Consider the following 114318-nt stretch of genomic DNA (forward strand, 5'->3'; position numbering starts at 1 on the left):
TTCTCTCGCCAACACAATGCCCCAAACCACCTTATTATTAGCCTGAAAATGAAAAAATTAAGGTACTCAATGGCGATTTTGTCATTCATATTGACGTTGTCGGGATGCAGTGACAAGCCTTCGGACACGCAAACAAAGCAGGATTCGATTGACTACGCTCTGGCAAATATCGTCGTGGACAAATCTTTTTTGGAGCTAACTAAGGCGGAGCGAACAAACGGCTGGGAGAAGGATAAAGCCTACTTCGTGCACTATGACCTAGAATTTAAGACAACTGAGAACTACGCGACCATGCTGACCGCAAAAGCTGAGAATATTGAAGCTCAGCTTGCGGCCCTTAGTGAGCTTGAGCAGGCTACGTACCTGATGAAATTATCACTTGAATACAATGACAAAACGTATTTGCAGCCGTTTACCGACTGGTGGAAGGGGAATCAGGATACCGCCGAATACCAACAGACAGTTGGCCGCTTCCTGAGAAAAACGTCGAACAATGACATGAGGGAGCGCCAGCTTATGCTGGTTGCCGCCTACGCGGAATTGACTTCAAATGGAAGTTTTCCCGTCGGAATGAAGAAAGGCGACACCTACAAGTACTGGACGGAGCTTTCTTACATCAAGACTGAAAAAGGATGGATGCGCCAACAGTAGCCTCAGCTCTCGCAAATATATTTATAGACTTCATTTCTCATTTTTTAGCCATTGCTTGCCAATTAAAAATTTTGATGCCTTAAATGCATTCTTTCTGTCCAGCACCCTCCTTAGCCAATCTTTTAATATCGTTGCCAATGCCGATTCAGACATTAAAACTCAGGAAAATGTCAGAGTCTATTCTGGCTCGATGAGACAGCAAGCTCCTTATGGCGTTGAAAAATGCCAATATGGTGGCGTAATGGCTCAATACGCTAGAGACTGGGAGGAGACTCAAAAATCGACCGGCGACATTTTGCTACCTGAGCCTGACAAGCCTGTTGGCTACGCGCTTATTTTTACCAAGGAGAAATGCCCTGGCAAAGAAGAACGTCCCATTTTCAGTACAAGCAGCAAGCTTTTCTACCCATTCTTTGGCAGTGATTACGTTATTCGCGAAGGGCACCGTATGGATGAAGTTGATTACGCGAGCCAGTCTGAAAGACTGCGTCCAAAATTGATGCCGCAAGTATTGAAAACCATTGAAGCAGATACGACCAAAAACATAGTAGCTCAAAATTTATTGGCAGAGATGAAAGCTCGTTCAGACGCTGCACCAGCTCGCTAGACCAAGGCGATAGAGTAGACATCGACGACGCGTATGTGGAGCCCCCCCCAAAGGGACTCGTCTCTTCCACCCGCTAGGCATCACAGGGTAAAAGGCGATTGAAATCGCCCTCCGTTAGCAGGTATAAGCCAGGCGCTGGACGGCAATATGGGTCACTCACTACCGGTGGATTTACCGTTTCGACGTCCCTTCACTCGCCAGCGCCTGCGCACAGACCGGCGAAGCCCGACGAGATTGAGTTTTCAAAGGTAGATAAGTGCCCCCCGCGCATAACGAAAACTAACCGCTACAACAAACTTAGAAACCATGAAGAATAAACACAGAATCAACATTTTCGATGGTCTTGTGTACAACGGGGACTGGCATACTGAACTTCTGCGTGCAATCTCGCTTGCGGAGCCGGGGATAAAATCTAAGCACATCAAGTCCGCGATAGCTGACTTGAAGCATATGCTGGCCGAGACAGATGAATGTCTTCACACCGTTACCGTGACAGCTTCCCTACCCGTGGGTATCGAGCCCAACTACCTGCTCAAAGTGCTAGCTGCCGAGGTGGAATCCGAGGCCACGGTAGCACTATCCCCTCCCGACCAAGTTGCGCTGACTATGGCTCATAGGGGCAGTCATAGCTACGTTGAGCAGCTTGCCAGGAAACGGCTGCAGGATGGAATTACAGGAATGATGTACACGCTTACGCGCCAAAATGGAAACGGACTCGCGAAAGGACTGCCTTCCTTGACCTTGCAACCAAACGAGCAACCGGGAAAAACTTAATGTGTCAGACGTTCGCTCCACCGGCTATTTGGACTTGAGAATAAGTCACATCAGGCACCTCCCGGTGCCTTTCTTGCGCATTCCGCCCCTTATTATGATTGGCTGAGACGTCATGTAGATAGGTAGACGACTACCTATCTACATACCTATCTAGCGGGGCGTCTCTTCGCACCTTTGCCGGTTGCAGGATATTCATGAGTCGGGAGCACAGTCAGATGGATTTTTTCCTTATGCCGGCATTTAGGGAATCGGCTACAGCCCAAGAATTGACCATATGGTCCAGTCCTCTGCACCATAAATCCCTTGCCGCAGACCGAACACACGCGGGACGAATCGTCCTCGCCATCAAGGTTGAGCACTTCGAGCTGGTTATCTTTCACCAGTTCGGCAATAAAGGAGGATTCCTTGTGAGCCAAAGTAATCAACGTCACCGAGGTCCTCGCACGTGTCAGGGCGACATAGAACAGACGGCGCTCTTCAGCATCTTCGAATGAGTCCCCTCCAGGCATCGCGAGCTGTAGCACTGGGTCATCTTCGATGCGGCTCGGGAATCCAAGGGTCTCTGAGGTCATCCTCGGAACTATGACATGGTCAGCTTCCAGGCCCTTTGAGGAATGTGCCGTCACGAACTCAACCTGAACCCGGCTATCGGCAATACCAATGGAAAGATACTCCCGTTCCTTTCTGTAACGGCCGAGAACGTAGATACGGCGCGGTTTTCCAGGTGCCCCATATTCGTTCGCAAGCTCCTGAATGCGCTTGGCCACTGCGGCTTGAATCTTCGTCTCGTCGTCGACCCGAATAATCCGTACTGGTTGCTCAACGTCCGGCTTAGCGGACCTGACTCTCTTCCGTAGCTGCTTCGGATTCTTCTGAACGAACGAGCTACTGATGTCACACAGTGACTGCGGGCATCTGAAAGTCGTTTCCAATTTGAGAGTGACCGCACTGCCGAACTTGGCTTCAAAGTCGGTCATCACATCCAAATCGGAACCTGCAAATCGGTTGATGCTTTGCCAGTCGTCACCTACGGCGAAGAGACATCGCCCAGGAGCCTTCAACAAGCTGGCCACCAGCCGAGCCCGTGATTGGCTGACGTCTTGGAATTCATCAACCATCACGAGCTCGTACGGACTCTGCCACTGGCCGGACTCAACGCAGTTGGCCGCCAACCCAAGCATGTCCTCAAAATCGATACAGCGGTCTGCCTTGAGCTTCTCCTCCCAGGCGGCCCACACCTTCTCGAACAACTCCAGGAAAATCTGATGCCGGAAGTGGAATTGTCCCGCAACGCCGGCGTCCAACCGCTGACGGAGCGCGGTTACCGATAAACGATTGCTTTTGGCATGAGTTAGAAATGCCCTGAAGGTTCGTGCCAGCCTCGGGTTTTCGATGGGCTTCCTACCCTTGGCAGGTCTATCAGGGTTAGGGTCGAGCGTGACGCCGAGACGCGTCAGCTCCTCTGTCAAATACCGGAAGGCCTTGCCACTCCAGAGGTCGGCCATCGTTGTTTCGAGGAGCGTAGTGCCATGCTCTGCGTGTAGCTTTCGCTTCCAAGCCATCTCCTCCTTATAGCCCTTGAATTCAGGTGGCGGTTCGCCGCTCCGGTCCACGCCCCAGTGCTCAAGGTAGGCATCAATATCCGGGAGGTAAAAGTCAGGCTTGTACTGACGATGCTGGGCATTTGCCGTCTCTACCGGGTAGGCGGCTTCGTACTGGTACTGAACACCGTTGTAGAAGAGCCAATTTGCGATGAGCTGTTCACCGCGACTCTTCACAACCTCGCCGTTCAATGTCCAGAAGCCCTCTGTTTTGCGCTCCCGGTCCCATGAGTCAGGAGATTCATGCTCCTTGCCAAACTTGGGCAAATCCTGACCAAAGACCACGCGGAACAAATCCCAGTTTGTCCGGAAGGCCACGTCGCGGTCCTTCAGGTCATCCACCAGTTCGAGAAGGACTTCCAGGTCTTGGCCGCTTTCCAACCAGGAAGCGACCGATGGACGCTTTCCGGTTGCCGCCCCGATAACATCCAAACCAAATGCGTGAAAAGTTTTGGCTACCACCCTGTCCGCCGGCAGGCCAAGCGGTTCGAGGCGAACTTTAATTCGCTCTCGCAACTCGGCCGCAGCATCCTTGTTGAAAGCGAGGAGCAGTATCTTGTCGGCGTCGAAGTACCCCTTCTTCAAGGCATAGCCGGCTTTGGCTACCATAGTTGAGGTCTTGCCCGAGCCGGCCGAGGCAACCAGTAGTACCCGGTTGTCAAAACAAACAACGGCCTTAGCCTGTTCCTCGGTCAGAGGAGACTTCTCAACTTGTTCGAAGAAGGATTTGAACTCTTGAATCTCTCTGGCCAGATGCTTTTCATTGATGCCATCGGCGACCTCACCAAATTTTTTCTTCCAGAGTGAAACAGCATCCTTCAGAGGCTGGCTTTGGGCGTCAAGGTGCTTTACAAACTCTGGTACTGATAGAAGTTCAGCCAACCCCTGTGGTTTGAGGTTTGATTGTGCATCCTTGAATTCCTGAGTCAACCAGCCTTTACTGTTTAGTTGAGCTTTGCAGGCACCCCGCACGCCACTCACCCAGCGTAAAACAGGCTGCATCGACTCCTCGAAATTCTTAATGAGTTCAGCAACACGGATTTTTCTGACAGCTAGGGCAACCGCCTGAGCCAACATCTTGGCTTCCGCATTAGGAATACCATCCAGCGAAGCTGCCCCCCCGACCGGTAGAGGAATATTTAGGGTTGCCCAAAATGTTCCAGCTGTAATTTGTAGGCGTTCAAGGTCGACCAGGTTACCTTGGTAGGCCTTGCTACTGACGATAAGCTCATAGCCTTCCGTGAAGAGCTTGAGTTTCCAATCTGGTGAGCGGGTAAACAACCTCCCCAGTGCTGAGGGGCCCCAAATCTTAAGCTGCACAATCATCATATTGTCATTGTGGTGTGGGTTGAGATGGCCAAACCTCTTGTTCTTCACAGAGGAAGTTCTGACTCCTCTGGCCGTTTGGTTACGGAACAGGTGGACAATTTCGGTGACCTTTCTCCATAGAGATTTCCTTGTCTTAACCCGCTGGTACCGTGTCATTCGGTACTTATTATTCCATTTTTCTCTCGTTTGGTTGCGTCTGTCATTAGGCTAGGTCGCTGTATAGCGACTCCAGTAGGAAATCCATTTTGAATGTGCTATAGGTCAGATAATGCGGAATGAATGCCGCAGGCTCACAGGGAGAATGAAATGCGAAAACACGCAGTATTGCTTGCTTGGCTGCCCCTGGTCCCATTGGCATCAGCCTTTGCGGCTGATGAGTCATCCAACACGACCGACATCGTCGGCGCGGTGCTGAAAGAGGAAACTAGGGTATACCTCGGCCAGTGCCTTGACCCAGAACGTCCTGCAGGAACGGAGACCAGCAAACCGCCTGCGCCGACTACGGACAAGCCTAGTACGGAATGGGAGGCAGACCTTGCAAAGGTTAGGTCATTTGCGTTACCTGTGGGCATTGCTAAGCCGATTATCGACACCGCCGTCAACTTCGTAGCTGCCTCATTGCAAGTAGCGGCGCAAGAGCAAGAAGCACATGCCCTGTCGGCGTTCCCAGCTAATGGGTGGTTTTATTTAGCAAAACCAGACGGGAAAGGGAACGTGAATCTGAACGTCAACAGTCGGTGTGTCATTATGATATCGGGCTCATTCCGAACGGAAGCGCGCTCCTGGGCCTTGCCCGACAATCCGAAGGCTAGCGAACTTGCTCGCATGTTCACCCAACTGAAATCAGCGTATCCGGAAGTGGGGTGGGTGCGACTCCTCTTCCAGGCGGCAGTCGTACCTGACAAGACCAAGAACATGTTTACGCTTAAACCAACCACGCTGTATTACGAGAAGCCGGTGGAACCAAAAATGCTCTCCTCGGATACCCGCAACTTGGCAGTCAGTATTGCAATTAGCAAGGCCGGGGACCCCAAATCGGTGATTGCTTCCACGCTTTTCCCATTCCGGGAGGTGCCACCGAAAACCTACCTTGGCAAGTTCTACTTTGCCGGGTCTGAATCCCCTGCATACCTGGCGCCGACCTTGACCGATAAGGAAAAGGCGAATCTCGCCAAACTCGCCGAACAACCGGACCCTCCCTCACCGTGGACTGACCGAAACTACCAAGCTAAAGCACGGACATACTGTGCCAAGGTCGCCGCCTACAACAACAAACTCAAGAAAGGGCTTTCACCGATAGCCGCTCCGGAGTGTCCAGTGGATGCAAATATTGCCAAATTGGAGCTTACGGCTGCTCAGGAGGCTTTCCAGCAGCGGTTGAAAGACAACGACCCGCCGCAAGATGCTCCTACTGCGATAGACATGGGCCGGGTAACGGTAAGCGCTTCTGTCACTGAAATGAAAGAGCCGCGTAAGTTTTTGACCTTCATCTCTAAGGTTGCCGTGGCAGCGGCTCCGGGCATCAGTGCTGCCCTTGAGGCCAAACTGCCAGCCAATCGGGCGGCGGCCGGTGAGGCGGAAAAGCAAGACTACGAGGCCTACCAACTAGCTGTCTCTAATGTTCAAGTCGCACAGGCGAAATACGACGCCGAAACCGACCCTGTGGCCAAGTACCAGAAGAAGTATGACCTCGACCAGGCCAAGGTCGCGGCGAATCGCGCAGCACGACAAGCCGGCCGGGCTGAGCCATACACTATCATGTAAGCCGCTTGCCGAAGGACCCGACCGCCAGGTTCTTCGGCAGCAGCAAACATCCCGCTAGTGCTCTACAACTGCCCTCCTATTGACGCTCGATGACGAGGAAAGAGGTGCTGCTGGAATCGAAGAGGCTGCCAAACCAGCTCGACTGCGCCACCGCGAGAGCCTGACAGATACCATCCGTCAGCGACCGAAAGTCCGAGCAGGCCGCAATGGAAACCACCCGTCCTAGCGACTAGCTCCCGGCCACCAAGGTCCGAGTTGTGTTCCATCATCACCCGCTCTCCGCACTATACCGAGAGCGAGCAGATTAATGCCTGCATTTTTTTCTACCGAGCCATACCTGCAGCTTTGCCTCCTTCTAATTTTAAAGGAGAGGCAAAGTGAGCAAGGACATACACGATAAATCAACAGGTTACATCATTGGCAGGTATTTCACTCCGTCGTCTCTAACTGCATCGCAGACGCCGAAAGAGAAGAAAAAGCGGGCCCATGGAAGGCTCATGCCCCCTCTTACTTACCAAAGTCTACTGGACGAGCAAACCCGAAAAGTGCAGTTGGACGGCCTGAACGAGCAGACCGCCGCCAACCGGGCAACCGCCCTGCGCAACTTCCTACGCGCCAACAAAATGCGCCTCGACGATGTCGTCGGCGACGAAATGCGCTTCAAGCATCCAGAAGCCATTGAACGGCTCATTCGAATGCTGGAAGAGGAAGGACGTTCACCACGCTCCATCTCAAACACTCGTGCTGCCTTTCGCCCTTGGCGCGACGCCGTCATCGAATACGATACCGCACTGGCCCTAGCCACGGAGAAAGGCACTCCGTTCGTCCAGGCGCTTAAGAGTGTCATGGCCGACTCCCCCGTGAAGCGCGTTGCCAAGCAAGCCGGTGTTCCTCAAGACATGCTCAGGGGCTGGCTGTTAGGCAAGCAACCTCGACCATCCAGCGCCAAGTACCTGATGCGCATTGAAGGGTTCTTCGGCTTGGAACGAAACAGCCTCATTACCCTCGCTGGCGTTAAACCGCGTGGTTACAAAGCCCAGCTTGGTGGGCCGCCCGCCCCGATTCAATACAATCAAACAGTCCTGGCACTTACCCAACAGCATTATTGCTGCAAACCGGGGCCGGATTCACCCTTGCGCCAGCAATGGCTCGAATATGTAACGTATAAGACTTGTGCTGTCCCCAGGTTAAAACGGACCAAACGTGGTAAGTGGCGACTCTCGCCTTGCCCGCTTTCCCCGAGCACAGACGCAAATTGGTGGGCGTTTCTTGATGGGAAAGAGGTGGCATCTGCACGCATCGCTTGGTTCAAGACATCCTCCTATCTTGGCTGGCTGTCCCTTGCTCAAGAGCGCGGTGGCAAAGGGCTTTCGGTAGACAGCGTCCAGACGCTGGCATGGTTGGCGGTCCCCGACTTCCTAGAAGAATATCTGGACTGGTGTAAAGAGCGTGTAGGAAAGCGCAACCAGGGCACAACCCAGTTTCTGGCTTTCGTAGCCTCGCTTGTCCGCCCGCGTTATGGTTACCTTTGGCAGAGTCCCGAAAAACAAGCGACTCTCCCTGCTGCGTACTCCACTGAAGAGTGGACGAAGCTCTGCGAACGGCAGTTTGACCTGACCGAGCAACTGGTGTCTGCCTACCAGGGAGAAATCGACGTTTCCCGGGACTCGTTTGAGCCCATCCGCACGCTCGTCGAACTGCGGCAGCCCATGGAAGCCATCGTGGATATGATTCAACGGATGCGCGCCAACCGTCCGGTGGGCTCCCCTTCTCTGGAGGCAATCTGGGCCAGAGACCTGGCTCTCATCAAGCTCCTCATCTCAAATCCGCTTCGCCTGAGAAACCTGGCGCACTTAACGTGGCGCCCCGACAATAAGGGTGAACTCTATCAGCGAGCAGACAAGTCTTGGTGGATTCGCATCTCCAAACCCAAGTTTAAAAACCGAAACGGTGCAGCGGGGGACTCCATCTATGACTGCGCGGTGCAGCCCTCCGCCTGGCAAGACCTTGAGCGCTACCTGTTCATCTATCGGCCCAAGCTTTTGCGATTTCCTTCCGACCTGGTCTTTCTGACAAGGCTTGAAAAAGGGTCGACACACCATCGCCCTTGGGCCGAATTGAGCGCAAAGGTGCGCGAGCTGACAGCAAAGTACATTCCCCAGTGCTCTGGCTTCAGGGCCCATGCTTTCCGACACATCGTGGCCACCTCCATTTTGAAGGCCGAAGGAGGCACCCACAAAACGGCAGCACGTGTACTGAATGACCGAGTGGCGACCATCGAGAAGCATTATGACGGCCTGACCAGCAACGACGGGGCAATGGAAATGGGACGGTTGCTCGGGCCGCAGTTCAGCCGTATGTGAGCCGATAAGGTTTGGAGCCGCCGTCTTTTCAATCTCATCATCCTGTCAAAAAAAGCCCAACACTACGTGTTGGGCTTGCTGAGAGTTAGCTGGCCTCGTCTAGCAAGAAGGGCTATTCGCAAAACCGTGTGGGAATGATGCGACCCATGAAAATTCAAAAACCGTAATCTCGTGTAAAGGAAAATCCTGATTGACGTGAAAATTGACTATGCGACTGTCGATACCTATGTCTCTGCACAGGTATGGTTAGACACCATCGCCCCAGTGGTCTCCATCAATCCAGTGAATAGGACGAAGGTGGCTAAGCCTCGTCAGCGAGCCACTCGTCGTCGTCCGCCTAACCCTGAATAAACAGGCCTTGCTGCCACTTCTTCATGTGGCTGGCCCAGAGTTGCGACATCGCATCACATTCCGTATGGGCGAACTGGGCGCCCTACTCCAGCAAGGAAATAGGCAACCTCAACCATCGCCCAAGTGTCCTGCCTGCAATAGTGCCGCAAGTTCGATTCTGTTTCAGCCTTCTGTTGAGCGGGTACATGCGGCTCCAACGCCGCTTTTAGATAAGCAACCTGAGCACCTGTGCCATCATGCACTTCATCGAGTGAACCATAGTCCAAATCCGGCGCTATGACCGGAAGAACTTTCTTGATTGAAAAGGAGCCTTGCATGCTGGGGTGGTAAAAGTGCTGTTTAACAATTGGGAGCAAGTCAACAAGGCGGTCAATGTAGGGTTGCAGCAAATCTGCATATTGAGGGTGGCGTTGTTTTAGCTCCTGTAAGCGGCCACGTTCGTATGTAGCAAAATAGACAAAAATAGGACCATTATCATATTGGTTTATAACTTTCTGCATTTGCTGGATACATGCTAGCGAAGGGTCATTGCCACTTAGGTCAAGAAACTCACCATGGTCGAAGACTCCCGGAGCACGTTCGATGTGGCATGACCATTGAAATGGAATTTGCTCATAAGGACGCACACCTGTCCAAAGTGGTACAGGGAGGTCGATACCCTCGAAGTCAAAGTAGTAACGTGGATAGCCGTATCCGGCCAATACCTCGTCAGCACCAGGGACGACGATTTGTTGCCCCGTGCGGTGTGCTTGCTGAATTCTGAAATAAAGGTCAGCTTGCGCTCCCTGAAGTTCGTCTGAGGTGGGGTCCAGGATTGAAGTGTAACCCTTGGTCAGGTGCAGTTTATTTGCCAGCTTTTTTCCCGCCGCATCCGGAAGTAGCTCGATAGGGTGCTCCGGCCGGGGTGGGTCAAGCGGTTCACAGAGCGCCTTGTAGGGGCAATTGTAAGGGGATGTGCATTGTTTGCCCGTCTTGACATCGGGCATTGAACCGGCGAGTACATCTTCTGCTGTTTGAAGCCAGATGGGTACTTTTGCTAGTCTCCTATTTACCTCTTCTGTCACATCCAACTGTCGAAACAGCCCTGCGTAATCCCCCCACCAGGGTATCGCCACCGATTGTTGAGCAGGTTCAGCTCTGTATGAGCAATGGGTAGACCACTTTTCCACATAATCCAGGCTTGAATTGCCAAATCATCCAGGTGGTGTTCTTGTGGCTTATCGAGCGTGATTTTGTCGTCTTTCAGTGGAAAACTAGATGCTTTGGTTTCCTGAAGCACATATGAGTTACCTAAAGGTATTAATGCATCTGCCCGAGCATAAAGACCATCATGTTCCATTGGTACTTCGACAGCCGGTATGTCAGGATACTGGGCTAGTAAATGACGCGCATTGGCTGCGGCTTCTGAAGGATGGTCACTGGATTGGGGCCAAAGGATGTTCCGGCCTAATTGTTTCCGTGCTTTTTCCCCAACCTGGTTTCCGTCCCGTACTCGCCGATAGCTTTGGGGGTCATCTATTGGAGCTAGGCCGGGATGATGATGTTCCAACCACAGTTTGCGTGGGCATTGCAGCAACGATTGCAAGTCTGACTTCGACAGCATGTCCCCCTCCCCCAATGGTCATGTGTAGTCATGTGACATCGGCGATGCTCATGACCATTGATTGATAGCATTGGCTGGCACTGGATGCAAAATGTCATTTGTATGGCGCTTAAGCTGTGATAGGCGTGGCTGGAGCCTACGTTTGCCGAAGAAAATTCTCATCAGAGAAAGGGGATTCACGGCATGAACTACGGCATTCACTAACATTGGCATCAATCCGCCGCAATGAATTCTGTCTCGCCCACCGGGTTCAACCCTTTCGGACTGTCGACCGGCGTGACCAGCAACGGCCGGCGCAGTCGCGGCTGCAGCAAGTCGGCGAAATCGTCGACATGGCTAAACTCGGGGCTCAACCAGGTGTCGAAATCTCCCGGCTCCAACAGCAACGGCAGGCTTTTTTCGTGGATATGGGAAAGTTTGGGATGGGGCGGGACGGTGATGATGCTGAACGCGGGTACCAGCTGCTCGCCGTATGGCCACAACTCGTAGAGACTGCCGAATGCAACGGCCCCCGGTTGCGTAATCGCGTAGCACTGACCGTCTCGCCATTCGTGAAACGCGGTGGCCGGGACGATGGCACGCTGACGCGGATAGCGCTCGCGCCACGACTTGAGGGTCATCAGGTTATCGCTGCGCGCGTTCAACGTGCTGTATTTCGGCTTGGGCCGGAACCCGACGCCGCTCGGGCGGGGCTCGATGAGTAACGACCACATCCCGTTCAACAACTGGCGCTCGCCGTTACGCTCGATGACGAAGTGAGCGTATTGACCCGGACAGATGTCGCGCCGGAACTCGGGCAGCGCCTGGACGCCAAGCCGCTGCAGTAGCTCCCGCAGTTCCTGTGTATCTAGAGTGTTGAAACGACCGCACATCGCCATGCCTCCGTTCCTGAGCGGCAAACCGAGTCCAGTCTGCCGCCGCTCATCGGGTGATTTAGCACGGTGGGTGCCCGGTGTGCAGGCCTTGCGGTGGCCAGTGCTGCCCCGGCGCCGCGGCGCGACACGCCGGCGGTCTAGAATGACAGAAACCCTGCCGTATCGACCGTACCATGGTTCAGCCTACCTCCCGCCGTCCCTTGCCCCTGTCCCGTGAGAAATTCATGCCAAGCCGTCACCGTCAGCAACCATCGGTCGGTGTTGATGTACTAACATAGGCATCAATCCGCAGGACTGGTCTCAGCCTCACACACCGGGTTCAACCCCACTGGACTGTCGACCGGCGTGACTAATAATGGCCCGCTGAATTGTTGCGGCCGGAACTCGGCTGCACCGGTTGGATTCGGCTCAAAGTATCAAGAAGTATCATCGGATTTGACACTTCTCAAACTCGATGATACTTCGTGATAGAGAACCCAAAACTCCCTTGCCATGCAGGCACTCCGCGCCCATGTCAGATGACATGACTCCACCAAAAATCGGGAACTGGCCAACCAGGAAGTGGCGATTCTGCGTGAAGCAGTAGCAAAGCAACTGAGAGGTGACACACCGAAATGCCAGCATGCGGCGCTGCTGCAGATGCCCATCAAGCCATGCGACATGGTGCTCGAGCACCTCTATGAAAACGGCTCCGGGCATTGACTGCGGACGCTGTGGAACAGCGAGGCCATCACCGACCTGGAGCGCGACAATCTGCACCGCGAGACCGTACGTCTGCGCGGCCGCCAATCGGGACACCTGAGCCAACGCCGCCAGTACGACCCCTTATCGCGCCTGACTGCACTGCAACTGCATAACGGCGCGGGCGCCATTGACGATGGCACTACAGTGCCTGTATGGCGACAACATCGAACATCATCGTCTGAGCAATGCCAATCCGCTTGATGATGGTGAGCGAGGGACAACCACAGACGTAGGTTTTGTTGATGAGCGACCTAGAGGCTTTGCTTCGTGAAATAGCCCGACAAGGACTACAGAGCGCGCCCCATGCGCTATTGAGGACGGTCGCGGAGCGTATCTGGTACCACATAGACATCCCAGACCTCTCGTTGCTGGAGCCTGAACTACGTCCGGTCGTCGGTTATCTCGTCTCCCGGCTCCTGCGGGTGAACACACTAGACAAGGAACGGAAGATGCAGCTGATGGCCGCGATTGAACCATTCCTGCCCGAGCACCCATTGCCAACCAGAAGCCGGGACCCTCTAGCGGTGAGCTGGGGTATTACAGACAACTTCTCACCGCGATTTGGAGAGCTCCTTCCCTACCAAACCCGACATTACGCCGCCGAATACCTGGCCAGGAAAAAGGGCAAGCCGCCAGCTGCCTAGTCGAGCTACAGGCAGCTGCCATGCAACAGCTGCCGGACAACATACTTACGACAAGAGCGTCGAGCTCCGCCCAGGCCAGATTGTCGTGGTGTTCGGGCAGCCGCACCGCCTGCTGCGACACCGTGAAAGGTGAGGGTTTTGGGCCAGTTTTGTCGCCATTTCAGCGCGGACAGCCGCCCAGCCGGCTGCGGCACCGCGAAAGGTGAGGAGTTTTCGGCCGGTTTCGTCGCCATCCCGGGGCGGACAGCCGCACCGCCGCGGCGCGACACGCCGGCGGTCTAGAATGACAGAAACCCTGCCGTGTCGACCGTACCATGGTTCAGCCTACCTCCCGCCGCCCCTTGCCCCTGTCCCGTGCCCATCCTGCGCCGCAGGAAGAGTTCCCCGACTTGCTCCAGCCGGTGTCGCCGCCTGAGCCAGAGGTTGCCGAAGCGCGCACTACCGGCTTCCCGTCGCCTGCCACAGATTACCGGAAGCGTCGACTAGACATCACCGCCTACCTGGTGCGAAACCCCGCCGCGACCTTCCTGTTCAAGGCCCGGGGGGACGCGCTGGCTAGGTCCGGTATCCACGACGGCGACATCCTGGTCGTCGACAAGAGCGTCGAGCCCAGACCAGGCCAGGTTGTCGTGGTGTTTGGGCACGGTGAACGGCTGGTCAAGCGTCTCGTCGGCCGCGCCGGCCGCCTGCTTCTGGTCAGCGACGACCCGCTCACCCCGGCGCTGGAGCTGAGGCCGGATGGCGAGTTTACCGTTTGGGGCGTCGTCGTCGGCACGTTCAAGCGGGTCCCCGCTTGAGGGCTTGACCATGCTGTTCGCGTTGGTTGATTGTGACAATTTCTACGCGTCGGTCGAGATGCTGTTCGACCCGACGCTCGCGGGCCGGCCGCTGGTGGTGCTGTCGAACAACCTCGGCTGTGTCATCGCCCGCAGCCGCGAGGCGAAGGCGCTGGGCATCCCGATGGGCGCCGCCTGGTTCCAGCTCGAGCCGGTCGCCCGCCAGGCCGGCATCGTGGCGATGGCGTCGAACTACACCTTATACGGCGATTTGAGCGACCGCGACGCCGAGGTACTACGTCAGTTTGGCCCGATAGAGCGGTACTCAATTGACGAAGCATTCCTGGACTTGAGCTCGGTGGCTAATGTGCCAGGGGCCGACCTGACCGCGTACGGGCAAGAGATACGCCGCCTTATCGCCCGCTGGCTCGGCCTGCCGGTCTGTGTCGGCATCGCCCAGACCAAGACACTGGCAGAACTAGCCAACCGCAGCGCCAAGAAGGGCTGGGCCGGCGAAGACGGTGTCTGCGACTTCACCCAACAGGCCCAAGAGGCACTGGACGAGCTGTTCGGCAGTATCGCGGTCGACGAGGTGTGGGGCGTCGGCCCGCGGATTGCGATTCGGCTGCACGACCTGGACATTCGCACCGTGCGCGAGCTGCGCGATGCGGACAGCGAACTGGTCCGCGCACGCTTCGGAGTGCCGCTGAAGCGGACGGTACTGGAGTTGCGCGGCATCTCCTGCCTGGGACTCGACCAAGCCGTGCACGAGCGTCAGCAAATCATGTGCGGTCGAACATTCGGGCATACCGTCTACGACCTTCCCAATCTGCGCGAGGCGGTTCGCTGTTATATGGCAAGGGCCGGCGAGAAACTGCGCGCGCAAGACTCGTTGGCCGGGGCCGTGCACCTCTACCTCCGCACCAAACCGTCCAGCCCGGAAGATAAGCCGCGTATGCACGGCTCTATGGTGCCCTTGCCGGAGCCCAGCGCCGACACGCGAGTGCTGACCGCCTGGGCGCTTAAACTGTTGGCGCTGCTGTATCGACCCGGCTACGGCTACCAGAAAGCGGCGGTGATGCTGTCCGAACTGCGGCCGAAACGGTACCTGCAGGGTAGCCTGTTCGGCCCGTGCGACGACGCGCTGTCCGACGCGTTGATGCAGGCGGTCGACCGGCGCAATCGGCAACTAGGTCGAACGGCGCTACAGCAGCTGTCCGACGGGCCGGTGCGGCCGTGGCACCAACGGCGTGGCCGCCGCTCGCCGGAGTACACCACCAGTTGGGACGACCTGCCGACCGTCATGGCCCGCTGAGCCGTACAACTACTAGCAAGGCCACCAAGATTGTCCGGCGGCTGCACAAGAGTTCAAGGAGTTTCATTTCTGATGAAACTCCTTGAAACTTCGCGGGAAGTGAGACTTGTTCATGCAGCAGCAAGCATCCTTTAGGTGGAAAGTTGGGTCATGGCACCGAAATTTCATCCCTTTGGCTGCCCTCAGTGCAGGACTTGTTACCACTATCGACAGCGATAGGCTCAGCAGCGGGTTAAGACTGGGAAATGTCATGGAGAAAGGTCACCGAAATTGTCCGCTTGTTCTCATGACTCGCCAGGCAGAGTAGGCAAAGTCACCAAGATTGTCCGGATGCGGCGGTGTAACCAGTGCTAAACCACGTATTTCGGGTGGTTTTGCTCACACCAGAGGCGGCAGTCAGGACAATTCTGGTGACCTTGCCTATGTACGGTGCACTCCATCGTACAAATGTAGTGACCTTGCCTTTGACGTCGCCTCAAGCCGCACAAATCCGGTGACCTTCAACCCCAAAAAGCCCTGTTATTACAGGCAATATCTTTCCTGTTATGGAACATTGGTCGCTTTACGGGCAAAATATTGCCGTTAGTTGCACTAGACTTCAGAAGCATATCGAGGGAGAAGAGAATGCAAATGCCGAACCATACTCGAAGGCATCAAACGCCAGAGGAAATGGAGGCCGCCCTGGGCGACCGGCTGAAAACGCTACGCGTGCATCGAAATCTTGAACAGACCACGCTTGCGGAGCGCGCTGGCATCAGTGTGCGGACATTGCGGAATCTTGAAAGTGGTAATGGCTCGTCGTTGCGTACACTCATCCAGGTACTTCGTGCGCTCGGGCGCGAGCAATGGTTGGAGACCATTGCTCCTGTAGCGACTATCAACCCATTGATGCTGACCAGAGAGGCCAAACCGCGCCAGCGCGCCAGCAAGCCAAGGAGCAAGACTCAGGACTGAGGCTTCAGCGTATCCAGAAAACGATTGTTTGTTGGACACGCTATACGCAGACAGGACCGCCGTGTTGGCAAGGGCAGGCACCACGGCGAAGGCCGGGATGACTCGCAAGCACGGTGGCCTGCTCGGTGAACCTTCGGACGCAAAGCAGAGGGTCCAGCTAGCAGGCCGCCAGTCTGCAAACACACGCGCCCGAAAGGGCATGTCGGGTCGCCACCCCGGCAGGTTCCAGGTCGCCAACCTGGAGCCGAGCAAACGCTGTAGCCGCATGCCTCTAATAGGGCTGGTGCGGCTGCGAAGGGCGCTGGAGGGTGCCCCCCCTCCTTCGACCCAATCAGCCGTCTCCCGCCGGCAGGACGTTGGGCGACACGGAAACGGCGTCAGGCAGGAAATGGCCTGGCGACCTGTTACCTGGTGAAAGCCGGTTCAAGGCCGGCTCGGGGGACGTACCGCAAGGGCGCAACCCGTACCGCACACGTAGGCTGATGAGCGTGCAGCGATGCACGAGGGCTGCAAAAGGAAACCTAGCGCAGTCGGCACCACGGGAAACCGGGGGCCTCTGGATAGCTCAAGCGTGTAACGGCGCCCCTCGATGGGCGCTGTGCGGAGCAACGCGGAGCCATAGGCATGAAGCCGTGGTTCGTAGTCGATGAAGCATGACCTGAGTACCTGAGCCGCTATGGAACATCGGGCCGGGGAAACCTGCGGGGAGCCGGAAGGCTAGGGGAATGTGGAGACAGTGGCGCCACGTTGCGCAGTAGCTGGTAACTAACGTGGGAACCTCTCTCCGTACCGTGTCGGGTGGCACCGCACGGGTCGATGGCAGAGAGTGGGAGACTGACTGAGTAGGGTTTGACTCATGTGCGATACGACCGAAGCACCTGGGGAGCCATGAAAATGGCGGCACGGCTGGCGCCGTGTTCCGAAATGTTGGAGCGTTTGCGAAAGTGTGTGGCTGGGCTTGGCGGTCCGTTGCAGTGAAGTGCCGCCCTCCCCGCTTGGCGGCGGGAAGGACGACTTCTGACCTTGGCCGGTCAGATAGCGAGATGAGGCAATAGCTCGTAGGGATTGTTCGACTCAAGACCGAGCGTCATGCTCGATACCCGGTCTTTCTCTTGAGTAGTCAACACCCTTTACTGTTGCCAAGTGAATTGCCCCTGGCAGCCAAATCTTACACAGCAGCTAAGAGGAACCAGCCGGCAAGTGACCTCATCGGGCTGGAAGCAAGGCCCTTTGAATGGCCCACGTCACCCTGCCCTTGTCTTACGTACGGCATGGACCAGCTCTGCATCGGTCGGATTGTAGTAGCGCATCGCCATCTGCAAAGTCTTCCACCCAATGACTTTTGCCAGCGTTGCGACTTCCATCTTCGGGGCTATTCTGGAGGCCGCTTCATGCCGCAAATCGTGGAAACACAACCCTTCTATGCCCGCTCGCGCGCAATCCCGCCGAAAGGCTGCAGACAGACCGTTCGAGTCATGAAACGTCATGAGCCGCGTACCGCGGCCCAGCGAACATGGAAGAGCGCGTAGCAACCTCTCAGCCTTCTTGGACAGGGGCACGACTCGTGCTGCACCGTTCTTGGTCTTGGGCAATCTGATGACTTTGGCGGCCAGGTCAATTTGCCACCATGTGAGCTGCACAATTTCCCCAGCGCGCATCCCGGTTTCAATGGCGAGTTGGATTGCGAGCAAGAGCGACGGAGTCATGCTATCGCTCGCTGCGGCAAGCAGGCGTGCCTCCTCATCGCCGACCAGGCGGCGGTCTCGTCCTGGCGGCAGCTCCGGTTTGCGAATAGACGTAATAGGGTTATCAATGGGGATACTCCACTCGCCGCGCAGCGTCGTGAACAAATGCGATATGAGCGCCAGCTCAAGACGCACCGTGTTCGCGCCTACTTCTTTCAGTCTAGCATCGCGATAAGTAGCAAAGTCCACACTCCGGAGCGAAGCCAAGGTTCTGGCCGCCAGGGGATGGGCAAGCCATTTGCGAAGGGTGCTGAGCTCCTTTGCCGCACTCTTCTTTCGAGGGGTTACCTCCCGGGCGTAGCGCTGAAGCGCCTCCCCCAACGTGGTGCGCTCTGCTTCTGAACGGTCAACAAAGACACCTCGAGCCATCTCCGACTCGATGGTATTCGCCCAAGCTTGCGCCTCCCGCTTGGTTTCGAACGTCTTGGTTTGCGTAGGAAACCCTTTGCGACGGATGGTGACTTGATACTGATGCGGACCGCGATGATTGATGGTTGCCATGTCCCTGTTCCTTGGTTGGATACAGGGTATAGCTCGGGAAGTGCAGCATAATTGCAGCAAAAACCCGAGAAAAGGCGAAAGGGGTTAGCGCATGAACGCTAACCCCTTGATTTTAATGGTGCCGTTGAAGTGAATCGAACACTCGACCTACTGATTACGAATCAGTTGCTCTACCAACTGAGCTACAACGGCAAACCAACTTGGCAAAAAAGCCTTGACGAGAAAGGATCATCAAGGCTTTTTAAATCTGGTCGGGGTGAGAGGATTCGAACCTCCGGCCTCTACGTCCCGAACGTAGCGCTCTACCAGGCTAAGCTACACCCCGAAAACTTCATTTGCTGCGAAGTTGCGAAAATTTAATCTATTTTCCGCGATTTTGCAAGCTCTTTTTGGAAACTCTGGTCGGAGTGAGAGGATTCGAACCTCCGGCCTCTACGTCCCGAACGTAGCGCTCTACCAGGCTAAGCTACACTCCGATTCTTCCAACTTCCCTCAAACGGCATTCGTACCCGGTGCCGCTTATGCGGTACAATCTTCGTTTCAGAGGACGCGCATTATCTAACAAATATGTGGTTTAAGCAACTATCTTTTTATCGCATCGAAGGGGATGCCATCGCCGACGCGCAAACGTTGGCCGAGGCATTGGCTAAACGACCGTTCCATCCTTGCGGGGGTCTCGACTGGTCGAGCGTCGGCTGGATATCGCCTGCGCCGGGCACCGGCGAGTTCATATTCTCGGCACGCGATGCCTGGCTCGTCGCGCTGAAACGCGAGGAAAAAGTGTTGCCGGGCGCGGTGGTCCGCGACTTCGTCGACGCCCGCGTGACCGAGATCGAAGACAAGGAACTGCGCAAGGTCGGCCGCAAGGAAAAACAGGCGCTGAAGGAGCAGGTCACCGACGACCTGTTACCGCGCGCCTTCACCAAGACCGGCCGCACCACCGCCTACTTCGACAATGCGCGCGGCTGGCTGATGGTCGATACCGGCACCGCGAGCCGCGCCGAGACGCTGATCTCGGAAATCCGCGAGGGCATCGCCGGCTTCCCGGCACGGCTGCCGAACACCGAGCTGTCGCCGTCGACCGCGATGACGAGCTGGCTCGCCGACGGCGTGGTCGGCAACGGCTTCGAGCTCGACAGCGAGTGCGAGCTGAAGGCACCGGGCGAGAACGGCGCGGTGGTGCGCGTGACGCGCATGGATTTGACCAGCGACGAGATCCGCCAGCATATCGCCAACGGCAAGCAGGTGACGCGCCTCGGGCTGACGTGGAACGAGAAGATCAGCTTCGTGCTGACCGACTCGCTGCAACTGAAGCGCATCCAGTTCCTCGACGTCTTGCAGGAAGAAGCGAGCCAGGCCGGCGACGACATGGCGGCGCTGTTCGAGGCGACCTTCATCCTGATGAGCGCCGAACTGGGCGAGCTGGTCGACGCGCTCGTCGAGCAGCTCGGCGGCCTGGCGCCCACGTAAGCAAAATCCGCCCCATTCACACGCCTCCAATAGGTTCTACAATCAAATCAGCACGATATGGGGCTCGGCCAACCGTGATGGCCGGGCCCTGCGTGCTAGAAAGGAGGTGTGTGATGCAAACACAAACCCAACCCGCCCTGTTCATCTCGCACGGTGCCCCGGAGCTGGCGCTCGAAACCGGTCCCGACGCCGAACATCTGCGTACGCTCGGCCGCACGCTGCCGACACCCTCGGTGATCCTGATCGTGTCCGCCCACTGGGCGACGCGCAGCCTGGTAATCAACCAGACGCCGCAACCGGCCACCTGGCACGACTTCTCCGGCTTTCCACCCGCCCTGTACGACATCCGCTACCCGGCCAGGAGCGATACCGCCCTCGCCGCCCGACTGCCCGCCCTGCTTTCCGAGGCGGGCTTCGAATGTCAGGTCAGCCACGACCGGCCGCTCGACCACGGCGCATGGGTGCCACTGTCGCTGATGTACCCGGACGCCAGCATCCCGCTGGTTGCGCTGTCGCTTCCGCTGTCGCTCGGCGCCAAAGGGCTGCTGCGACTCGGCGGCGCCTTGGCCTTTCTGCGGCAACAGGGGGTTCTGATCGTCGGTTCGGGGGGCTATATCCACAATCTGTGGGCGATGGAAAGCGACGGCGCGCCGCCGGCCGAATGGGCGGACGCCTTCTCGCGCTGGGCCGATGCGCGGCTGCACGCGCGCGAGGACGAAGCGCTCGCCGACTGGCAACAAAGCGCGCCACATGCCAAGCAGAACCATCCGACCCCTGAGCACTTCCTGCCGCTGTTCGTCGCGCTCGGCGCGGCCAGCCCCGGTGCGACGCCGGTCAAGCTGTACGACAACTGGCGCTACGGTTCGCTGTCGATGGCCTGCTGGCGATTCGATTAAGGCCGTGAAGGCCTGAGCACACCGCGGGGCCGCCCCAAGCGGTCTTGCGGTTTTTGCTGCCCAGTTTGATAAATAAAATAAATCACAAATCAATTATCAATTTAACAAAGCAATAAACCTTTCCCATACTGCGTTCATCACCCGGCGGGAGACTGCGATGAACACAGAACAACGTTGGCGAGACGCCCAGTATGAAATCCTCGCCGGCTTTGCGTGGCTGGCATAGCCACAGCGCCGGAACTAACATTCCAAGGTCTTACCCACACTCGAGGAGGAAGGTCATGAGCGAACCCGCCAAACTCACCACCGCCGCCGGCGCGCCGGTCGCCGACAACCAGAACAGCCTTACTGCCGGCGCGCGCGGCCCGGTACTGCTGCAGGACATCTGGCTGCTGGAGAAGCTCGCCCACTTCGACCGCGAGCGCATTCCGGAGCGCGTGGTGCACGCCAAGGGCTCGGGCGCCTACGGCACCTTCACGCTGACCCAGGACATCGCCCGCTACACCCAAGCCAAGCTGTTCAACGGCGTCGGCAAACAGACGCCGGTGTTCCTGCGCTTCTCGACCGTGGCCGGCGAGCGCGGCGCGGCCGACGCCGAGCGCGACGTGCGCGGCTTCGCGCTGAAGTTCTATACGGAGGAAGGCAACTGGGACCTGGTCGGCAACAACACGCCGGTGTTCTTCATCCGCGACCCGCTGAAATTCCCCGACTTCATCCATACGCAAAAGCGCGACCCGAAGACCAACCTGCGCAACCCTGACGCCGCGTGGGACTTCTGGAGCCTGCACCCGGAGAGCCTGCACCAGGTCACCATCCTGATGAGCGACCGCGGCATCCCGAAGAACTTCCGCGAGATGCACGGTTTCGGCAGCCACACCTTCAGCCTCGTCAACGACGACGGTGAACGCTACTGGGTGAAGTTCCACTTCAAGAGCCGCCAGGGCATCACCCACTACACCGACGCCGAGGCGGCGACGCTGGTCGGCCACGACAGGGAAAGCGCGCAGCGCGACCTGTTCGACAACATCGAGCGCGGCAACCATCCGAAATGGCGCGTGTGCGTGCAGATCATGCCCGAGGCCGGGGCGGCGACCTACCGCTTCAACCCGTTCGACCTGACCAAGGTGTGGTCGCACAAGGACTACCCGCTGATCGAGGTCGGCGAGCTGGAGCTGAACCGCAACCCGGAGAACTACTTCGCCGAGGTCGAGCAGGCGGCGTTCAACCCGGGCAACGTCGTGCCGGGCATCGGCTTCTCGCCCGACCGCATGCTGCAGGGCCGGCTGTTCTCCTACGGCGACACGCAGCGCTACCGGCTCGGCGTCAACCACGGCCAGCTGCCGGTCAACGCGCCGCGCTGCCCCTTCCACGGCGCGCACCGCGACGGTGCGATGCAGACCGCGCCGTACGGCGGCTCGGCCAACTACCAGCCGGGCACGCGGCCGGACAGCGCGGTCGACCAGCCGTCGCTGACCGAGCCGCCGCTGGCGCTGGCCGAAGCGGTCGCCTGGCGCTTCGACCACCGCGCCGACGACGACGATTACTACACGCAGCCGGGCGACCTGTTCCGCCTGCTGCCGTCCGACGAGCAGGAAAGGCTGTTCGGCAACATCGCGCGATCGCTGTCCGGCGCACGGCCCGAGGTGCAGGAACGCCAGCTCGCGCACTTCGACCAGGCCGACCCGGCCTACGGTGCAGGCGTCAGGCGCGCGCTCGCCGCGCTCAAATAACGGCTCCGGCAACGCAAAACGGGTGGCTTTCGCCACCCGTTTTTTTATTGCGTTCCCTTGAGCACAGTTGGCCGAGCCTAGCCCTGGCCCCGGTCTTCCAATTGAAGACGCGCGAGTTCGCCCAGACGACGCAGCGCCGCCTCGCGGCGCGGCGTCAGCGGGAAACCGCAAGACAGCCTCAGGCAACGCGAGAATTCATCGCGTGGAGAGAACAGCTGGCCCGGCGTGAAACCGATCCCCTCTTCCAGCGCCGCGTCGAACAGCGCGCGGCTGTCGGCCCCCTCTGGCAACTCCAGCCACAGCAAGAACCCGCCCTGCGGCTCGGCCAACCTCGTGCCCTCGGGGAAGGCGTCCTGCACGACTTCCAGCGTCTCGCGCACCTGGCGGCACAGTGTGCGGCGCAACTGGCGCATGTGGCGGTCGAAACCGCCGGCGGCGAGGAATTCGGCGGTCACCGCCTGCATCAAGGGAGGCGTACAGAAGCTGACCGAGAACTTCTGCATCTGCAACTGCGCGTGGTAACGGCCGCCGGCGACCCAGCCGACGCGCAGCCCCGGCAACGCCTGCTTGGTAAACGAGGTGCAGTACAGCACATTGCCCGAGCGGTCGAACGCCTTGGCCGGCAACGGGCGCTCGCGGCCGAAGTAGAAATCGCCGTAGACGTCGTCCTCGATCAGCGGGATATTGCGCGCGTCGAGCATCGTCACCAGGCGACGCTTGTGGTCTTCGGGCATCAGCGCGCCGAGCGGGTTGCTGAAGTTGCTGGCGACGATCACCGCCTTCACGTCGCCCGAGCGCGTCGCCAGCTCGAGCGCCTCGAGCGACATGCCGGTCAGCGGGTCGGTCGGGATCTCCAGCCCCTTCAGGCCGCGGTTTTCCAGCAGCTGCAGCACGCCGAAGTAGCACGGCGACTCGATCGCGACCACGTCGCCCGGCTGCGTCACCGCCTGCAGGCACAGGTTGAGCGCCTCGATGCAGCCGTTGGTGATCAGCACGTCGTCGGCCGACAGCGCGTGCCCCCAGTCGAGCGTGCGCCGCGCGATCTGCCGGCACAGCTCGGGCAGGCCGTCGCTGCGGCCGTACTCGGCCAACAGCCCCGGCTGCTGGCGCATCACCTGCGCGAGCAGGCTGTTGAGCGCGCGCGCCGGGTACAGCTCGGCTGCCGGCGTCGCGCAGGCGAAGCTGGTCTCGCCACCGGAGGCGGCGACGTAGCGCAGGTAGCGCCACATCAGTGGGTTGGTCACCACCGGCTGCGGCTCGGGGCACGGACACGACACCGCCGGCGGCGCCGGCTGGCGCGCGCGCACGAAAAAGCCCGACTGCGGCCGCGCCTCGATCAGGCCGCGGTCTTCGAGCAGTCGGAAAGACTCCTGCACCGTGGTCATGCTGACCTGCCGGCGCATGCGCACCTCGCGCAGTGACGGCAGTCGCTCGCCGGGACGGAAGGTGCCGGAGGCGATCATGCCGGCGATCTCGTCGGCGACTTTTTCGTACAGCGGGAGCGTTTCGGGTTTCATGGTTCCATCTTGCCGCAGGCCATTCATGACAGTCAGGTACAGTTCCGGGTCTTCCCGGGCGGTACAGCGCCCTTCTGTACTCTAATGCACCGGTTCAGATAGTGCAGCGCTGTGTCTGTTACGCGCTTGACCGCGCTCGTATCCTGACGATTCGCTGTGACTCGCCAGGAGATGTGCCATGAACACCCAGCTCAGTCTGACCCCCAATGAAGTCATACGCCTGCCCACCGGCAGCCGCTGGGAGTGCGTCGGCGGCATCGGCTGGCTCACCCAGCACGGCCAGGACGTGAAACTGCGCTGCGGCTTCGCGATCGACATCACCGACCCGGCCGGCGCGGTGGTCGAGGCGATGGGCGGCGCGCTGCAACTGCGCCTGTCCGACAGCGCGCCGGTCGCGTTCGGCCGCCTCATCGAATCGCGCCGTCGCCTCGCCTAAAGGCTTCCCCTCCCTCGGCCAACGTCCGCCTCTGGCGCCCTGGCCGAGCCTGCGTCCCGACGACGCCTCGGCGGCCCGGCGCGATCCGCCCTGCCGAGACGCCATGGACAACGCCCCTGCCGGCATGCCGCGCAGGGGCGCTTTTTTTGGGACAGCGCCTTACAGCGTCTTGAGCTTGCCGCGGAAGTCGTCGAGCTTCTGGTAGCCCTTGGCCGCCATCAGGTCCTTCAGTTCCTGCGCGATGCGGTCGAAGGCGCCGACGCCCTCTTCATACAGGCAGGAACCGACCTGCACGGTGATCGCGCCGGCCAGGATGTGCATGAAGGCTTCGGCGCCGCTCTTGACGCCGCCGCAACCGACCACCTGCTTGCCCGGCAAACGGCGCACGAACTCGCGCACGTTGGCCAGCGAGGTCGGCAGCACGTAGTCACCGCCGATACCGCCGAGACCGTCCTTCGGCTTGATCACCACCGACTCGGCGTCGACGTCGATCACCAGGCCGTTGCCGACCGAGTTGATGCAGGTCACGTACTTCAGCAGATCGAAGCGGTTGAACACCTCGGCGGCCTGGTCGAAGTGCGACACGTCGAAGTACGGCGGCAGTTTCACGCCGAACGGACGGTCGTAGAATTCACAGATCTTTTCCAGCGCGTTCTGCGCGGCCGGCAGGTCGTAGCCGAGCTGCGGCTTGCCCGGCAGGTTCGGACACGACAGGTTCACCTCCAGGATGCACGGCAGTTCGCGCTCGTGGAAGGCCTTGATGATCGCCAGGTTGTCGGCCAGCGTCATGCCCGAGATCGAGATGAACAGCGGCTTGTTGTTTGCGTAGTCGTACTGCTCGGCGTAGTCGAGGTAGTACTGGTAGCCGTAGTTCGGCAGCCCCATCGAGTTGATGGTGCCAAGCTTTGTCGCGAAATAGCGCGGCTCCGGGTTGCCCTCGCGCGGCTCGAGCGTGCAGCTCTTAGTGATCAGCGCGCCGGCGCTGGAGGCGCGCATCGCCTCCAGGTCTTCGACGCTGCGGCACATCACGCCGGACGCGTTGTAGAGCGGGCTCTTCATTTCGAGCCCGAGCCAGGAGACGGAAAGATCGATATCCATGTAAGCCTCGGGAATTGCGTAAAAAAATCTGACGCGCCATTTTAGCGCAGGCGGGCCTTATGCGCCGGTCCGGCTCTGCTGGTAGTTTTCCAGGCCGGTCAGGTCGATCAGCTTCAGCTGCTGTTCGAGCCAGTGCGCGTGGTCGTTCTCGGTCTCCTCGAGCAGCACCATCAGCTGTTCGCGCGTGACATAGTCCTTCTCGGCCTCGCAGACCGCGATCACCTTTTTCAGTTCGTCGGCGACGCGGTATTCGACCTCGAGGTCGAACTTCAGCATTTCCGGCACGTCGCCGCCGACCTTGATCGGCAGGCGTTTAGCCACGTCGGGCTTGCCGCCGAGGAAGAGGATGCGGCGGATCAGCGTGCGCGCGTGTTCGAGCTCGTCCTCGCGTTCGTGGTTGATGCGCTCGAACAGCTTCTTGAAGCCGAAGTCTTCATACATCTCGGCATGGATGAAGTACTGGTCGGCGGCGGACAGTTCCTCGGCGAGCAGATCGTTCAGGAGGGCGATGATTTGCGGATGACCTTGCACGGGGTTTTCCTTATGGTTCGAAGCACGAGTTCCGGGGGCGGCGCCGTCGGGCGCAGGCCAATCGCCCCATTATAAGACGGCTGGCGCCCGCTTCGCCGCCGCGGGTACAATCGGGCATTGCGATTTGCCCCGAAGGTCAACGAATGAGCATCAAGTCCGACAAGTGGATCCGCCGCATGGCCGAGCAGGACGGCATGATCGCCCCGTTCGAGTCGAACCAGATCAAGTCCGTCAACGGCGAAAAGGTGATCTCCTTCGGCACGTCGAGCTACGGCTACGATATCCGCTGCGCCGACGAATTCAAGGTGTTCACCAACATCAACAGCACCATCGTCGACCCGAAGAACTTCGACCCGGACTCCTTCGTAGAGGTGTCGGGCAAGGGCTACTGCATCATCCCGCCGAACTCGTTCGCGCTGGCGCGCACCGTCGAGTACTTCCGCATCCCGCGCTCGGTGCTGACGGTGTGCCTCGGCAAGTCGACCTACGCGCGTTGCGGCATCATCGTCAACGTCACGCCGTTCGAGCCGGAATGGGAAGGCTACGTGACGCTGGAGTTCTCTAACACCACGCCGCTGCCGGCCAAGATCTACGCCAACGAAGGCGTCGCCCAGGTGCTGTTCTTCGAATCCGACGAGGTGTGCGACGTGTCGTACAAGGACCGCGCCGGCAAGTACATGGGCCAGAGCGGTGTCACGCTGCCGCGCCCGTAAACGCCGCCTGACCGCCTTGCCAACCGCCTCACGGCGGTTTTTTCATGCCTGATAAACCGCGGGTATTTTCGCCTGCGGGCGGCATAAAGCTGAACTAACATGAACATGTGCCGCAGGGCACTCAGGGTTACAGCTGTTTTGTTTGGGGCGTTGCGGTTCCCCCTTGCCGCAGCGCTCCTTTTTTTTCTTCCGAGACGCGACGCGCCGGGATTTCCTCCTAAACTGACGGGAAGATTCCCCTGGAGACCCGCATGAGTGCCCGACTCGAAGACTTCCTGACAACCCTGCCGGCGTTGAACGGCCTGCCGCTCGACCCGGATGCCTTCGCCGGCCGCGTCGTGCTGGTCGTCAATACCGCCAGCCGCTGCGGCTTCACGCCGCAGTACGAAGGCCTCGAGGCGCTTTACCAGCGCTACCGCGGCCGCGGCTTGGTGGTGCTCGGCTGTCCGTGCAACCAGTTCGGCGAGCAGGAACCGGGTGACGCGGCGGCGATCACCGTGTTCTGCCAGAAGAACTTCGGCGTGACCTTCCCGATGAGCGAAAAGATCGACGTCAACGGCCCGCACGCGCACCCGCTGTGGCAGTGGCTGACCGCTGCGAAGCCGGGTTTCCTGGGCACGCGCCGCATCAAGTGGAACTTCACCAAGTTCCTGATCGACCAGAACGGCCGCGTCGTGCGCCGCTTCGCGCCGCAGACCAAGCCGGAACAGCTCGCCGCGCGCATCGAGAAGCTGCTCGGCTAGCCATCGCGCGATAAAAAAGCTCGGCCAACCTTAGAAGGTTGGCCGAGCTTTTTTATTCGATCGCCGAGTCACCTCACTCGTCGTTGACGTCGCCGTCGCGGTAGACCCAGCGCCCGGCGACGCGCTCGAAGCGGCTGGTTTCGCTCATCCGCTCTGCGCGGCCGCCGACCTTGTAGCGCGCGACGAATTCGACGGTACCAACCCCGTCGGCCTCCCGTCCCTGTCCGGTGGCCTTGATCTCGAGACCGATCCACTTGAGCCGACCGGCGTCTTCGGCCAGATCGAAGCGTTCGGGACGCGTGTCCGGGTGCCAGCTCGCCAAGAGATACGCTTCCAGCCCGAGCGCGTAGGCGCTATAGCGCGAGCGCATCAGCGCCTCGGCGGTCGGCGCCGCCGCGCCCTGATGGTAAACGCCGCAACAGGTCGCGTAGGCACGACCGCTTCCGCACGGGCAGGACGTTGCTACAAGCTTCTTCACGGACGGGCCACCAGCGGCGGCAGGCCGAACACCCTCATCAGGTAGTTGGTGAACGCCGGGTTGCGCGGCCGGTTCGACAGGCTTTGCCAGCCGCGCTGCCATTCGACGAGCTTGGTACGCATGCGCGCCTGCGCCGCCTGCGCGCCGAGCTTGCCCGACTCGCGCGCGACGGTACCCGCGCGGTAGGTGGCGAAGGTGTCGTCGTCGACCGGGTTGCGCCCGACGCGCTTGATGCGGAACGCATCGAGCTCGTCGGCAGCCTCCACCTTGTTGATCTCGCCGTTCCGGACCTTGAGCGCGAGGCGGTTGGCTTCGTTGAGGATGGCGTCGGAATCGGACATTTGCGAGGAGCCGGCCGGCTGGCCGAACCCCGGCACCTGCATCACCGAGCAGCCGCTGAGCATGGCGGCGACGAGCGCCGCGCTGAGGATGACTTTCTTCATGAATGTAAAATGCCCGGCCAGGCCGGGCAGGTCAACCAAGAATGCTTAAAGAGTGTGAACGGCAAGGGCCTCGCCAGGGCAAACCGGGCCGCTCGGGCCAAGAACTCAGGCCAGATCCTCGAACAGCGCGGTCGACAGGTAGCGTTCGCCGAACGACGGGATCACGACGACGATCAACTTTCCGGCGTTCTCGGGCTGCTTGGCGAGCTGGACCGCCGACCACACCGCGGCGCCCGACGAGATGCCGACGAGCAGGCCCTCCTTGGCCGCCATCGCGCGCGCGGTGACGAAGGCGTCGTCGTTCTTCACGCGGACGATCTCGTCGTAGACGGCGGTGTTCAGGATAGCCGGCACGAAACCGGCGCCGATGCCCTGGATCGGGTGCGGGCCCTTGGCGCCGCCGGACAGCACCGGCGACGCCTCTGGTTCGACCGCGACGATCTTGACGCCGGGCTTCCTCGACTTCAGCACCTCGCCGACACCGGTGATCGTGCCGCCGGTGCCGACGCCGGCGACGAAGATGTCGACCGCGCCGTCGGTGTCTTTCCACACTTCCTCGGCGGTCGTGTTGCGGTGAATTTCCGGGTTGGCCGGGTTCTCGAACTGCTGCGGCATGAAGTAGACGTCGGGCTCGGCTTCGACCAGCGCCCTCGCCTTGGCGATCGCGCCGCCCATGCCTTCGGGCCCCGGGGTCAGGATCAGCTCGGCGCCATAGGCCTTGAGCAGCATGCGGCGCTCGCGGCTCATCGTCTCCGGCATGGTGATCGTCAACTTGTAGCCACGCGCGGCGCACACCATCGCCAGGCCGATGCCGGTGTTGCCCGAGGTCGGCTCGACGATGATGGTGTCGGGGCCGATCTTGCCGGCCTTTTCGGCCGCGTCGATCATCGCGACCGCGATGCGGTCCTTCACGCTGTGCGCCGGATTGTAGAACTCGAGCTTGGCGACGACCGTGGCGACACAGCCCTCGGTGACACGGTTGAGTTTGACCAGCGGCGTGTTGCCGATCAGATCGGTCACGTTGTTCGCGATGCGCATGTGTTCTCCTTGTGCCAGGTAAAACCGGTATTAAGCCGGCTATCGTAACCGCTGCCGCACCGCGGCTCCACCTCGACGCGGGATTGACGCCCCGTTTTCATGGGATTCAGCCAACGTTTATCCGTTTCGAATCGTCATTCTGACGCCACGGGTCAAGCCATGATCCATGCTGAAATATAAAAATGGTTATTAACTTCTAATTTTTCATTACTTTTTAATCTTAAAAGCCGGTCTTATAGTCCGAGACATCCCCCTCGCTCAGGAGCTCAGACATGACCACGCACCGCCGCCATTTCCTCCGCCTCGCCATCCTCGCCGCGCTGTCCGGCCTCGCGCTGCCGGCCTTCGCCGCCGACGCGCCTATCGGCATCGCCTACCAGACCGTCGTCGACCCGGCCAAGGTCGCGCAGGCCGACGGCCGGTACGAGAAGGCGATCGGCAAGCCGCTCGCGTGGAAAAAGTTCGAGAGCGGCGCCGAGGTGATCGCCGCGGTCGCGTCGGGCGACATCCAGATCGGCTACGTCGGTTCGAGCCCCTTGGCCGCCGCCGTGACGCGTCAGCTACCGGTCGAGACCTTCCTGATCGCATCCGAGATCGGCAACGCGGAGGCGCTGGTCGTGCGCAACGGCAGCGGCATCCGGAAGCCGGCCGACCTGGTCGGCAAGAAGGTCGCCGTGCCCTTCGTGTCGACCGGCCACTACAGCCTGTTGGCCGCTCTCAAGCACTGGAAGATAGCCCCTTCCAGGGTGAACATCGTCAACCTGCGCCCGAGCGAGATCACCGCAGCGTGGCAGCGCGGCGACATCGACGCGACCTACGTCTGGGACCCGGCGCTCGGCAAGGCAAAGGCGAGCGGCAAGGTGCTGGCGACCTCGGCCGACGTCGGCCGCTGGGGCGCGCCGACCTTCGACGCGTGGATCGTGCGCAAGGACTTCGCCGCCAAGCATCCGGACGTCGTCGCCAAGTTCGCCAAGGTCACGACCGACGCGTACGCCGATTATTTGACAAACGGCAACACTTGGGCCGCCAATTCGGCCGAGGTCGCCAAGATCGCGAAGCTGACCGGCGCGGCGCCGGCCGACATCCCTGCCCTCTTGGCCGGCAACCACTACCCGAGCGCGCAGGAGCAGGCCTCGGCCGACCTGTTGGGCGGAGGCGTGAGCAAGGCGCTGCAACAGACCGCCGGCTTCCTCAAGGAGCAGAAGAAGGTCGACGCGGTGCTGCCCAGCTACCAGCCCTACGTCGAAGCGAAATACCTGAAAACCGCGCGCTGATCGGAGGTGACGATGAGCAAGCTCAGCGCCGACGCGGTCAGCGTGTTCTATGAAGGTCCGGCCGGCCGCGTGCAGGCGCTCGACGCGGTGTCGCTCGACATCGCGTCGGGCGAGGTCGTCGTCGCGCTCGGCGCGTCCGGCTGCGGCAAGTCGACCTTGCTCGGCCTCTTGGCCGGCTTCCTGGCCCCCTGCCGCGGCCGCGTGCTAAAGGACGGCGTGCCGGTCGCAGGCCCCGGCGCCGACCGCGGCGTGGTGTTTCAGGACGACGCGCTGATGCCGTGGCTCGACGCCATCGACAACGTCGCGCTCGGCCTGCGCTTTCGCGGCGTGCCCGAGGCCGAACGCCACGATCGCGCGCGCGAGGTGCTGTCTTGGGTCGGCCTGTCCGGCTTCGAGAAGCACCGGATTCAAGCGATGTCGGGCGGCATGCGCCAGCGCGTCGGCCTCGCCCGCGCGCTGGCGGCCGACCCGGCCTTCCTGCTGCTCGACGAACCGCTCGGCGCGCTGGACGCGCTGACGCGCGAGAAGATGCAGAGCCTGGTGCTCGACATCCGGCAGAAGACCGGCAAGGGCATCTTCCTGATCACGCACAGCATCGAGGAGGCGCTGTTCCTCGCCACCGAACTGATCGTGCTGTCGCCGCGCCCCGGTCGCGTCGAGAGCCGCCAGCGTCTGCCGTTCGCGCAGCGCTACGCCGCCGGCGAGCCGGTGCGTTCGATCAAGGCCGACCCGGATTTCGTCGCGATGCGAGAAGCGGTGCTCGCGCAGCTGTTCCGCCACGAGGAGGACAAGCATGCCGCCGCCGTATGAACCCGAACTGACCGAGACGCGCGAGCTCGGCCTGCCGCTCGAACCGATCGACGCGCCCTCCCCGCGCCGCCTGCGCGCCGCCAGGCAGCGTCTGCCGGTCCTGATCAGTACCGGTGCACTGGTCGCGCTGTGGTGGGTGGTGGGGGCTGACCGCCGGCGGCCTGGTGCCGGCGCTGTTCCTGCCGCCGCCCGACCGCGTGCTCGCCAGGTTGGCCGAGCTCTCCACTTCCAGCTTCATGGACGCGACGATCTGGCAGCACGCCGGCGCCAGCCTCGCGCGCGTCGCCGCTGCACTAGTCACCGCCTTGCTGACCGCGCTGCCGCTCGGCGTGCCGATCGGACTGAACCGCACCGCGCGCGCCGCGCTCGACCCGCTGATCGAGTTCTACCGGCCGGTGCCGCCGCTCGCCTACCTGCCGCTGACCGTGATCTGGTTCGGCATCGGCGAGGCGTCGAAAGTCTTGCTCATTACCGACGTCGTCATCGCCGGCATCCTGGCGATCGCGCTGATCGCGCTCGTGCTCGAACTGGCCTTGCGCGCGATCGAGCGCCGCTTCGCCGGCTGGAGCCGCTAGAAATCAATAGGAATCCGCATGAGCAATATCCGTATCCAGGCGCTGAGCCCGACGCTCGGCGCCCTCCTGACCGGCGTCAACCTCGGCCAAGCCCTGGGCGACGCAGACCGGCGCACGATCCACGACGCGCTGTTGAAGCACCAGCTGCTGCTCTTCGAGAACCAGCCGCTGACGCCGCGCCAGCAGCGCGACTTCGCCACGCGCTTCGGCGACCTGCACGTGCACCCGGTCTACCCGAACGTACCCGATCAGCCCGAGATCATGGTGCTCGACACGCACGCCGACAACCTGCCCGACAACGACAACTGGCACACCGACGTCACCTTCATCGAGACGCTGCCGCTCGGCGCGGTGCTGTCGGCGCGCGAGCTGCCGCCCGTCGGCGGCGACACGCTGTGGAGCAGCAGCACCGCGGCCTACGACGCGCTGTCCGAACTGCTCAAGGCGCTGCTAGCCGGGCTGACCGCCGAACACGAGTTCACCCGGTCGTTTCCCGAGCACCGCTTCAAGGGCACGCCGCACTACGAACGCTGGCGCCGCGCGCGCGACGACCTCCCTGCCGTCGTCCACCCGGTGGTGCGCACCCACCCGGTCACCGGCCGCAAGGGCTTGTTCGTCAACGAAGGCTTCACCAGCCGCATCCGCGAGCTGTCGCAGAGGGAAAGCGACGCGCTGCTCGCCTTCCTGTTCGCCCACGCCGCGCGACCCGAGTTCACGCTGCGCTGGCGCTGGAAACAGCACGACCTGGCATTCTGGGACAACCGTACGACGCAGCATTACGCGGTCGCCGACTACCTGCCGGCGCGCCGCATCATGCACCGCGCGACCATCCTCGGCGACAGGCCGTTCTGAGCGTAGTCCAATAAAAAGGTTGGCCGAGCGTCCGAAATGGCGCTCGGCCAAGCTCCTGAACGGCTTCAGCGCTGAGGCACAGGCAAGCGGCGCACGTGCGATCCCCGCAGGGCATGGCTGAAGAATAAAAATGGGAATCGAGCCGAATAGTCCAAAGGAATCGGGAAATTGCTGAGAAATGAAAAAAGCCGCTAAAAGCGGCTTTTTCTTAAAATGGTTGGTCGGAGTGAAAGGATTCGAACCTTCGACCCCCTGCACCCCATGCAGGTGCGCTACCAGGCTGCGCCACACTCCGACTCGAAGAACAAAATTATACCGTGCGATTCAGGCTTTGCCAATCCCGGCGTTCAGCCAGTCGAGAATCGATTCGAGCTCGCGACGCACCTCTTCGGCGGTCGCCGGAACCGGCTGGCCGTCTTCGACCGTCATTCGCTGGCGCGCGCCGCTGATGGTGAAGCCGTCGTCATACAGCAGGCCGCGGATGCGCCGCACCAGCAGCACCTCGTGGTGCTGGTAGTAACGGCGGTTGCCGCGGCGCTTCACCTGTTTGAGTTGGGAGAATTCCTGCTCCCAGTAGCGCAACACGTGCGGCTTCACTCCAGCCAGCTCGGCGACCTCACCGATGGTGAAGTAGCGTTTGGGCGGGATAGCAGGCAGCTCAAGCTTGTTTGTCGTCGCCATGGTGTTGCTCAACCATTCCCTTGAGTTTCTGGCTGGCGTGGAAGGTCACCACGCGCCGTGCGGTGATCGGAATCTCTTCGCCGGTCTTCGGATTGCGGCCCGGCCGCTGCGGCTTGTCGCGCAGCTGGAAGTTGCCGAAGCCCGACAGCTTCACGCTGTCACCCGACTCGAGCGCGGTACGAATCTCTTCGAAGAACGTCTCGACCATGTCCTTGGCTTCGCGTTTGTTTAAACCCACCAGGTCGAACAATAGGTCGGCCAACTCGGCTTTGGTCAAAGTCATGACTACCCCTTAATACAGCAACTAGCTATGGAACGCAACGACGGGCCCGGCTGCAACGGCCGGCCCCCGCCGCCCAACAAATCAATAGTTTACAGGCGAAGCGTCGCGCCGTGGTCGGCTTCGACCGCCTCGAGCAAGGCGGCGATCGCGGCGTCGACTTCCTCGTCGGTGAGGGTCTTGGCCGCATCCTGCAGCTTCACGCCGAAGGCGAGGCTCTTCTTGCCTTCGGGCACGCCTTTTCCGCGGTACACGTCGAACAGAGCGATGTCGACGACGATGGCCGCCGCGACGCGCTGGAACGACGCCTGCATCGCCGCGACGGTCACCGCCTCGTCGACGACGAGCGCCAGGTCGCGGCGTGCCGCCTGGAACTTCGACACCGGACGCGCGCGCAGACGCTCGGTTTCGAGCACCACGTCGAGGTCGAGTTCGAACAGCACCGGCGCGTTCGGCAGGTCGTAGGCCTGCACCCAGCGCGGGTGCAGTTCGCCGACGAAGCCGACGACCTTGCCGTCGAGCAGCACTCGCGCGCAACGGCCCGGGTGGAAGGCCGGGTGTTCGGCGCGCGCGTAGGACGCGACGCGCGGATAGAGCAGCGCCTCGACGTCGCCCTTGGCGTCGAAGAAGTCGACGCGTTCGGCCTTGCCCGCCCACTGTTCGGGCTGGCGCGGACCCCAGGCGAGGCCGGCGATGCGCTCGGGCTGCTCGACGCTACCGTCGTTTTGTTTCAGGAACACGCGCGCCAACTCGAACACGCGCACGCGCGGCTGCTTGCGGTTCAGGTTGCCGACGAGCACGTCGACGAGGCCACCGATCAGGCTCGAGCGCATCACGCTCATCTGGCTGGCGATCGGGTTGATCAGCTTGACCGGGTTCGCGTTGCCGGCAAAGTCCGCCTCCCACTTCTCTTCGACGAAGGCGTAGGTGATGACTTCCTGGAAGTCGCGCGCGGCGAGCTTGCGGCGGATCAGTTCGCGCGGCTGGCGCGCTTCCGGCAGCGGCAGCATTGCGACGCGCGAGCGCGGCGCGTCGGCCGGGATCGCGTCGTAGCCGAACACGCGCGCGATTTCCTCGATCAGGTCCTCTTCGATCTCGACGTCGAAGCGGAAGCTCGGCGCGGCGACGTCGAAGCCGTCGACGTTGGCCGAGGCTTCGAAGCCGAGGCGCGCGAAGATCGCGGCGATCTCTTCGTTCTTGAGTTCGAGGCCGAGCACCTTGTTCACGCGCGAGGTGCGTACCTTCACGGTCGCACGCTCGGGCAGTTGGCCGAGCGTCTCGGTCACAGGGCCCGCCTCACCGCCGGCGATGTCGAGCACCAGGCGCGTCGCACGCTCGATCGCGTCGCGGGCGAGCACGAAGTCGACGCCGCGCTCGAAGCGGTAGGACGAATCCGAACCGAAGCCGAGCGCGCGTGCGCGGCCGGCGATCGCGCCGGGCGCGAAGAAAGCCGACTCGAGGAAGATGTCGCGCGTCTCATCGGTGACGCTGGAGTTCAGGCCGCCCATGATGCCGGCGATGCCGATCGCCTGGCTGTCGTCGGCGATCACGAGCGTGTCGGCGGCGAGCTCGACTTCCTTCTCGTTCAGGCAGACGAGCTTCTCGTCGGGCCCGGTCATGCGCACGGTGATGCCGCCGGCGATCTTCGCCAGGTCGAACGCGTGCATCGGTTGGCCGAGCTCGAGCAGGATGTAGTTGGTCACGTCGACCAGCGCCGAGATCGAGCGCAGGCCCGAGCGTTCGAGGCGCTGGCGCATCCAGTCGGGCGTCTTCGCGCTCGGATTCACGCCGCGGATCACGCGGCCGAGGTAGCGGCCGCAGGCGGCAGGTGCGGCGATCTTCACCGGCAGCGTGTCGTCGAGGGTCGGCGCGACCGGCTCGATCGCCTCGGCGGAAAGCGGCGCGCCGGTCAGCGCGGCCACTTCGCGCGCAATGCCCTTGATCGACAGGCAGTCGGCGCGGTTCGGCGTGATCTTCAGCGTGAACAGCGTATCGTCGAGTTCGAGGTAGTCGCGGATGTCCGCACCGACCGGGGCATCGGCCGGCAGCACCAGCAGACCGTCGGCGTCGTCGGGCACGCCCAGTTCCTTGCCGGAACACAGCATGCCGCCCGATTCGACGCCGCGCATCTTGGTCGGCTTGATCTTGAAGTCGCCCGGCAGCACCGCGCCCGGCAGCGCGCACGGCACTTTCAGGCCGACGGCGACGTTCGGCGCGCCGCACACGATCTGCACCAGTTCGCCGGTTCCGACGTCGACACGGGTGACGCGCAGGCGGTCGGCGTTCTCGTGCTTGGCGACCTCCTTGACCTCGGCGATCACGACGCCGCTAAACGCCGACGCGGCCGCTTCGGTTTCTTCGACTTCGAGGCCGGCCATCGTCAACAGATGCGACAGCGCGTCCGAATCGATCGCCGGCGAGGTCCAGCGACGCAACCAGTTTTCAGAGAATTTCATGTTCCGCTCCGCCCGCGATCAGTTGAATTGCTTGAGGAAAGTAAGATCGTTATCGAAGAACAGGCGCAGATCGTTGACGCCATAACGCAGCATCGCGAAACGATCGAGCCCGATCCCGAAGGCGAAGCCGGTGTATTTTTCCGGGTCGATGCCGACATTGCGCAGCACGTTCGGGTGGACCATGCCGCAGCCGCCGACCTCGAGCCAGCCGCGCTCGCCGAGCACGTCGATCTCGGCCGACGGTTCGGTGAACGGGAAGAACGACGGGCGGAAGCGCACCTGCAGGTCGTCGCGTTCGAAAAAGCGGCGCAGGAAGTCGGTGACGGTCGCCTTCAGGTCGGCGAAGCTGACGCCCTCGTCGACCCACAGGCCTTCCATCTGGTGGAACATCGGCGAGTGCGTCGCGTCGGAGTCGACGCGGTAGACGCGGCCCGACGCGATGATCTTGATCGGCGGCTGGTTGCCCAGCATATGGCGGACCTGGACCGGCGAGGTGTGCGTGCGCAGCACATCGCCGCCCTCGACGTAGAAGGTGTCGGCCATCGCGCGCGCCGGATGGTTTTCCGGGATGTTCAGCGCCTGGAAGTTGTGGAAGTCGGTCTCGATCTCCGGACCGTCGGCCACTTCGAAGCCGAGCGTGCGGAACAGCTCGGTGATGCGCTCGAGCGTCAGCGTCACCGGATGCAGACCGCCCGGCTGGCTGCCGCGACCGGGCAGACTGACGTCGAGCGACTCGGCGGCCAGCTGCTGCGCGAGCTTCTCGGCGTTCAGCGCGTCGCGGCGCGCGTTGTGCTCGGCCTCGAAAGCCTGCTTGGCGACGTTGATCGTCGCGCCGGCGGCCTTGCGCTCTTCCGGCGCCAGCTTGCCCAACTGCTTGAGGAGCTCGGTCAGCTCGCCGCTCTTGCCGAGATAGCGTGCCTTGACCTGCTCGAGTTCGGTGAGATCGGCCGCCGCCTCGAGGGCGGCACGGCCGGCTTCCAGAATCGCGTCCACATTATTCATGTCGGCAACCGTGTACGTTAGAGGACTGACCGGACGACATTGCGCGTCAACGCCGTCGGGTCAGTGCTCTTCAAGCTCGGCCAAGCTTGTGGCCGAAAGCATAAAAAAAGGGAGGCGCAGACGCCTCCCTCTGGATCGTCTTGCGATTAGGCAGCCAGTTGGGCCTTCGCTTTTTCCACGATCTGGGCAAAAGCCGGCTTGTCGAACACCGCCAGGTCGGCCAGCACTTTGCGGTCGATCTGGATGTCGGCTTTCTTCAGGCCGTTCATGAATTTGCTGTACGGCAGGCCGTTTTCGCGGGCCGCGGCGTTGATACGCGCGATCCACAGCTGGCGGAACTGACGCTTGCGCTGACGACGGTCACGGTATGCGTACTGACCGGCTTTCATCACCGCCTGTTTGGCGATGCGATAGACGTTCTTGCGACGGCCGCGATAGCCTTTCGCCAGGGCGAGGACCTTCTTATGACGGGCGCGAGCGGTTACACCGCGTTTTACACGAGGCATGTCTTAACTCCTTAAGCGTAGGGCAGCATTGCGCGAACAGAAGCCATGTTGCTTGCGTCCACCATCGAGGTGCCGCGCAGCTGGCGTTTGTTCTTGGTGGTTTTCTTGGTGAGAATGTGACGCTTGAAAGCGTGACCACGTTTCACACCACCATTACCCAACACTTTCAAGCGTTTTTTCGCGCTCGATTTGGTCTTCATCTTCGGCATGGATAGGCTCCTGCTGAAATTTCTTAGATTCGGCGTAGGGTGGGTTTGCACCGCTTAAAACCGCTACGCCCCGCTTTTTATGCAGCGTTTGACCGCCACAAAATCGACACGGCAGGTCGCCCTGCCGTGTTGAAGTCCATGATTATACCCGATTATTTTTTCTTCGGGGCAATCATCATCACCATCTGGCGACCTTCGAGCCTGGGGAACTGCTCCACCACGCCCACTTCGGCCAGATCGGCTTCCACGCGCTTCAAGAGCTTCAGGCCGATGTCCTGGTGCGCCATCTCGCGACCGCGGAAACGCAGCGTCACCTTGGCCTTGTCGCCGTCGGTGAGGAAGCGGATCAGGTTGCGCAACTTGACACCATAGTCGCCGTCGTCGGTACCCGGACGGAATTTGACTTCCTTGATCTGGATCTGCTTCTGTTTCTGCTTCGCTTCGTGACGTTTCTTCGACTGTTCGTACTTGAACTTGCCGTAGTCCATCAGCTTGCAGACCGGTGGCTGGGCCGTCGGAGAGATTTCGACCAGGTCGATGTCTTTCTCTTCGGCCAAGGCCATGGCTTCACGCAGGCTGACGATGCCGAGCTGCTCGCCTTCGACGCCTACCAGACGGATTTCGCGCGCGGTGATTTCACCGTTGATCCGCGCTTCGCGTTCCTGAGCTATAGCTTGTACTCCTGTTCAGATTGATGGGCCGACGATCAGTGCTTCGACCGCTCGCTATTGAGTCGGTCGAGCAGCGCGTCAAGCGGGACCTGACCCAGATCTTCGCCATGACGCGCGCGTACGGCCACAAGTGCACCCGCTTTCTCCTTGTCGCCGACGATGATCTGGTACGGCAACTTCTGCAGGCTGTGTTCGCGGATTTTATAGCCGATCTTCTCGTTCCTCAAGTCGAGCTCGACGCGGAAGCCTTGTTTTTTCAGCGCTTCTGCCACATCGGCCGCATAATCGGCCTGGTCGTCGGTGATGCTCATCACCACCGCCTGCACCGGAGCGAGCCACAGCGGGAAGGCGCCGGCGTGGTTTTCGATCAGGATACCGATGAAGCGCTCGAGCGAACCGAGGATCGCGCGATGCAGCATCACCGGGCGTTTGCGGGTGTTGTCCTCGGCGACGTACTCGGCGTCGAGGCGCTCTGGCAGCACGAAGTCGAGCTGCAGCGTGCCGCACTGCCACGAGCGGCCGAGCGCGTCCTTGATGTGATATTCGACCTTCGGACCGTAGAAGGCGCCCTCGCCCGGCAATTCCTCCCATTCGACGCCGCAGGCGGCGAGCGCCTGACGCAAGCCGTCTTCGGCCCTGTCCCACACCTCATCGGAACCGGCACGCTTCTCGGGGCGCAGCGACAGCTTGATTGCCACGTTGTCGAAGCCGAATACCTTGTAGACCTGCATCGTCAGTTCGTTGAACGCCTGCGCCTCGGCGATGATCTGCTCTTCGGTACAGAAGATGTGCGCGTCGTCCTGGACGAAGCCGCGCACGCGCATCAGGCCGTGCAGCGCGCCGGACGGCTCGTTGCGGTGACAGGCACCGAACTCGGCCAACCTCAAGGGCAGGTCGCGATACGAGCGCAGCCCCTGGTTGAACACCTGGACGTGGCCCGGGCAGTTCATCGGCTTGACCGCGTAGTCGCGCTTCTCCGACTCGGTGGTGAACATATTGTCGCGGTAGTTGTCCCAGTGGCCGGACTTCTCCCACAGCACGCGGTCCATCACCATCGGCGTCTTGATTTCCTGATAGCCGGCTGCGGTCAGCGTCGCACGCATGTACTGCTCGATGCTCTGCCACAGGCTCCAGCCCTTCGGGTGCCAGAACACCATGCCCGGCGCCTCGTCCTGCAGGTGGAACAGGTCGAGTTGCTTGCCGAGCTTGCGGTGGTCGCGCTTTTCCGCCTCTTCGAGCATGAACAGATACTGCTCGAGATCTTCCTTCTTCGCCCACGCGGTGCCGTACACGCGCTGCAGCATCTCGTTCTTGCTGTCGCCGCGCCAGTAGGCGCCGGCGACCTTCATCAGCTTGAACACCTTCAGCTTGCCGGTCGACGGTACGTGCGGGCCGCGGCACAGGTCGGTGAACCCGCCTTCGCGGTACAGGCTCAGCACTTCGCCCTGCGGGATCGATTCGATGATCTCAGCCTTGTACGCCTCGCCGATCGACTTGAAGTAGGCGACTGCTTCGTCGCGCGACAACTCGTAGCGCTCGACCGGGATGTCTTTCTTGGCCAGCTCGGTCATCTTCTTCTCGATGGCGACGAGGTCTTCCGGCGTAAACGGGCGCTTGTACGCGAAGTCGTAGTAGAAGCCGTTCTCGATTTCCGGCCCGATTGTCACCTGCGCTTCCGGGAACAGCTCTTTGACCGCATACGCGAGCAAGTGGGCGGTCGAGTGACGGATGATGGACAGGCCATCGGCGTCCTTGTCGGTGACGATGGCGAGATCGGCGTCGGATTCGATCAGAAAGGAGGTATCGACCAGCTGGCCGTCGACGCGACCGGCGAGCGCGGCACGCGCCAGACCCGCGCCGATCGACGCGGCCACATCGTGGACCGTGACCGGGGCATCGAAGGAACGGACGGAACCGTCGGGCAGACGAATATCGGGCATATCAACTCCAGGGGGTTGGATGGCCGGCTTTCGCGCGGCCTGGCGCGACGAGGTCGAAAAAAAACCAAAAAAAAAGTGCGGCCTGAGCCGCACTTCTTTTGTTTGCATGGGAACACCCGTGGCTCGAATCAACCGATTAGGGTGATAGTAGTTCGAAACGCCATGATGTTGCTCCCCGCAAGAATTTGGTAGGCACGATTGGATTCGAACCAACGACCCCCACCATGTCAAGGTGGTGCTCTAACCAACTGAGCTACGTGCCTGTCGTCGTCTTGTTGAAGACAGGACACGAATGTTAGCGATGCCCGTTCGGCTTGGCAAGCGCTTTTTGCGAAAAAGTCCGTCGACGGCGGGATCGGTTATACTAGCGCGCTGATTTTACTACCCTTTACGCCGAAAATTTTTTCACGATGCTGCAATTTACCGTTCACAAGACTTCAGGCGGCGCCCGTCGCGGCACGCTGGTCCTCAATCACGGGCTAGTAGAAACCCCCGTATTCCAGCCGGTCGGCACCTACGGCTCGGTCAAGGCGATGAGCCCGCTGGAGCTGGAAGAGATCGGCGCCCAGATCATTCTCGGCAACACCTTCCACCTGTGGTTGCGCCCGGGGCTCGAGATCGTCGAACAGTTCGGCGGCCTGCACGAGTTCATCGGCTGGGACAAACCCATCCTGACCGACTCGGGCGGCTTCCAGGTGTTCTCGCTGACCAATATGAGGAAGCTGACCGAGGAGGGCTGCACCTTCCAGAGCCCGGTGAACGGCGACAAGCTGTTCCTGTCGCCCGAGATCTCGATGAAGATCCAGACGGTGCTCAATTCGGACATCGTGATGCAGCTCGACGAATGCACGCCCGGCCAGGTCGACCACAAGACCGCCGGTGACTCGCTGCGCATGTCGCTGCGCTGGGCCGAGCGTTCGCGCCGCGCCTTCGACGACCTGAAAAACCCGAACGCGCTGTTCGGTATCGTGCAGGGCAACCTTTATACCGATTTGCGCGAAGAGTCGCTCAAGGGCCTGATGGAGATCGGCTTCGACGGCATCGCGATCGGCGGCCTGTCGGTCGGCGAACCCAAGCCCGAGATGTACCGGATGCTGACCGAGCTGAAGGACATGCTGCCGGCCGAGAAGCCGCACTACCTGATGGGCGTCGGCACGCCGGAGGACCTGGTGCACGGCGTCGCCAACGGCGTCGACATGTTCGACTGCGTGATGCCGACGCGCAACGCGCGCAACGGCTGGATCTTCACCCAGTGGGGCGACGTGAAGATCAAGAACGCCGGCTACAAGATGGACAAGCGTCCGCTCGACGAGGAATGCGGCTGCTATACGTGCCGCAACTTCAGCCGCGCCTACCTGCACCATCTGCACCGCGTCGGCGAGATCCTCGGCGCACGGCTGAACACCATCCACAACCTGTACTACTACCAGGAACTGATGCGCAACATCCGCAAGGCGATCGAGGACGACCGCTTCGAAGACTTCCGCGCCGAGTTCCACGAAAACCGCGCGCGTGGCGTGAATTGAGATAGAGGAACCTTGGCCAAGCTTGAAGGTCTTGAAAGCTTGGCCGAGCCGGCATGCTCGATGCGGTTGGAAAAGCCATGCCGTGTAGCTAGAATGCCCGGCTCGGTTATACCCCCTGCCGACACCCCACGCACACACTTACGTTTCAACAAGGGAGCGACACGATGTTCATTACCCCCGCCTACGCGGCCACCGGCCCGGCCGGCCTCGACCTGATGAGTTTCCTGCCGATGATCGCGATCTTCGCGGTCTTCTGGCTGCTTCTGATCCGCCCGCAGCAGAAAAAGGCGAAAGAGCATCAGAAGATGCTGTCGGTGCTGGAAAAAGGCGACGAAGTCGTCACCCAGGGCGGCGTCGCCGGTCGCGTGACCAAGGTCGGCGAAGCCTTCCTGGCCGTCGAGATCGCCAACGGCGTGGAAATCCAGGTTCAGCGCAGCGCCGTTTCCGGCAAGCTGGAAAAAGGCACGCTGAAGTCCCTGTAACCCGAGCGGAGCCGTCTTCGACACGAAGACGGCTCCGTCGCATTCAAGAACTGCCATGAACCGCTACCCGCTCTGGAAATACCTGATCATCGGGCTGGCGCTGATCGCCGCGACGATCTACACGCTGCCCAACTTCTTCGGCGAGTCGCCGGCGGTCCAGATCTCGAGCACGCGCCAGTCGATCCCGGTCGACACCGCGCTGATGGGCCGGGTGGAAACCGCGCTGGCTGCCCGCCATCTGACGCCCGACGGCCTGTTCCTCGACCGCGGCAGCCTGAAGGTCCGCTTCCGCGACCCGGACACCCAGATCAAGGCCCGCGACGCGATCCAGGCCGAACTGGGCGACACCTACATCATCGCGCTGAACCTCTTGTCGTCGTCGCCCGACTGGCTGACGCGGCTAAAGGCGCACCCGATGTTCCTCGGCCTCGACCTCAGGGGCGGCGTGCACTTCCTGCTCGAAGTCGACATGAAGGCCGCGATCGACAAGACCGTCGAGCGCTACACCGGCGACATCCGCCGCGAGCTGAAGGCGCAGAAGATCCGCTACGGCACGATCAAGCGCGACGGCAACAGCCTGACCGTCCAGCTCAGGGACGCCGAAACGCTGAAGGCCGCCGAGAACGCGGTCACGCGCACGCTGCCTTCGCTGGCGATGAGCGAGGACGCGAGCGCGTTCACGCTGACGCTGACGCTCAAGCCCGAAGAAATCACCCGCATCCAGGGCGACGCGGTGAAACAGAACATCTCGACGCTGCACAACCGCGTGAACGAGCTGGGCGTCGCCGAGCCCATCATCCAGCAGGCCGGCCCGGACCGCATCGTCGTACAGCTGCCGGGCGTGCAGGACACCGCCAAGGCGAAGGACATCCTCGGCCGCACCGCGGCCTTGCAGGTACGCATGGTCGAAGACGACACCGCAAAGATGGCCGAGGCGCTCGCCGGCAACGTGCCGGCCGGCTACGACCTGCTCGACGAGCTGACCCCGCGCGGCCCGACCAAGATCCTCGTCAAGAAAGACGTCGAGCTGACCGGCGACAACATCAACGACGCGCAGCCGGGCTTCGAAGAGAACGGCTCGCCGGCGGTGCATATCAACCTCGATTCGGCCGGCGCTTCGATCTTCCGCCAGGTGACCGCCGAGAACATCGGCCGGCGCATGGCGATGATCCTGGTCGAAAAGGGCAAGGCCGAAGTGGTGACCGCGCCGGTGATCCGTTCCGAGATCGGCGGCGGCCGCGTGCAGATTTCCGGCAGCATGAACCCGGCCGAAGCGCAGGACGTCGCGCTGCTCTTGCGCGCGGGTTCGCTCGCCGCGCCGATGACCATCATCGAAGAGCGCACCGTCGGCCCGAGCCTCGGCAAGGAAAACATCGAGAAGGGTTTCAACTCGACGCTGTGGGGCTTCGCCGCGATCGCGGTGTTCATGGTGATCTACTACCGCGTGTTCGGCGTGATCTCGGCGATCTCGCTCGGCGTGAACCTGTTTGTCCTGGTGGCGATGCTGTCGATGCTGCAGGCGACGCTGACGCTGCCGGGCATCGCGGCCATCGCGCTGACGCTCGGCATGGCGATCGACGCCAACGTGCTGATCAACGAGCGCGTGCGCGAGGAGCTGCGCAACGGCGTGCCGCCGCAGAGCGCGATCCACGCCGGCTACCAGCACGCGTGGGCGACGATTCTCGACTCGAACGTGACCACGCTGATCGCCGGCCTCGCGCTGTTGATCTTCGGTTCCGGCCCGGTGCGCGGCTTCGCCGTCGTGCACTGCCTCGGCATCCTGTCGTCGATGTTCTCGGCGGTGCTGGTGTCGCGCGGCCTCGTCAACCTGTGGTACGGCCGCCGTCGCCGCCTGAGTTCGTTGTCGATCGGCCAGATCTGGAAACCGACCGAATAAGATCAGACGGGCCGGCCACGCCGGCCCTCACTTGCAAAGGCAATCCATGGAGCTCTTCCGAATCAAGCGGGACATCCCGTTCATGAGCTACGGCAAGGTCACCACGGCGATTTCGCTACTGACCTTCATCGTGGCCGTGTTCTTCCTCTTCGCCAAAGGGCTGAACCTCAGCGTCGAATTCACCGGCGGCACGGTGATGGAAGTGCAATACGCGCAGTCGGCCAACCTGCCCGACGTGCGTTCCCGCGTCGAGCGGCTCGGCCTCGGCGAACCGAGCGTGCAGAGCCTCGGTACCAGCCGCGACGTGCTGATCCGCCTGCCGAACAAGCCGGGCATCACCAGCGCGCAGCTGTCGAACCAGGTGATGACGTCGCTGAAGGCGGGCGGCGCGCAGCTCGAACTGCGCAAGGTCGAGTTCGTCGGCCCGAGCGTCGGCGCGGAACTGGTAGAGCACGGCCTGACCGCGGTCATCGTCGTGTGCATCGGCATCATGCTGTATCTGGCGCTGCGCTTCGAGTGGCGGCTGGCGGTGGCGGCGATCATCGCCAACATGCACGACGTGGTGATCATCCTCGGCTGCTTCGCGTTCTTCGGCTGGGAGTTCTCGCTGACCGTGCTGGCCGGCGTGCTGGCGGTGCTCGGCTACTCGGTGAACGAATCGGTCGTGGTGTTCGACCGGATCCGCGAAAACTTCCGCAAGCCGTCGATGCGCACCAAGACCGTCGCCGAGGTGATCGACAACGCGATCACCGCGACGATGAGCCGCACCATCATCACCCACGGTTCGACCGAAACCATGGTGCTGGCGATGCTGCTGTTCGGCGGCCCGGCGCTGCACGGCTTCGCCATCGCGCTGACGATCGGCATCGTGTTCGGCATCTACTCGTCGGTGCTGGTCGCCAGCCCGATCGCGCTGGCGCTCGGCGTGAAGCGCGAGCACATGGTCAAGCCGCCGAAACCCAAGCAGGAAGCGGTGGTCTGATTTTTCGCCCGGGTTCACCCGACGGGCCGGCCGTGCGCCGGCCCGTTTTTTTGCGCTCGGCCAACCTTGGGCCGCCGCCCTCAACCCCTGTACAATTGCCGCCATGGAAGCCATTACTTTTCTGATCGACTTCGTGCTGCACATCGACCGGCACCTCGCCGACCTAGTCGCCGCCTACGGCCCGCTGATTTATTTGATCCTGTTCCTGATCGTGTTCTGCGAGACCGGCCTCGTCGTCACGCCGTTCCTGCCGGGCGACTCGCTGCTGTTCGTCGCGGGCACGCTCGCCGCCACTGGCCAGATGGACGTGCATCTCTTGGTCGCGCTGCTGATCGCCGCAGCCATCCTCGGCGACACGGTCAACTACACCGTCGGGCGCAGGGTCGGGATGAGGCTGTTCTCGAACCCGGATTCGAAGATCTTCCGCCGCGCGTATCTCGACAAGACGCACGCCTTCTACGAGCGCCACGGCGGCAAGACCATCATCCTCGCGCGCTTCGTGCCGATCGTGCGCACCTTCGCGCCGTTCGTCGCCGGCGTCGGCACGATGAGCTATGGGCTTTTCCTGTCGTATAACGTGATCGGCGGCGTGGCGTGGGTAGCGAGCTTCACCTACCTCGGCTTCCTGTTCGGCAACCTGCCGGCGGTCAAGTCCAACCTGTCGCTGTTGATCGTCGGCATCATCATCGTGTCGATCCTCCCCGGCGTGTTCGAATTCCTGCGCCACAAGCGCGCGTCGCGCGCATGAGCCCGATCCGCCGCCTGCCCGACCACCTGGTCAACCAGATCGCCGCCGGTGAGGTGGTCGAACGCCCGGCGTCTGCACTGAAGGAGGTGCTCGAGAACAGCCTCGACGCCGGCGCGACGAAGATCGCCGTCGACCTCACGCAAGGCGGCATCAAGCTGATCCGCGTCACCGACGACGGCGGCGGCATCGCCGAGGACGAACTGGCGCTCGCGCTCGATAGGCACGCGACCAGCAAGATCCGCGACCTTGACGACCTCGAGAGCGTCGGGACCCTGGGCTTCAGGGGCGAGGGCCTCGCCAGCATCGCGTCGGTGTCGCGCCTCACGCTGATCTCGCGCCAGAGAGGTGCGGCGCACGCGCACCGCATCGTCGCGATCGACGGCGCGCTGCACCCGGTCGAGCCGGCCGCGCACGCCGAGGGCAGCACGGTCGAGGTGGTCGACCTCTACTTCAACACGCCGGCGCGGCGCAAATTCCTGAAGTCCGAGTCGACCGAGTACGCGCACTGCGCGGCGACCTTCGAGCGCATCGCGCTCGCGCACCCGGGCGTCGAATTCCTGCTGCGCCACAACGGCAAGGTGGTCGAACGGCTGCCGCAGCAGAGCGCACCCGACCGCGTAGCCGCCATTCTCGGCAAGGACTTCGCCTCCGCCGCGCTGCAGGTGTCGGCCGAAGCCGGGCCGCTCGCGCTGTTCGGCCTCGTCGCCAGCCCGACCTACTCGAAGGCCAGCCGCGACGCGCAGTACTTCTTCGTCAACGGCCGCTTCGTGCGCGACAAGACCGCGCAGCACGCGATCCGCCAGGCCTTCCGCGACGTGCTGCACCACGAGCGCCACCCGTGCTACGCGCTGTTCCTGTCGCTGCCGCCCGAGGGCGTCGACGTCAACGTGCACCCGACCAAGATCGAGGTGCGCTTTAGGGAATCGCAGGCGATCCACCAGTTCGTGTTCCACGCGCTGAACAAGACGCTGGCGGCGACCACTGCCGGCAGCACGCCGTCGGCGGCAGGCGCGCCACTCGAGGCCGGATCGACGCAGGGCTCGGCCAACCTTGCGGCTCCCGCCCCCGCTTTTTCATCGGCGGCGACGCCGACGTCGCGGACGATCTACCAGCAAAGCCCGCTGCCGCTGTCGGTCGCGCGCGAGGCCACCGCCGCTTACGCCGCGCTGTTCGGCGGCGTGCGCGAGGAAGAGGCCGCGCTGGCCTCCGCCGAAACAAGCAGGTTGGCCGAGCCCACCCCGCCGTTCGTGCCGCAGGGCTCGGCCAAGCTCGCGAGTCTTGTGGCAGATAATCCGGCGCTGCCGCCGCTCGGCTTCGCGCTGGCGCAGTTGCACGGCGTCTACATCCTCGCGCAGAACGTCGACGGGCTGATCCTGGTCGACATGCACGCCGCGCACGAGCGCATCGTCTACGAACAGCTGAAGACCGCGCTCGAACACGACGCGATCCCGATGCAGCCCTTGCTGCTGCCGGTGGCGATGGCCGCCGACCGCATGGAGGTCGCCACCGTGCACGAGCACGGCGAAGGCATGAAGCGGCTCGGCCTGGAACTGGCGACGCTGTCGCCGACGCAGGTCGCGATCCGCGCGGTGCCGGTGTGGCTCAAGGACGGCGACGCCGTCGAGCTGGCGCGCGCGGTGCTGAAGGACGTGCGCGAAGCCGGCCTGAGCCGGGTTCTCACGGAACGTCGCAACGAATTGCTCGCGACGATGGCCTGCCACGGCGCGGTGCGCGCCAACCGGCAGCTGACCCTGGCCGAGATGAATGCGCTCTTGCGCGACATGGAGGCCACCGAGCGCTCGAACCAGTGCAACCACGGCCGCCCGACCTGGGTGCGGCTGACGATGAAGGACCTCGACGGCCTGTTCCTGCGCGGCCGCTGAGCGGCACCCTCCTCCCCCCTAATCCATCTCGCTTAAAACAGGAAAAAGAAACATGGCCGGATCCAGCCTATTGGCCCTTATCGACGACATCGCCACCGTGCTCGACGACGTGGCGGTGATGACCAAGGTCGCCGCCAAGAAAACCTCCGGGGTGCTCGGCGACGACCTCGCGCTGAACGCGCAGCAGGTCGCCGGCGTACGCGCCGAGCGCGAACTGCCGGTGGTCTGGGCGGTGGCCGTGGGCTCGCTCAAGAACAAGGCGATCCTGGTACCGGCGGCGCTGGCGATCAGCGCGCTGCTGCCGTGGCTGATCACCCCGCTGCTGATGATAGGCGGCGCCTATCTGTGTTTCGAAGGGGTGGAAAAACTGGCGCACAAGCTGCTCCATAGCGCCGCGGAAGACCACGTCCATCACGAACAGCTAGTCGAAGCGCTGGCCGACCCGGCCGTCGACATGGTGGCCTTCGAGAAAGAAAAGGTGCAGGGCGCGATCCGCACCGACTTCATCCTGTCGGCGGAGATCATCGTGATCTCGCTCGGCACCGTCGCCACCGCCTCCTTCGGCTCGCAGGTCGCCGTGCTCACCGGCATCGCGCTGATCATGACCGTCGGCGTATACGGCCTGGTGGCCGGCATCGTCAAGCTGGACGACGCCGGGCTGTATCTGAGCGCGAAGGGCGACGCAGCGCAGCGCGCTTTCGGCCGCTTCCTGCTGCTCTTTGCCCCCTACCTGATGAAATTCCTTTCGGTGGCCGGCACCGCGGCGATGTTCATGGTCGGCGGCGGCATCCTCACCCACGGCACCCCGGGCGCCTACGACCTCATCCACGGCATCGCCCACAGCGCCGCCGGCGTGCCGGCCATCGGCGCCGTGCTGGAGGCCATCGTCCCGACGCTGCTCGACGCGCTCGCCGGCATCGTCGCCGGCGCCGTCGTGCTGGCCGGGGTGAGCGGCATAGGCCGCATCGTGAAGACGGCCAAGAGCTGACGCGACGCTTGTCCGGAAACGATCGGCCCGCCTGGTGCGGGCCGATCGTTTTTTACGCCCGCGTAGCGTCCTTGCCGGGCGACCTATTCGCCGTCGCCCCCTTGCGTCGCCGGCGGGATACGCAGCTTGAACGACCCCATCGCCTTGGCCTGTTCGCGGCTGACGCCTTCGATGCCGAAGGACTCGTTCATTAGGGTTGACCTGCTTTCTGATTAACTGCGGGAGGCTTCACGGCCCCGATGACTCAAGCGTCCCGAAGGCGCGTTGGGGACGACCCGGGGCACACGGCAACAACACGATACGGTTCCACGATGCCGTTGATGATCGCCAAGTTTTTGACTGCCTGCCCCGTCCCTTTCCGCATTTTGTCGGCCTTGCATCGATGGACTACTGTGAACAGTCGACGCGCGATTCGCTGCTGCCGGCTACGGCCCGGCTGCGATGCGCCGGGTAGCGGAGAATGGCAGTTCAAACAGGCGCCCAGCATTCCGTCGCCAAGCTTGGCCGAGGCAAGGAGAAACGCGAGATGGAAAACGAAATGATGGGCGCCACCACGAGCCATTGCCTCCCGCTGCGCCCCGGTACGACCCGCGTGTTCTACGAGCAGAATACCCATACGCGGGTCAAAATGGAGGCCCGTCACGCCGGCCAGAACGAGGTCTATCTGGACATAGCCATGCCGGGCGGGAAGCTGCCCCGACTGCATTTCAAGTCGGACCGGCCACAGACCGCCAACCTCGACACCTGCGTCTGGACGCTGCTGAAGGCCCGGTTCGACAACGCTTTGGAATTTACCTTTGGCCCGAAAGGGCTGGAACTGCCGATGAACCTGACGATCGGCACCACCGTCACGGCCCAACCTGAGCAAACCAATCCCGCGACGGGCAGCCCGGTCAAACTAACGCTGCAGGTCGTCACGAGCGAGAGGATAACCGTCCGCCCGGAGCTGGGCCTCGACCAGGAAAACGGCTATTTGACGCGGCCGGTGCTGAAATGCTCTGCGCACCTTCAAGACATCCGCCTGGGCACGTCCCTTCTGAAGGCGGATATATGGCTGTTGCCGGGCCTGGGGGTCGTCAAGGCGCAAGGACAGGCATTCGGCGTCTTCTCGATACTCGATCTCGTCGAGTTCCATACCCCGGCCTGATTCGAAGCAATCAAGCCAAATCGCACGCATGGCTTGGCCGAGCCTTTGCTTCGGCCAAGCTTCTGCGCCATACCTGCGCCTAGCGTCGATCCTTACCAAGCTTCACCAGCTCGTCTCCCGTTCCGGGGACGAGGTGATCTTGTGGATGGACAGATCTGCGCCGTTGAACTCCTCCTCCTCGTCCAGCCGCAGCCCGACCGCCTTCTTGATCAGCCCGTAGACGACATAGCCGCCGGCGAACGCGATCGCTACGCCCATCGCGGTGCCGATCAGTTGCGAGACGAAACTCACGCCTCCCATGCCGCCGAGCGCCTGCTGGCCGAACACACCGGCCGCGAGTCCGCCCCAGACGCCGCACACGCCGTGCAGCGGCCACACGCCGAGCACGTCGTCGATCTTCAGCCTGTTCTGCGTGACGGTGAACAGCCATACGAACAGCGCGCCGGCTGCCGCGCCGACCGCGAGCGCGCCGATCGGGTGCATCACGTCCGAGCCGGCGCACACCGCGACGAGGCCGGCGAGCGGGCCGTTGTGGATGAAGCCCGGGTCGTTCTTGCCCGCGAACATCGCGACCACGGTGCCGCCGACCATCGCCATCAGCGAGTTGATCGCGACGAGGCCCGAGACGCCACCGATGCGCTGTGCGCTCATCACGTTGAAGCCGAACCAGCCGACGATCAGGATCCACGCGCCGAGCGCGAGGAAGGGAATCGACGACGGCGGGTGCGCGGCGACGTGGCCGTCGCGCTGGTAGCGGCCGCGCCGCGCGCCGAGGTGCAGCACGGCGGCGAGGGCGATCCAGCCGCCGACCGCGTGCACGACGACCGAGCCGGCGAAGTCGTGGAAAGGCGCGCCGAATTGGTGCGCGAGCCAGTCCTGCACGCCGAAGTGGCCGTTCCACGCGATACCCTCGAAAAACGGGTAGACGAGGCCGACGAGGAAGAAGGTCGCCATCGACTGCGGGTGGAACTTAGCGCGCTCGGCGATGCCGCCCGACACGATGGCCGGGATCGCCGCGGCGAAGGTCAAGAGGAAGAAGAAGCGCACCAGTTCGTAGCCGTTGTGCGCGGCGAGCGTCTCGGCCCCGCTCCAGAAGTCGACACCGTAGGCGAGCGGGAAGCCGACGAAGAAATAGGCGAGGCCCGACACGGCGAAGTCGGTGAGGATCTTCACCAGCGCGTTGACCTGGTTCTTCTTGCGCACGGTGCCGAGCTCGAGAAAGGCGAAGCCGGCGTGCATCGCGAGGATCATGATCGCGCCGAGCAGGATGAAGAGGACGTCGTTCGGGGTCGGGTTGGGACTCATCTGGGCGATTCCAGTGCGTGGCGGGAGTGCTGCACCATAAGCAAGCAGGATGCCTGCCAACGCAAGCCCTTGATTTTAATTGATTCGCAGCGTGCGCGTATGACAATGGTGCGTGGCAGGCATGGACGAGACCCGTTTTGGGGCAGGCGAAGTGAGCCAACATAGTGCACGGCCATGTCGGGTGTTCGATCTTGGTGCATCGATCCGGCACTCGAGGCAGCCAGGCCCCAACGTTGGCCGAGGAAGATGGGACAAACGGCGGATGGCGCAGGACGATCGATAGCGAAGCCCGAGCGGCCTTCGCGCGGGACAGGCACGGGCTGCGGCGGACATGGCAGTCGGTTTATCCCTGTCTCGGCACGCGACCCGCCCCTTCCCCCACCCACTTAGCTCCATAGCGAGAAACGGCATTCCGTCATGCAAAACCACGCCGACAAAACCGCTATCCATCAGCGTAATTCACTATAAAAACATCAAATTGCCAAAATAACACATGATAATATGTTATTTGCTTAGTTGTTCAATCAAATCAGACCGGCATGAAGCGGTCGACCCTTTAAAGCTGCAGGAATAGAAGTGAAACGACTCATTGCCCTGGCCATGGCGAGCCTCGTCGCCGTGCCAAGCTATGCCGCCGACGCGGCAGGCGCCGCTTGCGCCACCACCCACGTCGACCTGATGCGCGCCACGCGCTACACCGAACTGGTCCGCATGAACGGCAGCGGCCAGTGCGCGTCGCGCTCGGTGCCGAACTTTGTCGCGCTGTGCACCCAGATCGGCCAGCTTTCCGACGCCGCGATCGAAGGCATCGCGCTGCCGATGATCAAGAAATCGGTGTCGTGCGACATGGCCAAAAGCGCGCTGACCTTCTGGGCTACGCCCGACGGCAAGGTCATCTCGAAGAAGGTGATGCAGGGCATCGCGCGCGGTTCCGGCCCGGTGCTGACGAGCCGCGAATCGGCGCTCTACGAGCAGTTCATGGGCTCCCCGGCCGGCCAGACGATGAACCTGTACACCAACAACAACCAGGTCAACTCCGCCATCCTGACCCGCATCGCCGCGTACAAGCGGTAAGGGTCTCGGGGGCCCCGCCCCCGTTCCCCTCCCCCTCCCCCTCCGGGCTTGGCCGAGCCTGCCGTGCAATGCGACAATCGCGCCTTTGCCTGCTGCCCGACGCCCATGTCCGCCCTCACCTTCTTCTGGCACGACTACGAAACCTTCGGCGTCGAGCCGCGCCGCGACCGGCCGTCTCAGTTCGCCGGCGTGCGCACCGACGCCGACCTCAACGAGATCGACGAGCCGGTGATGCTGTACTGCCGCCCGACGCCCGACTACCTGCCGTCGCCCGAGGCGTGCCTGTTGACCGGCATCACGCCGCAGCGCTGCCTCGCCGAAGGCGTGGCCGAGCACGAGTTCGCCGGCGTGATCGAGCGCGAGCTGTCGCAGCCGGGCACGATAGGCGTCGGCTACAACTCGATAAGGTTCGACGACGAGGTCACGCGTTTCCTGTTCTGGCGCAACCTGATCGACCCGTACTCGCGCGAATGGCGCGACGGCTGCGGCCGCTGGGACTTGCTCGACCTGGTGCGCGCCTGCTACGCGCTGCGCCCGGACGGCATCGTCTGGCCGACACACGAGGACGGCCGGACCAGCTTTAAGCTCGAACACCTGTCCAAGGCGAACGGCCTCGCGCACGAGGCGGCGCACGACGCGCTGTCCGACGTGCGCGCGACGATCGCTCTCGCGCGATTGATCCGCGAAAAGCAGCCTAAGCTGTTCGACTTCTATCTGTCCTTGCGCAAGAAGGACGCGGCGCGCGAGCAGCTTTCCCTGCACGCGCCCAAGCCGGTGCTGCACGTGTCGGGCATGTACGGCGTCGAGCGCGGCAACGTCGCACTCGTCTGGCCGCTGGCAGCGCACCCCACCAACGCGAACGAAGTGATCGTGTGGGACCTCGCCCACGACCCGGCGGAACTAATAAACCTCGACGCCGACGCGATCCGCCTCAGGATGTTCACCCGTAGCGACGAGCTGCCCGACGGCGTCGCGCGGCTGCCGGTCAAGACCATCCACCTGAACAAGTCGCCGTTCGTCGTCGGCAACCTCAAGGTGCTGACGGCCGAACGCGCCGCGCATTGGGGCGTCGACATGGACACCATCGCGCGCCACGCCGAGGCCGCCGCACGCCTGCCCGACCTGGCTCCTACCTGGAAGGCCGTCTACCAGCGAGCCGCCTTCGAAGCCGCCGACGTCGACGAGAACCTGTACGGCGGCTTCGTCTCCAACGCCGACCGGCGCACGCTGACGGCGCTGCGCGCGATGTCGGCCGACAAGCTCGCCCGCGAAACACCGCAGTTCGAAGACGTGCAGCTCGCGCGCCTGGTGCAACGCTACCGCGCGCGCAACTTCCCCGAGTCGCTGTCTTTAGATGAGCGCCGCCACTGGATGGCGTGGTGCAAGAAGAAGCTGATCGACGGCGTGCCGGCCGGGCGCACGCACGAGGCCTGCCTTGCCGAAATCGACGCGCTCGAGACGGACGCCGACAGCCGGGGTCGGCAGATCCTCGCCGACGTGCGCGAATACGCTGACGCGCTGTGCGCGGAACTGGGGCGTGCGTGAGCCGGCCGACGTTGGCCGAGGCTTGTGTCGACCGTAGTCAGCCCATAAAATGCCAAATGGATGTCTGCCGCTCGTCGAGTTAGACGTCCACACCCGACGACCCACGCGGAGGAATCATCGTGAAAACCCTAGGCCTCATCGGCGGCATGAGCTGGGAATCCAGCGCCATGTATTACCAGCATCTCAACCGGCTCGTCGCCGAACGGCTCGGCGGCCTGCACTCGGCCAAGGTCGTGCTCTACAGCGTCGACTTCGCCGGCATCGCAGAACGGCAGCACCAGGGCGACTGGCAGGGCGCGGGCGAACTGCTGGCCGACGCGGCCCGCAAGCTGAGCGCCGCCGGTGCGCAAGCCTTGTTGATCTGTACCAACACCATGCACAAGGTCGCCGACGCGGTGGAGGCCGCCGTCGACGTGCCGCTGATCCACATCGCCGACGTCGCGGCGCGCGAGGCGCAACGCGCCGGCGTGAAAACCGTCGCGCTGCTCGGCACCGCGTTCACGATGGAACAGCCCTTCTACCGCGAACGGCTCGAGCAACGCTTCGGCCTGAGAGTGCTGACGCCCGACGCCGACGAGCGCGCTGACATCCACCGCATCATCTACGACGAGCTTTGCCTCGGCCAACGCCTGCCGGCCTCCAGGGAACGGCTTCGCGCAATCATCGAGCGGCTCGCCACCGGGGGGGCGCAAGGCGTGATTCTCGGCTGCACCGAACTGCCCTTGCTGATCGAACAGGACGACGTGTCGATCACGGTGCTCGACAGCACCACCTTGCACGCGCGCGCCGCGATCGACTTCGCACTGGGCACGGCATAAGCTCTCGGAGCCTCGATCGCGCGGGCGCCTTTCCCCGGCGCGCAGGCTACAATGCCGGCCATGAAACCTCCGCTCCCCGCCCTCTTCCTGATGGGCCCGACCGCGTCGGGCAAGACCGCGCTCGCGGTCGCGTTGGCACAGCAACTCGACGGCGAAGTCGTCAGCGTCGACTCGGCGCTCGTCTACCGCGGCATGGACATCGGCACCGCCAAGCCGACGCGCGACGAGATGGCCGGCGTGCCGCACCACCTGATCGACATCATCGACCCGACCGATTCGTACTCGGCCGCGCAATTTCACGCCGACGCGATGGCACTGATCGAAGACATCGCCGTGCGCGGCAAGCTGCCTATCCTCGCCGGCGGCACCATGCTCTACTTCAAGGCGCTCGAGGAAGGCCTGTCCGACCTGCCGCAGGCCGACGCGCAAGTACGCGCGCGGCTCGACGCCGAGGCGGCCGAACGCGGCTGGCCGGCGCTGCATCAAAGGTTGGCCGAGCTCGATGCGGCGACCGCCGCGCGCCTCGCGCCGGCCGACAGCCAGCGCATCCAGCGCGCGCTCGAAGTGTGGGAGCTGAGCGGCAAACCGATGTCCGAGCTGATCGCGCGCGGCCGCGAAGGCGCGCCGGCCTTGAACCTGTTGAAGCTCGCGCTCTTGCCGCACGACCGCGCTTGGCTGCACGCGCGCATCGCTCTGCGGTTCGAGAAGATGCTCGAGGCCGGCTTCCTCGCCGAGGTCGAGGCGCTGCGCGAACGTTGGACTAGCCTGTCGCTCGAGCTGCCATCGATGCGCTGCGTCGGCTACCGCCAGGCGTGGGAATACCTCGACGGCCAGATCGACCGGACCGGACTGATAGCCAAGGGCGTCGCCGCGACGCGCCAGCTCGCCAAGCGCCAGCTGACGTGGATGCGAAGCATGGAGAACCTGGTCGAGATCGACTGCCAGCAGGCCGATCTCGTCGCGCCGGCGCTGGCCGCCGCGCGCGCATGGCGGGCCGGCTTGCCCTGACTGATAACGAGCGTTACCATAACGGTCATGAACGATCAAGCCGCCAAACCGATCAACAACCCGAGCTTTAAGGCCTGCGAGGACGCGATCGGCCTGGTCGCGCGCCGCCTCACCGGCGTGCCGCAGCAGGAAGTGTTGCTGACCCGGCTCTACTTCCACGTGCAGGGCTACCTGACTGACTACTTCAACGCCGGCCTCAAGGAACACGGCATCAACGACACCATCTGGATGGCGTTGATGCTGCTGTACACGCGCCCCGACGAGACGGTCTACCCGTCCGACCTGTCCGAATCGCTCGCGTTCTCGCGCACCAACGCGACCCGCGTCGTCGACGACCTGGTCGGCCAGGGCTGGGCGGTGCGCGAGGCGTGCGCCGACGACCGGCGCAAGACCAGGCTGATCCTCACGCCGGCCGGCCGCGCCTTCATCGAAAACCTGATGCCGTCGCGCCACGCGCACATGAGCGAACTGTGGAACGCGTTCTCCGACACCGAAAAGGTCGCGATGGAGAGCCTGTTGAGAAAACTGCTCGCCCAGTTGGGCGGCTGACGCGGCGCACCGATCGCCCTGGTCCGAAGCTCGGCCAACCTTCCAAGGTTGGCCGAGTTTTTTTACGCCCCCGTTCGGCACCGCCTTGTTCCGCAAGCGATGCGGCGCGGCCGTGGGAACGGCGCCGGATGCGGTAGCGAAAAAACGACGACGGCATGGCACGGCCCTTGCGGGTGACGCCGCTTCACGATCATCATGGCATGCCATGCATCCCAAGCCATTCGCCACCGACGCGGCGAAGGCGCCCCTGCCCGACGACCGGGCCGCGAGCCCATTTCGCCCTGATGCGGCTACCGAGACGACCGTCACCGTTTAACAACGATATCGGCTCGCCGGCAGCGCCGGCGACCTCACAGGGAGACTGGTCATGATCGACCGCGCCGCTCCGAACCCCGCAGACAAACGCCGCAAGCACCTGAAGCGCCTCACCTTCACGCTCGCCGTCGCCGGGCTCGGTTGGGGCGCTTACTGGTTCCAGGCGTTGAGTCACCACGAGGCGACCGACAACGCCTACGTCGGCGGCAACCTGGTGCCAGTCAACGCGCAGGTCGCCGGCACGGTCACCACCGTCGCGGTCGACAGCACCGACTGGGTCAGGGCCGGCGAGACAGTCGTCAGGCTCGACCCGTTGGATGCCGAACTCGCGTTAGAGCGCGCGAAGGCGGAACTCGCGCAGGCGGTGCGCGAGTCGAAGAGCCGCATGGCGGGCAACGACCAGCTCGCCGCGCAGCTGGCGGCGCGCCGCGCCGAACTCGCACGCGCCGAGGGCGACCTTACACGCCGCGAAGCGCTCGGCCGGCTCGGCGGCATCGCCGCCGAGGAACTGCAGCACGCACGCGACAACGTCGTCGCGGTACGCGCAGCGGTCGCCGCCGCCGGGCAGGCCTTGCGCGCCAACCAGGTGCTGGTGCTGTCCGGCTCGGCGCAGCAGCAGCCGGCGGTGGCGCGCGCCGCCGCGCAGGTGCGCAGCAGTTTCTTGGCTTTGAAGCGCAGCGACATCGTGTCGCCGGTGGCAGGCCTCATCGCGCGCCGCACCGTGCAGCTGGGCAGCCAGGTCGCCGCCGGCACGCCGTTGATGGCGGTGGTGCCGATGCACGAGATGTGGGTCGACGCCAACTTCAAGGAAACGCAGCTCAAGAACATGCGCATCGGCCAGCCGGTGGAGCTTGAGGCCGACCTGTACGGCGGCAGCGTCACCTACCGCGGCCGCGTCGCCGGCATGGCCGCCGGCACCGGCAGCGTGTTCTCGCTGCTGCCGGCGCAGAACGCGACCGGCAACTGGATCAAGGTCGTGCAGCGCGTGCCGGTGCGCATCGCGCTCGATCCGAAGCAGTTGGCCGAGCACCCGCTGCGCCTCGGGCTGTCGATGAGCGCCGAGGTCGACACCGCCGACACGAGCGGCCCGGTGCTGACCACCGCCGGCCGCGCCAGCCCGGCCTTCGTGTCCCGGGTGTACGAAGACCAGTTGAAGGAAGTCGACCGGATCGTCGCCGACATCGTCTCGGCCAACCTCGGCCGGGCCAAGGGGAGATGATGGGGCACCCGCCGCCGCTGCCCGACGGTCAGCGCGTCTGGGCGACGCTGGCGCTGTCGCTCGCGGCGTTCATGCAGGTGCTGGACAACACGATCGCCAACGTCGCCATTCCGACCATCGCCGGCAACCTCGGCGCGTCGACCAGTCAGGGCACCTGGGTGATCACCTCGTTCGGCGTCGCCAACGCGATCGCGGTGCCGATCTCCGGCTGGCTCGCGCGCCGCGTCGGTGAGGTCAGACTGTTCCTGTGGGCGACCGTCGGTTTCGTCATCACGTCGTGGCTGTGCGGCGTCGCGCCGAGCCTCGAACTGTTGATCTTCTTCCGCGTGCTGCAAGGTGCACTCGCCGGGCCGGTGATCCCGCTGTCGCAGAGCCTCTTGCTCGCCGCCTACCCGAACGACAAGAAGGGCATGGCGCTCGCGCTATGGTCGACGCTGGTCATCGTCGCGCCGATCTTCGGGCCCATCCTCGGCGGCTGGATCTCGGACAACTGGCACTGGGGCTGGCTGTTCTTCATCAACGTGCCGCTCGGCCTCGTCTCGCTGGCGATCGCCTGGCGATTGATGAAGGGCCGTGAGACGCACGTCTCGAAGCTGCCGGTCGACAGGATCGGGCTGATCCTGCTGGTGGTCGGCGTCGGCTGTCTGCAGCTGATGCTCGACCGCGGCCGCGAGCTCGACTGGTTCGCGTCTGCCGAGATCGTCGTGCTCGCGGTCGTCGCGGTCATCGCGCTGTCGTATCTGATTGTGTGGGAGTGGCACGACGACCACCCTGTGGTCGACCTCTCTTTGTTCAAAGAGCGCAACTTCACCGTCGGCGTCGTCGCGACCGGCGTCGGCTTTATGCTCTACCTCGGCGCCGAGGTCCTGATCCCGCTGTTGTTGCAGACGCAACTCGGCTACACCGCGACGCAGGCCGGGCTCGCGGTAGCGCCGGTCGGCATCCTGCCTGTGCTGTTGTCGCCGATCATCGGAAGATACGTCTACCGGCTCGACCTCAGATGGGTGGTGACGATGAGCTTCCTGGCCTTCGCCATGTGCTTTGCGTGGCGCGCCAGCAGCTTCGTGCCGGGCATGGACTTCGCGGCCGTGGTGTGGCCGCAGTTCGTGCTCGGGCTCGCGGTCGCCGGCTTCTTCATGCCGCTGACGACGATGGCGTTCGCGGGCCTCAGGCCCGAGCAGATCGCCGGTGCGTCGGCGCTATCGAACTTTCTCAGGACCCTTGCCGGTTCGATCGGCGCGTCGCTGGTCAGCGCGCTGTGGGAACGGCGCGAGGCGCTGCACCACGCGCGGCTGAGCGAGCACGTGAGCCTGTTCGACCCCGGCACCCTGGTGGCGATCGATGGCCTCGTCCAGCAGGGGCTGACCGTGCAGCAGTCGGACGGGCTGATCGTGCGCGAGATCACGCGCCAGGCCTACTTCATCGGCGCGAACGAAATCTTCTGGGGCTCGGCCATCCTCTTCCTCTTGCTGACCGGCCTGGTGTGGTTCGCGCGGCCACCGTTCAGGCCGGCCGGCAGCGCGCCGGCCGACGCGGCGCACTGAGCCGGCTTCCCGTATCAAGCGGTTCAGCAAAAAAGCTCGGCCAAGCTTTGACGGTTGGCCGAGGCGCTCGCAAGGGCATTGACGGGTTTACAGCCTCCACTCCAGGCCGGCGTAGACCGCGCGGCCGTCGCCCGGCAGGAACTGCGCGGCGTCCTTGCCCTTGGCATCGAGGATCACGCCGGTGGTCGCCGTGTACTTCTCGTTGGTCAGGTTGCGCCCTTCTGCGAACCAGCCGAGGCCCTTCTTCACCTCGCGGCCGACCTTGAGCCCGACCAGCGTGTAGCGGTCGGCGTACAGCGAGTTGGCGAGGTCGACCGGGTAGGACTGCGGCGAGATCTCGAGGTTGGCCGAGACGTAGTAGCCGGCGCCGAAGCGCTGCGTCAGCTCGCTCTTGAAGAAGCTTTTGGGCACGCCGGCGAGCGTGTTGTCGCCGTAGACCGCGTCGTTGTCGAAACGGAAGCGGTTGACCAGCATGGCGTTGCGCCACGACAGGCCCTTTGCCGGCTCTACGGTGAAGCCGAGCTCAAGTCCCCGGTGGCGCGTGCGCGGCACGTTGAAAGTCACGCTCGCGTTGCCGGGCAGCGAGCGCGACAGCAGCTCGTTGCGAACGCGCGCGTCGTACAGGCTCACGTCCCACTCGACCGGCAGCGCGGTTTCCATGCGGCCGCGCGAGCCGATCTCTACCGTCTTCGCCGTCTGCGGTTTGAGGCCGGCGTTGATCACGAAATTGCTCATCTCGCTCAGGCTCGGCGGCTCGAAGCTCTTCGACCCGTTCGCGTAGAGCTGCACGCCGCTGTCGAGCTCGTGCAGCAACCCGAGCTTGGGGCTGAAGCCGTGATAGGTCTGATCGAAGCTCGCATCGGCCTGACCGGCCGGCACATAGCCGTCGTTAAGGCGACGGCGCGCCTCGCTCCATTGCGCGCCGACGATCGCGCGCCAGCCTGGCGCGAAGCCGTATTCGTTCTCGGCATAGACGTCGACGTTGCTCGCCTCTTGCAGGCTGGCGTCGATCAAGGCGCCGCGCCGGCCGCCGACGTTTGCGAAGCGCAGCTCGTCGGTGCGTCCCCAGGTCGGCGCGAAGCCGAGCGTGAAGCGGTTGGCATGGCCGAACAGCGGCGCGTCGCTGACCCAGCGCGCCTCGACGCCGGTATCCTCGCTGTTCTGATCGATCACCTGATGGATCGGATGGAACAACTTCTTCTTCGCATAGAACGCCGAGAATTCGAGCCGCTGCTCGCCCGAGCGCCACACGGTCTTGTTCGACACGCGCGTCAGGTCGATATCGCGCTTCTGGTCGCCGCTTACCGACGAGGCGTTGGCCTGGCGCGGGTCGGCCTTAAGCTGTGCCTTGGTAAGACTGCCGGGCAGCTCGGAGTTGCTGTGAACGTCGGCGAGGAAGAAGCGCGTCTCGAGGTTGGCCGAGGCACGCCAGCCGGTGTTGGCGAACAGGCGGTACGCATGCTGCGACGCATGGTCGCGTGAACCGTCCTGCTGGAGGCTGGACAGGCTGACGTAGCCGTCGACATCGCCCTTCGCGCCGGCGGCGGCGATCTGCGCGCGCTGGTATCCGAAGCTGCCGGCCTCGAGTCGCGCGAGGAAGGCTGGCGTCGAAGCGTCGCGGCCAGATGGCGACACATAGTTGATCGCGCCGCCGAGCGTGGTCGCGCCGTAGCGCAGCGCGTTGGTGCCGCGATAGACCTCGACGTAGCGCGTCGCCAGCGGTTCGACCGCCTGGAAGTCGGCGCCGCCGTCGGCCAGGTTCAGCGGCACGCCGTCCTGCATCAGCTTCACGCCGCGCATGTGGAAGGTGCGCTGCAGGCCGGAGCCGCGGATAGACAGGCGCGATTCTTCTGCACTGAAGCGCGGCTGCACGAACACGCCGGTCGCCATGCCGAGCGTGTCGGCCAGCGTCGACTGGCGGCCGTTGCGCTCGACGTCGACCAAGCCGGCGCCGCCGGGCACCCGCGCCATCTCCTCGCGCGCCGCGGCGATCGACGGCAGCGACAAGGCCGGTGCCATGCGCTCGGCGCTCACCCTCACTTCGGGCAGCACCGTCTCGTCGGCGTGCGCCGTCTGCCACGCGCCGAGCATCGCCAGTGCCAGAGGCCGCCAGTCCCTCGTATCAAAACCCTTGTCCATCCGTCCCCCCCCTGATCTTTTTGGAATATGCGAAGAGCAAAACGGGGGATTCTAGGGGAGCGCCGGCGATCCGCCGATGCGGCACGGTGTCGCAGCCGGGCAAAGAAAAAGGCCCTCGTCGCGAGGGCCTTTTCACCGATGCGCGCGGGCTCAGCTTTGCGCGACGATCTTGATCTCGACCTTCCACGCCGGGTTGGCGAGCCTGGCCTCGACGGTGGCGCGCGCCGGCGGGTGGCCTGCGGCGACCCACGCGTCCCACGCTTCGTTCATCGCCGCGTAGTCGGCCAGGTCGGCCAGATAAATCGTCGCGTCGACGATCTTGCTCTTGTCGCTGCCGAGCTCGGCCAACAGTTCGTCGATCTGGGCGAGCACGTCGGCGGTCTGTTCGCGCGCATCGGCAGCCTCGTTGCGCGGCACCTGGCCGGCCATGAAGATCAGGCCGTTGGCGACCACGGCTTCGGACAGTCGGGGGATGGGCTTGTGACGGTACAGACTCATGACTACCTCGGAACGGATTCGGTCTTTGCAGCGCGGGCGTGGCCCGCAAGGTCGACAACAATACAATAAAAAACGGCGGGTTGCCCCGCCGTCATTAAGTGTACGACACGGTTTACGCCTGGGCGGCGCGACGCAGCGTCAGCGAGAAGCTCTGCAGCGCCTCGATGCCGCTCGCTTCCGCGCGCGCGCACCAGTCCTGCAGTTCCTTGAGCAGTTCGTCGCGGGTCAGCGTCGAGCGCTCCCACAGGCGCGACAGCTCCTGGCGCATGGTGTAGACGGTGGTCAGCGTCGGACTTTGCGCCAACAGCGCAGACAGTTCTTCGCGCTCGGCGACCGGCGTGTCCTTGGCATCCTGCTTCAGCCACACCTTCATCTTCTTGGCAATATTGCCTTCCGGCGCGCCGGCGGTCAGCTTGTCGAGTTCCACGTGGTACACCGCTTTCAGCTCGCGGGCATAGCGCGCAGCCACCGCGTAACGGTTGGCGATGATCGCCTGCAGCTGTTCGGCCCCCAAGTGCGGCATCTGTTCGCCTTCCAGCAGTTTCGGTGCGACGCGCAACACCTTCGCCAGACCCAGCGTTTCCAGCGTGCGGATATACATCCAGCCGATGTCGAACTCGTACCACTTGTACGAGAACTTGGCCGAGGTGCCGAAGGTGTGGTGGTTGTTGTGCAGCTCTTCGCCGCCGATGATGATGCCCCACGGGATCAGGTTGGTCGCCGCGTCTTCGTTCTCGAAGTTGCGGTAGCCGACGTAGTGCCCGAGGCCGTTGACGACGCCGGCCGCCCAGAACGGGATCCACACCATCTGTATCGCCCAGATCGTCAGGCCCAGCGGGCCGAACAGCGCGAGGTTGATCGCCATCATGACGAAGATGCCCTTGCCGCTGTAGCGGGTGTAGATATTGCGCTCGAGCCAGTCGTCCGGCGTGCCGCGGCCGAACTTCTCGATCGACTCGCGGTCCTTGCAGGCGGCGCGGTACAGTTCGGCGCCTTCCCACAGTACTTTCTTGATACCGAGCACCTGCGGGCTGTGCGGGTCGTCCTCGGTTTCGCAGCGCGCGTGGTGCTTGCGATGGATGGCCACCCATTCCTTGGTGACCATGCCGGTCGTCAGCCACAACCAGAAGCGGAAGAAGTGGCTGGGGACCGGGTGCAGGTCGAGCCCGCGGTGGGTCTGGCTACGATGCAGGAAGATGGTGACCGAAGCGATGGTGATGTGGGTCAGCGCCAGCGCCACCACCACGTAACCCCACCAGGGCAAATCGATCAAACCGTTGATCCATTCCATTCAGTCGATACCTTTTGACTGGCTAAAAAACGCTATTGTATACAAAGTCACTGTTTGCAAACAGAAAATTGCATTCAGCCCCCGATAATAACCGCCGCCCGGGCCGGTGAGAATGAGTGCGGTTAGCACCCCGGCGCCCACAAGACCTTGTCGTAATGACGGTTTTTCAACGCCCCGGCCCGCAACAAGCTGGTGTACCATTAGCGCGTTATCCTCTTGATATTTCCCGAATAACGTGTTGCGAAAACAGCATCTGATTGCAGCCGGAGCCGTCCTGGGCGCGGCCTTCGTCGTTTACGGCGGCACGGCCTACTGGGCCGGCGTCAAGGCCGAAGAAACGCTCGCCGAACAGCACCGAATGGTGGCGGCCCTGCCCTTTTTCAAGGTCAAGTCCCACAACTACGAGCGCGGCTGGTTCGGTTCGACCGAAGTCACCGAGCTGACGTTCAACCGTCGCCTGATCGGGCCGTACGAATCGATGCTGCCCGATTCGGTGAGACCGCTGCTGGGCTCGACCATCAAGTACACCCACCGCGTCTCGCACGGCCCCTTCCCCGGCCTGTCCCACTTCGACCTCAGGCCGGCGCGAGCGTTCGTGACGACCGAGTTCGACATGAGCGATGCGACGAAGAAGACGCTCGCCAAGTTCTTCGGCGACGCCGAGCCGATCACCGTCACCAACCGCCTCGGGCTGACCGGCGGCGGCGAGCTGAAGGTCAACGTGCCGGCCTTCGACTACGAGGAAACGCTGTCGGGCGTGAAGGTGAAGTGGCAGGGCTTCGATCTCAACGTCGACTACGCGTCCGGCTACAAGGAGTACCAGACCGAGGCGGTGTCGCCGGGCTTCCTGCTCGAAGCCTCGACGAAGGGCAAGGTCGCGTTCGACGGCGTGCGCTACCTGTCGGACGTGCGTCCGGGCTTAAGCGGCGTGCGCCTCGGCACCAGCGAGCTGATGGTGGGCGGCGTGCAGCTGAACTGGAAGGACAGCGTCCCGTACAGCATCAAGCTCAACGAGCTGGTCTACCTGCTGACGCGCGTACGCGTCGGCGAGTTCATCAACCCGTCCGGCGAGTTCCGTCCGTCCGACGTGCAGCTGAAGAAGCTGCGCTACCAGATCGTGACCAGCGAGCAGGACGACTTCGTTAACACGCGCGGCAAGCTCGACTTCGACAGCTTCAGCTACAACCAGAGCGTGTACGGCCCGCTGAAGCTCGACATCTCGGCCAACCATCTGCACGGCCCGACGCTGGTGAGGCTCGACCAGGAGATCGGCAAGATCCCGTTCGAGGGGGTCGAGCCGGCCAAGTTGCGCCAGGTCTACCTCGACACGGTCAAGCAGCACGGCGTGCCGCTGCTCTCCAACAACCCGCGTCTGGTGATCAACGAGTTCAGCCTGAAGATGCCGACCGGCAACGCGCACCTGAAGGGCCAGCTCGCGCTGAACGGCTTCACCGAGGCCGACCTGAAGGACCCGGTCGCCTTCCTCACGCGCTTCAACGCCGACGCGGCGGTCGACCTGCCGCGCCAGACGCTGGAAAACCTGGTGGTCGCGCAGGCGCGCAACCTGTTCACCGTCGATGCGAGCGCCGAGGAGCAGCCGGACGTCGCCGAGATCGACAATCTCGCCAAGAGCCTGCTCGACTCGCAACTGGCCGAGTGGAACGCGCAGCAGTACATCAAGCTCGAGAACGGCCAGGTCCGCACCACGCTGCACTTCGGCGGCGGCAAGCTGTCGGTGAACCAGAAGCCGGTGTCGCTGCCGTGGCAGGAACCGGCCGACCTCGAAGCGGGTGCCGAAGCCGGAACCGAACCGGTCGCCAGCGCGGCGAAATAAGCCGACCCGGCAAACAAAACAGGGAACCCGCGGGTTCCCTGTTTTGTTTCTGCCTGTCGCGTCCGACGGTGGCCGAAAGGACTTAGTCTTCCGCCTGGCTCTGCTGGTAGTTCAGCAGGCCGAGCTTGTCGATCAGGCCGAGCTGGGTCTCCAGCCAGTCGACGTGCCCCTCCTCGCTCTCGAGGATGTTCTTGAACAGTTCGCGCGTGACGTAGTCCTTCACGCTCTCACAGTAGGTGATCGCTTCTTTCAGCACCGGCATCGCCTCGAGCTCGAGCTTGAGGTCGCACTCGATCATCTCCTGGGTGTTCTCGCCGATGTAGAGCTTGCCGAGCTCCTGCAGGTTCGGCAGGCCTTCGAGGAACAGGATGCGCTCGATCAGCGCGTCGGCGTGCTTCATCTCGTCGATCGACTCGTGGTATTCGTGGTCGTTGAGTTTCTTCAGACCCCAGTTCTTGTACATGCGCGCGTGCAGGAAGTACTGGTTGATCGCGGTCAGCTCGTTTTTCAGGACCTGGTTCAGGTATTTGATGACTTTTTTATCGCCTAGCATGGTCCATCTCCACGAAGTTCTTGGTTGTTAACCACGAAATTATGGCACACCAACTGAGGACAACAAGCTAAAAAGCCCCGGCGCACCAAGGGTGCGCGGGGCTTTCGATATGCTGGCGGGGACGGCTCAGGCGGCGACCATCATGCCGATCATCTTCTGTTCGGCGAGGCATTCCTGCAGGATCTGCTTGGCGCAGCACGCGCACTTGCCGCAGTCGGCGGCCACGCCCAACTCGAGGTTGAGGTCGCGCATACGGGTGGCGCCCTGCTCGACCGCCTGGCGGATCTGGCGGTCGGTAACGGCGTTGCACAAGCAGACGTACATCGGGCAAGCTCCACAAACGAGAATTAATTGCATCCATTGTAGGAATGAATAAGAACGATTGTCAATTGAGACCCGAGCCCGATCCCCCTTGTCGCCCAAGCTGTCTCATCGACGCAATAATTATTCATATCAAATCAAAATATTACCCAGGAAATACGCAATGAGTCGCCAGTGGAAAGCCAATGTCACCGTCGCCGCCGTCATCGAGCGCGACGGCCTGTTTCTGGTCGTCGAGGAGGACACCGCCGACGGTCGCCGCTTCAACCAGCCGGCCGGCCATCTCGAGCACGGCGAGAGCCTCTCCGACGCCGTGATCCGCGAAGTGCTCGAGGAGACCGGCCACCACTTCGCACCGGAGGGTCTGGTCGGGATCTACATGGCCGACAAGGACCATAGCGACGTCACCTACCTGCGCTTCGCCTTCTACGGCCGCGTCACCGGCTTCGAGCCGGCGCGCGAGCTCGACGCCGGCATCGTCGCCGCGCGCTGGCTGCCGGCCGAAGAGATCCTCGCGCTTAGCGACGCGCACCGCAGCCCGCTGGTGAGTCGCTGCCTCGAGGACTACCTCGCCGGACGGCGTTACGGACTCGACCTGCTCTATCGGCACGAAGACCGGGTGTAATCGGCCCGCAGGTCCCGACCCCGTGCGTGAAAAAGCTCGGCCAACCCTTACAAGGTTGGCCGAGCTTTTTGCATGAGGCCAAACGCCGCAGCAGCCGCCTTCCACTCGACTAAGCGAACAACACCGCGTCACGCAGCGTGCTGCCGCTGTGGTCCCTGTCCGACAGGATAGGCCCGCCCGCCAGCGGCCAGTCGATGCCGATGTCCGCGTCGTTCCACGCGATGCAGCGCTCCGCGTCGTGCACCCAGTAATCGGTGGTCTTGTACTGCACCTCGGCGCTGTCGGTCAGCGTCAGAAAGCCGTGCGCGAAGCCTTCCGGAATCCACAACTGCAGGCGGTTTTCGGCCGACAGCACCGTGCCGAACCAGCGGCCGAAGGTCGGCGACGTGCGGCGCAGGTCGACCACGACGTCCCACATCTCGCCGGCGGTGACGCGCACCAGCTTCCCCTGTGGACGCGGGTGCTGGTAATGGAGCCCTCTGAGCACCCCCTTCGTCGACGCCAAATGGTTGTCCTGCACGAACACCACTTCGCGGCCGACCGCTTCGTTGAACGCGCGCGCGTTATAGCTTTCAAGGAAGAAGCCGCGCTCGTCGCGGTGCACGGCAGGGCTCAACAACAGCGGGCCCTCGAGGCCGGTTTCGTTCACCTGCATGCGCGCGCCTCCTCCAGGAGCCCCATCAGGTACTGGCCGTAGCCGCTCTTGGCCAGCGGCTCGGCCAACGTCGCCAGCTCGGCGTCGGACAGCCAGCCCATGCGCCACGCGATTTCCTCCGGGCACGCGATCTTCTGCCCCTGGCGTTTTTCGATCGTCGCGATGAACTGCCCCGCTTCGAGCAGCGAATCGTGCGTGCCGGTGTCGAGCCAGGCGAAGCCGCGGCTCATCAGCTGCACGTCGAGCGTCCCCTGCGCGAGGTAGCGCGCGTTGACGTCGGTGATCTCGAGTTCGCCGCGCTTTGACGGCTTGAGCGACCTGACAATGTCTATAACCTGTTCGTCGTAGAAGTAGAGCCCGGTGACGGCGTAGTGCGAGCGCGGCTGCGCGGGCTTCTCTTCTATGGACAGCGCGCGCCCGGCCGCGTCGAACTCGACCACGCCGTAGCGCTCCGGGTCGTGCACGCGGTAGGCGAACACGCTGGCGCCGCTAGTGCGTGCGCTGGCGGCCTGCAACAGGCTCGCCAGTTCGTTGCCGAAGAACAGGTTGTCGCCCAACACCAGCGCCGACGGGCCGTTGTCGAGAAAGGACTCGCCGATCAGGAAAGCCTGCGCGAGGCCCTCGGGCTTGTCCTGCACCGCGTAGCCGAGCGACACGCCCCAGCGACTGCCGTCGCCGAACAGTTGCGCGAAGCGCGGCGTGTCCTGCGGCGTCGAGACGATCAGGATGTCGCGGATGCCGGCGAGCATCAGCGTCGACAGCGGGTAGTAGATCATCGGCTTGTCGTACACCGGCAACAGCTGCTTGGACACGGCGAGCGTCGCCGGGTAGAGCCGCGTGCCGGAACCGCCGGCAAGGATGATGCCTTTACGTTGCGTCATGGAGAGACTCTGCCAATTGGTCGAGCACCTCGGCCAACCTTTGCCGCCAATCGGGCAAGGTCAGGCCGAAGGTGGAAGTAAACAGCGAACAGTCGAGCCGCGAATTGGCCGGACGGCGCGCGCTCGCAGGCCAGTCGCGGCTCGCGATCGGCCGGATCGCGTCGGGCACGCATTGGAGCGCAAAGCCCCGGGACGGCGCTTGGCGCGCGATCTCTGCCGCGTAGCCGTACCAGCTCGTCTCGCCGGCGGCGTTGAGATGATAAAGCCCCCATCCGGCACCGCTTTCAAGGCACTGGCGCAGCGCGGCGACGCTGGCGCGCGCAATCAAGCCGGTGTCGGTCGGCGCGCCGACCTGGTCGGCGACGACTGAAAGTTCGGAGCGCTCGGCCATCAGCCGCAGCATCGTGGCGAGGAAGTTGCCGTCGTTAGGCCCGTACACCCAGCTGGTGCGCAGCAGCAGCGCGCGCGCGCCGCTGCCGAGCACCGCCTGCTCGCCGGCCAGCTTGGTCGCGCCGTAGACGTTGAGCGGCGCAGGAGTGTCGCTCTCGCGGTACGGCCGGCAGAGCGCGCCGTCGAACACGTAGTCGGTCGAATAGTGGACCAATGGCACGTCGTGCGCCGCGGCCCAGCGCGCGAGTTCGGCGATTGCGTCGGCGTTGACCGCTCGCGCGGCGGCCACGTCGGTTTCGGCCGCATCGACCGCGGTATACGCGGCGGCGTTGACGATGAGATCGGGCGCGAGCGCGTCGAGCTTGCCCGTCAGACTTAAAGCTTGGCCGAGGTCGAACTCGACTCGCGGCGGCGCGACCACGTCGCCGAGCTCGGCCAACGTTGTCCGCAGCGCGCGGCCGAGCTGGCCGCTGCCGCCGGTCAGCAGCACCTTCACGCGCGCGCCTCGTACTGGCGCGCGACCCAGTCGCGGTAGCCGCCGCTCTTGACCGCGTCGACCCACGCCCGATGCGACAGATACCAGGCGACGGTGCGCTCGAGGCCGGCCTCGAAGCTCACCGCGGGTACCCAGCAAAGCTCGGCCGCGATCTTGCCCGCGTCGATCGCATAACGGCGGTCGTGGCCCGGGCGGTCGGCGACGAAGGCGACCTGCGCGGAGTACGAACGGCCGTCGGCGCGCGGGCGCAGCTCGTCGAGGATGGCGCACAGCCGGTTCACGACCTCGAGGTTGGTGCGCTCGGCGTTGCCGCCGATATTGTAGGTGTCGCCGGGCTTACCTTCGGCCAGCACGCGGCGCAGCGCCGCACAGTGATCGGCTACGTAGAGCCAGTCGCGCACCTGCTGGCCGTCGCCATACACCGGCAGCGGCGCGCCCTCGAGCGCGCGTTCGATCATCAGCGGGATCAGCTTCTCGGGGAACTGGAACGGGCCGTAGTTGTTAGAGCAGTGCGTGGTCAACACCGGCAGGCCGTAGCTGTGATGCCAGGCGCGCGCCAGGTGGTCGCTCGCGGCCTTCGACGCGGCGTACGGGCTATTCGGCGCGAACGGCGTCGTCTCGGTGAACGCCGCATCGAGCGGGCCGAGCGAGCCGTAGACCTCGTCGGTCGACACCTGCAGGAAGCGGAAAGCGTCGGGCTCGGCCAACGTCTGCCAATAGGTTCGCACCGCCTCGAGCAGCGTGAAGGTGCCGGCGACGTTGGTGTCTACGAAGACGGCCGGGCCGGCGATCGAGCGGTCGACGTGGCTCTCAGCGGCAAAGTGCAGCACCGCGCGCGGCTTATGCTCTTCGAGCAGTCTTTCCAGCAGCGCGCCGTCGCCGATGCGGCCGTGCACGAAGACGTGGCGCGGATCGTCGGCTAGCGCCGCGAGGTTCATGCGGTTGCCGGCGTAGCTCAACGCGTCGAGGTTGACCACGGTCTCACGGTGGCAGGCGAGCCAGTCGAGCACGAAGTTGCTGCCGATGAAGCCGGCGCCGCCGGTCACGAGGAGGGTCATGGGATGAAGCCCGGATACAATGGGAAGCGATTTTTAAACATTCTTTAGTCTAACCCGGAGCCCCCATGATGCAACGCCGCTGGCTGTGGCTTTTTGCGCTCGTCGCGCCGCCGGTTTTTTCCGCGACCTTGACGGTCTGTTACCATTACGGCTGTTCGCGCCAGGCGGCGCTCGAGGTCGACGCCGCACAGATTCGCAAGCTCGGCCAACGTTTCGCGCGCGTCGACTCGGCGCCTGCCGAGCGCGCCGCGGTCGCCGACACGGTGCGCGCGCTCTACCGGCTCGCCGCGCGCGTCGCGCCGATCGCGTCGGACCAGGGCGGCAACCCGCCGGCCGACGACAGTGCCGGGCGCATGGACTGCATCGACCACAGCCGCAACGTAGAAGGCTTTCTCGCGCTGATGCAGCAAAGGCGCTGGCTGCGCTTTCACCGCGCCGCCGGCCGCGTGCACCGCGCGCCGTGGCTGGTCAACGACCACTACGCGGCGCGGCTAGACGAGACCGGAGACGGACAAAGCTGGGTGGTCGATACCTGGTTCAAGGATTTCGGGGCGCCGCCTGAGGTGGTGCCCCTGGCTATTTGGAAGGAAGGATACTCCCCGTGACGGGTAAGAAGCGCATCGTCGTCGGCATGTCCGGCGGCGTGGATTCGTCGGTGACCGCGTGGCTCTTGAAACAGCAGGGCCACGAGGTGATCGGCGTGTTCATGCAGAACTGGGAAGACGACAACGACGACGAATACTGCTCGATCAAACAGGACGCGCTCGACGCGATGAGCGTCGCCGACATCGTCGGCATCGACATGGAGATCGTCAACTTCGCGAAGGAATACAAGGACCGCGTGTTCCAGTACTTCCTCGACGAATACTCGGCCGGCCGCACGCCGAACCCCGACGTGCTGTGCAACGCCGAGATCAAGTTCAAGGCCTTCCTCGACTACGCGATGGCGCTCGGCGCCGACTGCATCGCGACCGGCCACTACGCGCGGAAATTGGAAAAGGACGGCGTCCACTACCTGATGAAGGGGCTCGACGAGACCAAGGACCAGAGCTACTTCCTGTACCGCCTGTCGCAAAGCCAGCTGTCGAAGGCGATCTTCCCGCTCGGCGACATCAGGAAGAGCGAGGTGCGCCAACTGGCCGAGCAGGCGAAGCTGCCTACCGCGGCGAAGAAGGACTCTACCGGCATCTGCTTCATCGGCGAGCGGCCGTTCCGCGAGTTCCTGCAGCGCTATCTGCCGACGAGCCCGGGCGAGATGGTGACGCCCGACGGCAAGGTGGTCGGCGAGCACGTCGGCCTGACCTTCTATACGCTCGGCCAACGCAAGGGGCTGACGATAGGCGGCAGCAAGGCCGGCACCGGCGAGCCGTGGTTCGTCGCCGGCAAGGACATCCCGTCGAACAAGCTGATCGTCGTGCAGGGCCACGACCACCCGCTATTGCTGAAGCCGACGCTGACCATGGGCCAGCTGTCGTGGACGCTCGACGGCGCACCGCAGCCCGGCGACTACGCGGCCAAGAACCGCTACCGGATGGCCGACGCGGCGTGCGCGCTGTCGGCGGTAGAAAACGGTACGGCCACCCTCACCTTCCGCGACCCGCAGTGGGCGATCACCCCCGGCCAGTCGGCGGTGCTGTACGATGGCGACGTGTGCCTCGGCGGCGGCGTCATCCTCTAAGCGCTGTCAGGTCCCTATACAAAAAAGCTCGGCCAACCCTTCTGAGGTTGGCCGAGCTTTTTTCATGGCAGCTGGATTCAAACCAGAGCCGTACGACTCACCAGCCCGGTCTTCAAGGCCCCGGCCGGCACGCCGTGGCGCGCCACCAGCCAGTCATAGAGCCGCGCGGCCGGACTGCCCTGGGCCGCGCCGGCCGGCCGCGCCAGCGCGTAGCCGCTGCCGGTGATTAGTTCCATCTCGAACGGCGCGACTACCTGGCCGGCTGCCAGCTCTTCCGACAGCAGCGTCACGTCGCCGAGCGTGACGCCGAAGCCCTGCAAGGCGGCGTTCATCGCCTGGTCGAGCGAGTCGAACACCGCGCCGCCGTCGGCGCCGGCGTCACCCTGCCCGACCTCGGCGAACCAGCGCCGCCAGTCGCGCCGATCGGCCGTCGGGTGCAACAGCGGCCAGGCCGCGAGGTCTTCCGGCGTCGCCAGCGGCAGCCTCTCGCTTTCGAACAACGACGGCGACAGCACCGGCGTCAGCCGCTCGACGAACAGCGGCGTCAGCGTCGCGTCGGTCGCCGGAATCGCGCAGAACACCACCGCAAGGTCGAACGCCTCGCGCGCGAAGTCGACCTGGTGCGCGTGCATGCTCGAGACTTCCACTGAAATTCCCGGCTCCTCGCGCGCGAACTGGCGCACCTCGCGCAACAGCCAGCGCGCCGCGCACGACGGCGCCTTCACGCGCAGCCTGCGGCTCGCGCCGCGCGCCGCCGCCACCCCCTTGTCGAGCGTAGCCAGCGCCTTCTGCACGTGCGGCAGCAGCGTCTCGCCCTGCACCGTCAGCGCAAGACTCCTCACCTGGCGCAGGAACAGCGGATAGCCGAGCTGCGCCTCGAGCTGCGCGACCTGCTTGCTGACCGCGCCCTGCGTCAGGCACAGCTCGCAGGCGGCGCGGGTGAAGCTCAGGTGACGGGCGGCCGCCTCGAACACCGACAGGGCGTACAGCGGCAAGGTGCGGCGGGACATCGCGACTCCATGACTGAAAAAAACTCATGCATACGATGACGATAATTCGTTTGTCCGGCAAGGGGGGGCGGCGTTGAATGCACGTAACGCACACGCAAGAGAGAGACAAGCGATGAATGAAGCGCTCAAGCCGAAAAGCAAACTGCCCGCCGTCGGCACCACCATCTTCACCGTGATCGGCCAGCTCGCCGCGCGCCACGACGCGATCAACCTGTCGCAGGGTGCGCCCAACTTCCCGTGCAATCCGGAGCTGATCCGCTACGCTCACGAAGCGATGCTAGATGGCCACAACCAGTACGCGCCGATGGCCGGCGTCATGGCGCTGCGCGAGGCGATCGCCGCCAAGGTCGAGACGCTGTACGGCCACGCCTACCATCCGGCCGACGAGGTCACCGTGATGGCGAGCGCAAGCGAAGGCCTGTTCAGCGCGGTGACCGCGCTCGTGCACCCGGGCGACGAGGTGATCTTCTTCGAGCCGGCGTTCGACAGCTACGCGCCGATGATAGAACTGCAGGGCGCGACGCCGGTGCCGGTGAAGCTGTCGGCACCCGACTTCTCGATTCCGTGGGACGAGGTGCAGGCGAAGATCGGCCCGCGTACGCGCATGATCGTCGTCAACAGCCCGCACAACCCGACCGGCAAGGTATTGGGCGACGCCGATATCGAAGCGCTCAAACGGCTGACCGCCGGCACCGACATCGTGATCCTGTCCGACGAGGTGTACGAACACGTCGTGTTCGACGGCGCACCGCACCACAGCATGAGCCGCCACGCGGAGCTGGCCGAGCGCTCGGTCGTCGTCGCGTCGTTCGGCAAGACCTTCCACGTGACCGGCTGGCGCGTCGGCTACTGTCTGGCGCCGCGCGCGCTGATGGATGAGATCCGCAAGGTGCACCAGTTCGCGGTGTTCGCCGCCGACACGCCGATGCAGTACGCGCTGGCCCGCCTGATGGAGACACCGGCCGACTATCTGAACCTCGCCGGTTTCTACCAGCAAAAGCGCGACCTCTTGATCGACAAGCTGAAGGATTCGCGGCTGAAACTGTTGCCGAGCGCCGGCAGCTTCTTCATGTTGGCCGAGTACGGCCACTTCAGCGGCGAGGCGGACAGCGCCTTCGTGCAGCGGCTGATCGTCGAGCACGGCGTCGCGACCATCCCGGTGTCGGCCTTCTACCGCGACGGCACCGACCAGCGCGTGATCCGGCTGTCGTTCGCCAAGGACGACGCGACGCTCGCCGCCGGCGCCGAACGGCTGTGCCAGGTATAAGGACACCACGATGACGAGCACGCTGACGGCCGCCGCGATCCAGATGGTCTCGGGCGACGATTGCTCGGCCAACCTCAACGCCGCCGCGCGCCTCGTCGCCGAAGCGGCCGCGCGAGGCGCCGGCTTCGCCGCGCTGCCCGAGTACTTCTACCTGATGCCGGAGGACGAAACGGCGCGGCTAAGGTTGGCCGAGCCCTTCGGCGTCGGCCCGATCCAGACAAGCTTGGCCGGGCTCGCGCACGAATACGGCCTCTGGCTGTTAGCCGGCAGCGTACCGCTGCAAAGCAAGGATTCCGGAAAGTTCTACAACAGCAGCCTGTTGTTCGACCCTACAGGCCGCTGCGCGGCGCGCTACGACAAGATCCACCTGTTCGGCTTCGACAACGGCATTGAACACTACCGGGAGGCCGACACGATGAGCGCCGGCGATACCGTCACAAGCGCCGATACGCCGTGGGGCGTCACGCGGCTATCGATCTGCTATGACCTGCGCTTTCCCGAGCTCTACCGCCAGGACCCGGCGCCGACGCTGATCACCGCGCCGGCCGCGTTCACCTACACGACCGGCAAGGCGCACTGGGAACTGCTGCTGCGCGCGCGCGCGGTAGAAAACCTCGCCTTCGTCGTCGCGCCGGGCCAGGGCGGCGTCCACCCGGGCGGCAAGCGCACCTTCGGCCACAGCCTGATCGTCGATCCGTGGGGCGAAGTGCTCGCCTCTTGCGAAGACGGCGAAGGCATCGCGCTGGCCACGCTAGATTTTTCGCGCCAGGCCGACTGGCGCGCCCGGCTGCCGGCGCTGCAACACCGCCGGCTCGGCCGAACCCCATAACAAGACCAGCCAGTCCACCAGGAGAAACCAGCATGAACAAAACGCTACGTCTCGCCCTCGCCGTCCTCGCGCTGCCCTGTGCCGCACAGGCCGCCGAGCCGATCAAGATCGCCACCGACGCGACCTACCCGCCGTTCGAATACATCGACGCCGCCGGCAAGCTCGCCGGCTTCGAGGTCGACCTCGCCAACGCGCTGTGCAAGGAAATGAACACGCCGTGCGAGGTCGTCAACCAGCCGTGGGACGGCCTGATTCCCGGCCTCTCGGTGAAGAAGTTCGACGCGATCATGGCGTCGATGAACATCACCGAAGAGCGCAAGAAGGCGGTCGACTTCAGCAAGGTCTACTACTTCATGCAGAACCGCTTCGTCGCCAGGAAAGCGGGCGCCGGCAAGGTCGACGCCGCGGCGATGAGGGGCAAGGCGATCGCGGTGCAGACCGGCACGCCGCAGGAACGCTTCGTCACACGCGAATTCGGCAAGAGCGCGACGATCAAGCGCTATGTGAACGCGCAGGACCCGATGCTCGAGCTGGCGTCCGGCCGCGTCGACTACACGTTCGGCAACACGGTGCAGCTGCAGAAGGGCTTCCTCGAAACGCAGAAGGGCCAAGGCTTCGAATTCGTCGGCCCGGTGTTCGACGGCCGCCGCGACAAGGTGCTCGGCGAGGGCGTTGCGGTCGCGCTGAGGAAGAACGACGCCGAGCTGAAGGCGCGCTTCGACAAGGCGATCGACGCCGTCAAGCGGAAGGGCATCTTCCAGCAACTGCTGCAGAAGCACGGGCTGAAGGGGCTGCTCGAGGGCTGATTGCCGTCCCGGCGCCTTCACGACGAAGCTCGGCAACCCTGAAGGTTGGCCGAGCTTTTTCATATGGTGGCGCCGGGCGCAAAAAAACCCGCCGGCGGCGGGTTTTTCATCGGCTTATGCTGCGTCAATGCGTGGGGCGGCCATTGAGCCTGAGCTTGGCCGCGAGCCAGGTGTGGTCGTAGCTGACGATCTCGAACGGGTTGCCGAACGGGTCGACGAAGGAAAGCGAGCAGAAGAAGCCGTGGTCGCGCACCGAGTCGCGCGCAATGGTTTCGCCCTTGTTGTCGCGCACGCGCTGACCGGCGAGCGAGTCGATCCACGCGAGGAAGTCCTGGCCACCGACCGAGAATGCCACCGTGCCCGGCACGTTGCCGGTGCCCGCCTCCTCGCCCAGCGCAAGACGCACGCTGCCGCTCGGGTTGGCCAGCATGGTAACGCCGTGGTCTTCCTGGATCGGGTGGTAGCGGGTATCGATCCCCATGCCGAGTACGCGCCCGTACCAGTCCAGCGCCACCTTGAGGTCGGCCACCCTGATGTGAATATGGTCGATCTTGCCGAGCGTGAGCATTACATCCTCATAAAATGTTCCGTCACCGGGTCTGCTGGTGGCGAAGGTTCCAAGCGCTATTGTGACAGGAAACCCCCGTCGGACACAGCACTCTTGCGTAATCTGCCCGCGTCAGCGCAGAAACGGTTTCAGGTAATGACCGGTATGGCTGGCCGGATGCGCGGCGATCGCCTCGGGCGTCCCCGCCACCAGTATCTGGCCGCCGCCGGCGCCGCCTTCCGGCCCCAGGTCGATCAGCCAGTCGGCGTTTTTGATGACGTCCAGATTGTGCTCGATCACGACGACGGTATTGCCGTGTTCGCGCAGCCGGTGCAGCACCTTGAGCAACAGGTCGATGTCGTGGAAGTGCAGGCCGGTGGTCGGCTCGTCGAGGATGTAGAGCGTGCGACCGGTGTCGCGCTTGGACAGCTCGAGCGCCAGCTTCACGCGCTGCGCCTCGCCGCCCGACAGCGTGGTCGCGCTCTGGCCGAGACGGATGTAGCCGAGGCCGACGTCCATCAGCGTCGACAGCTTGCGCGCGAGGGTCGGCACCGCGCTGAAGAACTCGAGCGCCTGCTCGACGGTCATCTCGAGCACCTCGTGAATGCTCTTGCCCTTGTACTGCACCTCGAGCGTCTCGCGGTTGTAGCGCTTGCCGTGGCACACGTCGCACGGCACGTAGACGTCGGGCAGGAAGTGCATCTCGACCTTGATCACGCCGTCGCCCTGACACGCCTCGCAGCGCCCGCCCTTCACGTTGAAGCTGAAGCGACCGGGGCCGTAGCCGCGCTCGCGCGACAGCGGCACGCCGGAGAACAGCTCGCGGATCGGCGTAAACAACCCTGTGTAGGTCGCCGGGTTCGATCTGGGCGTCCTGCCGATCGGGCTCTGGTCGACGTTGATCACCTTGTCGAGCTGCTCCAGCCCTTCGATCTCGTCATACGGCGCCGGCTCCCCGCTCGCGCCGTTCAGGTCGCGCGCGGCGATCTTGTACAGCGTGTCGTTGATCAGCGTCGACTTGCCCGAGCCGGACACGCCGGTGATGCCCACCAGCATGCCGATCGGCAATTCGAGCGTGACATTTTTAAGGTTGTTGCCGGTCGCGCCCCTGAGCGTGAGCACGCGCTCCGGGTCGACGTCGCGGCGCCCGCCCGGCATCGCGATCGTGCGACGGCCGGACAGGAAGTCGCCGGTCACCGAGTTGCTCGCCGCCTCGATATCGGCCGGCGTCCCCGCCACCAGCACCTCGCCGCCGTGCTCGCCGGCGCCCGGCCCCATGTCGACCACGTAGTCGGCGGCGCGGATCGCGTCCTCGTCGTGCTCGACGACGATCACGCTGTTGCCCAGATCCCTCAGCCGCATCAGCGTGCCGAGCAGCCGGTCGTTGTCGCGCTGGTGCAGGCCGATACTCGGCTCGTCGAGCACGTACATCACGCCGGTAAGCCCCGAGCCGATCTGGCTCGCCAGCCGGATGCGCTGCGCCTCGCCGCCGGACAGCGTGTCGGCCGAGCGCGACAGATTCAAATAGTCGAGGCCGACGTTGTTCAGGAAGGACAGCCGCTCGCGGATCTCCTTGACGATCTTCTCGGCGACCGCCTGCTTCTGGCCGGTGAACTCGAGCGTATCGAAGAAGGCGTAGGCGTTCTTCAGCGGCAGCTGGTTCAGTTCGTGCAGCGTCTTGTCGGCGACCAGCACGTGGCGCGCCTCGCGACGCAGGCGCGAACCGTCGCAGCTCGGACAGCACTGGTTGTTCTGGTACTTGGCCAGTTCCTCGCGCACCGCCGACGAGTCGGTCTCGCGGTAGCGGCGCTCGAGGTTGGGGATGATGCCCTCGAAGGCGTGGCTGCGCGTAAAGCGCGTGCCCTTCTCCGACAGATAGGAGAAGTCGATCGCGTCGCGACCCGAGCCGTGCAGCACCACGTACTGCACCTTTTCCGGCAGATCCTCGAACGGCAGTTCGAGCGCGAAGCCGTAATGCTCGGCCAAGCCTTGCAACATCTGGTAGTAGAACTGGTTGCGCTTGTCCCAGCCCTTGATCGCGCCGGACGCCAGGCTCAGCTCCGGGTGCGCGACGACGCGCTTCGGGTCGAAGAAGGTGATCTCGCCGAGGCCGTCGCACTTCGGACAGGCACCCATCGGGTTGTTGAAACTGAACAGCCGCGGCTCGAGCTCGGGCAGGCTGTACGAGCAGACCGGGCACGCGAACTTGGCCGAGAACCAGTGTTCCTGGCCGGAGTCCATCTCGACCGCGATCGCGCGGCCCTCGGCGTGACGCAAGGCGGTCTCGAAACTCTCGGCCAACCTCTGCTTCATGTCCTCGCGCACCTTGAGGCGGTCGATGACCACCTCGACGGTGTGCTTCTTGTTCTTGTCGAGTTTGGGCACGTCGTCGAGCTCGACTACCTCGCCGTCGATGCGCACGCGCACGAAGCCCTGCGCGCGCAGTTCTTCGAACAGGTCGAGGTTCTCGCCCTTGCGGCCCATGATCACCGGCGCGAGGATCATCACGCGGCTCTCCTCGGGCAACGCCAGCACGTGGTCGACCATCTGGCTCACCGTCTGCGACGACAGCGGCACGTTGTGGTCCGGGCAATGCGGGTCGCCGATGCGCGCGAACAGCAGCCGCAGGTAGTCGTGGATCTCGGTGACGGTACCGACGGTCGAGCGTGGGTTGTGGCTGGTCGCCTTCTGCTCGATCGAGATCGCCGGAGAGAGGCCCTCGATCAGGTCGACGTCGGGCTTTTCCATCAGTTGCAGGAACTGGCGCGCGTAGGCCGACAGGCTTTCCACGTAGCGGCGCTGACCTTCCGCGTAGAGCGTATCGAACGCCAGCGACGATTTGCCCGAGCCGGACAGGCCGGTGATCACCACGAGGCGGTGTCTGGGCAGGTCGAGATTGACGTTCTTCAGGTTGTGGGTCCGGGCGCCCCGGATGCGGATCAAGTCCATGCCAACTCGCGGTTAATCGGGAGAACCTGTTACTATACCCGAGTTGCGACGCCCCCCTCCAGCCAGTAACGGGCCGTTACCGGCCGGACGCCCGACACGGCCCGTTTGCACGCAAAAATAACGCGTCCCGACCGTCCCGCCCACCGCTCGCGGGCCGGCCCGATCGCACGATTTCCCCATCCTAGACTTACGATTCCATGACACCGCTTGAACTGCGCGCCAGCCTCGGCCTTGCCGGGGTGTACGCCCTGCGGATGCTCGGCATGTTCCTGATCCTGCCGGTGTTCGCGCTCTACGCCCAGACCCTGCCGGGCACCCACAGCCATACCGCCATCGGTTTCGCGCTCGGCGCCTACGGGCTGACGCAGGCCTTCCTGCAACTCCCGCTGGGCATGCTGTCCGACCACGTCGGCCGCAAGAAGGTCATCTACGGCGGCCTGCTGGTGTTCGCCGCCGGCAGTTTCATCGCCGCCTGGGCACCGACCATAGAATGGCTGACCTTCGGCCGCGTGATCCAGGGCGCCGGCGCGATCTCGGCCGCGGTCACCGCGCTGTTGGCCGATCTCACGAGCGAGGAGAACCGCACCAAGGCGATGGCGATGATAGGCATGAGCATCGGCACCACCTTCGCCGCGAGCCTGGTGCTCGGCCCGCTCTTGGCGCGCTATATCGGCGTCGACGGCATCTTCGTGTTGACCGGCGTGCTGACGATCGCCGCGCTGGTCGGCGTGAAATACCTGATCCCCGACCCGGCCGTGTCGCGCTTTCATTCCGACGCCGAAACCAACACCCAGCGCCTGCCGGCCGTGCTGAAACACCCGCAACTGCTGCGGCTGAACTTCGGCATCTTCGCGCTGCACGCGGCGCAGATGTCGATGTTCGTCGTGCTGCCGTTCGCCTTGATCGCGCACGGCCTCGACAAGGCGCACCACTGGGAGGTTTACCTGCCGGTGGTGATCGTCGGCTTCTTCCTGATGGTGCCGGCGATCATCTACGGCGAGAAAAAGGGCAAGCTGAAGACGGTGTTCGTCGGGGCGGTCGCGCTGATGACCGCCGCGCAACTCGGCATGGCGCTGGCGCTCGATTCGTTCTGGCTGATCGTGCTGTGGCTGACGCTCTACTTCATCGCCTTCAATATCCTGGAGGCGAGCCTGCCGTCGCTGATCTCCAAGATCGCGCCGGCCGATTCCAAGGGCACCGCCATGGGCGTGTATAATACTGCCCAATCGTTCGGCCTCTTCATCGGCGCCGCAGCCGGCGGCTGGCTGTACAGCCGCTACGGCACGGGTGGCGCTTTCGGCTTCGCCGCAGCGCTGATGCTCGCCTGGCTCTTGCTCGCGATCACCATGCGCGCGCCGGAACGGGTCAAGACCCAGATGTTCCATATCGGCGAAGCCTGGCGTGGCGACGCCGGCGCGCTGTCGACGCGCCTCGCGGCGCTCGCCGGCGTCAAAGAGGCCGTGGTATTGCTTGACGAACGCGTGGCCTACCTTAAAGTATCCCAGCAGCATTGGGACGAAGCCGCCGTGCAACAACTCATTCAGGAGACCCATTGAATGTCAGTCAACAAGGTCATTCTCGTCGGCAACCTTGGCCGCGACCCGGAAGTCCGCTACATGCCGAACGGCGACGCGGTAGCCAATTTCTCCATCGCCACTAGCGAGAACTGGAAAGACAAGAACGGTCAGCGTCAGGAGCGGACCGAATGGCATAACATCACGATGTACCGCAAGTTGGCTGAGATTGCCGGCCAGTACCTGAAGAAGGGCCGGACCGTTTACATCGAAGGCCGTATCCAGTCGCGTAAATACACCGGCAAGGACGGCGCAGAACGCACCGCCTACGAAATCATCGCCGACCAGATGCAGATGGTCGGAGGGCGCGATGGCGGCGGTAGCAGCGCCGGCGCTCCGATGGACGACGACGGCTACGGCGCTCCGCAAGGCGGCAGCCGTATGCGCGACGACTCGGCACCGGCAGCCCCACCGGCCGCACCGCGTCGCATGGAGCCTAAGCCGGCGGCCAAGTTCGACGACATGGACGACGATATTCCGTTCTGACCCGGCAAAAACGTACGGATTCGTCCGGCTCAAAAGAACACGGCGAGAAGGTTTCCCTTCTCGCCGTGTTCTTTTTCTACCCTATCTGCAGACCGCTCTACACCCCCCCGGATTCGGAACGCCCCCGAGTACGATTTCCACCTCCCATCAACAACAAGCGAGGAACCTTGAAGCGCACCATCGCGCGGTAAAGCCATAAGTAGGCAAGCACAAAAACCCCAACCAGAATCTGTAGCCACAAAGTGTTTTGCCAGAGCATCACGGCGGGGAAAACGCTCAAAGAGCAGAGCACCCACAGATAAGGCGAGGTCAGCGAGTTCCTGACCATTTTGAGCTCGGCCAACTTGGTACCCACCGCAAAACGCACGACGCGCTTGTGGATGAGCATATGCAGATGCACCGCATCGGGCATGCCCGGGGACATGCCACGGATGACCTTCTTGCGGTAAACGGAGAACAGCGTCTCGAAGACCGGATAGACCACCAGCAACAAGGGAAACCATGCTGAAACCTGCGGATTGCGCATCACCAGCAGAACGGACAACTCTCCGATCATGAAGCCCTTGAAGTAAGCGCCCCCGTCACCGAGGAAGATCATGCCTCGCGGCCAGTTCCAGACCATGAAACCCAGCGACCCGCCCACCATCGCGATCGCGGTATTCCAGACCAGCGCATCGCCGACCTGGTAGCCGACGTAACCCAGCGCAGCGAGAATCAGCACACAGACCATTGCCGCCAGACCATTGTAACCATCGATGATATTGACCGCATTCGCGACGCCGCCGACCGCCACGGCCGTCAGAGCCAGCGCAACCGGCCAATAGGCGAGCAGCGGGTCGATCCACGGCAAGTCGAGGCGGCTCAGAAGCGCGCCGAACAGCAGGTAGGCAAGCACCGCCGAGAAGCAGGTCAATCCCAGCCTTAACCCTACCCCGACCTTTTTTGTCACGTCCTCCATCAGGCCGCCGATGAAGGCCGGCATCCCCGCCACCATCAGCAAAGCCATCGACTCCGCCAGTTTGATATCCCGAAACGCAAGAAGGCCCACTGCAGCCAGCATAGCTAACATGATCGGCACCCCGCCGATGCGCGGCACGGGATGGACATGATATTTCTGCGCGCCCTTGGTGACATGGTCGCCACTCAGGTGAAGATGAAGGTGATCAAAATGGATTAGAAGCAACGTAAAGCCAAAAGCAATGAAAAAAGAAAGGATCAAAACCTGCATGTTTCACACTCTAATTTTGTGGCCATCAATCCAGCTCGGGACGACCGCATGGGTTACATAGGGTCAAATACTATCAGGGTCGCCCGCCACCCCGTTATCGCTCAACACCTCCTGCGCCCACAGGACCGCATCCGCGTGATAACGGTTGATCAGCTCGATATCCAGTTCGAGCTGCCTGGCCAGAACCGGAACGCGTATCTGATCGTTCTGTTCGCAAGCTACCGCAAGCTGGAAGTAAGGCGCGAACAGGCCCTTCTGGGCCAACAGCGCCTCGGCGACCGGCGCGGGCAGTTCGAGCGGCTCTAGCGCGTCGGCCAACGAGGCGTTCAGCAAGGCCGCCAGCAGCGAGAACATCCCGGTCAGGAACAGATGTTCGGCCTCGAGGCGGTTGCCGCGATAATCGCCGAGCCTTTCCATGAAGCGCGCGCGGATCAGCGACTTTTCCAGCAAACCCTGGCTGTGCCCGTCGTCGCGGCGCGCGGTGAACAGCAGCAGCGACAGCCACTTGAACAGGCTGTCGCGTCCCAGCAGCATCAGGCTTTCCTCGATGCTCAGCACCTTGCGGCTCAGGCCGTTGACCGGCGCATTCACAAAGCGCAGCAGCTTGAACAGCAGCAGCGAGTCGAGCTTGAATTGGGCCTCGAGCTCGCGCGGATCGGCATTGCAGCGCAAGAGACGCATGATCTCGAGCACGCGCATCTGGCTGCTGTCGACCTTGCCGGTCGGCAAGTGGCGCGCATTCGTCAGATACACGCCATGAAAGATTGCGAAGCGCTGGCTCGCCGGGCCGCGCAGGCTCAGCTCCATGTCCTCGGCGCTGCCGATATTGCGCGCGAACCAGCGCGCCTTCGGGTAGCGCTTGGGCAACTGGTCGAGCAGCGGCGACAATACCTTGGACGCAGACGCGGCGAAGTCGAGCACCATGAAGTCGACCAGGCCGAACAGCCTGTCGCGCAGGCGCTCGACCAACACCACCGCATCGAAGCGCGCCGGCTCGAGCGCGAAGCGCAGGCCGGCCTCTTTCAGCTCGGCGACCCTTTCCAGGTCGGCTTCGGTCAGCGCTTCGTCGCCGGCCGGTTCAAGCACGACGACCACGCTGTGCGCCGGCAATTCGCTGACGGCGGGCAAGGCCAGCGACGCCACCGAGAGATGGACGAAGGCGCGCCGGTAAGCGAGCAGCCGGAAGACCTCCATCTTGTGCAGCGTCGACAACAGCAAGGAGTCGAGCTGCCGCCGCCTGTCGGCCGCCGCTTCGCCGATACGCCCTTCCCGCACCGCAAACAGATAAGCGACCACCCGCTGCTGCCGATCGAGCACCGCTTGGTGCGCGACAAAACCCAGCGTTGGCGGCAGGTCGGCCGGTTCCGCCTCCTTCTCGGGAAACATTACCGTCATCTGCGTGTGCGGCACGGCTTCGACCGGCTCCGCGGCGACGGAATCACGCGATTTGCGGCCGGACAGGCCGTCGATCAGGCTCTTGAGCATAGTGACCATCACTTATTCGAATGGAATTACCATCGGGCACAAGAAACCGCGCGGTTGGCCTTTTGGGTCAAGCCGCGCGGTACGTATGCCTTACTTTAACGGATGCGACCGGGAATGCGCGGCGTGCTGACCACCACGTCGCCGCACTGCGCGCGGTGGCGCAGCGCGTGATCCATCAGCGTCAGCGCGAGCATCGCCTCGGCGATCGGCGTCGCGCGGATGCCGACGCAGGGGTCGTGGCGGCCGTGCGTTTCCATCGTGATCGGGTTGCCGGCCTTGTCGATCGAGCGGCGCGGCGTGGCGATGCTCGACGTCGGCTTGATCGCGATCGACACTTCGACGTCCTGCCCGGTCGAGATGCCACCGAGGATGCCGCCGGCGTGGTTGCTGGCGAAGCCTTCCGGCGTCAGCTCGTCGCCGTGCTCGGAGCCTCTTTGGGCGACGCTGCCGAAGCCCGCGCCGATCTCTACGCCCTTGACGGCGTTGATGCTCATCATCGCGTACGCGATGTCGGCGTCTAGCCTATCGAACACCGGCTCGCCCCAGCCGACCGGCACGTTCTCGGCGACGACGCGCAGCTTGGCGCCGACCGAGTCGAGGCTCTTGCGGATGCTGTCCATATAGGCTTCGAGCTCGGGCACCACGTCGGCGTCGGCGGCGAAGAAGGGGTTGGCCGAGACGTGTTCCCAAGAGCTAAACGGAATCACCTTCTCGCCGATCTGCGTCATGTGGCCGCGGATCACGATGCCGTACTGCTCGACCAACCATTTCTTGGCGATCGCGCCGGCGGCGACGCGCACCGCGGTCTCGCGAGCGCTCGAGCGCCCGCCGCCGCGGTAGTCGCGGATGCCGTACTTGTGCCAGTAGGTGTAGTCGGCATGACCGGGGCGGAAGGTATCGGCGATATTGCCGTAGTCCTTGCTGCGCTGGTCGGTGTTGCGGATCAGCAGTGCGATCGGCGTGCCGGTGGTCTTACCCTTGAACACGCCGGACAGGATCTCGACGGTATCGGGTTCGCGGCGCTGGGTGACGTGGCGGCTGGTGCCGGGTTTGCGACGGTCGAGCTCGGCCTGGATGAACGCCTCGTCGATTTCCAGCCCGGGCGGACAACCGTCCACCACGCAGCCGATGGCCGGACCGTGGCTCTCGCCGAACGAGGTCACGGTGAACAGCAAGCCAAAAGTATTGCCTGACATCGATCTCTTGCCTTTGTCGTGATGCGCGGCCGCGCTCGAGCGCCCTGCCGCGGATTGCATGATTTGGCGTTTATCTTATCACACGCACCCCAAGCAAAACGGCCGGCGCGGGAGCCTGTCCCGTGCCGGCCGTCAACAGACCAAGGTTGGCCGAGCTTAACGCGTCTCGCCATTCACCAGTTGGCGCGACAACAGGTTGTGGTGCTTGATCAGGTTGCGCAGCGGCACCGTGGTCAGCTCGCCCTCGCGCACCACCGCTCGGCCGTTGATGAAGCTCCAGCTGACCTTGGTCGATGCGCAGAACAACAGTGCCGCGACCGGGTCGTGCCAGCCGCCGGCGAAGTCGAGTTCGTTCAGATCGAAGGCGACGAAGTCGGCGGCAAAGCCCGGCGCCAGCTGGCCGATATCGTCGCGGTTCAGCACGCCGGCGCCGCCGCGGGTCGCCATCTCGATCGCCTCGCGCGCCGACATCGCCGCCGGGTCGAGGCGGCCGACACGCTGCAACAGCATCGCCTGGCGGACTTCGTTGAGCATCTGGCCGCCGTCGTTAGACGCGCTGCCGTCGACGCCGATGCCGACCTTCACGCCGGCGTCGAGCATGTCGCGGATCGGCGCGATGCCCGACGCGAGGCGCATGTTCGAGCACGGGCAGTGCGCGACGCCGGTTCCGGTGCGCGCGAACAGGTCGATGCCCTCCTTGTCCAGCTGCACGCAGTGCGCGTGCCACACGTCGTGGCCGACCCAGCCGAGGTCCTCTACGTACTCGGTCGGCGTCTTGCCGAACACTTCTCGGCTGAAGTCGATGTCCTTGTAGTTCTCGGCCAGGTGGGTATGTAAGGACACGCCGTAGGAGCGTGCCAGCTGTGCCGCTTCGCGCATCAGGTCGGTCGTCACCGAGAACGGCGAGCACGGCGCGACGACGATGCGCGTCATCGCGTAGCGGCCGGCGTCGTGGTAGGTCTCGATCAGGCGGCGAGCGTCGCGCAGGATGTCGTCCTCGTCCTCTACCACGCGGTCGGGCGGCAGGCCGCCCTTGCTCTCACCGAGGCTCATCGCGCCGCGGCTCGCGTGGAAACGCATGCCGATCTCGGTCGCCGCCTCGATCGCGTCGTCGAGCTTGCAGCCGTTCGGGTAGATGTACAGGTGGTCGCTCGCGGTGGTGCAGCCGGACAGGATCAGTTCGGCCATCGCGGTCTGCGTCGACACGCGGATCATCTCCGGCGTCAGGCCGGACCAGATCGGGTACAAGGCCTTCAGCCAGTCGAACAGCTCGCAGTCCTGCGCGGCCGGCACGACGCGCGTCAGCGACTGGTACATGTGATGGTGGGTGTTGACGAAGCCCGGCAGCACCAGGTGGTCGGTCAGGTCGACGACCTCGTCGGCCTGCTCGAGCGCGAGCTCGGCGGTGGTGCCGACACGGACGATACAGTTGTCTTCGAGAAGCAGAGCGGCGTCGGACAGTTCGCGGCGCGCGTCGTCCATGGTGACGAGGGTGTGGATGTGCTTGATCAGGGTACGGGGCATGGCTGACTCCATATTCGCCATACGGAATCGCCCGCACCTTTGGCGCGGCTTCGAGTCCGTCTGGCGACCATTGGTAAAACGGTCGAAAGACCTCCAGCGGACTGAAGCGCGTACCGGCGCAGGGGGCCTTGTATACCGACCTGGCGGACCCCCTACGATCCAGGACGGAGCAGCAAAAGAAAACGGGCCGGAGAATATCCGGCCCGCTTAGGGTAAATCAGTCGCGCAAGGCGCGCAATCGGGCTTCGTGCAGCTGCAACAGCTGCGCGACCACCGACACCGCGATCACCGGCGGCTCCTTGCCGTCTATGCCCTCGATGCCGATCGGACAGGTCATCTCGGCCGCCACGCGTTCGCGGCTGACGCCGCGCGCTTCGAGCCGGCGGGTGAAGTTCGCCCGCTTGCTCTTGGAGCCGATCAGGCCGACGTAGGCCGCGTCGCCGCGCTTGAGCACCTTCTCGACGATGTCGAAGTCGAGCGCGTGGTTGTGCGTCAGGATCAGCCAGTAGGCACCGGCCGGCTGACGCGCCACGTCGCCGTCGTCGCCGACTTCGGTGACGACGTTGTCGGCCACCTTGTCCGGGAACATGTCATCGCGCGCGTCGATCCAGCTGACGCGGCACGGCAAGGTGCCGAGCAGGTCGGCCAAGGCTCGGCCAACGTGGCCGGCGCCGAACAGCACCACCTGCATCGTCGACGGCAACAGCACGTCGACCAGCCACTCGGCGTCGCCCTCCTTCACCAGCCGCGTCTCGCCCGCTTCACCTTCGGCCCGCGTGAGCGTCACGTTGGCCGAGGTATCGGATAGCGGCACATGACGAACGCGGATCTCACCGTAGACTGCCGCACGTACGGCCTCGGCCAACCACGCGTCGTCGTCCAAGTCGATACGCTCGATCGCGAGGAACACCACCCCACCGCAGCACTGCCCGAGGCTGGCCCCGAGCGGCATGCGCAAGGTAGTACGACGTTGCCCGGTGGAGCCGGCGATCAGCTCGCGCGCCACCTCGATCGCGCGGAACTCGAGCGTGCCGCCACCGATGGTGTCGGCCTGCCAGTCGGGCCCCACCGCCATGCGCGCACCGGCCTCGCGCGGCGCGGAACCGTCCGCGCGAGACACGGTGATCAGCGCCGCCGGCTGCGAGGCCCCACGCGCTGCGCGCAAAGCCTCGAGCCAGTTAGCGCCGTTGCGCAGACCGAAGGTCATACCGTCTCGGTTTCGACGGCCTTGGCCTTGTTGGCGGCCTTGACCGCTTCGACCGCGTTCAGGATCGACTCGGCGGTGGCCGGTGCCATCAGCGGCGGCACGGCGTGACCGCTTTCATCGACCGCGGCGACGGCGTCGCGCAGCGCGAGGAACACCGACATACCGAGCGGCAGCGGCGGTTCGCCGACGGCCTTCGAGTGGTAGATCGACTCTTCCTTGTTGCTGTTGTTGTACAAGCGCGTGTTGAACTGCGCCGGCACGTCGGACACCGACGGGATCTTGTAGGTCGAAGGCGCGTGCGTCATCAGCTTGCCGTCCTTGTTCCACCACAATTCCTCGGTCGTCAGCCAGCCCGCGCCCTGGATGAAGCCGCCTTCGACCTGACCGATGTCGATCGCCGGGTTCAGCGAACTGCCCACGTCGTGCAGCACGTCGGCGCGCAGCAGGCGGCTCTCGCCGGTCAGCGTGTCGATGATCACTTCAGACACCGACGCGCCGTAGGCGAAGTAGAAGAACGGACGGCCGGTCAGCGTCTTGAAGTCGTAGTGGATCTTCGGCGTGCGGTAGAAGCCCGACGACCACAGCGGCACGCGCGCGGTGTACGCGACCTTCACGAACTCTTCGAATGCGATCTTCTCGTTGCCGGCGTGCACGTGGTTGTCGGCGAAGCGCACTTCTTCCGGCTTGCAACCGTAACGCTCGGCGGCGAAGGCGGCGAGTTGCTCTTTCACCTTCACGCAAGCGTCCTGCGCGGCCTTGCCGTTCAGGTCGGTACCGGTCGACGCGGCGGTCGCGGAGGTGTTCGGCACCTTCGAGGTGTCGGTCGCCGACACGCGCACGTGGTCGATCGACAGGCCGAGTTCCTCGGCGACCACCTGAGCCACCTTGGTGTTCAGGCCCTGGCCCATCTCGGTGCCGCCGTGGTTGATCATCACCGAACCGTCGGTGTAGACGTGCAACAGCGCGCCGGCCTGGTTGAACTGGGTCGCGGTGAACGAGATGCCGAACTTGACCGGCACCAGCGCCAGGCCTTTCTTCAGCACCTTGTTGTTGGCGTTGAACTCGTCGACTTCCTTGCGGCGCTTGCGGTACTCGGACGTCTCTTCCAGCTCGGCCACCAGCTCGTGAATCACGTTGTCTTCAACGGTCATCTGGTACGGGGTGACGTTGCGGTCGGTCTTGCCGTAGAAGTTGATCTTGCGGACGTCGAGCGGATCCTTGCCCAGGTTGCGGGCGATCGTGTCGATCATGTACTCGATCGCGATGATGCCCTGCGGACCGCCGAAACCGCGGAACGCGGTGTTCGACTGGGTGTTGGTCTTGCCGCGGATCGACAGGATGTCGAACTCGTCGAGGTAGTACGCGTTGTCGGTATGGAAGATCGCGCGGTCGCCCACCGGGCCGGACAGGTCGGCCGAGAAGCCGCAACGCAGACGGTATTCGATCTTCAGGCCCTGGATGCGGCCGTCGTCGTCGTGGGCGATGTCGTACAGGATCTGGAAGTCGTGGCGCTTGCCGGTGATCATCATGTCGTCGTCGCGGTCGGCGCGCAGCTTGACCGGCTTGGCGGACTTGCGGGCCAAGAGCGCCGCGATCACGGCGAACATCCACGACTGGGTTTCCTTGCCGCCGAAACCGCCACCCATGCGACGGCACTCGGCCTTCACGGTGTGGACATGTTGGCCGAGCGCGTGCGCGACCATGAACTGCATTTCGGACGGGTGCTGCGTCGACGTGTAGACGTGCATGTCGCCGTCTTCGCCCGGCAGCGCGTAGGCGATCTGGCCTTCCAGATAGAACTGCTCCTGGCCGCCCAGGTCGAAGGTGCCGGTCACGCGGTGCTTGGCGTTCGCCAGTTTCTCTTCGACGTTGCCGCGGTGGATGTGCACCGGCGGCAGCACGTAGGCCTTGGCTTCGGCGGCCGCTTCGGCGGTCAGGATCGCCGGCAGGTCTTCGTATTCGATCTTGGCGAGCTTGGCGGCGCGGCGCGCGAGGTCGTGGCTGGTCGCGGCCACGGCGAACACCGGCTGGCCGTAGTACAGCACTTCTTCGTCGGCGAAGACCGGTTCGTCGTGCAGGAACGGGCCGAGGTACTTGTCGCCCGGCACGTCGTCGAGGGTGATCACGGCGATCACGCCCTCAGCGGCCTTCACCGCCGACAGGTCCATCGCCTTGATCTTGGCGTGCGCGCGGGTCGAGGTGCCGATGGCCGCGTGCAGCGTGCCTTCGCGCTGCGGAATATCGTCGGTGTAGTTGGCCTTGCCGCTCACGTGCAGGTGCGCACTTTCGTGCTTGAGCGACTGACCGACGGTGCGATGTTGCTGTTGCATGGTCTTTCCTCTCATCCCTTAGTTGTTGGCGGCGTACAGGCTGGCTTCGAATTCGCCAGTCGTTTCCAGGTAGAAGCGGTAGACCAGGTTCTTGGCTGTCGTCATGCGGTACTCTTTGGTCGCACGCATGTCGGTCATCGGCTGGTAATCCTGATCCATGGCTTCCATGGCTTTCTGTACGGCGGCCTCATCCCAGGATGCGCCGTTCAGCGCGGCTTCGGCTGCGGTCGCACGCTTCGGCGTGGCGGCCATGCCGCCATAGGCGATGCGGGCGTCTTTGACGCGGCCATTCTCGATCTCGAAGGCGAAGGCGGCGCAAACGGCCGAGATGTCCTGGTCGTAACGCTTGGACAGCTTGTAGACGGCGACCTTCACCGATTCGCGGCGCAGCGGCACGATCACGCTTTCGACAAACTCACCCTCCTCGCGCGCCTGCTTGCGATAGGCCAAGTATAGGTCTTCGAGCGCCATCTCACGGCGACGGTCGCCCTTGCGCAGCACCACCTTGGCGCCGACGGCGATCATCGGCGGCGGGTTGTCGCCGATCGGCGAGCCGTTGGCCAGGTTACCGACGAAGGTGCCCGAGTTGCGGATCGGGGTGGACGAGAAGCGCTTCCACAGCTCTTCCATTTCCGGGTACTGCTCGACCACGACCGGGAAGGCGTCGTTCAAGAGCACGGCAGCGCCGATCTCGATGCCGCCGTCGCGCTGTTCGATCTTCTTGAGGCCCTGGATGCCGCCGATGTAGATGACGGTCTTCAGGTCCATCAGGTGTTTGGTCACCCACAGGCCGACGTCGGTGCCGCCGGCGAGAATCACCGCGTCCGGGTTGGCTTCATACAGCGCGGCCAGTTCCTCGACGGTGGCCGGGGCGTAGAAGCGGTTGCCGGCTTCGGTGGTCACTTCCAGCAGGGTTTCCGGGCGAATCGCCTTCAGCTGTTCGGCGAGGCTGTTGCCGCAGGTCTTCACTTGCGGGTAGTCGCCCATGTGCATGGCCGCGTCGACGATCGGACGGTAACCGGTGCAGCGGCACAGGTTGCCCGACAGGCAGTCGAGCACGCGCTCGCGGCTCGGCTGGCTCTCGCCGTTCTGGTACATGGTGTACATCGACATCACGAAGCCCGGCGTGCAAAAACCGCACTGCGAGCCGTGGTGGTCGACCATCGCCTGCTGGGCCGGGTGCAGCGTGCCGTCCGGCGACGCGATGCCTTCCACCGTCCAGATGGCGCGGCCATCGAAGGTGGGGAGGAAACGGATACAAGCATTGATCGAGCGGAAGCGCACTTCTCCGGTTTCGGTCAGTTCGGCTTCGGTGACGGTGCATGCACCGCAGTCGCCCTCGGCACAACCTTCCTTCGTGCCGGTGGCGCGCTCGTCTTCACGCAGATAAGTCAGCAGCGACTGGGTCGGCGAGGTCGGGACGACTTCGCGCAACTCGCCGTTCAGCAAGAACCTAATAGTTCTTCGGTTTCCCATTTTCTTCTCCTCTAATGCGTCACCAGCGGCGCCCCCAGGCGCTACCGGCGTCAATTCCAGAAAAATGCTAGGCGTGCTCTGAAGCCGTCGCACTTTCCATTGCTTCATCGTTGCTCTGAAGTTTGTTGAGGCACAGGTTGGCCACGATGGCCACCAGCGTCCCCATGGTGATGCCGCTGTGCAGGAAGATGTTCGCAAGCTCGGGGAACCTGCTGAAAACCGTCGGAACGAGCACCGGCATCATGCCGATGCCCAGCGCCAGCGCCACCACCATGCCGTTGCTGTTGCCGCGGTACTCGACCTCACCCAAGGTGCGGATACCGGCGACGGCCACCATGCCGAACATCACGATCCCGGCGCCACCCAGCACCGGTTTCGGAACCGAAGCGACCACACCCGCCAGCTTCGGAAACAGGCCCAGTACGATCAGGATCACCCCGGCCATCGCCACGATGAAGCGGCTCTTGGCCCCGGTCACCCCGATCAGACCGACGTTCTGGGCGAACGCGGTGTACGGGAAGGTGTTGAACACCCCGCCGAGCACCGTGGAAAAACCATCGGCCAGCAAGCCCCGCTTCAGGGTTTCCTGATCGATCGGTTTCTCCACCATTGCACCGATCGCGAGCATGTCGGACATGGTCTCGATCATCGTCACCACCATCACCAGCGACAGGATCACGCACGGCACCACGTAGAACTCCGGCACGCCGAAGTTCATCGGGATCGGTACGCCGAGCCACGCAGTACGGCCGACTTCGTTGAAATCGGTCATGCCGAACAGCGAGGCGACCACCGTGCCGATCACCAGACCGGTGAGGATGGCAATGTTCTTGAAAAAGCCGTGCGCCAGCCGGTAGATCAACAGGACCACCAGCAAGGTGAACAGGCCGATCGCCAGCGCGCCCATCGAACCGAAGCCCGGCATGGACGGGTGCCCCCCGCCCAGCCAGCCGACCGCGACCGGCATGATCGACAATCCGATCAGGGTAATGATCGACCCCATCACCACTTTCGGGAAAAAGCGCAGCAATTTGGCGATGAAAGGGCTGCACAGCATGGTGAAGATGCCCGAGGCGATCACCGCACCGTAGATGCCGGTCAGACCGTAGTCCTTACCGATCAGGATCATCGGCGTCACCGCCGCGAAGGTACAGCCTTGCACCAGCGGCAGACGACAGCCGAATTTCCACAGTCCCACCGCCTGGATGATGGTGGCGATCCCGCACGCGAACAGGTCGGCGTTGATCAGGAACACCAGGTAATCGTGCGGCAGGTTCAGCGCGGTGCCCAGGATCAGCGGCACCGCGACCGCGCCGGCGTACATCACCAGCACGTGCTGAAGGCCGTAGACAAACAACTGCCCTATCGGCAACACCTCGTCCACCGGGTGGACGGCCTGACTCTCTTCCATCGTTTCTCCATTGCGACGCTAAGCGGCTTCTTGTCGAGCTGTTCCCGGCCTTGGGGCCGATGTTTCACTTATGGCTGTGGGACCGACGCCTGTGCTGCGTCGCGACCGCCGCGCATGCTGCAAACCGAAAGCAGATTATAAAGGTCGTTTATTCCCCTTCAAAAGAAGAAATTATACCGGAGCGCGTATCCGGTGCACTTCCGACGTGCTCAATCGAGCGCCGGAGCCGATTCGATGAGATAAACCTGCGACAGTTGCACCTCGTCGCAATTGTGGCCGGGGCCGCCGCGGTCGACGATGATGAAGTCGCCCTCGGTGCCCAGGGTCACCAGCGGGTGGTGCCAGGTACCGCGATGGTAGTTCACGCCCTGGTCGCCGCGCACGATGAAGGCTTTCAGCTGAGACTCATCCGGCTGACCGTCTTCCTTAGCCGGGGCCACGGCGACGATGAACGGCGCGCCGCTGGTCGGGATGAAGGCCTGGCTGCCCAGCGGGTGGCGCTCGAGCATCTTGACTTCGACCGGCAGGTGGAAGGCGTCGCCACGGCACATGCTGATGATGGGCAGGCCGCCCTCGCCGGTCACTTCGACGCGGCCGAGGTTGTGGAAACGCTTGGTGGTACCGTTGTTGATCGGAAACCATTCGCTGCCATCGATCTGGATCACGTCGCCGAATGGGGCGAACGCGTCCTTGGTCAGCAGTTCAAGTTTCAGTGCGGACATATTGTCTCCTCGCTACTCTTTTGTTTTAGCCGAAGCCCCGTCCGGCGGACCGGACGGGGCTAGGCGTCTCGACATCAAGCGACCGGCCGATTATTTGGCCAGTTTACCCCAGATGCGCAGGCGGCTCACGCCACCGTCCGGGAAGATGTTCAGGCGCACGTGGGTCACCGGACCGATGTCGCGGATCTGTTCGGCGCCGTAGTAGTGCTGCTTGTCCATCTCGGTCTTCTGCTCCGGCAGCAGCGTGTCCCAGAACATCGCCTGGGTCACGATCGACTGGTCGGTGCTGTTGGTCACGTAGGCGGCCTGGATCGACACGCGGTCCGGGTAGTTGCCCTTGAAGTGGGCGGTGTCGACTTCGATCTTCTCGACGACGGCGGCGTGGCCCAGCTCGACGATGCACCAGTCGTTGCCCGGCTCGCGGCGGCGGCGGGTTTCCCAGCCGTCACCCATGTTGACGCCGCGGCCCGGCATCACCAGGCGGAACGGCACGCCGAAGTGCGCGTTGTTGTAGGCGACGATGCGGCCGCCGTTCTCCAGCGCGGACACTTCGATCACTTCGTCGGCGCCTTTTTTGTCCCAGTCGCACTGCGGCTGACCGTAGACGCGGAAGCGGGCCACACCGCCGTCCGGGTAGATGTGCAGGCGCAGGTGGGTCCACGGACGCTCGCCGGAGATCTCGATGAAGTGGTGCGAGTGGCCGTTCAGCGAGGTGGTGGCGACGATTTCGGTCCACTCGGTGGCTTCGGTCGGATCGGTTTCGCTATAGCAGGCTTCAACCGAGGCCGCCGGCGGGAAGTTGCCGGTGAAGTGGCTGGTCTCGATGTCGAAGCCCTTGATCACGCCGGCGAGGCCGAGCTTGACGATGGCGAAGTCGTGACCGCCGTTGCGGCGGCGACGGGTTTCCCAGCCGTCCATCCATTTGCCGTGGTCGTCGAACTTGCCGACGATGAACACCGGCTCGGACGCCTGCAGCATGCGCTCGGCCGGAGCGAACCATTCGTCGGTGCAGAACAGCACCTTGGCGCCGAAGTCTTCGTGGGCCAGGTTGGTGTAGCGCGTGGCGAACTCGGGGGCGTCGACGGCCGGGGCGTTGATGACGGTACCGACCGGTGCATTAGGTGCAGCCATTGTCTTCTCCTCAATGAATTGTTAGGGGCTGGGGCGATAGCTCGGCCAACCCTTGGAAAGGTTGGCCGAGGGTTTTAGACCGTGATCAGATCGTTGAGGCGGAAGCCGCCGATCTTGTAGATCTGGGACAGGCTCTCGGCGCGCTCCTGTTCGACGTTCAGGCCGTAGCGGCGTTCGAATTCGGCGATGATGCCGTGGCGGTCGTAGCCGCGCACCGCGAGGATGAACGGGAAGCCGAACTTGGCGTTGTAGTCGGCGTTCAGACGCGTCAGCTTCTCGAACTCTTCCGGCGTGCACTTGTCGAGGCCGGCGCCGGCCTGCTCGTGCGTCGACTCTTCGGTCAGCTCGCCGCGCACCGCGGCCTTGCCGGCCAGTTCCGGGTGGGCGCGGATCAGCTTCAGCTGCGCCTCGACGCCGGCCTTCTCGATCGCCGAGATCATCGCTTCGTGCAGTTCCCGGATGGTCAGGAACGGGCGGTCGCCGACGACGGTTTCCGGCACCCACGGCGAGTGCTCGAAGATGCCGCCGAGCTCGAAGACAAACTCGTCCTTCGGCAGTTCGTTCAGGGCTTTCAGGCTAATGGTAGTGCTCATTTCTTATTCTCCCTTCGGCTGGTACGGGTGGTTCTCGGCCCAATGGTTGGCGATGTCGACGCGGCGGGCGATCCACACCTTGTCGTGGCTGGCGACGTAATCGAGGAAGCGCTGGAAGGCGGCGAAGCGGCCCGGGCGACCCAGGAGGCGGCAGTGCATGCCGATCGACAGCATCTTCGGCGTGTGTTCGCCCTCGGCGTACAGCACATCGAACGCGTCCTTCAGATACTGATAGAAGTGTTCGCCGGTGTTGAAGCCCTGCGGGGTCGCGAAGCGCATGTCGTTGGTGTCGAGGGTGTACGGCACGACCAGGTGCGGCTTCTTCGAGCCGTCCGACAGCTCGACCTCGGTCCAGAACGGCAGGTCGTCGCCGTAGTAGTCGGCGTCGTAGCTCAGCTCGCCCTGCTCGGCCACCAGCTGGCGGGTGTTCGGGCTGTCGCGGCCGGTGTACCAGCCTTTCGGCGTGATGCCGGTCAGCTCCTTGATGAGCTGCATCGCCTCGCGCATGTGCTCGCGCTCGATTTCCTTGTCCATGCTCTGGTAGTGGATCCACTTCAGGCCGTGGCAGGCGATCTCGTGGCCGCCGTCGACGAAGGCGCGGGTCACTTCCGGATGACGCTGCAGCGCGGTCGCCACGCCGAAGATGGTCAGCGGCCAGCCGCGCTTCTCGAACGCGTCGAGAATGCGCCACACGCCGGCGCGCGAGCCGTATTCGTAGATCGACTCCATCGACATATGACGCGCTTCGTAAGCGGCGGCACCGACGATCTCGGACAGGAACTGCTCGGACGCCTTGTCGCCGTGCAGCACGCAGTTCTCGCCGCCCTCCTCGTAGTTGAGGACGAACTGCAGCGCCACGCGAGCGTTGCCCGGCCAGTTGGCCTTCGGAATGTTGCGACCGTAGCCGATCAGGTCGCGCGGGTAATTGGCAGACATGCTTCCTCCCAGTCTTATTTAACGTTTGAAGGTGAAAACCGCCCTCAAATCGGATTGGATTTCTTCGTCGGTCAGGCGCAGGCGCTGCTCGCAGTCCTGCAGGTGGTGATGCATGGCGGCGAGCGCGGCGTCGAGGTCGCGCACGGCCAGGCAATCGAGGATGGTGTCGTGCTCGTCGAAGGAGCAGGCGCTGCGGCCGGGCACGTCGTAAAGCGCGATGATCAGCGAGGTGCGGCTGGTGAGGCCGCGCATCAGGTCGGTCAGCACCGCGTTCTCGGCCGACTGCGCGAGCTTGACGTGGAAATGGTTCGACAGGCGGATCCAGGTGCTGCGGTCGCCGCTGGCGAAAGCGTCGCGCTCCTCGTCGACCAGGCGGCGCATCGACGCCAGCCGCGACTCGAGGTCGGGCATGCCCATCAGCTTCTTGAGGATGGCGCCCTCGACCATACGGCGCGCCTCGAAGATGTCGTGCGTTTCCTTGACGTCGGGCATCGCGACGAAGGCACCGCGGTTGGGCTGGATATCCACGATCTCGTCGTGGGCGAGCTTGGCGAGCGCCGCGCGCACCATGCTGCGCGAGCAGTGGAACACGTCGCACAACACGGCCTCGGTCAGCTTGACGCCGGGCAGCAGACGCTGGTCGATGACCGCGTCGAGAATTTCCGCATAAATACGGTCGACCTCGTTAAGAGGTTCGCCATCGAGGACTGAACCGTCCCAAACGGACTTTTCGGGCCGGATACCGGGCACCGCTGGCGCTTCATTGGGCGTCATCGTTTGGTCTCACTAATTTCCGGGATGCGGGAATTGTTTCCAAAATTTTGTTGACAATTATTGGAGCCACGGGCGAATATCGTCAACACAAATTGTTGACAATTTTTGCTCCGAAGCAACATGGCTGCAACGGAACGAGAGTTAAATATTCAATAAGAGGAGAGAACCTCATGGGAAAACTGACTACCCACGTGCTTGACACGATGCACGGCAAGCCCGCTTCCGACGTCGCCATCAAGGTATTCCGCGTCGAGAACGAGGTGCGCACCCAGGTGGCCGCCAGCGAAACCAACAGCGACGGCCGCGTCACCCAGCCGCTGCTCGAAGGCGACGCGCTGACAGCAGGCGTTTATGAAATCCAGTTCCACGTGGGCGAATACTTCGCGCGCAAGGGCGTGAGCCTGCCCGAGCCGCGCTTCGTGGACGTGGTGGTGTTGCGCTTCGGCATCAGCACCCCCAGCGAGCACTACCACGTGCCGCTGGTCGTGACGCCGTGGACCTACTCGACCTATCGCGGCAGCTGAATTCAACACGCGCGTACGACGTGTGATGCAACACTTGGAGACATTGATCTAAATGGAAAACTACCTGCTTGACTGGGCCAACCTGCTGCTGCGCTGGTTGCATGTAATCGCCGCGATCTCGTGGATCGGCGAGTCGATCTACTTCGTGATGCTCGACAACGGCCTGCACAAGCCGAAAGACGAAGCGTCGATCAAACGCGGCGTGTTCGGCGAAATGTTCGCCGTGCACGGCGGCGGCTTCTACCACAGCCAGAAATACCTGACCAACCCGCCGTTCGAATTGAACGAAGACGTGCACTGGTCGTACTGGAAGTCGTACACGACCTGGCTGTCCGGCTTCGCGCTGTTCGCGCTCTTGTATCTGGCCAACGCCAGCATCTACCTGGTCGACCCGGCCAAGATGGAACTGTCCGGCGCCGCCGCGTCCGCGATCGCCGTGGGCTTCCTGGTCGGCGGTTGGATCGTCTACGACGGCCTGTGCCGCCTGATCAGCCCGACCATGAACCGCGACGGCCTCTTGAGTATCGCAGTCGCTGTCATGGTCATCGGCGTCGCCTACGCGACCAGCCTGATCTTCCAGGGCCGCGCCGCCTTCCTGATCACCGGCGCCGTGATGGCCACGTCGATGTCGGCCAACGTGTTCTTCTGGATCATCCCGGGCCAGCGCCGCATGTTCAACGACATCAAGGCCGGCCGTACGCCTAACCCGCTGGACGGCAAGCGCGGCAAGCAGCGCTCGGTGCACAACACCTACTTCACGCTGCCGGTCGTGTTCCTGATGATCAGCAACCACTACGCGTTCAGCTACAGCCACGAATACGCGTGGGTGATCATGGCGCTGATCATCGTGTCCGGCGCGCTGATCCGTCAGTTCTTCGTGCTGATGCACGCCGGCAAGAAACTGTACGCGCTGCCGGCCGCCGGCACCGCCGTGATCGTCGCCGCGCTGTTCGTCGGTGCGCCGCAACAAGCGCTGGAACAGCCGGCCGTCGCCCAGACCGCCGCACCGGCCGTCGCCGAGGCTTCTGCTCCGGCTGCTGGCGAAGCTTCCGCCCCGGCCGCTGCGACCGCCGCAGCACCGGCCGCCACCGCCGGCGTGAACTACGCCCAAGTGCACGAAGTGATGGAGAAACGCTGCGTAGCCTGCCACGCGGCCAAGCCGACACAACCCGGCTTCGCCGCCGCCCCGGCCGGCCTCGTGCTCGACCAGGAAAGCGTGGTGCGCGCCAATGCGGCCCGCATCAACACCGCGGTGAAATCGAAGTACATGCCGCTCGGCAACATGACCCAGATGACCGACGAAGAACGTGTGATCGTCGATCAGTGGGTGAGCGCAGGCGCGAAGTAACCCTGTACGGAAAGCCGGCGCAAGCCGGCTTTTTTCACAAGCACAAGAGGAGACATAGAGCATGTTCAGAGGCACCAAGATCGTCGCGACGCTCGGCCCGGCCAGCAACACCCTGGAAACCTTGCAGAATATGATTGCCGCGGGCGTCAACGTCGCCCGCCTCAACTTCTCGCACGGCAAGCCCGAGGACCACATCGGTCGCGCGCAAATGATCCGCCAGGCGGCCGACAACGTCGGTACCTGCGTCGGCATCCTCGCCGACCTGCAAGGTCCGAAGATCCGTGTCGGCAAGTTCGCGGACGGTCCGATCATGCTCGTGAAGGGGGAACAATTCGTGCTCGACGCCGAGTGCGAACTGGGCAACCAGCACACCGTCGGCCTCGACTACAAAGACCTGCCTAACGACGTCGACACCGGCGCGGTGCTGCTGCTCGACGACGGCAAGATCGTGCTCGACGTCGATCGCGTCGAGGGCGCCAAGATCTTCACCACCGTGCGCGTCGGCGGCAAGCTGTCGAACAACAAGGGCATCAACCAGCAAGGCGGCGGCCTGTCCGCCCCGGCGCTGACCGACAAGGACAAGGAAGACCTGAAGACCGCGATCGCGCTGCAAGCCGACTACATCGCCGTCTCCTTCCCGAAGCACGCCGCCGACATGGAAGAGGCGCGCGAACTGGTGAAGGCCGCCGGCGGCCACGCGCTCTTGGTCGCCAAGATCGAACGCTGCGAAGCGATCGACAAGCTCGAGGAGATCCTCGACGCGTCCGACGGCATCATGGTCGCGCGCGGCGACCTCGCGGTCGAAGTCGGCGACGCCGCGGTGCCGGCGCTGCAAAAGCGCATGATCCGCCTGGCGCGAGAGCGCAACAAGTTCGTGATCACCGCGACGCAGATGATGGAATCGATGATCACGAGCCCGGTGCCGACCCGCGCCGAGGTGTCCGACGTCGCCAACGCCGTGCTCGACGGCACCGACGCGGTGATGCTGTCGGCCGAGACCGCCGCCGGCGACTACCCGGTCGAGACCGTCGAGGCGATGGCGCGCGTGTGCGTCGCCGCCGAGCAGTCGTACGCGAACTCGTTCGACCTCGAGCTTCTGAACCGCGAGCAGAACAACATCGACCAGTCGATCGCGATGGCGACGCTGTTCACCGCACAGCACCTGAAGGTGAAGGCGATCGCCGCGCTGACGCAGTCCGGCTCGACCGCGTTGTGGATGAGCCGCGTCGACTCCGGCGTGCCGATCTACGCGGTGACGCCGGAAGAGTCGACCCGTCGCAAGGTCAGCGTGTTCCGCGACGTGTTCCCGATGATGACCGGCGCGATCGCCACCAGCCGGGAAGCGGCGCTGGCGCAGGCCGAACAGGCGCTGCTCGAGCGCGGTGCGGTCGAAAAGGGCGACCTGCTGTTGATGACCATCGGCGAGAAACTCGGCAAGCCGGGCGCGACCAACAACATGCTGATCGTGCGCGTGGGCGAACAGCAGCCGTAAGGCTTACGGCCAGACATAAGCAGGGCGGGGATTTCCCCGCCCTTTTTTTTGTGCCTGCCAGCGACGAACAAGCGCCCCGCTCCGCCGATTCTTGGAAAGCAAGGCGCGAGGCTCGGCCAACCTTTGAGCTTGGCCGCCGAACCCGCCAAGCTTGGCCGAGCCCTTCCAATCCTTTGGCAAAAGCGACTCGTTCAACCGACCATGAGCCCACCGCCGCGCCGCTTAGCCCGGCGGGGCCATGACCGAGCGGAAAGCCAGACCGCTATGCCCCGCAGCGGGCGATCATGTACAGCCGTCCCTCTCGCCTCTCGGCGCGCAACTCGCCGCCGTGCAGCCGCGCGATCGCGTCGGCGATCGGCAGCCCGAGGCCATGGCCCTCACCCTTGTCGCCGCGGCTGTAGAAGCGGTCGAACAGGATGTTCAGGTCGTCGGGCAGCGGACTCGCCGGGCGGTTGTCGATGACGATGCCGGGCAGCGACGGCTCCATCGTCAGCCGTACCGACTCGCCGTGCGGGCTGTAACGGATCGCGTTGCTGACCAGGTTGTTGAGCAGCCGGCGCAGCGACGCCCGATCGGCTTGCAGGCGCAAGCGGCCGGTGACCTCGAGCCGGATCGCCTTTTCCTCGGCGAGGATCTCGAAGAAGTCGCACACCCGCTGCGCCTCGACTTCAAGGTCGAGCACCTCGCGCGACAGCAGGTTCTCCGCGTGCTCCGCCTTGGCCAGGAACAGCAGGTCGTTGACCATCCGCGCCAGCCGCTCGAGCTCCTCCGCGTTGTCGGCGAGCACTTGGCGGTAGTCGTCGGCCGAGCGCTCGCGCGACAACGCGACCTGCGTCTGGCCGAGCAGGATGCCCAGCGGGGTGCGCAGCTCGTGCGCGAGGTCGGTGGCGTAGGCGGAGAGTTGGGCGAAGGCCGCATCGAGGCGTTCGAGCACGCCGTTGAAACTCTGCACTAAGCCCTGCAGCTCGTCGGGGACCCGGCCGGCGTCGAGCCGCTGGCTCAGGTTATGGTGGTGGATGGCCTGCGCCGACGCGGTCAGCGCGGCAAGCGGCGCAAGGCTCCCGCGCACCAAGAGCCAACCGAGCGCCGCGGCGATCAGCGTCGCCAGCGCGCCGGCGATCAGCATCTGGTCGCGGTACCACTCGAGCAGCGCCTGTTGCGCATGGGTGGCGCGCCAGACCTCCAATTGCACGAGTTGGCCGTCGGCGAGCCGCCCCGCGGCCGTCAACCCCTGCCAGGACAGGCCGTCCGCACCGGCGCCGCCCAGCGCTTCTGTACCCGACGTCAAACCGCCCCAGGCGGAGTCCGGCAACGGAGCCCGGCTGTCGACGACGACGTCACCCGACGCGTTGCGTACCCTGAGCGCCAGGTTGTCATGGCCGATCAAAAAGTGGGTCAGCACGCCCGGGCCCTCGCGCAGGGTGGCGAGGTCGGGTACGTAGGCGACCGTCTTCCGGAACAGCGAGATCTTGCCGGCGAGCTCCTCCTGGTCGCGATGCGACATCTCGAGCTTGAGCGCGTGATACAGGTGGACGCCGCAACCGGCGATCAAGAGGACGGTCAACAGCGCGAAACCGAGCGCCACCCGACGGGTCAGCGAGATGTTCTTATTCATCGCGGCCGGCCTCCAGCACATAGCCGACGCCGCGCAGCGTGTGGATCAGCCTGGTCTCGAACGGGTCGTCTATCTTGGCGCGCAGCCGCCGTATCGCGACCTCGACCACGTTGGTGTCGCTGTCGAAATGCATGTCCCAGATCTGTTCGGCGATCAGCGTGCGAGACAGCACCTCGCCCTTTCGGCGCATGAACAGCGCGAGCAAGGCCATCTCCTTCGCGGTCAGCGGGATGCTCACCCCGGCGCGCCATGCCTTGTGCCGCGCCAGGTCGAGTTCGAGGTCGGCGACCTTGAGGAGGTCCGGCTCGACCACCGGGCGGCGCCTCAACAGCGTCCTCACACGGGCCAAGAGCTCGGAGAAGGCGAACGGCTTGACCAGGTAGTCGTCGGCGCCGGCCTCCAGCCCGCGCACCCGGTCTTCGACCCGGTCGCGCGCGGTCAGGAACAGCACCGGCACCGATTTGCTCAAGCGCAGGCTGTCGAGCACCTGCCAGCCGGTCTTGCCCGGCAGCATCACGTCGAGGATGACGAGGTCGTAGGCGTGCTCGAGCGCGAGGTACTCGCCCTCGATCCCGTCGTGCGCGACGTCCACCTTGAAGCCCGCCTCGGTCAGCCCCTGCTTGAGGTAGGCCGCCGCTCTTTCCTCGTCTTCGACTATCAGAATCCACATAAAAACACGTCCCAAAAGCCCGGGGATCGTTATACCGCGGAATCGCCCGCAGCGAGATGACAAAAATGTCATCTCGGCGTCAGCCTGCCGCCTGCGAGCGCCGGCTAGCATGCAATTCAGGACATTCGCTTGGAGAGTGCAATGAAGAAGCATGTTCCGATCGTGCTGGCGGCTTGGCTGGTTTCGGGCTTCGCCGCCGCTGGGGGGCTGGACTTCAACCAGGCGGTGCGTGCCGCGCTGGTGAACAGCCCGGTGCTCGAAAGCCATTATCGCGAGTGGGGCGTGTCCGGCGCGGGGCTCGCGCAGGGCGGTGTGGCCAAGAGCGCAGGCGACGAACTGCCGCCGGACACCTTCGGCGGCGTGCTGGCGCTGCAAGCCCGGGACCTCGCCGGGCTCGATGCCGGGCGCAGGCGTAGCGCCGAGGCTTTCGCCAAGTCTCTCGCCGCGGTGAAGTCGGCGTATATCAAGGCGGTCGCCGCCGGCCAGCTGGCCGGCGTGCGCCGCGATGCGCTTAAGGCCGCCGAGGCGGCGTTCTCGCTGATGGACGGCCAGCGCAAGGCCGGCAGCGCGGCAAGCGGCGAGTGGCTGAAGGCCCGGCAGGAGCTCGCCCGGGCCCGCTTCGAGTCGGCCGAGGCCGACGCCGAGGCGGCGGCCGAGAAGCAGCGCTTCGTCTCGCAGGCCGGCCTCGGGGATGTCGAACTCGCCGACGTGCTGCCCGAGCTGCCCGGCCGTCTGCCCGAGTTCGGCCGGATCAAGGCCGACACACTGGCGCTTGACGCCGAGCTGATCGACAGCGCCCGTGAACGCGACCGCGAAGCGCGCGGAAAGGCATTCAGGCCCGTCCCGCAGCGACTGCCTCTGAGCCTGCCGGCCAAAGTCGTCGTGCCGGAGAGCCGCCTTGCCGGCGAGGCCGCGCTCGAACACCGGATGCAGTTGGCCGAGCACCAGGCCGAGACGGCGGCGCTGATCGGCCGCGCCAAGGCGCTGGAGACGTTGGCCGAGGCCTACCGGAAAGACCTCGTGCCCGCCGCGCAGGGCCGCTCCGACGAGACGCTCAAGGCGTACAACGGCATGCTGGTCGGCGTGTACACGCTGATCGAGACCAAGCGCGAGGAATTCACGATGCTCGAGGGCTTCATCAAGGCGCGCCGCGACCTGTGGCTGGCTTGGCTCGAGCTGGAAGCCGGCGGCACACAGATTGCGAGGAGCAGGTAATGGACAGGCGAAAGTTTCTGAGCGTCGGCGCCGCGTCGGCGGGCGTGTTGATGGCCAGGGCCGCGATGGCGGCGCCGCAGGCCGGGGTGATCGGCGAGGCCGGCCCGGCGGCAGGCGGGCACGCGCCCGTCGTCACGCTCAACGGCAAGAGCGCCAAGTGGCGCATGAGGGACGGCGTCAAGGAATTCCATCTGATCGCCGAGGAGGTCGAGCGCGAGTTCGCGCCCGGCATGAAGGTCAAGTGCTGGGGCTACAACGGCATGACGCCGGGGCCGACCCTCGAGGCGGTAGAGGGCGAGCGCATCCGCATCTACGTCACCAACAAGCTGAAGGAGCACACCACCGTGCACTGGCACGGCCTGTTCCTGCCGTCGGGCATGGACGGCGTCGGCGGGCTGTCGCAGCCGCACATCAAACCGGGCGAGACCTACGCCTACGAGTTCACGCTGAAGAACTCCGGCACCTTCATGTACCACCCGCACGCCGACGAAATGGTGCAGCTGGCGCTCGGCATGATGGGGCTGTTCATCGTCCACCCGAAGCGGCCGGTCGGACCGAAGCCGGACCGCGACTACGCGATGCTGCTGCACAACTGGGACATCGAGCCGGGCACGCGCATCGCCAAACCGGCGACGATGACCGACTTCAACCTGTGGACCATCAACAGCAAGGTGTTTCCGGCCATCGCGCCGATGGTCGCCCGGACCGGCGAGCGCGTGCGCATCCGCATCGGCAACCTGTCGATGCACGAACACCCGATGCACCTGCACGGCTTCGCGTTCAAGACCGTCGGCACCGACGGCGGCTGGGTGCCGGTCTCGGCGCAGATGCCCGAGGTCACCGTCATCGTCGGCGTCGGCCAGACGCGCACCATCGAGTTCGTCGCCGACGAGCCGGGCGACTGGGCGTTCCACTGCCACAAGTCGCACCACACGATGAACGCGATGGGGCACGACACGCCCAACCTGATCGGCGTCGACCAGAAAGCGGCCGAGGAGAAGCTGCGCGACATCATCCCCGGCTATATGGCGATGGGCAGCAACGGCATGGCCGACATGAGCGAGATGGCCGGCATGCCGCTGCCCGACAACACGCTGCCGATGATGGACGGCAAGGGGCCGTACGGCCCGCTCGAGATGGGCGGCATGTTCACCGTGCTGAAGGTGCGCGACCGCCTGCCCGCCGGCGATTACCGCGACCCGGGCTGGTACCAGGCCCCCAAGGGCACCGTGGCGTACAAGACGCGGGCTCCCGACTTTTCCTGAGCCGATAGAAGTCCCAACAATAAGGAGAATTCCATGCGTTTTAACAAATTCGTGGCGCCGCTGGTGGCCGTCATTCTTTCTCTCCCCGCTATGGCAAGTGGCGACCACGCCGGCGGCCACGGCGCGGCGGCCAACCCGCACGCCGGCCACGACATGCAGGCGATGACCCTCGGCCAAGCCGGCCAGTCAGCCGCCGCGACCCGCACCATCCGCATCGATGCGGATGACTCCATGCGCTTCACGCCGGACCGCGTCGAGGTCAAGCAGGGGGAGACGGTCCGCTTCATCGTGACCAACAAGGGCCAGACCAAACACGAGTTCGCGCTCGGCACCAAGGAGATGTTGGCCGAGCACGCCAAGCAGATGCAGTCCAACCCTGGCATGGCGCACGGCGACATGCCCGCGATGGGCATGCTGACCTTGGCGCCCGGCGAGAGCAAGACGCTGGTCTGGCGCTTCACGCGTACCGGCGAGATCCAGTTCGGCTGCAACGTCCCCGGCCACTACCCGACCATGACGGGGACGCTGAAGGTCGTCTCCTGACCCGGAGGACAGACACACCAAACGGCCGCTAGTGCGGCCGTTTGGTCTTCTTGGCGGAGACAAACGCATCCTAATGGCTGTGCCCTAAGCGGGATGACCTCGAGCAAGATGGGCGTCCGGCCAGCAGGGCCGGCACAGAGGAGCGAACCTTACAAAAAGGTAATCCGGCTGTCAGCCTGACGTGGGGGGGGCGGTCGCTATGATCGAATCATCAAGCTTGGTATCGGTAGCAGCACAAAGAAATGCTGCCCACTAGGAAAAACACCTCATCCCTCTAGGAGATCGACCATGAAAAAACTCGTCCTGACCGCGCTGTCCCTGTCCGTGCTGGCTTCGGCCGCCTTCGCCGATGGTGGCGACAACGCCCGTGCCTTCATTGAGCGCAATGCTGTTCATTCGCAGTACGTACAACAAATGGCTACGTCGGCACAGCGCCAAGAGCCGGCGAGCGGGCTCAAGGTTCAGGCCCCGTCGCCCGAAGCGCTCAGCCATTACGCCGACCACGCCATCAAAAACAATCCCGAGAATTACCGCAGCAAGTAAGATGCGGACACCTTTCGACTCATCGTGCGGCCGCAAGGCCGCTTTTTCGTGTCCGGCATGACGCATAGCCGTTTTCAACTCTGTCGCAGAGGCCAACATGCCTAATATCCCTCCGTTTTATCGGCAGGCCTTGGGGATGGCCGCGTTCTGGCTGGGCGTGTCCGCACCGCTGTCTGCCGCCACGCTCAAGGACGCCCTCGACCATGCCTGGGCCGCGAATGCCCCGGCCCAGTCCGCCCGCACGGCGCAATTCGACGCGCAGGAAGCGGCCGCCCGATCCCTGCTGCCCGAACCACCGACGCTGACTTTGTCTGGCCGCAGCGACCAGATCGACCGTAACCACGGCTTGCGCGAGTGGGAAGCCGAAGTCGGCGTTCCGCTGTGGCTATGGGGCCAGCGCGACCGGGCGCGGAGGGTCGCGCAGAGCGAGCGTGAAGCCAGCAGCCAAGGCTTCATCCAAGAACGCTGGCAACTCGCCGGCGAGCTGCGCGAAGCGTGGTGGGACGTCCGCCTCGCCCAGACCGAGCTGATCTCGGCCGAGCTCAAACTCGAGGAGTCCACCCGCCTCGAAGCCGACGTCGCGCGCCGGGTCAAGGCCGGCGATCTGGCCCCGCTCGACCTGAACCTCGCTCGCAGCACCCTCGGCCAGGCCAAGAGCGAGCGTTTGCGTTCGAAAGCGACTCTATCCCGCGCGCAAGAACAGTTCAGGGCGCTGTCGCGCGGCGCGCCCTTGCCGGATCAGGATGAACGGCCTGCCGCACAAGTCGAGCCGGGCACGCACCCGCAGCTTGCGAGCCTGGTTGCCAAGGCCTCGTCCGCACAAGCACGGCTCAGCCAGGCGGGCGGCGACACTCGGAACAACCCCGAACTGGCGCTCACGCTGACCCGCGAACGCGGCGGCTTCGGCGAGCCTTACCAGAACCTCGCCATGATCGCGATCAAGATTCCGTTCGGTTCGTCGTCGCGCAATCAGCCGCGGATCACCGCGGCCAACGCCGAACTGACCGAGGCGCAGATCGCGCTCGACACCGCGCAGCGCAAGCTTGCCGCGAATGCTTCGGCGAGCAGGGCCGAACTCGACCAGGCCGGGGAGGCGTCGACTCTGCAGCAGGAACGCCTGCAACTGGCCGAGCAGAGCTTCGCCTGGGTCGAAAAAGCCTTCAAGGCCGGTCAGCTCGACCTGCCCGCGATGATCCGCGCCGAGACCGAACTCGCCGACACCCGTCTGCAAGCCGCCCGTGCCCGCACCGAGGCGGCCCGGGCCGTCTCCCGTTACAACCAGGCCGTGGGAGTCCTGCCATGACCCGCCAAACCCTGCTCTTTACGCTGCTGTTTACCCCCTTGCTCGCCTTTGCCCACGCCGGTGAAGACCACGGTGATGGTTCCAAACCGGCCGTCGCGGCCAACGTCGCACCGCGTGCCGAGGCGCAGACCGAGCTGTTCGAACTGGTCGCCACGCCCGGCAACGGCCGGCTCACCGTTTACCTCGACCGTTTCGCCAGCAACGAGCCGGTGACCGGCGCGAGAGTGGAAGTCGAGAGCGGCAGCTGGAAGGCCGTCGCGCAGGCGGCCGACAACGGCAGCTATCTCGTGAACGCGCCGCAGTTCGCCAAACCGGGCCAGTACCCGCTGGTGTTTACCGTCCAGGCCGGCGACGACGCCGACCTGATCGAGACCACGCTGATCGTAGCCGAAGCGGCCGAGCCCGAAGCCGCCACCAGCGGCTATGGCTCGGGATCGATGTGGTGGTGGGTCGGCGGCGCTCTGGCCGCCTTGGCGGCCGTCTCGCTGCTGCTTAAACGTCGCCAGCGGGGTCGAGCCGCCTGAAAGCCGGCATAAGGGATAGGAACATGAAAATGAACAAACTGCTGGCCTGCCTGCTGGCACTCTGGCTCAACCAGGCCATCGCGCACGGCGACGAAGACCACAGCGGCGATGCGGCAAAGCCGGCCGCCGCCATCGCTTCCGACAAACCGCAACGCCTGCCGGACGGCAGCGTCTTCGTGCCCAAGGACGCGCAACGGCGACTGGCCATCCGTACCGTGGTCGGCGCGGAAAAGACCGTGCCCCGCACCGTCGAACTCAACGGCCACGTCGTGATGGACCCGAACGCCGGCGGACGCGTGCAGGCCATCCAGTCCGGCCGTATCGAACCCGGTCCGAAGGGGCTGCCGGTGGCCGGCATGAAAGTCGGCAAGGGCCAGGTGCTGGCCTATGTGGTGCCCGCGGTCAGCAGCGTCGAGCGCGCCAACCAACGAGCCGAGTTGGCCGAGCTGAGGGTCAAGGCCCAACAAGCCGAGAGGCAGCTGAACCGGCTGCGCGAACTCACCGGCACGGTGTCGAAGAAAGAGGTCGAAGCCCAGGCGGCCGAACTCGCGGCGTTGCGCCAGCGCGCCGCAGCGCTCGGCACTGCGACGGGGCGCGAAGCGCTGGTCGCGCCGGTCAGCGGCGTGATCGCGGCGGCCCGCGTCGTCAACGGCCAGGTCGTCGAGGCGCGCGACGTGCTGTTCGAGATCATCGATCCGGCCCGGCTGATGATCGAAGCGCTCGCCTACGACAGCAAGCTCGTCGCCGGCCTCGCGGACGCGAGCCTCGCGGGCACGAAGACGCCGTTGGCCTTTGTCGGCGGCGCCAGCGCCTTCCGCGATGGCGCGTTGCCGGTGCTGTTCCGGCTAAAGCAGGGCGGCGATACCCCGCTGGCGCTCGGCCAGGCGGTGAAGGTCATCGCTCAGACGCGCGATACCGTCAAGGGCGTGCCGCTACCGGCGGCGAGCGTCGTAAAGAATTCGGCCAACGAGAGCATCGTCTGGGTGCACGAGCGCGCCGAAGTCTTTCGCGCCGTGCCGGTGCAAGTGACCGCGCTCGATGGCGCCAACGTCGTGGCGACGGGCGTGAAGCCGGGCGTACGGGTCGTGACCGCCGGCGCAACGCTGATCAACCAGATCCGCTAAGGGGACGTTCATGTTTAGCTGGATCGTCAATAGCAGCCTGAAAAACCGGCTGTTCGTGCTCGCCTTCGCCGTCATCCTGATGATTTACGGCGGCATCACCGCGTCGAACATGCCGGTGGACGTGTTCCCGGACCTCAACAAGCCGACCGTCACCGTCATGACCGAAGCCGGCGGCATGGCGCCGGAAGAAGTCGAGCAACTGGTGTCGTTTCCGCTCGAAACCGCCTTGAACGGCATGCCCGGCGTGACGCGGGTGCGCTCGGTGTCAGGCATCGGGCTGTCTATCCTCTACGCCGAGTTCGAATGGGGTTCGGACATCTACCGCAACCGGCAGCTGGTCGCCGAGCGCCTGGCCGAGGTCAAGGAACAATTGCCGGAAGGTGTGAGCCCGAACATGGGTCCGATTTCGTCGGTGATGGGCGAGATCATGCTGATCGCGCTGCCGGCCGACCCGGCCAAGGTCAGCCCGATGCAGGTGCGCGAGTACGCCGACTTCGTGCTGCGGCCTCGGCTATTGTCGATCCCGGGCGTCGCGCAGGTGATCCCGATCGGCGGCGAGGTGCGCCAGTTCCGCGTCGAGCCGAATACGGCGCTGATGGCACAACTCGGCGTCAGTTTCGACGAGCTGGACGCCGCGCTGAAGGCGTTCTCGAGCAATACCAGCGGCGGCTTCCTCGAGCAGAGCGCGCGCGAATATCTGATCCGCAACCTCGGGCGCACCACAAGGCTGGAAGACCTGCAGAACCTCGCGGTCAAGGACGTCGGCGGCCAGCCCATCCTGTTGAAGCAGTTGGCCGAGGTGAAGTTCGCCGCCTCGTTCAAGCGCGGCGACGCCGGCTTCGGCGCCAAGCCGGCGGTCATTGTCAGCGTGCAGAAACAGCCGAACGCCGACTCGGTGAGGCTCAGCGAGGACATCGAGCATGCGCTGGCGTCGCTGTCCAAGTCGCTGCCGCCGGGGGTGTCCAAGCCGGAAATCTCGTTCCGCCAGGCCGACTTCATCGACGCGTCGATCGGCAACGTGCAGGAAGCGCTGCGCGACGGCGCGATCATGGTCGCGATCATCCTGTTCCTGTTCCTGATGAACGTGCGCACCACGCTGATTTCACTGACCGCGATCCCCTTGTCGCTGGCGATCACCGCGCTGGTGTTCAAGGGCATGGGGCTGTCGATCAACGTGATGACGCTGGGCGGCTTAGCGATCGCCATCGGCGAACTGGTCGACGACGCGTTGGTCGACGTGGAAAATGTGCTGCGCCGGCTGAAAGCGAACAAGCCCAAGGGCGTGGCCGGCATCGTCAAGGTGATCGCGACGGCGTGCAACGAGGTGCGCTCGGGGGTGGTCGTCGCCACCATGGTCGTGGTTCTGGTGTTCGTGCCGCTGTTCGCGCTGCCGGGCATCGAGGGCCGGCTGTTCGCGCCGCTCGGCGTCGCCTATATCACGTCGATCCTGTCGAGTCTGGTGGTGGCGCTCACCGTCACGCCGGTGATGTGCTACTTCCTGCTGCCGCGCATGAGGCAGATCGAGCACGGTGACTCGCGACTGGTGCTATGGCTGAAGCACTGGGACAAACGCATTCTCGAAGCGTCGTTCGGTCGTGCCAAGCCTATCCTGGCCGCCTCGGTGCTGCTAGTGATAGCGACGGTCGCCACCGTGCCGTACTTCCCCAAAGCGTTCCTGCCGGCGTTCAACGAGGGCACGCTCACCGTGTCGCTGCTGCTCAACCCCGGCACCTCGCTGGCCGAATCCAACAGCGTCGGCAGCTTGGCCGAGGCGCTGATCAAGGAAGTGCCGGAGGTGAGGAGCGTCGGCCGGCGCACCGGCCGCGCCGAACTCGACGAACACGCCGAGGGCGTGCACTCGAGCGAGCTCGACGTCGACCTCAAGCCGTCGGAGCGGGGGCGCGAGGCGGTGATGGCCGACATCCGGGCCAAGTTGGCGCCGCTGCCGGCGGTGGCGACCGTCGGCCAGCCGATCTCGCACCGACTCGATCACCTGCTGTCCGGCGTACGCGCCCAGATTGCACTGAAGATTTATGGGGACGATCTCGATACGCTGCGCGGCCAGGCCGCGAGCCTGCGCGACAGGCTGGCCAAGATTCCGGGGTTGACCGATCTGCAGATCGAGAAGCAGGTGCTGATCCCGCAGATCAAGGTGCGGCTCGACTACGGCAAGGCTGCGCAGTACGGCGTCTCGCCGGGAGCGTTGCTGAAGACGCTGGAGACGCTGACCGAGGGCGACACCGTCGCGCAGATCGTCGACGGCAACAAGCGCTTCAAGCTGGTGGTACGCCTGCCGGACAGCGCTCGCGACACACCGGGCCTGGCCAACATCCTGATCGACACGCCGCACGGGCGTATCCCGCTGTCGCAGGTCGCCAGCGTCGAGGAGTCGGACGGTCCCAACCAGATCGGACGCGAGAACGGCCGCCGCCGCATCGTCATCGCCGCCAATACCGACGGCTCGGACATGGCGCGCATCATTACGGATATCCGCAAGGTATTGGCCGACAGCCAGCTACCCGAAGGCTATTTCGTCAGCCTCGAAGGCCAGTTCCAGGCACAGGAGCAGGCGACCAAGCTGATCGCCGGGCTATCGCTGATCTCGCTCGCGCTGATCTTCATGGTGCTCTACAGCCGCTACAAGTCGGTCAAGCTCACCGCGATGATCATGGGCAACATCCCGATGGCGCTGATCGGCAGCGTGATCGCGATGTGGCTGGCCGACATCTCGCTGTCGGTCGCCTCGCTGGTCGGCTTCATCACGCTGACCGGCATCGCCACGCGCAACGGCATCCTCAAAGTCAGTCACTACATCAACCTGTGCAAGTTCGAGGGCGAAACCTTCGGCCAACGCATGATCGTTCGCGGTTCGCTGGAACGGCTCACGCCGGTGCTGATGACGGCACTGACGGCCGCGCTGGCGCTGACGCCGCTGTTGTTCGCCGCCGACGCGCCGGGCAAGGAGATCCTGCACCCGGTGGCGGTGGTGATCTTCGGCGGGCTGGTCAGTTCGACCCTGCTCGACACGCTGCTGACTCCGCTGATGTTCTGGCTGTTCGGCGAGAAACCGCTGCAAAAGCTGCTGCAAGACCACAGCACCGAAGCCTTCTGATTTTTAAGCCGCCCCGGGTGGCTGCTCGGGGCGAACCCTTTGTAAAGGAGAACACCATGAAAAAGCTGCTGATCGCCGCCTCCCTCGCCTTGTCCACCGGCCTCGCGTTCGCCGACGGCGTGCTCAAGCCGCAACAGGGCGGCGTGATGGCCGAGGCCAAGTCGGGCCAGCGCGTCGAACTCGTCGCCGAGGCGGGCCAGCTTGCCGTCTATCTGACCGATCACGGCGGCCAGGCGGTCGCAAGCCAAGGCGCCAGCGGCGAGGTTACGTTGCTGGCAGGCACGAAAAAAACCACCGCCAAGCTGGAACCGGCCGGCGGCAACAAGCTGACGGCCAAGGTCAAGGCGGCCGCGGGCGCCAAGGCGATCGTCAAGGTCACGCTAGCGGGCAAGCCGACGGATCAGGTTCGCCTGACGCTGAAATAAGGTACGTCGCGCACGGGTAGGAACTTGACGCTGGCGCCAGGGCGGCGGTGAAGGGTGAGGCACGAGCCCATCCGACGCCGCCGTTCTCATTTCAGCGAGATGCCCGCTTCGACGAGCCGCGACCAGCGGTGGTAGCAGGGCTCGACCAACGTTCGAGGGTCACGCAGCGCGCGCCTGCCCTGCCCCTTTACTCCGGGCAAGAAAAAACCCCGGCACGAGGCCGGGGCAACAACAAATCAAGCACGATTCGGATGCGCTTGAATTTCAGGTTTCATCGACTCAGTTCGGCAGCACCAGGATGGCGCGGAAGTCGTTGACGTTGGTTCGCGTCGGGCCGGTGACGATCAGGTCGTCGATAGCCTGGAAGAAGGTGTACGCGTCGTTGTTCGCCAGGTGCACCTTGGCCGACACGCCCTTCGCCGCGGCGCGGTCGAGCGAATCCGGCGCGCTGATGCAGCCGGCGTTGTCTTCCGAGCCGTCGATGCCGTCGGTGTCGCACGCGAGCGCATAGACGCTCGCCACGCCTTCGAGCGCGATGGTCAGCTGCAGCAGGAACTCGGCGCAGCGGCCGCCGCGGCCGTTGCCGCGCACGGTGACGGTGGTCTCGCCGCCGGACAGGATCACGCACGGCTTGGCGGCCGGTTCGTCGAAACCGACGATCTGGCGCACGATGCCGGCGTGGACCAGCGCGACGTCGCGCGATTCGCCCTCGATGGTATCGCCGAGCACGATCGGCGTC

The 114318-nt window shown here is 63.8% G+C and carries 104 protein-coding genes and 5 tRNA genes (2 of these 109 running past the window's edge); 54 read left to right on the forward strand and 55 right to left on the reverse strand.

The annotated features are described in order from the left end of the window. The 3 genes from DWG20_RS00240 to DWG20_RS00245 all read left to right on the forward strand — a co-directional run. A protein-coding gene (locus DWG20_RS00240; RefSeq protein ID WP_147289889.1) for an LptM family lipoprotein crosses the window boundary here: on the forward strand, positions 1-651 show its 3' portion. Its footprint begins 21 nt before the window's first position; only the last 651 of its 672 coding nucleotides appear in the window; the start codon falls outside the window, past its left edge; it ends in the stop codon at positions 649-651. Positions 652-706: 55 nt separating this feature from the next. Continuing rightward, entirely contained in the window at positions 707-1258 is a 552-nt protein-coding gene (locus DWG20_RS15840; protein ID WP_147289890.1) for a hypothetical protein, read from the forward strand. 306 nt (positions 1259-1564) lie between these two features. After that, on the forward strand, positions 1565-2032 hold the full coding sequence (locus DWG20_RS00245) for a hypothetical protein (RefSeq protein ID WP_115431866.1): 468 nt from the start codon (positions 1565-1567) through the stop codon (positions 2030-2032). Between the two features lie 146 nt (positions 2033-2178). Here DWG20_RS00245 and DWG20_RS00250 read toward each other — a convergent pair whose 3' ends face one another. Then, positions 2179-4962 (reverse strand): UvrD-helicase domain-containing protein, encoded by a 2784-nt coding sequence (locus tag DWG20_RS00250; protein WP_220271984.1) that lies wholly within the window; start codon positions 4960-4962, stop codon positions 2179-2181. A gap of 306 nt (positions 4963-5268) precedes the next feature. Here DWG20_RS00250 and DWG20_RS15845 point away from each other — a divergent pair, with 306 nt between their 5' ends. Both DWG20_RS15845 and DWG20_RS16225 read left to right on the forward strand, forming a co-directional pair. Next, positions 5269-6726, forward strand: a complete 1458-nt coding sequence (locus DWG20_RS15845; protein ID WP_147289891.1) for a hypothetical protein — start codon at positions 5269-5271, stop codon at positions 6724-6726. A 377-nt stretch (positions 6727-7103) separates the two neighbouring features. After that, the gene (locus DWG20_RS16225) at positions 7104-9089 is read left to right on the forward strand and encodes a site-specific integrase (RefSeq protein WP_220271985.1); all 1986 of its coding nucleotides are present in this window, start codon (positions 7104-7106) and stop codon (positions 9087-9089) included. A gap of 404 nt (positions 9090-9493) precedes the next feature. Here the strand turns inward: DWG20_RS16225 and DWG20_RS00265 are convergent, their stop codons facing one another. The 4 genes from DWG20_RS00265 to DWG20_RS00275 all read right to left on the reverse strand — a co-directional run bounded on the left by DWG20_RS00265 (position 9494) and on the right by DWG20_RS00275 (position 12707). Further along, positions 9494-10504 carry a DUF2779 domain-containing protein gene (locus DWG20_RS00265; protein WP_147289892.1) on the reverse strand — a complete coding sequence of 337 codons (1011 nt, stop codon included), beginning with the start codon at positions 10502-10504 and terminating at the stop codon, positions 9494-9496. Then, a complete protein-coding gene (locus tag DWG20_RS15850; protein ID WP_147289893.1) occupies positions 10501-11043 on the reverse strand; it encodes a PD-(D/E)XK nuclease family protein in 543 nt (180 codons plus the stop codon). Before DWG20_RS15850 ends, DWG20_RS00265 begins: the two co-directional genes overlap by 4 nt. 212 nt (positions 11044-11255) lie before the next feature. Continuing rightward, on the reverse strand, positions 11256-11921 hold the full coding sequence (locus DWG20_RS00270; protein WP_220271986.1) for an SOS response-associated peptidase family protein: 666 nt from the start codon (positions 11919-11921) through the stop codon (positions 11256-11258). Between the two features lie 423 nt (positions 11922-12344). Continuing rightward, positions 12345-12707, reverse strand: coding sequence for a hypothetical protein (locus tag DWG20_RS00275; RefSeq protein ID WP_147289894.1), 363 nt, complete (start codon positions 12705-12707; stop codon positions 12345-12347). 988 nt (positions 12708-13695) lie between these two features. Here DWG20_RS00275 and DWG20_RS00285 point away from each other — a divergent pair. From DWG20_RS00285 to DWG20_RS00295, 3 genes are all read left to right on the forward strand, one after another. Further along, positions 13696-14103, forward strand: coding sequence for a LexA family protein (locus tag DWG20_RS00285; RefSeq protein ID WP_220271987.1), 408 nt, complete (start codon positions 13696-13698; stop codon positions 14101-14103). Positions 14104-14113: 10 nt separating this feature from the next. Continuing rightward, a complete protein-coding gene (locus DWG20_RS00290; RefSeq protein ID WP_115431872.1) occupies positions 14114-15397 on the forward strand; it encodes a Y-family DNA polymerase in 1284 nt (427 codons plus the stop codon). A gap of 624 nt (positions 15398-16021) precedes the next feature. Then, positions 16022-16351 carry a helix-turn-helix domain-containing protein gene (locus tag DWG20_RS00295; protein ID WP_220271988.1) on the forward strand — a complete coding sequence of 110 codons (330 nt, stop codon included), beginning with the start codon at positions 16022-16024 and terminating at the stop codon, positions 16349-16351. 1244 nt (positions 16352-17595) lie between these two features. Here DWG20_RS00295 and DWG20_RS00300 read toward each other — a convergent pair. The 4 genes from DWG20_RS00300 to DWG20_RS00315 form a co-directional block, all read right to left on the reverse strand. Continuing rightward, positions 17596-18597, reverse strand: a complete 1002-nt coding sequence (locus tag DWG20_RS00300; RefSeq protein WP_115431874.1) for a site-specific integrase — start codon at positions 18595-18597, stop codon at positions 17596-17598. Between the two features lie 116 nt (positions 18598-18713). Further along, positions 18714-18789, reverse strand: a tRNA-Thr gene (locus tag DWG20_RS00305). A 56-nt stretch (positions 18790-18845) separates the two neighbouring features. Next, positions 18846-18922 (reverse strand) — tRNA-Pro (locus DWG20_RS00310). A 74-nt stretch (positions 18923-18996) separates the two neighbouring features. Continuing rightward, positions 18997-19073 (reverse strand) — tRNA-Pro (locus tag DWG20_RS00315). 91 nt (positions 19074-19164) lie between these two features. Here DWG20_RS00315 and DWG20_RS00320 point away from each other — a divergent pair. From DWG20_RS00320 to DWG20_RS00330, 3 genes are all read left to right on the forward strand, one after another. Continuing rightward, complete coding sequence (locus DWG20_RS00320; protein WP_115431875.1) at positions 19165-20067, forward strand: recombination-associated protein RdgC; 903 nt, start codon at positions 19165-19167, stop codon at positions 20065-20067. A gap of 113 nt (positions 20068-20180) precedes the next feature. Then, entirely contained in the window at positions 20181-20963 is a 783-nt protein-coding gene (locus DWG20_RS00325; protein ID WP_166726901.1) for a dioxygenase family protein, read from the forward strand. A gap of 281 nt (positions 20964-21244) precedes the next feature. Beyond that, the gene (locus tag DWG20_RS00330) at positions 21245-22693 is read left to right on the forward strand and encodes a catalase (RefSeq protein ID WP_115431877.1); all 1449 of its coding nucleotides are present in this window, start codon (positions 21245-21247) and stop codon (positions 22691-22693) included. Between the two features lie 77 nt (positions 22694-22770). Here DWG20_RS00330 and DWG20_RS00335 read toward each other — a convergent pair whose 3' ends face one another. After that, entirely contained in the window at positions 22771-24210 is a 1440-nt protein-coding gene (locus DWG20_RS00335; protein ID WP_115431878.1) for an aminotransferase-like domain-containing protein, read from the reverse strand. 178 nt (positions 24211-24388) lie between these two features. Here DWG20_RS00335 and DWG20_RS00340 point away from each other — a divergent pair, with 178 nt between their 5' ends. After that, positions 24389-24646 carry a hypothetical protein gene (locus tag DWG20_RS00340; protein WP_115431879.1) on the forward strand — a complete coding sequence of 86 codons (258 nt, stop codon included), beginning with the start codon at positions 24389-24391 and terminating at the stop codon, positions 24644-24646. 159 nt (positions 24647-24805) lie between these two features. Here DWG20_RS00340 and DWG20_RS00345 read toward each other — a convergent pair whose 3' ends face one another. Together DWG20_RS00345 and bfr (DWG20_RS00350) are read right to left on the reverse strand one after the other, a co-directional pair. After that, a complete protein-coding gene (locus DWG20_RS00345; protein WP_115431880.1) occupies positions 24806-25744 on the reverse strand; it encodes a dihydroorotate oxidase in 939 nt (312 codons plus the stop codon). Between the two features lie 57 nt (positions 25745-25801). Further along, a complete protein-coding gene (gene bfr / locus DWG20_RS00350; protein WP_115431881.1) occupies positions 25802-26275 on the reverse strand; it encodes a bacterioferritin in 474 nt (157 codons plus the stop codon). A 143-nt stretch (positions 26276-26418) separates the two neighbouring features. Here bfr (DWG20_RS00350) and dcd point away from each other — a divergent pair, with 143 nt between their 5' ends. Continuing rightward, a complete protein-coding gene (gene dcd, locus DWG20_RS00355; protein WP_115431882.1) occupies positions 26419-26988 on the forward strand; it encodes a dCTP deaminase in 570 nt (189 codons plus the stop codon). Positions 26989-27239: 251 nt separating this feature from the next. Continuing rightward, positions 27240-27731: a glutathione peroxidase gene (locus DWG20_RS00360; RefSeq protein WP_115431883.1), complete on the forward strand. Its 492-nt coding sequence runs from the start codon at positions 27240-27242 to the stop codon at positions 27729-27731. 73 nt (positions 27732-27804) lie between these two features. On the opposite strand, the gene DWG20_RS00365 is transcribed toward DWG20_RS00360, so the two are convergent. From DWG20_RS00365 to cysK, 3 genes are all read right to left on the reverse strand, one after another. Next, a complete protein-coding gene (locus DWG20_RS00365) occupies positions 27805-28209 on the reverse strand; it encodes a YchJ family protein (protein ID WP_245944740.1) in 405 nt (134 codons plus the stop codon). After that, positions 28206-28652 carry a hypothetical protein gene (locus DWG20_RS00370; protein ID WP_115431885.1) on the reverse strand — a complete coding sequence of 149 codons (447 nt, stop codon included), beginning with the start codon at positions 28650-28652 and terminating at the stop codon, positions 28206-28208. The genes DWG20_RS00365 and DWG20_RS00370 overlap by 4 nt, the downstream gene beginning before the upstream one ends. A 105-nt stretch (positions 28653-28757) precedes the next feature. Continuing rightward, positions 28758-29690, reverse strand: a complete 933-nt coding sequence (gene cysK / locus DWG20_RS00375) for a cysteine synthase A (RefSeq protein ID WP_115431886.1) — start codon at positions 29688-29690, stop codon at positions 28758-28760. A gap of 272 nt (positions 29691-29962) precedes the next feature. Here cysK and tauA point away from each other — a divergent pair, with 272 nt between their 5' ends. The 4 genes from tauA to tauD all read left to right on the forward strand — a co-directional run bounded on the left by tauA (position 29963) and on the right by tauD (position 33201). Next, a complete protein-coding gene (gene tauA, locus DWG20_RS00380; protein ID WP_115431887.1) occupies positions 29963-30964 on the forward strand; it encodes a taurine ABC transporter substrate-binding protein in 1002 nt (333 codons plus the stop codon). Between the two features lie 12 nt (positions 30965-30976). Further along, the gene (locus tag DWG20_RS00385) at positions 30977-31774 is read left to right on the forward strand and encodes a taurine ABC transporter ATP-binding protein (protein ID WP_115431888.1); all 798 of its coding nucleotides are present in this window, start codon (positions 30977-30979) and stop codon (positions 31772-31774) included. Positions 31775-31887: 113 nt separating this feature from the next. After that, positions 31888-32349, forward strand: a complete 462-nt coding sequence (locus DWG20_RS00390; protein WP_147289895.1) for an ABC transporter permease — start codon at positions 31888-31890, stop codon at positions 32347-32349. 18 nt (positions 32350-32367) lie between these two features. Then, the gene (gene tauD / locus DWG20_RS00395; protein WP_115431890.1) at positions 32368-33201 is read left to right on the forward strand and encodes a taurine dioxygenase; all 834 of its coding nucleotides are present in this window, start codon (positions 32368-32370) and stop codon (positions 33199-33201) included. A 218-nt stretch (positions 33202-33419) separates the two neighbouring features. Here tauD and DWG20_RS00400 read toward each other — a convergent pair. The 10 genes from DWG20_RS00400 to DWG20_RS00445 all read right to left on the reverse strand — a co-directional run bounded on the left by DWG20_RS00400 (position 33420) and on the right by DWG20_RS00445 (position 41209). Next, a tRNA-Pro gene (locus tag DWG20_RS00400) sits at positions 33420-33496 on the reverse strand. A gap of 29 nt (positions 33497-33525) precedes the next feature. Continuing rightward, a complete protein-coding gene (locus DWG20_RS00405; protein WP_115431891.1) occupies positions 33526-33882 on the reverse strand; it encodes a MerR family transcriptional regulator in 357 nt (118 codons plus the stop codon). Next, entirely contained in the window at positions 33860-34165 is a 306-nt protein-coding gene (locus tag DWG20_RS00410) for an integration host factor subunit alpha (RefSeq protein ID WP_115431892.1), read from the reverse strand. The genes DWG20_RS00405 and DWG20_RS00410 overlap by 23 nt, the downstream gene beginning before the upstream one ends. A gap of 89 nt (positions 34166-34254) precedes the next feature. Then, the gene (gene pheT, locus DWG20_RS00415; RefSeq protein ID WP_115431893.1) at positions 34255-36618 is read right to left on the reverse strand and encodes a phenylalanine--tRNA ligase subunit beta; all 2364 of its coding nucleotides are present in this window, start codon (positions 36616-36618) and stop codon (positions 34255-34257) included. An 18-nt stretch (positions 36619-36636) separates the two neighbouring features. Further along, positions 36637-37620: a phenylalanine--tRNA ligase subunit alpha gene (gene pheS / locus DWG20_RS00420; RefSeq protein ID WP_115431894.1), complete on the reverse strand. Its 984-nt coding sequence runs from the start codon at positions 37618-37620 to the stop codon at positions 36637-36639. 146 nt (positions 37621-37766) lie between these two features. Continuing rightward, positions 37767-38126 (reverse strand): 50S ribosomal protein L20, encoded by a 360-nt coding sequence (gene rplT / locus DWG20_RS00425; RefSeq protein ID WP_115431895.1) that lies wholly within the window; start codon positions 38124-38126, stop codon positions 37767-37769. A gap of 11 nt (positions 38127-38137) precedes the next feature. Beyond that, entirely contained in the window at positions 38138-38335 is a 198-nt protein-coding gene (gene rpmI, locus DWG20_RS00430; RefSeq protein ID WP_115431896.1) for a 50S ribosomal protein L35, read from the reverse strand. Between the two features lie 152 nt (positions 38336-38487). Then, the gene (gene infC, locus DWG20_RS00435; RefSeq protein ID WP_115431897.1) at positions 38488-39006 is read right to left on the reverse strand and encodes a translation initiation factor IF-3; all 519 of its coding nucleotides are present in this window, start codon (positions 39004-39006) and stop codon (positions 38488-38490) included. A 35-nt stretch (positions 39007-39041) separates the two neighbouring features. Then, positions 39042-40946, reverse strand: coding sequence for a threonine--tRNA ligase (gene thrS, locus DWG20_RS00440; RefSeq protein ID WP_115431898.1), 1905 nt, complete (start codon positions 40944-40946; stop codon positions 39042-39044). Positions 40947-41132: 186 nt separating this feature from the next. Next, positions 41133-41209 (reverse strand) — tRNA-Val (locus DWG20_RS00445). 147 nt (positions 41210-41356) lie between these two features. On the opposite strand from DWG20_RS00445, the gene tgt reads away from it, so the two are divergent. The 8 genes from tgt to DWG20_RS00485 all read left to right on the forward strand — a co-directional run bounded on the left by tgt (position 41357) and on the right by DWG20_RS00485 (position 50599). Then, complete coding sequence (gene tgt / locus DWG20_RS00450; protein WP_115431899.1) at positions 41357-42472, forward strand: tRNA guanosine(34) transglycosylase Tgt; 1116 nt, start codon at positions 41357-41359, stop codon at positions 42470-42472. A gap of 164 nt (positions 42473-42636) precedes the next feature. Continuing rightward, positions 42637-42954, forward strand: a complete 318-nt coding sequence (gene yajC, locus DWG20_RS00455) for a preprotein translocase subunit YajC (RefSeq protein ID WP_115431900.1) — start codon at positions 42637-42639, stop codon at positions 42952-42954. Positions 42955-43009: 55 nt separating this feature from the next. Then, positions 43010-44851: a protein translocase subunit SecD gene (gene secD, locus DWG20_RS00460; RefSeq protein WP_115431901.1), complete on the forward strand. Its 1842-nt coding sequence runs from the start codon at positions 43010-43012 to the stop codon at positions 44849-44851. Positions 44852-44897: 46 nt separating this feature from the next. Further along, positions 44898-45833 carry a protein translocase subunit SecF gene (secF, locus tag DWG20_RS00465; RefSeq protein ID WP_115431902.1) on the forward strand — a complete coding sequence of 312 codons (936 nt, stop codon included), beginning with the start codon at positions 44898-44900 and terminating at the stop codon, positions 45831-45833. A 103-nt stretch (positions 45834-45936) separates the two neighbouring features. Further along, entirely contained in the window at positions 45937-46581 is a 645-nt protein-coding gene (locus tag DWG20_RS00470) for a DedA family protein (protein ID WP_147289896.1), read from the forward strand. After that, positions 46578-48464, forward strand: a complete 1887-nt coding sequence (gene mutL, locus DWG20_RS00475) for a DNA mismatch repair endonuclease MutL (RefSeq protein ID WP_115431904.1) — start codon at positions 46578-46580, stop codon at positions 48462-48464. Before DWG20_RS00470 ends, mutL begins: the two co-directional genes overlap by 4 nt. A gap of 52 nt (positions 48465-48516) precedes the next feature. Beyond that, positions 48517-49452: a DUF808 domain-containing protein gene (locus DWG20_RS00480; RefSeq protein ID WP_115431905.1), complete on the forward strand. Its 936-nt coding sequence runs from the start codon at positions 48517-48519 to the stop codon at positions 49450-49452. A 526-nt stretch (positions 49453-49978) separates the two neighbouring features. Continuing rightward, positions 49979-50599: a hypothetical protein gene (locus DWG20_RS00485; protein WP_115431906.1), complete on the forward strand. Its 621-nt coding sequence runs from the start codon at positions 49979-49981 to the stop codon at positions 50597-50599. Positions 50600-50701: 102 nt separating this feature from the next. Here the strand turns inward: DWG20_RS00485 and DWG20_RS00490 are convergent, their stop codons facing one another. Then, positions 50702-51904, reverse strand: coding sequence for an ammonium transporter (locus DWG20_RS00490; RefSeq protein WP_115431907.1), 1203 nt, complete (start codon positions 51902-51904; stop codon positions 50702-50704). A gap of 576 nt (positions 51905-52480) precedes the next feature. On the opposite strand from DWG20_RS00490, the gene DWG20_RS00495 reads away from it, so the two are divergent. The 7 genes from DWG20_RS00495 (at position 52481) to DWG20_RS00525 (ending at position 59976) form a co-directional block, all read left to right on the forward strand. Further along, the gene (locus DWG20_RS00495; RefSeq protein ID WP_147289897.1) at positions 52481-52978 is read left to right on the forward strand and encodes a hypothetical protein; all 498 of its coding nucleotides are present in this window, start codon (positions 52481-52483) and stop codon (positions 52976-52978) included. Between the two features lie 105 nt (positions 52979-53083). Beyond that, positions 53084-54523, forward strand: a complete 1440-nt coding sequence (sbcB, locus tag DWG20_RS00500; protein ID WP_115431909.1) for an exodeoxyribonuclease I — start codon at positions 53084-53086, stop codon at positions 54521-54523. A 119-nt stretch (positions 54524-54642) separates the two neighbouring features. After that, positions 54643-55341, forward strand: coding sequence for an aspartate/glutamate racemase family protein (locus DWG20_RS00505; RefSeq protein ID WP_115431910.1), 699 nt, complete (start codon positions 54643-54645; stop codon positions 55339-55341). Positions 55342-55401: 60 nt separating this feature from the next. After that, positions 55402-56349: a tRNA (adenosine(37)-N6)-dimethylallyltransferase MiaA gene (gene miaA / locus DWG20_RS00510; protein WP_115431911.1), complete on the forward strand. Its 948-nt coding sequence runs from the start codon at positions 55402-55404 to the stop codon at positions 56347-56349. A gap of 27 nt (positions 56350-56376) precedes the next feature. Further along, entirely contained in the window at positions 56377-56898 is a 522-nt protein-coding gene (locus tag DWG20_RS00515; protein WP_115431912.1) for a MarR family transcriptional regulator, read from the forward strand. Positions 56899-57265: 367 nt separating this feature from the next. Beyond that, on the forward strand, positions 57266-58432 hold the full coding sequence (locus tag DWG20_RS00520; protein ID WP_245944741.1) for an HlyD/EmrA/EmrK family protein: 1167 nt from the start codon (positions 57266-57268) through the stop codon (positions 58430-58432). Then, positions 58432-59976, forward strand: coding sequence for a DHA2 family efflux MFS transporter permease subunit (locus tag DWG20_RS00525; protein ID WP_115431913.1), 1545 nt, complete (start codon positions 58432-58434; stop codon positions 59974-59976). Before DWG20_RS00520 ends, DWG20_RS00525 begins: the two co-directional genes overlap by 1 nt. An 87-nt stretch (positions 59977-60063) precedes the next feature. On the opposite strand, the gene DWG20_RS00530 is transcribed toward DWG20_RS00525, so the two are convergent. The 4 genes from DWG20_RS00530 to DWG20_RS15855 form a co-directional block, all read right to left on the reverse strand. Further along, complete coding sequence (locus DWG20_RS00530; protein ID WP_115431914.1) at positions 60064-62115, reverse strand: TonB-dependent receptor family protein; 2052 nt, start codon at positions 62113-62115, stop codon at positions 60064-60066. Positions 62116-62265: 150 nt separating this feature from the next. Further along, the gene (locus tag DWG20_RS00535; RefSeq protein WP_115431915.1) at positions 62266-62613 is read right to left on the reverse strand and encodes a RidA family protein; all 348 of its coding nucleotides are present in this window, start codon (positions 62611-62613) and stop codon (positions 62266-62268) included. 112 nt (positions 62614-62725) lie between these two features. Further along, positions 62726-63904, reverse strand: a complete 1179-nt coding sequence (locus DWG20_RS00540) for a DesA family fatty acid desaturase (protein WP_115431916.1) — start codon at positions 63902-63904, stop codon at positions 62726-62728. Then, a complete protein-coding gene (locus DWG20_RS15855) occupies positions 63905-64105 on the reverse strand; it encodes a hypothetical protein (protein WP_147289898.1) in 201 nt (66 codons plus the stop codon). 34 nt (positions 64106-64139) lie between these two features. Between DWG20_RS15855 and DWG20_RS00545 the strand changes: the two genes are divergently transcribed. Continuing rightward, on the forward strand, positions 64140-65738 hold the full coding sequence (locus DWG20_RS00545) for a YdgA family protein (protein ID WP_115431917.1): 1599 nt from the start codon (positions 64140-64142) through the stop codon (positions 65736-65738). 82 nt (positions 65739-65820) lie between these two features. On the opposite strand, the gene bfr (DWG20_RS00550) is transcribed toward DWG20_RS00545, so the two are convergent. Together bfr (DWG20_RS00550) and DWG20_RS00555 are read right to left on the reverse strand one after the other, a co-directional pair. Next, positions 65821-66291 carry a bacterioferritin gene (gene bfr / locus DWG20_RS00550; protein ID WP_115431918.1) on the reverse strand — a complete coding sequence of 157 codons (471 nt, stop codon included), beginning with the start codon at positions 66289-66291 and terminating at the stop codon, positions 65821-65823. A 126-nt stretch (positions 66292-66417) separates the two neighbouring features. Beyond that, the gene (locus DWG20_RS00555; protein ID WP_115431919.1) at positions 66418-66615 is read right to left on the reverse strand and encodes a bacterioferritin-associated ferredoxin; all 198 of its coding nucleotides are present in this window, start codon (positions 66613-66615) and stop codon (positions 66418-66420) included. Positions 66616-66775: 160 nt separating this feature from the next. On the opposite strand from DWG20_RS00555, the gene DWG20_RS00560 reads away from it, so the two are divergent. Then, positions 66776-67237, forward strand: coding sequence for an NUDIX hydrolase (locus tag DWG20_RS00560; protein WP_115431920.1), 462 nt, complete (start codon positions 66776-66778; stop codon positions 67235-67237). A gap of 109 nt (positions 67238-67346) precedes the next feature. Here the strand turns inward: DWG20_RS00560 and rfbC are convergent, their stop codons facing one another. The 4 genes from rfbC to rfbB are packed head-to-tail and all read right to left on the reverse strand — an operon-like array spanning position 67347 to position 70717. Beyond that, positions 67347-67892 (reverse strand): dTDP-4-dehydrorhamnose 3,5-epimerase, encoded by a 546-nt coding sequence (gene rfbC / locus DWG20_RS00565; protein ID WP_115431921.1) that lies wholly within the window; start codon positions 67890-67892, stop codon positions 67347-67349. Next, the gene (gene rfbA, locus DWG20_RS00570; protein WP_115431922.1) at positions 67883-68773 is read right to left on the reverse strand and encodes a glucose-1-phosphate thymidylyltransferase RfbA; all 891 of its coding nucleotides are present in this window, start codon (positions 68771-68773) and stop codon (positions 67883-67885) included. The genes rfbC and rfbA overlap by 10 nt, the downstream gene beginning before the upstream one ends. Further along, complete coding sequence (rfbD, locus tag DWG20_RS00575; protein WP_115431923.1) at positions 68760-69659, reverse strand: dTDP-4-dehydrorhamnose reductase; 900 nt, start codon at positions 69657-69659, stop codon at positions 68760-68762. Before rfbD ends, rfbA begins: the two co-directional genes overlap by 14 nt. Beyond that, positions 69656-70717: a dTDP-glucose 4,6-dehydratase gene (rfbB, locus tag DWG20_RS00580; RefSeq protein WP_115431924.1), complete on the reverse strand. Its 1062-nt coding sequence runs from the start codon at positions 70715-70717 to the stop codon at positions 69656-69658. The genes rfbD and rfbB overlap by 4 nt, the downstream gene beginning before the upstream one ends. A 65-nt stretch (positions 70718-70782) precedes the next feature. On the opposite strand from rfbB, the gene DWG20_RS00585 reads away from it, so the two are divergent. Together DWG20_RS00585 and mnmA are read left to right on the forward strand one after the other, a co-directional pair. Next, positions 70783-71322, forward strand: a complete 540-nt coding sequence (locus DWG20_RS00585; RefSeq protein ID WP_245944742.1) for a hypothetical protein — start codon at positions 70783-70785, stop codon at positions 71320-71322. Continuing rightward, positions 71319-72395, forward strand: coding sequence for a tRNA 2-thiouridine(34) synthase MnmA (gene mnmA, locus DWG20_RS00590; RefSeq protein WP_115431925.1), 1077 nt, complete (start codon positions 71319-71321; stop codon positions 72393-72395). The genes DWG20_RS00585 and mnmA overlap by 4 nt, the downstream gene beginning before the upstream one ends. A gap of 77 nt (positions 72396-72472) precedes the next feature. Here mnmA and DWG20_RS00595 read toward each other — a convergent pair whose 3' ends face one another. Next, the gene (locus DWG20_RS00595; RefSeq protein ID WP_115431926.1) at positions 72473-73405 is read right to left on the reverse strand and encodes a LysR substrate-binding domain-containing protein; all 933 of its coding nucleotides are present in this window, start codon (positions 73403-73405) and stop codon (positions 72473-72475) included. A 112-nt stretch (positions 73406-73517) separates the two neighbouring features. Here DWG20_RS00595 and DWG20_RS00600 point away from each other — a divergent pair, with 112 nt between their 5' ends. From DWG20_RS00600 to DWG20_RS00610, 3 genes are read left to right on the forward strand one after another with little or no spacing between them, the layout of a single operon-like run. Continuing rightward, positions 73518-74672 carry a methionine aminotransferase gene (locus DWG20_RS00600; RefSeq protein WP_115431927.1) on the forward strand — a complete coding sequence of 385 codons (1155 nt, stop codon included), beginning with the start codon at positions 73518-73520 and terminating at the stop codon, positions 74670-74672. A 10-nt stretch (positions 74673-74682) separates the two neighbouring features. After that, positions 74683-75501, forward strand: a complete 819-nt coding sequence (locus DWG20_RS00605; protein WP_115431928.1) for a carbon-nitrogen hydrolase family protein — start codon at positions 74683-74685, stop codon at positions 75499-75501. Positions 75502-75533: 32 nt separating this feature from the next. Next, a complete protein-coding gene (locus DWG20_RS00610; RefSeq protein ID WP_115431929.1) occupies positions 75534-76307 on the forward strand; it encodes a transporter substrate-binding domain-containing protein in 774 nt (257 codons plus the stop codon). Between the two features lie 124 nt (positions 76308-76431). Here DWG20_RS00610 and DWG20_RS00615 read toward each other — a convergent pair whose 3' ends face one another. After that, positions 76432-76875: a VOC family protein gene (locus DWG20_RS00615; protein WP_115431930.1), complete on the reverse strand. Its 444-nt coding sequence runs from the start codon at positions 76873-76875 to the stop codon at positions 76432-76434. A gap of 111 nt (positions 76876-76986) precedes the next feature. Next, positions 76987-79803 carry an excinuclease ABC subunit UvrA gene (gene uvrA / locus DWG20_RS00620; protein WP_115431931.1) on the reverse strand — a complete coding sequence of 939 codons (2817 nt, stop codon included), beginning with the start codon at positions 79801-79803 and terminating at the stop codon, positions 76987-76989. A 197-nt stretch (positions 79804-80000) separates the two neighbouring features. Here uvrA and DWG20_RS00625 point away from each other — a divergent pair, with 197 nt between their 5' ends. Next, complete coding sequence (locus DWG20_RS00625; protein ID WP_115431932.1) at positions 80001-81359, forward strand: MFS transporter; 1359 nt, start codon at positions 80001-80003, stop codon at positions 81357-81359. Continuing rightward, on the forward strand, positions 81360-81863 hold the full coding sequence (ssb, locus tag DWG20_RS00630) for a single-stranded DNA-binding protein (protein ID WP_115431933.1): 504 nt from the start codon (positions 81360-81362) through the stop codon (positions 81861-81863). It abuts the gene before it with no gap. A 97-nt stretch (positions 81864-81960) separates the two neighbouring features. On the opposite strand, the gene DWG20_RS00635 is transcribed toward ssb, so the two are convergent. The 13 genes from DWG20_RS00635 to DWG20_RS00695 form a co-directional block, all read right to left on the reverse strand. Next, complete coding sequence (locus DWG20_RS00635) at positions 81961-83091, reverse strand: MraY family glycosyltransferase (RefSeq protein ID WP_115431934.1); 1131 nt, start codon at positions 83089-83091, stop codon at positions 81961-81963. Positions 83092-83154: 63 nt separating this feature from the next. After that, entirely contained in the window at positions 83155-84585 is a 1431-nt protein-coding gene (locus DWG20_RS00640) for an EAL and HDOD domain-containing protein (protein ID WP_245944743.1), read from the reverse strand. Positions 84586-84671: 86 nt separating this feature from the next. After that, positions 84672-85772, reverse strand: coding sequence for a chorismate synthase (aroC, locus tag DWG20_RS00645; RefSeq protein ID WP_115431936.1), 1101 nt, complete (start codon positions 85770-85772; stop codon positions 84672-84674). Between the two features lie 156 nt (positions 85773-85928). After that, a complete protein-coding gene (locus DWG20_RS00650) occupies positions 85929-87296 on the reverse strand; it encodes an 8-oxoguanine deaminase (RefSeq protein ID WP_115431937.1) in 1368 nt (455 codons plus the stop codon). A gap of 217 nt (positions 87297-87513) precedes the next feature. After that, complete coding sequence (gene xdhC / locus DWG20_RS00655; protein ID WP_115431938.1) at positions 87514-88503, reverse strand: xanthine dehydrogenase accessory protein XdhC; 990 nt, start codon at positions 88501-88503, stop codon at positions 87514-87516. Next, on the reverse strand, positions 88500-90833 hold the full coding sequence (xdhB, locus tag DWG20_RS00660; protein ID WP_115431939.1) for a xanthine dehydrogenase molybdopterin binding subunit: 2334 nt from the start codon (positions 90831-90833) through the stop codon (positions 88500-88502). Before xdhB ends, xdhC begins: the two co-directional genes overlap by 4 nt. An 18-nt stretch (positions 90834-90851) precedes the next feature. Next, positions 90852-92309, reverse strand: coding sequence for a xanthine dehydrogenase small subunit (xdhA, locus tag DWG20_RS00665; protein ID WP_115431940.1), 1458 nt, complete (start codon positions 92307-92309; stop codon positions 90852-90854). 67 nt (positions 92310-92376) lie between these two features. Next, positions 92377-93720: a nucleobase:cation symporter-2 family protein gene (locus DWG20_RS00670; RefSeq protein ID WP_115431941.1), complete on the reverse strand. Its 1344-nt coding sequence runs from the start codon at positions 93718-93720 to the stop codon at positions 92377-92379. Between the two features lie 209 nt (positions 93721-93929). After that, positions 93930-94442, reverse strand: coding sequence for an ureidoglycolate lyase (locus tag DWG20_RS00675; protein WP_115431942.1), 513 nt, complete (start codon positions 94440-94442; stop codon positions 93930-93932). Between the two features lie 90 nt (positions 94443-94532). After that, on the reverse strand, positions 94533-95573 hold the full coding sequence (alc, locus tag DWG20_RS00680; RefSeq protein WP_220271990.1) for an allantoicase: 1041 nt from the start codon (positions 95571-95573) through the stop codon (positions 94533-94535). A 74-nt stretch (positions 95574-95647) separates the two neighbouring features. Further along, complete coding sequence (gene uraD, locus DWG20_RS00685; RefSeq protein WP_115431943.1) at positions 95648-96166, reverse strand: 2-oxo-4-hydroxy-4-carboxy-5-ureidoimidazoline decarboxylase; 519 nt, start codon at positions 96164-96166, stop codon at positions 95648-95650. Positions 96167-96169: 3 nt separating this feature from the next. Beyond that, a complete protein-coding gene (puuE, locus tag DWG20_RS00690) occupies positions 96170-97102 on the reverse strand; it encodes an allantoinase PuuE (RefSeq protein WP_115431944.1) in 933 nt (310 codons plus the stop codon). Positions 97103-97120: 18 nt separating this feature from the next. Continuing rightward, complete coding sequence (locus DWG20_RS00695) at positions 97121-97876, reverse strand: GntR family transcriptional regulator (protein ID WP_115431945.1); 756 nt, start codon at positions 97874-97876, stop codon at positions 97121-97123. A 170-nt stretch (positions 97877-98046) separates the two neighbouring features. Here DWG20_RS00695 and uraH point away from each other — a divergent pair, with 170 nt between their 5' ends. From uraH to pyk, 3 genes are all read left to right on the forward strand, one after another. Further along, a complete protein-coding gene (uraH, locus tag DWG20_RS00700) occupies positions 98047-98400 on the forward strand; it encodes a hydroxyisourate hydrolase (RefSeq protein WP_115431946.1) in 354 nt (117 codons plus the stop codon). 52 nt (positions 98401-98452) lie between these two features. Further along, the gene (locus DWG20_RS00705) at positions 98453-99748 is read left to right on the forward strand and encodes a urate hydroxylase PuuD (RefSeq protein WP_115431947.1); all 1296 of its coding nucleotides are present in this window, start codon (positions 98453-98455) and stop codon (positions 99746-99748) included. Positions 99749-99809: 61 nt separating this feature from the next. Continuing rightward, complete coding sequence (gene pyk / locus DWG20_RS00710) at positions 99810-101240, forward strand: pyruvate kinase (protein ID WP_115431948.1); 1431 nt, start codon at positions 99810-99812, stop codon at positions 101238-101240. 262 nt (positions 101241-101502) lie between these two features. On the opposite strand, the gene DWG20_RS00715 is transcribed toward pyk, so the two are convergent. Together DWG20_RS00715 and DWG20_RS00720 are read right to left on the reverse strand one after the other, a co-directional pair. Beyond that, positions 101503-102855, reverse strand: coding sequence for a heavy metal sensor histidine kinase (locus tag DWG20_RS00715; protein ID WP_181880945.1), 1353 nt, complete (start codon positions 102853-102855; stop codon positions 101503-101505). After that, a complete protein-coding gene (locus DWG20_RS00720) occupies positions 102848-103525 on the reverse strand; it encodes a heavy metal response regulator transcription factor (RefSeq protein WP_115431950.1) in 678 nt (225 codons plus the stop codon). The genes DWG20_RS00715 and DWG20_RS00720 overlap by 8 nt, the downstream gene beginning before the upstream one ends. 141 nt (positions 103526-103666) lie before the next feature. Here DWG20_RS00720 and DWG20_RS00725 point away from each other — a divergent pair, with 141 nt between their 5' ends. The 9 genes from DWG20_RS00725 (at position 103667) to DWG20_RS00765 (ending at position 113579) form a co-directional block, all read left to right on the forward strand. Beyond that, positions 103667-104740 carry a TolC family protein gene (locus DWG20_RS00725; RefSeq protein ID WP_115431951.1) on the forward strand — a complete coding sequence of 358 codons (1074 nt, stop codon included), beginning with the start codon at positions 103667-103669 and terminating at the stop codon, positions 104738-104740. Further along, positions 104740-106005 (forward strand): multicopper oxidase family protein, encoded by a 1266-nt coding sequence (locus tag DWG20_RS00730; protein WP_115431952.1) that lies wholly within the window; start codon positions 104740-104742, stop codon positions 106003-106005. The genes DWG20_RS00725 and DWG20_RS00730 overlap by 1 nt, the downstream gene beginning before the upstream one ends. Positions 106006-106038: 33 nt before the next feature. Further along, positions 106039-106548, forward strand: coding sequence for a cupredoxin domain-containing protein (locus DWG20_RS00735; RefSeq protein ID WP_115431953.1), 510 nt, complete (start codon positions 106039-106041; stop codon positions 106546-106548). A gap of 288 nt (positions 106549-106836) precedes the next feature. Then, complete coding sequence (locus DWG20_RS00740) at positions 106837-107091, forward strand: hypothetical protein (protein WP_115431954.1); 255 nt, start codon at positions 106837-106839, stop codon at positions 107089-107091. A gap of 136 nt (positions 107092-107227) precedes the next feature. Beyond that, positions 107228-108394: a TolC family protein gene (locus DWG20_RS00745; RefSeq protein ID WP_181880946.1), complete on the forward strand. Its 1167-nt coding sequence runs from the start codon at positions 107228-107230 to the stop codon at positions 108392-108394. Further along, the gene (locus DWG20_RS00750) at positions 108391-108918 is read left to right on the forward strand and encodes a hypothetical protein (RefSeq protein ID WP_115431956.1); all 528 of its coding nucleotides are present in this window, start codon (positions 108391-108393) and stop codon (positions 108916-108918) included. The genes DWG20_RS00745 and DWG20_RS00750 overlap by 4 nt, the downstream gene beginning before the upstream one ends. A 29-nt stretch (positions 108919-108947) precedes the next feature. After that, a complete protein-coding gene (locus DWG20_RS00755) occupies positions 108948-110042 on the forward strand; it encodes an efflux RND transporter periplasmic adaptor subunit (protein ID WP_220271991.1) in 1095 nt (364 codons plus the stop codon). Positions 110043-110052: 10 nt separating this feature from the next. Further along, positions 110053-113154, forward strand: a complete 3102-nt coding sequence (locus tag DWG20_RS00760) for an efflux RND transporter permease subunit (RefSeq protein ID WP_115431958.1) — start codon at positions 110053-110055, stop codon at positions 113152-113154. 56 nt (positions 113155-113210) lie between these two features. Further along, on the forward strand, positions 113211-113579 hold the full coding sequence (locus DWG20_RS00765; protein WP_115431959.1) for a hypothetical protein: 369 nt from the start codon (positions 113211-113213) through the stop codon (positions 113577-113579). A 279-nt stretch (positions 113580-113858) separates the two neighbouring features. Here DWG20_RS00765 and DWG20_RS00770 read toward each other — a convergent pair whose 3' ends face one another. Continuing rightward, a protein-coding gene (locus DWG20_RS00770; RefSeq protein WP_115431960.1) for a glycerate kinase type-2 family protein crosses the window boundary here: on the reverse strand, positions 113859-114318 show its end. It continues 833 nt past the right edge of the window; 460 of the gene's 1293 nt are visible here — the last part of the coding sequence; the start codon falls outside the window, past its right edge; it ends in the stop codon at positions 113859-113861.

The organism is Crenobacter cavernae (assembly GCF_003355495.1).
GTDB classification, from domain to species: Bacteria; Pseudomonadota; Gammaproteobacteria; order Burkholderiales; family Chromobacteriaceae; genus Crenobacter; species Crenobacter cavernae.

Bases quoted from the DNA above. Each gene is read 5' to 3' on its own strand.
- DWG20_RS00245 (WP_115431866.1), top strand. From the start codon at position 1,565: ATGAAGAATAAACACAGAATCAACATTTTCGATGGTCTTGTGTACAAC.
- DWG20_RS00250 (WP_220271984.1), bottom strand. From the start codon at position 4,962: ATGATGATTGTGCAGCTTAAGATTTGGGGCCCCTCAGCACTGGGGAGG.
- DWG20_RS15845 (WP_147289891.1), top strand. From the start codon at position 5,269: ATGCGAAAACACGCAGTATTGCTTGCTTGGCTGCCCCTGGTCCCATTG.
- DWG20_RS15850 (WP_147289893.1), bottom strand. From the start codon at position 11,043: ATGCTGTCGAAGTCAGACTTGCAATCGTTGCTGCAATGCCCACGCAAA.
- DWG20_RS00270 (WP_220271986.1), bottom strand. From the start codon at position 11,921: ATGGCGATGTGCGGTCGTTTCAACACTCTAGATACACAGGAACTGCGG.
- DWG20_RS00290 (WP_115431872.1), top strand. From the start codon at position 14,114: ATGCTGTTCGCGTTGGTTGATTGTGACAATTTCTACGCGTCGGTCGAG.
- DWG20_RS00295 (WP_220271988.1), top strand. From the start codon at position 16,022: ATGCAAATGCCGAACCATACTCGAAGGCATCAAACGCCAGAGGAAATG.
- DWG20_RS00300 (WP_115431874.1), bottom strand. From the start codon at position 18,597: ATGGCAACCATCAATCATCGCGGTCCGCATCAGTATCAAGTCACCATC.
- DWG20_RS00320 (WP_115431875.1), top strand. From the start codon at position 19,165: ATGTGGTTTAAGCAACTATCTTTTTATCGCATCGAAGGGGATGCCATC.
- DWG20_RS00325 (WP_166726901.1), top strand. From the start codon at position 20,181: ATGCAAACACAAACCCAACCCGCCCTGTTCATCTCGCACGGTGCCCCG.
- DWG20_RS00330 (WP_115431877.1), top strand. From the start codon at position 21,245: ATGAGCGAACCCGCCAAACTCACCACCGCCGCCGGCGCGCCGGTCGCC.
- DWG20_RS00335 (WP_115431878.1), bottom strand. From the start codon at position 24,210: ATGAAACCCGAAACGCTCCCGCTGTACGAAAAAGTCGCCGACGAGATC.
- DWG20_RS00340 (WP_115431879.1), top strand. From the start codon at position 24,389: ATGAACACCCAGCTCAGTCTGACCCCCAATGAAGTCATACGCCTGCCC.
- DWG20_RS00345 (WP_115431880.1), bottom strand. From the start codon at position 25,744: ATGGATATCGATCTTTCCGTCTCCTGGCTCGGGCTCGAAATGAAGAGC.
- dcd (WP_115431882.1), top strand. From the start codon at position 26,419: ATGAGCATCAAGTCCGACAAGTGGATCCGCCGCATGGCCGAGCAGGAC.
- DWG20_RS00360 (WP_115431883.1), top strand. From the start codon at position 27,240: ATGAGTGCCCGACTCGAAGACTTCCTGACAACCCTGCCGGCGTTGAAC.
- DWG20_RS00370 (WP_115431885.1), bottom strand. From the start codon at position 28,652: ATGAAGAAAGTCATCCTCAGCGCGGCGCTCGTCGCCGCCATGCTCAGC.
- cysK (WP_115431886.1), bottom strand. From the start codon at position 29,690: ATGCGCATCGCGAACAACGTGACCGATCTGATCGGCAACACGCCGCTG.
- tauA (WP_115431887.1), top strand. From the start codon at position 29,963: ATGACCACGCACCGCCGCCATTTCCTCCGCCTCGCCATCCTCGCCGCG.
- DWG20_RS00385 (WP_115431888.1), top strand. From the start codon at position 30,977: ATGAGCAAGCTCAGCGCCGACGCGGTCAGCGTGTTCTATGAAGGTCCG.
- tauD (WP_115431890.1), top strand. From the start codon at position 32,368: ATGAGCAATATCCGTATCCAGGCGCTGAGCCCGACGCTCGGCGCCCTC.
- DWG20_RS00405 (WP_115431891.1), bottom strand. From the start codon at position 33,882: ATGGCGACGACAAACAAGCTTGAGCTGCCTGCTATCCCGCCCAAACGC.
- DWG20_RS00410 (WP_115431892.1), bottom strand. From the start codon at position 34,165: ATGACTTTGACCAAAGCCGAGTTGGCCGACCTATTGTTCGACCTGGTG.
- pheT (WP_115431893.1), bottom strand. From the start codon at position 36,618: ATGAAATTCTCTGAAAACTGGTTGCGTCGCTGGACCTCGCCGGCGATC.
- pheS (WP_115431894.1), bottom strand. From the start codon at position 37,620: ATGAATAATGTGGACGCGATTCTGGAAGCCGGCCGTGCCGCCCTCGAG.
- rplT (WP_115431895.1), bottom strand. From the start codon at position 38,126: ATGCCTCGTGTAAAACGCGGTGTAACCGCTCGCGCCCGTCATAAGAAG.
- rpmI (WP_115431896.1), bottom strand. From the start codon at position 38,335: ATGCCGAAGATGAAGACCAAATCGAGCGCGAAAAAACGCTTGAAAGTG.
- thrS (WP_115431898.1), bottom strand. From the start codon at position 40,946: ATGCCCGATATTCGTCTGCCCGACGGTTCCGTCCGTTCCTTCGATGCC.
- tgt (WP_115431899.1), top strand. From the start codon at position 41,357: ATGCTGCAATTTACCGTTCACAAGACTTCAGGCGGCGCCCGTCGCGGC.
- yajC (WP_115431900.1), top strand. From the start codon at position 42,637: ATGTTCATTACCCCCGCCTACGCGGCCACCGGCCCGGCCGGCCTCGAC.
- secD (WP_115431901.1), top strand. From the start codon at position 43,010: ATGAACCGCTACCCGCTCTGGAAATACCTGATCATCGGGCTGGCGCTG.
- secF (WP_115431902.1), top strand. From the start codon at position 44,898: ATGGAGCTCTTCCGAATCAAGCGGGACATCCCGTTCATGAGCTACGGC.
- DWG20_RS00470 (WP_147289896.1), top strand. From the start codon at position 45,937: ATGGAAGCCATTACTTTTCTGATCGACTTCGTGCTGCACATCGACCGG.
- mutL (WP_115431904.1), top strand. From the start codon at position 46,578: ATGAGCCCGATCCGCCGCCTGCCCGACCACCTGGTCAACCAGATCGCC.
- DWG20_RS00480 (WP_115431905.1), top strand. From the start codon at position 48,517: ATGGCCGGATCCAGCCTATTGGCCCTTATCGACGACATCGCCACCGTG.
- DWG20_RS00485 (WP_115431906.1), top strand. From the start codon at position 49,979: ATGGAAAACGAAATGATGGGCGCCACCACGAGCCATTGCCTCCCGCTG.
- DWG20_RS00490 (WP_115431907.1), bottom strand. From the start codon at position 51,904: ATGAGTCCCAACCCGACCCCGAACGACGTCCTCTTCATCCTGCTCGGC.
- sbcB (WP_115431909.1), top strand. From the start codon at position 53,084: ATGTCCGCCCTCACCTTCTTCTGGCACGACTACGAAACCTTCGGCGTC.
- miaA (WP_115431911.1), top strand. From the start codon at position 55,402: ATGAAACCTCCGCTCCCCGCCCTCTTCCTGATGGGCCCGACCGCGTCG.
- DWG20_RS00515 (WP_115431912.1), top strand. From the start codon at position 56,377: ATGAACGATCAAGCCGCCAAACCGATCAACAACCCGAGCTTTAAGGCC.
- DWG20_RS00520 (WP_245944741.1), top strand. From the start codon at position 57,266: ATGATCGACCGCGCCGCTCCGAACCCCGCAGACAAACGCCGCAAGCAC.
- DWG20_RS00525 (WP_115431913.1), top strand. From the start codon at position 58,432: ATGGGGCACCCGCCGCCGCTGCCCGACGGTCAGCGCGTCTGGGCGACG.
- DWG20_RS00530 (WP_115431914.1), bottom strand. From the start codon at position 62,115: ATGGACAAGGGTTTTGATACGAGGGACTGGCGGCCTCTGGCACTGGCG.
- DWG20_RS00535 (WP_115431915.1), bottom strand. From the start codon at position 62,613: ATGAGTCTGTACCGTCACAAGCCCATCCCCCGACTGTCCGAAGCCGTG.
- DWG20_RS00540 (WP_115431916.1), bottom strand. From the start codon at position 63,904: ATGGAATGGATCAACGGTTTGATCGATTTGCCCTGGTGGGGTTACGTG.
- DWG20_RS15855 (WP_147289898.1), bottom strand. From the start codon at position 64,105: ATGGTACACCAGCTTGTTGCGGGCCGGGGCGTTGAAAAACCGTCATTA.
- bfr (WP_115431918.1), bottom strand. From the start codon at position 66,291: ATGCTAGGCGATAAAAAAGTCATCAAATACCTGAACCAGGTCCTGAAA.
- DWG20_RS00555 (WP_115431919.1), bottom strand. From the start codon at position 66,615: ATGTACGTCTGCTTGTGCAACGCCGTTACCGACCGCCAGATCCGCCAG.
- DWG20_RS00560 (WP_115431920.1), top strand. From the start codon at position 66,776: ATGAGTCGCCAGTGGAAAGCCAATGTCACCGTCGCCGCCGTCATCGAG.
- rfbC (WP_115431921.1), bottom strand. From the start codon at position 67,892: ATGCAGGTGAACGAAACCGGCCTCGAGGGCCCGCTGTTGTTGAGCCCT.
- rfbA (WP_115431922.1), bottom strand. From the start codon at position 68,773: ATGACGCAACGTAAAGGCATCATCCTTGCCGGCGGTTCCGGCACGCGG.
- rfbB (WP_115431924.1), bottom strand. From the start codon at position 70,717: ATGACCCTCCTCGTGACCGGCGGCGCCGGCTTCATCGGCAGCAACTTC.
- DWG20_RS00585 (WP_245944742.1), top strand. From the start codon at position 70,783: ATGATGCAACGCCGCTGGCTGTGGCTTTTTGCGCTCGTCGCGCCGCCG.
- DWG20_RS00595 (WP_115431926.1), bottom strand. From the start codon at position 73,405: ATGTCCCGCCGCACCTTGCCGCTGTACGCCCTGTCGGTGTTCGAGGCG.
- DWG20_RS00600 (WP_115431927.1), top strand. From the start codon at position 73,518: ATGAATGAAGCGCTCAAGCCGAAAAGCAAACTGCCCGCCGTCGGCACC.
- DWG20_RS00605 (WP_115431928.1), top strand. From the start codon at position 74,683: ATGACGAGCACGCTGACGGCCGCCGCGATCCAGATGGTCTCGGGCGAC.
- DWG20_RS00610 (WP_115431929.1), top strand. From the start codon at position 75,534: ATGAACAAAACGCTACGTCTCGCCCTCGCCGTCCTCGCGCTGCCCTGT.
- DWG20_RS00615 (WP_115431930.1), bottom strand. From the start codon at position 76,875: ATGCTCACGCTCGGCAAGATCGACCATATTCACATCAGGGTGGCCGAC.
- uvrA (WP_115431931.1), bottom strand. From the start codon at position 79,803: ATGGACTTGATCCGCATCCGGGGCGCCCGGACCCACAACCTGAAGAAC.
- DWG20_RS00625 (WP_115431932.1), top strand. From the start codon at position 80,001: ATGACACCGCTTGAACTGCGCGCCAGCCTCGGCCTTGCCGGGGTGTAC.
- ssb (WP_115431933.1), top strand. From the start codon at position 81,360: ATGTCAGTCAACAAGGTCATTCTCGTCGGCAACCTTGGCCGCGACCCG.
- DWG20_RS00635 (WP_115431934.1), bottom strand. From the start codon at position 83,091: ATGCAGGTTTTGATCCTTTCTTTTTTCATTGCTTTTGGCTTTACGTTG.
- DWG20_RS00640 (WP_245944743.1), bottom strand. From the start codon at position 84,585: ATGGTCACTATGCTCAAGAGCCTGATCGACGGCCTGTCCGGCCGCAAA.
- aroC (WP_115431936.1), bottom strand. From the start codon at position 85,772: ATGTCAGGCAATACTTTTGGCTTGCTGTTCACCGTGACCTCGTTCGGC.
- DWG20_RS00650 (WP_115431937.1), bottom strand. From the start codon at position 87,296: ATGCCCCGTACCCTGATCAAGCACATCCACACCCTCGTCACCATGGAC.
- xdhC (WP_115431938.1), bottom strand. From the start codon at position 88,503: ATGACCTTCGGTCTGCGCAACGGCGCTAACTGGCTCGAGGCTTTGCGC.
- xdhB (WP_115431939.1), bottom strand. From the start codon at position 90,833: ATGCAACAGCAACATCGCACCGTCGGTCAGTCGCTCAAGCACGAAAGT.
- xdhA (WP_115431940.1), bottom strand. From the start codon at position 92,309: ATGGGAAACCGAAGAACTATTAGGTTCTTGCTGAACGGCGAGTTGCGC.
- DWG20_RS00670 (WP_115431941.1), bottom strand. From the start codon at position 93,720: ATGGAAGAGAGTCAGGCCGTCCACCCGGTGGACGAGGTGTTGCCGATA.
- DWG20_RS00675 (WP_115431942.1), bottom strand. From the start codon at position 94,442: ATGTCCGCACTGAAACTTGAACTGCTGACCAAGGACGCGTTCGCCCCA.
- alc (WP_220271990.1), bottom strand. From the start codon at position 95,573: ATGGCTGCACCTAATGCACCGGTCGGTACCGTCATCAACGCCCCGGCC.
- uraD (WP_115431943.1), bottom strand. From the start codon at position 96,166: ATGAGCACTACCATTAGCCTGAAAGCCCTGAACGAACTGCCGAAGGAC.
- puuE (WP_115431944.1), bottom strand. From the start codon at position 97,102: ATGTCTGCCAATTACCCGCGCGACCTGATCGGCTACGGTCGCAACATT.
- DWG20_RS00695 (WP_115431945.1), bottom strand. From the start codon at position 97,876: ATGACGCCCAATGAAGCGCCAGCGGTGCCCGGTATCCGGCCCGAAAAG.
- uraH (WP_115431946.1), top strand. From the start codon at position 98,047: ATGGGAAAACTGACTACCCACGTGCTTGACACGATGCACGGCAAGCCC.
- DWG20_RS00705 (WP_115431947.1), top strand. From the start codon at position 98,453: ATGGAAAACTACCTGCTTGACTGGGCCAACCTGCTGCTGCGCTGGTTG.
- pyk (WP_115431948.1), top strand. From the start codon at position 99,810: ATGTTCAGAGGCACCAAGATCGTCGCGACGCTCGGCCCGGCCAGCAAC.
- DWG20_RS00715 (WP_181880945.1), bottom strand. From the start codon at position 102,855: ATGAATAAGAACATCTCGCTGACCCGTCGGGTGGCGCTCGGTTTCGCG.
- DWG20_RS00720 (WP_115431950.1), bottom strand. From the start codon at position 103,525: ATGTGGATTCTGATAGTCGAAGACGAGGAAAGAGCGGCGGCCTACCTC.
- DWG20_RS00725 (WP_115431951.1), top strand. From the start codon at position 103,667: ATGAAGAAGCATGTTCCGATCGTGCTGGCGGCTTGGCTGGTTTCGGGC.
- DWG20_RS00730 (WP_115431952.1), top strand. From the start codon at position 104,740: ATGGACAGGCGAAAGTTTCTGAGCGTCGGCGCCGCGTCGGCGGGCGTG.
- DWG20_RS00735 (WP_115431953.1), top strand. From the start codon at position 106,039: ATGCGTTTTAACAAATTCGTGGCGCCGCTGGTGGCCGTCATTCTTTCT.
- DWG20_RS00740 (WP_115431954.1), top strand. From the start codon at position 106,837: ATGAAAAAACTCGTCCTGACCGCGCTGTCCCTGTCCGTGCTGGCTTCG.
- DWG20_RS00745 (WP_181880946.1), top strand. From the start codon at position 107,228: ATGGCCGCGTTCTGGCTGGGCGTGTCCGCACCGCTGTCTGCCGCCACG.
- DWG20_RS00750 (WP_115431956.1), top strand. From the start codon at position 108,391: ATGACCCGCCAAACCCTGCTCTTTACGCTGCTGTTTACCCCCTTGCTC.
- DWG20_RS00755 (WP_220271991.1), top strand. From the start codon at position 108,948: ATGAACAAACTGCTGGCCTGCCTGCTGGCACTCTGGCTCAACCAGGCC.
- DWG20_RS00760 (WP_115431958.1), top strand. From the start codon at position 110,053: ATGTTTAGCTGGATCGTCAATAGCAGCCTGAAAAACCGGCTGTTCGTG.
- DWG20_RS00765 (WP_115431959.1), top strand. From the start codon at position 113,211: ATGAAAAAGCTGCTGATCGCCGCCTCCCTCGCCTTGTCCACCGGCCTC.